This is a genomic window from Pseudomonas sp. FSL W5-0203 (assembly GCF_001896155.1).
GTDB classification, from domain to species: Bacteria; Pseudomonadota; Gammaproteobacteria; order Pseudomonadales; family Pseudomonadaceae; genus Aquipseudomonas; species Aquipseudomonas paracarnis.
In genome coordinates this window covers 225038-338414 of sequence record NZ_MPOR01000001.1, presented here as the reverse complement: position 1 = coordinate 338414, position 113377 = coordinate 225038, and the positions used below count along the sequence as shown (strand labels likewise).

The 113377-nt window shown below is 56.5% G+C and carries 111 protein-coding genes, 3 tRNA genes and 2 pseudogenes (1 of these 116 only partly in view); 30 read left to right on the top strand and 86 right to left on the bottom strand.

The window, feature by feature from the left end:
• Positions 1–226 precede the first annotated feature (226 nt).
• Positions 227–303, top strand: a tRNA-Pro gene (locus BOP96_RS01635).
• 169 nt (positions 304–472) lie between these two features.
• On the opposite strand, the gene BOP96_RS01630 is transcribed toward BOP96_RS01635, so the two are convergent.
• Together BOP96_RS01630 and mobH are read right to left on the bottom strand one after the other, a co-directional pair.
• Complete coding sequence (locus BOP96_RS01630; RefSeq protein WP_056791165.1) at positions 473–1750, bottom strand: site-specific integrase; 1278 nt, start codon at positions 1748–1750, stop codon at positions 473–475.
• On the bottom strand, positions 1747–3630 hold the full coding sequence (mobH, locus tag BOP96_RS01625; RefSeq protein ID WP_102643157.1) for a MobH family relaxase: 1884 nt from the start codon (positions 3628–3630) through the stop codon (positions 1747–1749). Before mobH ends, BOP96_RS01630 begins: the two co-directional genes overlap by 4 nt.
• A 454-nt stretch (positions 3631–4084) precedes the next feature.
• Between mobH and BOP96_RS29350 the strand changes: the two genes are divergently transcribed.
• Complete coding sequence (locus BOP96_RS29350) at positions 4085–4438, top strand: hypothetical protein (RefSeq protein WP_102643151.1); 354 nt, start codon at positions 4085–4087, stop codon at positions 4436–4438.
• A 65-nt stretch (positions 4439–4503) separates the two neighbouring features.
• On the opposite strand, the gene BOP96_RS01615 is transcribed toward BOP96_RS29350, so the two are convergent.
• Genes BOP96_RS01615 through BOP96_RS01600 form a run of 4 tightly spaced genes read right to left on the bottom strand, consistent with a single transcriptional unit; the run spans position 4504 to position 8620 of the window.
• Positions 4504–6015, bottom strand: coding sequence for a conjugal transfer protein TraG N-terminal domain-containing protein (locus tag BOP96_RS01615; RefSeq protein ID WP_056791171.1), 1512 nt, complete (start codon positions 6013–6015; stop codon positions 4504–4506).
• On the bottom strand, positions 6012–6380 hold the full coding sequence (locus BOP96_RS01610) for a hypothetical protein (RefSeq protein ID WP_056791174.1): 369 nt from the start codon (positions 6378–6380) through the stop codon (positions 6012–6014). The genes BOP96_RS01615 and BOP96_RS01610 overlap by 4 nt, the downstream gene beginning before the upstream one ends.
• Before the next feature lie 13 nt (positions 6381–6393).
• Complete coding sequence (locus tag BOP96_RS01605) at positions 6394–7752, bottom strand: integrating conjugative element protein (protein WP_056791176.1); 1359 nt, start codon at positions 7750–7752, stop codon at positions 6394–6396.
• A gap of 22 nt (positions 7753–7774) precedes the next feature.
• The gene (locus BOP96_RS01600) at positions 7775–8620 is read right to left on the bottom strand and encodes a TIGR03756 family integrating conjugative element protein (RefSeq protein WP_238346828.1); all 846 of its coding nucleotides are present in this window, start codon (positions 8618–8620) and stop codon (positions 7775–7777) included.
• Here BOP96_RS01600 and BOP96_RS30360 point away from each other — a divergent pair.
• Positions 8571–8732, top strand: a complete 162-nt coding sequence (locus tag BOP96_RS30360) for a hypothetical protein (RefSeq protein ID WP_235369475.1) — start codon at positions 8571–8573, stop codon at positions 8730–8732. The genes BOP96_RS01600 and BOP96_RS30360 overlap by 50 nt on opposite strands.
• On the opposite strand, the gene BOP96_RS01595 is transcribed toward BOP96_RS30360, so the two are convergent.
• Positions 8713–9093, bottom strand: coding sequence for a TIGR03757 family integrating conjugative element protein (locus tag BOP96_RS01595; RefSeq protein WP_056791637.1), 381 nt, complete (start codon positions 9091–9093; stop codon positions 8713–8715). The genes BOP96_RS30360 and BOP96_RS01595 overlap by 20 nt on opposite strands.
• Positions 9094–9342: 249 nt before the next feature.
• On the opposite strand from BOP96_RS01595, the gene BOP96_RS01590 reads away from it, so the two are divergent.
• From BOP96_RS01590 to BOP96_RS01555, 8 genes and pseudogenes are all read left to right on the top strand, one after another.
• The gene (locus BOP96_RS01590) at positions 9343–9777 is read left to right on the top strand and encodes a LexA family protein (protein WP_044275361.1); all 435 of its coding nucleotides are present in this window, start codon (positions 9343–9345) and stop codon (positions 9775–9777) included.
• Positions 9774–11072 (top strand): translesion error-prone DNA polymerase V subunit UmuC, encoded by a 1299-nt coding sequence (gene umuC, locus BOP96_RS01585; protein ID WP_073451694.1) that lies wholly within the window; start codon positions 9774–9776, stop codon positions 11070–11072. The genes BOP96_RS01590 and umuC overlap by 4 nt, the downstream gene beginning before the upstream one ends.
• Positions 11073–11098: 26 nt before the next feature.
• The gene (locus BOP96_RS01580) at positions 11099–11734 is read left to right on the top strand and encodes an SOS response-associated peptidase (protein WP_044275365.1); all 636 of its coding nucleotides are present in this window, start codon (positions 11099–11101) and stop codon (positions 11732–11734) included.
• Between the two features lie 53 nt (positions 11735–11787).
• A complete protein-coding gene (locus tag BOP96_RS01575; RefSeq protein ID WP_044275367.1) occupies positions 11788–11985 on the top strand; it encodes a hypothetical protein in 198 nt (65 codons plus the stop codon).
• Between the two features lie 361 nt (positions 11986–12346).
• Positions 12347–15319 (top strand): hypothetical protein, encoded by a 2973-nt coding sequence (locus tag BOP96_RS01570; RefSeq protein WP_056791216.1) that lies wholly within the window; start codon positions 12347–12349, stop codon positions 15317–15319.
• A complete protein-coding gene (locus BOP96_RS01565; protein ID WP_199918362.1) occupies positions 15316–15768 on the top strand; it encodes a hypothetical protein in 453 nt (150 codons plus the stop codon). Before BOP96_RS01570 ends, BOP96_RS01565 begins: the two co-directional genes overlap by 4 nt.
• Positions 15765–16907, top strand: a complete 1143-nt coding sequence (locus BOP96_RS01560; protein WP_044275373.1) for a 5'-methylthioadenosine/S-adenosylhomocysteine nucleosidase family protein — start codon at positions 15765–15767, stop codon at positions 16905–16907. Before BOP96_RS01565 ends, BOP96_RS01560 begins: the two co-directional genes overlap by 4 nt.
• 31 nt (positions 16908–16938) lie before the next feature.
• A pseudogene (locus tag BOP96_RS01555) lies at positions 16939–17366 on the top strand (SOS response-associated peptidase family protein); the annotation flags it as partial.
• A gap of 3 nt (positions 17367–17369) precedes the next feature.
• On the opposite strand, the gene BOP96_RS01550 reads toward BOP96_RS01555, so the two are convergent.
• The 62 genes from BOP96_RS01550 to BOP96_RS01245 all read right to left on the bottom strand — a co-directional run bounded on the left by BOP96_RS01550 (position 17370) and on the right by BOP96_RS01245 (position 75162).
• Positions 17370–18059: a hypothetical protein gene (locus BOP96_RS01550; protein WP_052439838.1), complete on the bottom strand. Its 690-nt coding sequence runs from the start codon at positions 18057–18059 to the stop codon at positions 17370–17372.
• 397 nt (positions 18060–18456) lie between these two features.
• A complete protein-coding gene (locus BOP96_RS01545; protein ID WP_044275375.1) occupies positions 18457–19089 on the bottom strand; it encodes a DsbA family protein in 633 nt (210 codons plus the stop codon).
• A complete protein-coding gene (locus tag BOP96_RS01540) occupies positions 19089–19388 on the bottom strand; it encodes a hypothetical protein (protein ID WP_044275376.1) in 300 nt (99 codons plus the stop codon). Before BOP96_RS01540 ends, BOP96_RS01545 begins: the two co-directional genes overlap by 1 nt.
• A complete protein-coding gene (locus tag BOP96_RS01535; protein ID WP_056791219.1) occupies positions 19385–22348 on the bottom strand; it encodes a conjugative transfer ATPase in 2964 nt (987 codons plus the stop codon). Before BOP96_RS01535 ends, BOP96_RS01540 begins: the two co-directional genes overlap by 4 nt.
• Positions 22348–22791 (bottom strand): TIGR03751 family conjugal transfer lipoprotein, encoded by a 444-nt coding sequence (locus BOP96_RS01530; protein WP_050513954.1) that lies wholly within the window; start codon positions 22789–22791, stop codon positions 22348–22350. The genes BOP96_RS01535 and BOP96_RS01530 overlap by 1 nt, the downstream gene beginning before the upstream one ends.
• A complete protein-coding gene (locus tag BOP96_RS01525) occupies positions 22769–24259 on the bottom strand; it encodes a TIGR03752 family integrating conjugative element protein (protein WP_056791222.1) in 1491 nt (496 codons plus the stop codon). Before BOP96_RS01525 ends, BOP96_RS01530 begins: the two co-directional genes overlap by 23 nt.
• Positions 24249–25142 (bottom strand): TIGR03749 family integrating conjugative element protein, encoded by an 894-nt coding sequence (locus BOP96_RS01520; protein ID WP_093235602.1) that lies wholly within the window; start codon positions 25140–25142, stop codon positions 24249–24251. The genes BOP96_RS01525 and BOP96_RS01520 overlap by 11 nt, the downstream gene beginning before the upstream one ends.
• Positions 25142–25795, bottom strand: a complete 654-nt coding sequence (locus BOP96_RS01515; protein ID WP_056791225.1) for a PFL_4703 family integrating conjugative element protein — start codon at positions 25793–25795, stop codon at positions 25142–25144. Before BOP96_RS01515 ends, BOP96_RS01520 begins: the two co-directional genes overlap by 1 nt.
• Entirely contained in the window at positions 25792–26172 is a 381-nt protein-coding gene (locus BOP96_RS01510; RefSeq protein ID WP_056791228.1) for a TIGR03750 family conjugal transfer protein, read from the bottom strand. Before BOP96_RS01510 ends, BOP96_RS01515 begins: the two co-directional genes overlap by 4 nt.
• 12 nt (positions 26173–26184) lie before the next feature.
• Positions 26185–26523, bottom strand: coding sequence for a TIGR03745 family integrating conjugative element membrane protein (locus tag BOP96_RS01505; protein WP_056791230.1), 339 nt, complete (start codon positions 26521–26523; stop codon positions 26185–26187).
• Positions 26524–26540: 17 nt separating this feature from the next.
• On the bottom strand, positions 26541–26780 hold the full coding sequence (locus tag BOP96_RS01500) for a TIGR03758 family integrating conjugative element protein (protein WP_056791233.1): 240 nt from the start codon (positions 26778–26780) through the stop codon (positions 26541–26543).
• On the bottom strand, positions 26777–27076 hold the full coding sequence (locus BOP96_RS01495) for an integrative conjugative element protein, RAQPRD family (protein WP_232925741.1): 300 nt from the start codon (positions 27074–27076) through the stop codon (positions 26777–26779). The genes BOP96_RS01500 and BOP96_RS01495 overlap by 4 nt, the downstream gene beginning before the upstream one ends.
• Before the next feature lie 163 nt (positions 27077–27239).
• Complete coding sequence (locus BOP96_RS01490) at positions 27240–27554, bottom strand: hypothetical protein (RefSeq protein ID WP_056791236.1); 315 nt, start codon at positions 27552–27554, stop codon at positions 27240–27242.
• A gap of 164 nt (positions 27555–27718) precedes the next feature.
• Complete coding sequence (locus BOP96_RS01485; protein WP_056791239.1) at positions 27719–29224, bottom strand: UvrD-helicase domain-containing protein; 1506 nt, start codon at positions 29222–29224, stop codon at positions 27719–27721.
• A 9-nt stretch (positions 29225–29233) separates the two neighbouring features.
• A complete protein-coding gene (locus BOP96_RS01480; RefSeq protein ID WP_056791243.1) occupies positions 29234–29989 on the bottom strand; it encodes a TIGR03747 family integrating conjugative element membrane protein in 756 nt (251 codons plus the stop codon).
• Between the two features lie 17 nt (positions 29990–30006).
• A complete protein-coding gene (gene traD / locus BOP96_RS01475; RefSeq protein ID WP_056791246.1) occupies positions 30007–32241 on the bottom strand; it encodes a type IV conjugative transfer system coupling protein TraD in 2235 nt (744 codons plus the stop codon).
• Positions 32242–32505: 264 nt separating this feature from the next.
• Complete coding sequence (locus tag BOP96_RS01465; RefSeq protein WP_073451690.1) at positions 32506–33009, bottom strand: integrating conjugative element protein; 504 nt, start codon at positions 33007–33009, stop codon at positions 32506–32508.
• Positions 33006–33563, bottom strand: a complete 558-nt coding sequence (locus BOP96_RS01460) for a lytic transglycosylase (RefSeq protein WP_056791252.1) — start codon at positions 33561–33563, stop codon at positions 33006–33008. Before BOP96_RS01460 ends, BOP96_RS01465 begins: the two co-directional genes overlap by 4 nt.
• Positions 33548–34297, bottom strand: a complete 750-nt coding sequence (locus tag BOP96_RS01455; RefSeq protein WP_056791643.1) for a TIGR03759 family integrating conjugative element protein — start codon at positions 34295–34297, stop codon at positions 33548–33550. Before BOP96_RS01455 ends, BOP96_RS01460 begins: the two co-directional genes overlap by 16 nt.
• 40 nt (positions 34298–34337) lie before the next feature.
• Positions 34338–35048, bottom strand: a complete 711-nt coding sequence (locus BOP96_RS01450) for a hypothetical protein (protein ID WP_056791255.1) — start codon at positions 35046–35048, stop codon at positions 34338–34340.
• A gap of 161 nt (positions 35049–35209) precedes the next feature.
• Positions 35210–37450 carry a DEAD/DEAH box helicase gene (locus tag BOP96_RS01445; protein WP_056791258.1) on the bottom strand — a complete coding sequence of 747 codons (2241 nt, stop codon included), beginning with the start codon at positions 37448–37450 and terminating at the stop codon, positions 35210–35212.
• Positions 37451–37551: 101 nt separating this feature from the next.
• The gene (locus BOP96_RS01440; protein WP_020302982.1) at positions 37552–39009 is read right to left on the bottom strand and encodes a DUF6094 domain-containing protein; all 1458 of its coding nucleotides are present in this window, start codon (positions 39007–39009) and stop codon (positions 37552–37554) included.
• Between the two features lie 22 nt (positions 39010–39031).
• A complete protein-coding gene (locus tag BOP96_RS01435) occupies positions 39032–39637 on the bottom strand; it encodes a hypothetical protein (RefSeq protein WP_056791261.1) in 606 nt (201 codons plus the stop codon).
• 77 nt (positions 39638–39714) lie between these two features.
• Positions 39715–39978: a hypothetical protein gene (locus BOP96_RS01430; protein ID WP_056791264.1), complete on the bottom strand. Its 264-nt coding sequence runs from the start codon at positions 39976–39978 to the stop codon at positions 39715–39717.
• The gene (locus BOP96_RS01425; RefSeq protein ID WP_056791267.1) at positions 39975–40628 is read right to left on the bottom strand and encodes a DUF3275 family protein; all 654 of its coding nucleotides are present in this window, start codon (positions 40626–40628) and stop codon (positions 39975–39977) included. The genes BOP96_RS01430 and BOP96_RS01425 overlap by 4 nt, the downstream gene beginning before the upstream one ends.
• Before the next feature lie 104 nt (positions 40629–40732).
• Positions 40733–41068 carry a hypothetical protein gene (locus BOP96_RS01420; protein WP_020302986.1) on the bottom strand — a complete coding sequence of 112 codons (336 nt, stop codon included), beginning with the start codon at positions 41066–41068 and terminating at the stop codon, positions 40733–40735.
• 110 nt (positions 41069–41178) lie between these two features.
• Positions 41179–41496, bottom strand: a complete 318-nt coding sequence (locus tag BOP96_RS01415; protein WP_056791271.1) for a hypothetical protein — start codon at positions 41494–41496, stop codon at positions 41179–41181.
• A 96-nt stretch (positions 41497–41592) separates the two neighbouring features.
• Positions 41593–42099, bottom strand: coding sequence for an STY4534 family ICE replication protein (locus BOP96_RS01410; RefSeq protein WP_056791276.1), 507 nt, complete (start codon positions 42097–42099; stop codon positions 41593–41595).
• A 97-nt stretch (positions 42100–42196) separates the two neighbouring features.
• A complete protein-coding gene (locus tag BOP96_RS01405) occupies positions 42197–42463 on the bottom strand; it encodes a hypothetical protein (protein WP_056791280.1) in 267 nt (88 codons plus the stop codon).
• Between the two features lie 304 nt (positions 42464–42767).
• Positions 42768–43073 (bottom strand): hypothetical protein, encoded by a 306-nt coding sequence (locus BOP96_RS01400; protein ID WP_073451686.1) that lies wholly within the window; start codon positions 43071–43073, stop codon positions 42768–42770.
• A gap of 927 nt (positions 43074–44000) precedes the next feature.
• Positions 44001–44441: a type IV pilus biogenesis protein PilM gene (gene pilM / locus BOP96_RS01395; protein ID WP_073451684.1), complete on the bottom strand. Its 441-nt coding sequence runs from the start codon at positions 44439–44441 to the stop codon at positions 44001–44003.
• A gap of 411 nt (positions 44442–44852) precedes the next feature.
• The gene (gene pilV / locus BOP96_RS01390; protein ID WP_056791284.1) at positions 44853–46169 is read right to left on the bottom strand and encodes a shufflon system plasmid conjugative transfer pilus tip adhesin PilV; all 1317 of its coding nucleotides are present in this window, start codon (positions 46167–46169) and stop codon (positions 44853–44855) included.
• Positions 46159–47100 carry an ATPase, T2SS/T4P/T4SS family gene (locus BOP96_RS01385; RefSeq protein WP_056791287.1) on the bottom strand — a complete coding sequence of 314 codons (942 nt, stop codon included), beginning with the start codon at positions 47098–47100 and terminating at the stop codon, positions 46159–46161. Before BOP96_RS01385 ends, pilV begins: the two co-directional genes overlap by 11 nt.
• A 10-nt stretch (positions 47101–47110) precedes the next feature.
• On the bottom strand, positions 47111–47626 hold the full coding sequence (locus tag BOP96_RS01380) for a type 4 pilus major pilin (protein ID WP_032905001.1): 516 nt from the start codon (positions 47624–47626) through the stop codon (positions 47111–47113).
• 20 nt (positions 47627–47646) lie between these two features.
• Positions 47647–48789, bottom strand: coding sequence for a type II secretion system F family protein (locus BOP96_RS01375; protein ID WP_020302995.1), 1143 nt, complete (start codon positions 48787–48789; stop codon positions 47647–47649).
• Positions 48779–50338 (bottom strand): GspE/PulE family protein, encoded by a 1560-nt coding sequence (locus BOP96_RS01370; protein ID WP_073451682.1) that lies wholly within the window; start codon positions 50336–50338, stop codon positions 48779–48781. The genes BOP96_RS01375 and BOP96_RS01370 overlap by 11 nt, the downstream gene beginning before the upstream one ends.
• Positions 50339–50350: 12 nt before the next feature.
• The gene (gene pilP / locus BOP96_RS01365; RefSeq protein ID WP_073451680.1) at positions 50351–50920 is read right to left on the bottom strand and encodes a type IV pilus biogenesis protein PilP; all 570 of its coding nucleotides are present in this window, start codon (positions 50918–50920) and stop codon (positions 50351–50353) included.
• The gene (gene pilO2 / locus BOP96_RS01360) at positions 50910–52241 is read right to left on the bottom strand and encodes a type 4b pilus protein PilO2 (RefSeq protein ID WP_056791298.1); all 1332 of its coding nucleotides are present in this window, start codon (positions 52239–52241) and stop codon (positions 50910–50912) included. The genes pilP and pilO2 overlap by 11 nt, the downstream gene beginning before the upstream one ends.
• Positions 52242–52244: 3 nt before the next feature.
• Complete coding sequence (gene pilN / locus BOP96_RS01355) at positions 52245–54053, bottom strand: PilN family type IVB pilus formation outer membrane protein (RefSeq protein WP_056791301.1); 1809 nt, start codon at positions 54051–54053, stop codon at positions 52245–52247.
• A complete protein-coding gene (pilL2, locus tag BOP96_RS01350; protein ID WP_056791304.1) occupies positions 54053–55195 on the bottom strand; it encodes a PFGI-1 class ICE element type IV pilus protein PilL2 in 1143 nt (380 codons plus the stop codon). The genes pilN and pilL2 overlap by 1 nt, the downstream gene beginning before the upstream one ends.
• A gap of 165 nt (positions 55196–55360) precedes the next feature.
• A complete protein-coding gene (locus BOP96_RS01345; protein WP_056791309.1) occupies positions 55361–57316 on the bottom strand; it encodes a DEAD/DEAH box helicase in 1956 nt (651 codons plus the stop codon).
• Positions 57313–59193 (bottom strand): hypothetical protein, encoded by a 1881-nt coding sequence (locus tag BOP96_RS01340; RefSeq protein ID WP_056791312.1) that lies wholly within the window; start codon positions 59191–59193, stop codon positions 57313–57315. The genes BOP96_RS01345 and BOP96_RS01340 overlap by 4 nt, the downstream gene beginning before the upstream one ends.
• A 108-nt stretch (positions 59194–59301) precedes the next feature.
• Positions 59302–61206, bottom strand: coding sequence for a type I DNA topoisomerase (gene topA / locus BOP96_RS01335; RefSeq protein WP_056791315.1), 1905 nt, complete (start codon positions 61204–61206; stop codon positions 59302–59304).
• Between the two features lie 97 nt (positions 61207–61303).
• Complete coding sequence (locus tag BOP96_RS01330; protein ID WP_073451677.1) at positions 61304–61501, bottom strand: CrpP family ICE-associated protein; 198 nt, start codon at positions 61499–61501, stop codon at positions 61304–61306.
• Positions 61502–61561: 60 nt separating this feature from the next.
• Positions 61562–62005 (bottom strand): hypothetical protein, encoded by a 444-nt coding sequence (locus BOP96_RS01325; RefSeq protein ID WP_056791318.1) that lies wholly within the window; start codon positions 62003–62005, stop codon positions 61562–61564.
• 103 nt (positions 62006–62108) lie between these two features.
• Positions 62109–62564 (bottom strand): single-stranded DNA-binding protein, encoded by a 456-nt coding sequence (locus BOP96_RS01320; protein ID WP_056791322.1) that lies wholly within the window; start codon positions 62562–62564, stop codon positions 62109–62111.
• 15 nt (positions 62565–62579) lie between these two features.
• Complete coding sequence (locus BOP96_RS01315; protein WP_056791646.1) at positions 62580–63119, bottom strand: DUF3158 family protein; 540 nt, start codon at positions 63117–63119, stop codon at positions 62580–62582.
• Between the two features lie 5 nt (positions 63120–63124).
• On the bottom strand, positions 63125–63850 hold the full coding sequence (locus tag BOP96_RS01310; RefSeq protein WP_056791325.1) for a PFL_4669 family integrating conjugative element protein: 726 nt from the start codon (positions 63848–63850) through the stop codon (positions 63125–63127).
• A 7-nt stretch (positions 63851–63857) separates the two neighbouring features.
• Complete coding sequence (locus tag BOP96_RS29345) at positions 63858–64586, bottom strand: hypothetical protein (RefSeq protein ID WP_138726201.1); 729 nt, start codon at positions 64584–64586, stop codon at positions 63858–63860.
• A complete protein-coding gene (locus BOP96_RS01305) occupies positions 64583–65893 on the bottom strand; it encodes an STY4528 family pathogenicity island replication protein (RefSeq protein ID WP_020303009.1) in 1311 nt (436 codons plus the stop codon). Before BOP96_RS01305 ends, BOP96_RS29345 begins: the two co-directional genes overlap by 4 nt.
• Complete coding sequence (locus BOP96_RS01300) at positions 65890–66597, bottom strand: DUF2857 domain-containing protein (protein ID WP_056791329.1); 708 nt, start codon at positions 66595–66597, stop codon at positions 65890–65892. The genes BOP96_RS01305 and BOP96_RS01300 overlap by 4 nt, the downstream gene beginning before the upstream one ends.
• A 27-nt stretch (positions 66598–66624) precedes the next feature.
• On the bottom strand, positions 66625–68391 hold the full coding sequence (locus BOP96_RS01295; RefSeq protein ID WP_056791333.1) for a ParB family protein: 1767 nt from the start codon (positions 68389–68391) through the stop codon (positions 66625–66627).
• Positions 68388–68624: an Arc family DNA-binding protein gene (locus tag BOP96_RS30735; protein ID WP_056791336.1), complete on the bottom strand. Its 237-nt coding sequence runs from the start codon at positions 68622–68624 to the stop codon at positions 68388–68390. Before BOP96_RS30735 ends, BOP96_RS01295 begins: the two co-directional genes overlap by 4 nt.
• A gap of 34 nt (positions 68625–68658) precedes the next feature.
• On the bottom strand, positions 68659–69660 hold the full coding sequence (yejK, locus tag BOP96_RS01285) for a nucleoid-associated protein YejK (protein WP_056791339.1): 1002 nt from the start codon (positions 69658–69660) through the stop codon (positions 68659–68661).
• Positions 69660–69899, bottom strand: coding sequence for a type II toxin-antitoxin system HicA family toxin (locus BOP96_RS31065; protein ID WP_020303014.1), 240 nt, complete (start codon positions 69897–69899; stop codon positions 69660–69662). Before BOP96_RS31065 ends, yejK begins: the two co-directional genes overlap by 1 nt.
• A complete protein-coding gene (locus BOP96_RS01275) occupies positions 69896–70417 on the bottom strand; it encodes a hypothetical protein (RefSeq protein ID WP_020303015.1) in 522 nt (173 codons plus the stop codon). The genes BOP96_RS31065 and BOP96_RS01275 overlap by 4 nt, the downstream gene beginning before the upstream one ends.
• Positions 70418–70579: 162 nt before the next feature.
• Positions 70580–71929, bottom strand: a complete 1350-nt coding sequence (gene dnaB, locus BOP96_RS01270; RefSeq protein ID WP_073451674.1) for a replicative DNA helicase — start codon at positions 71927–71929, stop codon at positions 70580–70582.
• Complete coding sequence (locus BOP96_RS01265) at positions 71926–72144, bottom strand: hypothetical protein (protein ID WP_056791344.1); 219 nt, start codon at positions 72142–72144, stop codon at positions 71926–71928. Before BOP96_RS01265 ends, dnaB begins: the two co-directional genes overlap by 4 nt.
• Entirely contained in the window at positions 72128–72847 is a 720-nt protein-coding gene (locus BOP96_RS01260; RefSeq protein ID WP_073451672.1) for an HNH endonuclease signature motif containing protein, read from the bottom strand. The genes BOP96_RS01265 and BOP96_RS01260 overlap by 17 nt, the downstream gene beginning before the upstream one ends.
• A complete protein-coding gene (locus BOP96_RS01255; protein ID WP_073451670.1) occupies positions 72844–73542 on the bottom strand; it encodes a DUF2786 domain-containing protein in 699 nt (232 codons plus the stop codon). Before BOP96_RS01255 ends, BOP96_RS01260 begins: the two co-directional genes overlap by 4 nt.
• The gene (locus BOP96_RS01250; protein ID WP_056791353.1) at positions 73542–74300 is read right to left on the bottom strand and encodes a hypothetical protein; all 759 of its coding nucleotides are present in this window, start codon (positions 74298–74300) and stop codon (positions 73542–73544) included. The genes BOP96_RS01255 and BOP96_RS01250 overlap by 1 nt, the downstream gene beginning before the upstream one ends.
• A gap of 1 nt (position 74301) precedes the next feature.
• On the bottom strand, positions 74302–75162 hold the full coding sequence (locus tag BOP96_RS01245) for a ParA family protein (protein ID WP_056791357.1): 861 nt from the start codon (positions 75160–75162) through the stop codon (positions 74302–74304).
• Positions 75163–75400: 238 nt separating this feature from the next.
• On the opposite strand from BOP96_RS01245, the gene BOP96_RS01235 reads away from it, so the two are divergent.
• Positions 75401–75477, top strand: a tRNA-Pro gene (locus BOP96_RS01235).
• A gap of 188 nt (positions 75478–75665) precedes the next feature.
• Here the strand turns inward: BOP96_RS01235 and BOP96_RS01230 are convergent.
• Genes BOP96_RS01230 through BOP96_RS01220 form a run of 3 tightly spaced genes read right to left on the bottom strand, consistent with a single transcriptional unit; the run spans position 75666 to position 77882 of the window.
• Positions 75666–76964 carry an NAD(P)/FAD-dependent oxidoreductase gene (locus BOP96_RS01230; protein ID WP_014716868.1) on the bottom strand — a complete coding sequence of 433 codons (1299 nt, stop codon included), beginning with the start codon at positions 76962–76964 and terminating at the stop codon, positions 75666–75668.
• Positions 76965–77024: 60 nt separating this feature from the next.
• Positions 77025–77198 carry a DUF3094 family protein gene (locus BOP96_RS01225; RefSeq protein WP_014716869.1) on the bottom strand — a complete coding sequence of 58 codons (174 nt, stop codon included), beginning with the start codon at positions 77196–77198 and terminating at the stop codon, positions 77025–77027.
• A 54-nt stretch (positions 77199–77252) separates the two neighbouring features.
• Positions 77253–77882 carry a DUF1780 domain-containing protein gene (locus BOP96_RS01220; RefSeq protein ID WP_003188431.1) on the bottom strand — a complete coding sequence of 210 codons (630 nt, stop codon included), beginning with the start codon at positions 77880–77882 and terminating at the stop codon, positions 77253–77255.
• A 129-nt stretch (positions 77883–78011) separates the two neighbouring features.
• On the opposite strand from BOP96_RS01220, the gene BOP96_RS01215 reads away from it, so the two are divergent.
• On the top strand, positions 78012–78701 hold the full coding sequence (locus BOP96_RS01215; RefSeq protein ID WP_038448869.1) for an energy-coupling factor ABC transporter permease: 690 nt from the start codon (positions 78012–78014) through the stop codon (positions 78699–78701).
• 64 nt (positions 78702–78765) lie between these two features.
• Positions 78766–78981 (top strand): hypothetical protein, encoded by a 216-nt coding sequence (locus BOP96_RS01210; protein ID WP_003171680.1) that lies wholly within the window; start codon positions 78766–78768, stop codon positions 78979–78981.
• On the opposite strand, the gene yacG is transcribed toward BOP96_RS01210, so the two are convergent.
• From yacG to BOP96_RS01190, 4 genes are read right to left on the bottom strand one after another with little or no spacing between them, the layout of a single operon-like run.
• Complete coding sequence (gene yacG / locus BOP96_RS01205; protein WP_003188437.1) at positions 78978–79178, bottom strand: DNA gyrase inhibitor YacG; 201 nt, start codon at positions 79176–79178, stop codon at positions 78978–78980. The genes BOP96_RS01210 and yacG overlap by 4 nt on opposite strands.
• Positions 79175–79798 carry a dephospho-CoA kinase gene (gene coaE / locus BOP96_RS01200; RefSeq protein WP_032903992.1) on the bottom strand — a complete coding sequence of 208 codons (624 nt, stop codon included), beginning with the start codon at positions 79796–79798 and terminating at the stop codon, positions 79175–79177. Before coaE ends, yacG begins: the two co-directional genes overlap by 4 nt.
• Positions 79795–80661, bottom strand: coding sequence for a prepilin peptidase (locus BOP96_RS01195; protein WP_014716872.1), 867 nt, complete (start codon positions 80659–80661; stop codon positions 79795–79797). Before BOP96_RS01195 ends, coaE begins: the two co-directional genes overlap by 4 nt.
• Positions 80658–81866, bottom strand: a complete 1209-nt coding sequence (locus tag BOP96_RS01190) for a type II secretion system F family protein (RefSeq protein WP_073451668.1) — start codon at positions 81864–81866, stop codon at positions 80658–80660. Before BOP96_RS01190 ends, BOP96_RS01195 begins: the two co-directional genes overlap by 4 nt.
• Positions 81867–82067: 201 nt before the next feature.
• On the opposite strand from BOP96_RS01190, the gene BOP96_RS01185 reads away from it, so the two are divergent.
• The 3 genes from BOP96_RS01185 to BOP96_RS01175 all read left to right on the top strand — a co-directional run bounded on the left by BOP96_RS01185 (position 82068) and on the right by BOP96_RS01175 (position 83076).
• On the top strand, positions 82068–82481 hold the full coding sequence (locus tag BOP96_RS01185) for a pilin (protein WP_073451666.1): 414 nt from the start codon (positions 82068–82070) through the stop codon (positions 82479–82481).
• A 64-nt stretch (positions 82482–82545) separates the two neighbouring features.
• Positions 82546–82621 (top strand) — tRNA-Thr (locus tag BOP96_RS01180).
• Between the two features lie 149 nt (positions 82622–82770).
• The gene (locus BOP96_RS01175; protein WP_014716875.1) at positions 82771–83076 is read left to right on the top strand and encodes a DUF6388 family protein; all 306 of its coding nucleotides are present in this window, start codon (positions 82771–82773) and stop codon (positions 83074–83076) included.
• A 49-nt stretch (positions 83077–83125) separates the two neighbouring features.
• Here BOP96_RS01175 and nadC read toward each other — a convergent pair whose 3' ends face one another.
• Positions 83126–83974: a carboxylating nicotinate-nucleotide diphosphorylase gene (gene nadC / locus BOP96_RS01170; protein ID WP_014716876.1), complete on the bottom strand. Its 849-nt coding sequence runs from the start codon at positions 83972–83974 to the stop codon at positions 83126–83128.
• Positions 83975–84219: 245 nt separating this feature from the next.
• Between nadC and BOP96_RS01165 the strand changes: the two genes are divergently transcribed.
• The 6 genes and pseudogenes from BOP96_RS01165 to BOP96_RS01145 all read left to right on the top strand — a co-directional run bounded on the left by BOP96_RS01165 (position 84220) and on the right by BOP96_RS01145 (position 90561).
• Positions 84220–86367, top strand: a complete 2148-nt coding sequence (locus BOP96_RS01165; protein WP_073451664.1) for a DUF1631 domain-containing protein — start codon at positions 84220–84222, stop codon at positions 86365–86367.
• A 61-nt stretch (positions 86368–86428) separates the two neighbouring features.
• Positions 86429–86992 (top strand): 1,6-anhydro-N-acetylmuramyl-L-alanine amidase AmpD, encoded by a 564-nt coding sequence (gene ampD, locus BOP96_RS01160; protein ID WP_014716878.1) that lies wholly within the window; start codon positions 86429–86431, stop codon positions 86990–86992.
• Positions 86989–87825 (top strand): regulatory signaling modulator protein AmpE, encoded by an 837-nt coding sequence (gene ampE / locus BOP96_RS01155; RefSeq protein WP_073451662.1) that lies wholly within the window; start codon positions 86989–86991, stop codon positions 87823–87825. The genes ampD and ampE overlap by 4 nt, the downstream gene beginning before the upstream one ends.
• Positions 87826–88009: 184 nt before the next feature.
• Positions 88010–89101, top strand: a pseudogene (locus tag BOP96_RS30805) (methyl-accepting chemotaxis protein); the annotation flags it as partial.
• On the top strand, positions 89078–90007 hold the full coding sequence (locus BOP96_RS30800; RefSeq protein ID WP_371101477.1) for a methyl-accepting chemotaxis protein: 930 nt from the start codon (positions 89078–89080) through the stop codon (positions 90005–90007). The pseudogene BOP96_RS30805 and the gene BOP96_RS30800, both read left to right, overlap by 24 nt.
• Before the next feature lie 125 nt (positions 90008–90132).
• Entirely contained in the window at positions 90133–90561 is a 429-nt protein-coding gene (locus tag BOP96_RS01145; RefSeq protein WP_032903996.1) for a hypothetical protein, read from the top strand.
• On the opposite strand, the gene BOP96_RS01140 is transcribed toward BOP96_RS01145, so the two are convergent.
• Positions 90508–91284: a TatD family hydrolase gene (locus BOP96_RS01140; RefSeq protein ID WP_032903998.1), complete on the bottom strand. Its 777-nt coding sequence runs from the start codon at positions 91282–91284 to the stop codon at positions 90508–90510. The two genes, BOP96_RS01145 and BOP96_RS01140, sit on opposite strands and share 54 nt — an antisense overlap.
• Positions 91285–91286: 2 nt before the next feature.
• Complete coding sequence (gene cra, locus BOP96_RS01135) at positions 91287–92282, bottom strand: catabolite repressor/activator (protein WP_073451658.1); 996 nt, start codon at positions 92280–92282, stop codon at positions 91287–91289.
• Between the two features lie 284 nt (positions 92283–92566).
• On the opposite strand from cra, the gene ptsP reads away from it, so the two are divergent.
• From ptsP to BOP96_RS01115, 4 genes are all read left to right on the top strand, one after another.
• Positions 92567–95425 (top strand): phosphoenolpyruvate--protein phosphotransferase, encoded by a 2859-nt coding sequence (ptsP, locus tag BOP96_RS01130; RefSeq protein ID WP_073451656.1) that lies wholly within the window; start codon positions 92567–92569, stop codon positions 95423–95425.
• Positions 95426–96346 carry a 1-phosphofructokinase gene (gene pfkB / locus BOP96_RS01125; RefSeq protein WP_014716884.1) on the top strand — a complete coding sequence of 307 codons (921 nt, stop codon included), beginning with the start codon at positions 95426–95428 and terminating at the stop codon, positions 96344–96346.
• An 11-nt stretch (positions 96347–96357) separates the two neighbouring features.
• Positions 96358–98067, top strand: coding sequence for a PTS fructose-like transporter subunit IIB (locus BOP96_RS01120; RefSeq protein WP_073451654.1), 1710 nt, complete (start codon positions 96358–96360; stop codon positions 98065–98067).
• Positions 98068–98257: 190 nt separating this feature from the next.
• Positions 98258–99799 (top strand): alkaline phosphatase D family protein, encoded by a 1542-nt coding sequence (locus BOP96_RS01115; protein ID WP_014716886.1) that lies wholly within the window; start codon positions 98258–98260, stop codon positions 99797–99799.
• Positions 99800–99921: 122 nt separating this feature from the next.
• On the opposite strand, the gene BOP96_RS01110 is transcribed toward BOP96_RS01115, so the two are convergent.
• Positions 99922–102447 carry a PepSY domain-containing protein gene (locus tag BOP96_RS01110; RefSeq protein ID WP_073451652.1) on the bottom strand — a complete coding sequence of 842 codons (2526 nt, stop codon included), beginning with the start codon at positions 102445–102447 and terminating at the stop codon, positions 99922–99924.
• Positions 102448–102570: 123 nt separating this feature from the next.
• Positions 102571–104871 carry a TonB-dependent receptor gene (locus tag BOP96_RS01105; protein WP_014716888.1) on the bottom strand — a complete coding sequence of 767 codons (2301 nt, stop codon included), beginning with the start codon at positions 104869–104871 and terminating at the stop codon, positions 102571–102573.
• Between the two features lie 205 nt (positions 104872–105076).
• On the opposite strand from BOP96_RS01105, the gene BOP96_RS01100 reads away from it, so the two are divergent.
• The gene (locus tag BOP96_RS01100; RefSeq protein WP_003188464.1) at positions 105077–105757 is read left to right on the top strand and encodes a Fe2+-dependent dioxygenase; all 681 of its coding nucleotides are present in this window, start codon (positions 105077–105079) and stop codon (positions 105755–105757) included.
• Between the two features lie 2 nt (positions 105758–105759).
• Positions 105760–106503, top strand: coding sequence for a tetratricopeptide repeat protein (locus BOP96_RS01095; RefSeq protein ID WP_014716889.1), 744 nt, complete (start codon positions 105760–105762; stop codon positions 106501–106503).
• A 120-nt stretch (positions 106504–106623) separates the two neighbouring features.
• Here BOP96_RS01095 and BOP96_RS01090 read toward each other — a convergent pair whose 3' ends face one another.
• From BOP96_RS01090 to BOP96_RS01070, 5 genes are all read right to left on the bottom strand, one after another.
• Complete coding sequence (locus BOP96_RS01090; RefSeq protein WP_014716890.1) at positions 106624–107787, bottom strand: type III PLP-dependent enzyme; 1164 nt, start codon at positions 107785–107787, stop codon at positions 106624–106626.
• A 444-nt stretch (positions 107788–108231) separates the two neighbouring features.
• A complete protein-coding gene (locus BOP96_RS01085) occupies positions 108232–109389 on the bottom strand; it encodes an osmoprotectant ABC transporter ATP-binding protein OsmV (protein WP_014716891.1) in 1158 nt (385 codons plus the stop codon).
• Complete coding sequence (locus BOP96_RS01080) at positions 109386–110039, bottom strand: ABC transporter permease (RefSeq protein ID WP_003188473.1); 654 nt, start codon at positions 110037–110039, stop codon at positions 109386–109388. Before BOP96_RS01080 ends, BOP96_RS01085 begins: the two co-directional genes overlap by 4 nt.
• A 12-nt stretch (positions 110040–110051) precedes the next feature.
• Entirely contained in the window at positions 110052–110945 is an 894-nt protein-coding gene (locus BOP96_RS01075; protein WP_073451650.1) for a glycine betaine ABC transporter substrate-binding protein, read from the bottom strand.
• 19 nt (positions 110946–110964) lie between these two features.
• Entirely contained in the window at positions 110965–111681 is a 717-nt protein-coding gene (locus BOP96_RS01070; RefSeq protein WP_004372306.1) for an ABC transporter permease, read from the bottom strand.
• A gap of 332 nt (positions 111682–112013) precedes the next feature.
• Here BOP96_RS01070 and BOP96_RS01065 point away from each other — a divergent pair, with 332 nt between their 5' ends.
• Positions 112014–113377, top strand: the 5' portion of a protein-coding gene (locus BOP96_RS01065) for a peptide chain release factor 3 (protein WP_003188476.1). Its footprint extends 220 nt past the window's final position; 1364 of the gene's 1584 nt are visible here — the first part of the coding sequence; it begins with the start codon at positions 112014–112016; the stop codon falls past the right edge of the window.

The following is a 113377-nucleotide window of genomic DNA, read 5'->3' as shown; positions in this document are numbered from 1 at the left end:
ATGTGTAGCGAACACGATCCTGGGCTTTGAAGCACTAGAACCAATTGTCTTTTAACCAATTGGTCGTAGGTTCGAATCCCACACGACCCACCATTTTCAAAGCGGATGTGTGTTAAGTAGGGCGGAGTTGAGCAGTATCTACTCGATCGACATGCAGCCGTCTGCGGCAAACAGTAGTTTTGTTGTCGCATGATGTCAATGTGCAACGGCTTTTCGTTGCACATGCCGGGGTATAGCGCAGTCCGGTAGCGCGCCTGCTTTGGGAGCAGGATGTCGGGAGTTCGAATCCCCCTACCCCGACCATTTCCGCTAAAAAAGACGCCATTTAGGCGTCTTTTTTTTGCCTTTTTTTTGTGCGTTCATATTTTTTGCGCGCAGATGCCTCTACTAACGCGACGTTGGCATGCTCGATACGTGCTTGTAAGCGGTAGGGCGCTGCTGCTCCGTCGGCGCGCTTAACCCTGATCGTTAGTCATGGTGATAATTTGGTTGGTCTCGCTAATGCAGCGCTCGAATACCCTGATGCCATGCTTGGCCTTCTGATTGCAGAAGACATGAGAGCAGCTAGGGTATTCATTTCTCCAGGCGGATGTTCCTGAGCGCTCTGAGGTTCCTGTATTTCACCAAAGCAATTAGCTACGTGATTCAAAGCTTGCTTAAGCGTTGGATTCGTCGACAGTTCCATGGCTATAGCTATTTCTTCCAAGGCTTTGGAAGAGGGCAGCTTCACAGTTGGTCTATCTAGTCTTCTGACCGTCCCATATGATCGTGGTGACGCTCCGCTCGAGTCTTCGCGCCGGATACGCTTTAATGCCCCTTGCATCACGCTACGCTCATGCAAGACCGTGCGCATGTGGCTGTAGTCGACCTCGACATAGCTCATCGTCGTCGCGATGTTTGAATGATTCAGGAGATTTTTCGTGAGATGGATATTGCGATCTGGTTCTTTCATCAGATCTGTGGCTAAGGTATGACGAAAACGATGGGGGGTAATTCGGGCTCCAAATTTTTGGGTTAGCTTACGGTACATTGCTTCGACCTGATCCGACGTCATTACTCGCCCACGGTAATGCATTGAAAAACGGTTTACGTTGAACAATTGGTCATCTGAGGTGAAGCCAGCGCGCTTCGCTTTATCCATAATTAGTTTTAGGTGGGGCGCAAGACCTTCCATGATGGGCACAGAGAACTCTCGATGTGTTTTTTCTGTTTCACCACGGATTAGAATCATCTGCTTATCAAGATCGACGTCTTTGTAGCGCAAATGCAATAAAGCATTGAGTCGTATGCCGGTGTAGTAGAAAACCTCGAACACAGCAAGCCAAAACCAAGCAGGTGTTACTTGGCTGCGCTCATTTGTGCAGCGTTCTTCTGCCTCTAGCGTTTCGAGCCAATTCCTAGATCTTTGAATTAAATTTGCATCGAGTATTTTGCTAGGGCGTTTTGGGGGAGTTACACAGGTTTCTTTGAATGGGTTGACCGTCGTATGTATAAGCATTTCGTGTTTTAACGCATATTTCCATACAGTACGTAGGTGGCTCGAATAAGTATTCCAACTGCGTTTAGCCTTACCATTTGCCAGAAACTCCTTTCGCCACGAGAGGATCGACCGATGGTCAATCTGTTCGATTGGGGTGGCCCCGAAATGTGCGAGCATCGCTTTGGCTGAGGACAGATAAGTCTTTGTAGATGCTGGCCGAAGGTCACGCGCAAAGATATATTCCTCCGTGAGTTGCAAGGCGGTGGTCATTGTTGGGACTCCATTGATTCTAATTTTAAAGAAAGGCTTGCGTTATCGAGAGGTACTTCTGAGAAAATGGTGAGGGGGTCCAATAGTAAGTAACCCTTCAGCTGTTTTGATTTGCGAGGGCCGATTACGTCGCAGTTCCAGATGTTCAGGCTCTTCAGGGTTTTTCGATGAAGTTTTTGCTTCTCGAAACTTCGTTGAACCAACTGCCAAGCGTTGACTTGCTGTGCTTTGGCTTGCTGTTCAATATGGGGGAACTCAAGGACGTAGCGCTTGAATATTCCTGGCGTCACCAACATAGCGGTCCCCGCTACGGTATGTACCAGTGCTTTGGTGTCGTTAATAATGATTTTCCGAGATGCGATCCCTTGTTTAAGCCATTCAACAAATCCCTGGCCGAGCTCGGTGTTACTGGGCATTGCAATGACTTCTTTATCAGTTGCTGCAGGCACGCCTTCTGGGTTAGGAGAGTGGAGGGGCTCGCTATCATAGGGTTTCGACGACGCGCTCTGTATTGGTGAAATGGAACTGCTTTGGGTGTCTTCTAGTGGCTCATTGACATTATTTAGAAGTGCCAGTAGCGCGTCAAATTCAGCGCGATCATCCGAAGGGCGTTGTGGTGTATCAGCGGATGCCGTTGGTGCCGGCGTTAATGGCGCTGGTGCAGCGTTAGCTTCAGCCGCTTGAGGTGAGCTTTTCACTGGAGCAGCGCTGGGACTTTGCGCCGCCAGCTCATCCACTGCATTGCCAGCCTCAACCTCAAGGGTGCCTGCGTAAACGGTGGGCCGTTCGTTGGGATCACTCCAAATCAGTGAGGGTGAAAGCTTGAGCAGGGTGAAGGTATTTCGCCAGCCACGACCGTTGTCGATTGTTGCTTTCCAGATGGCCTTATCCTGGGCATTGGTCTGGATAACACCTTGGTCCTGGAGCATGTTGAAGAAGGGCGCGTTCGAGCTGGGTACACCTTCAACGCCTTGGGTCAGCAAGTAAGCGCGTAGTTGATCGGCAATCGGTTTGCTGACGAGCCATAGAGCCTCTTGTGTCAGCCACCCATCTGAGGGGCCATCAGGCTGATTCAGTTTGAACGTGTCACGCACCAGGTGGCGCAAACCGTCCGCCAGTTGACGTTGCAAGGATTGTTTTGGCGCTGACAACGCACGAGCAGGGTTACCGCCGAGTTCCTGCGCGACAGAGGCTTGGTCGGCCTTGACCACAATCTCGCCCAATATGCCGGCGTGCTCATACTGGCCGGCCAGCACAAAGATCAGTTGCGACCAGGCTTCGGGGAAGCCGCTGAGCCAGTCTAGGATTTCCGAGGAAAGGATCTGCGCGTAGATCAGTGCGGCAGCGGCTCCGTGCAATTGGTAGTTGCGTCCTTTCACATAGCGAAAGCGATAAGGGCGATTGATTGGGCCATGCCATGGGTGCCAGGTTTTACCTCCCTCAAGTTCGATGTGTACGTCGACGGCAATCTTGCCGAGGTCGTGAATCAGAGCGCCATAAGCGGCTGCGGCAGTCCATGCTTCGGCCTGGGCCGATTGAGACTCCGGTGGTGCACCTATGGGTAGGAGGTAGGTCTGTCGAATCTTAAGCGCATAGGCGACGATCTCTAAGCCGTGATCAAGCATGCCGCCTGGGTGTGCATGGTGGTGGTTCTGCGAGGCAGGGAGCTGCTGGACCAACTCTGCGTAGCGCTCCAGTGGGCGCCGATAGAGCTCCACAAACTGTGAGCGTGATAACGAAGCACGCTGCCAGATGTTCTCCAGCAATTTTTGACGCCGTGGGGTCGCCAGCAGATCCTGTCCCTGGGCAGGTTTCAGAAAACCGTTTGGTGAAGAGGCTGCAGCAGGTAAAGGTTTGCTGCGGCGGAAAAATGAGAACATCACCAGCTCCATCAATGAATCATGGACTGGCTTTTCCGCTATCTGGTGGGTTTACTTCAATGGGAAAAGGTCACCGGCTGCATTAGGGTATTTCGAGAGGCGTTACGCCATCAGTGTGACGCTTTAGGTGACTTCGCCTGCGCAGAACAGTTGCACGACTAGGTTCCGAACCCTTTTTTATTGAGTGTCGCTCCAGGAGTTGCGACTAACTGCAGGTGAGGGCGATGACCTTTTTGCGTAGCAAGCCCTTTCGGGTAGGGCTTTTACCCTTGTGAACCATTCCATTCGCTTTTAGAGACCATTTACCCTTTTGGGCCATTTGGCGGTGGGCAGGAGTAGGGCGTCCGCGAACGCATGACGGCGCATCCGTTTATCCATTGGTCTTGCGGCGGCGTGAAATCAGGATTATAAATAATGTCAAAGCGCCTCCAGTTTAAGGAGGGCTAGGAGAAGCATGATGACCGCCTACACCTCACAGACCGTTGCAAGCCGCTTGGGCTATAGCCTTGGTCGTGCGGTGCGCATCGTTTGGTGCAGCGAGAACCGCACTTTACGCTGGGTCAAACGTCTTGCCCTAATAGCATTAGCTGTATATTCCTGGGTATGGTTGGCTCACGCGTTCGTTGCAGTGCTGACTGTTGGGCTAATCTTGCTGGCTTTGGTTGTAGGAGACTTTTCCAGACTACGTGCCATAGGCAATTCTGAGGATCGAGATGCTCCGTACGGGCGAAACGTATTCGGCCAACCATTAGACCCATGGGGTAATGTTGAGGGTGAAATTTCTGATGAGGATAATTTTTCCCGGTGATTTAAGGTATTGAACCCGCTTACGGATCTATCCAGAATGAATGGATCCGTAACTTCCTGAGTTTATTATATTGCTTTTTTGATAATGTCTGCTCCTGCTGAACCTGCTTTTTCAACAGGTTGCGTCCCACGTGTGAGCCCCTCCAGCGCCTTGCCTGCACTTATTCCAGCCCAGCCCAGTGCGCCTATCCAAAACATGGGTAGGATGATGAACATGGCTCCCATGACGAAGTTCAGGATCGCATCCTGGACCGTTGAGTTCAGTCCCATGACAGGGTCAAAAGACAAATGGGGTGAGCCTGCTCCATACAGAGCGTCCAAGATAGTTGTGTCTACCCACCGCGCCAGTTGAAACCAAAAGTCCACAAAGATCAGCGCAAAAAATACCACCGTCATGGTCATGGCCACCTGCAGTTGATAGGCACCCACTACCAGTACCAGCGGGATGCAAATCACCATCGCCATCTTCAAGAACGCCATAATCATTGGTAGCGCCTGACGAACCATGTCCATAGCCGGGAAGTATGCCAATGAGCCCAGTGCTACCCCTAGGGTGCCGGTGACACGGGCTGCGCCATTCCACACCGTCCCGTTAATTTGCCCACCGTAGTCCGTATAAACATCCCCTTTCACCTGGTTCGAAGGCGAGACCAGTTGCCGAACAAGTGAGTCGGTCACTTCGTCCTGGGACAGCCACTTCGCCCAACCAAGCATTTTTGTCATGAGGTCAGGAGATACCTGATCTTTGATACGATCTCGTAAGCCTACTCCGCTATCGGACCACCATTGTTTACAGGTTGGATATCCTCCACCTCCGCTCACCTGTGGCAACCCCACATCACGCGAAGCGTTGTATGGCCAGGATGTTCTGGGTGTTTTGGAGTAGTCCGTGTCGTAGTAGCCCGAGGTGTTCAGCAAGAAGTGGGAGCCGATCCAACTAAGGTCCTGCAGGAACTGGGGATCATTGGCTTTAGTGCCCATGTCTGGTTGACGCATGAAGAGACGGGCGCGTGAAGGCCCGTAACAGTCGTGGGTGAAGTCGCCGATTTCCTGGGCCAGCAGTGGGTTGTTGATCTTGGTGTTGTTCACCTCCATGCGGACTTGTCGCAGGTCGGTCCCACAAGGGATGGCTGCGACTGCTCCGTTGGTTAACCCTTTTGACAGCGCATGCATGAAAGCCCACCACATGGGCATCTGCGCACTCTTTCCAGCCAGAGAGCTGAATGTCGTGTTCCAGCCGGTGTCAGCTGGTTTGGGTAAGTTGTACTGGCATTGCTGGGCTCTACTTTGATCGAACGCCAAAGTATCGAAGCTCACATTGACGGCCGGGACTGCGAAGAATGCGACGACGACGTACCCAACGTAGATGTTGGTCTCGATCCGGGCCAGTGAAAGCACGCCTTTGTTACCCTCATCAGCCCCTTCGCCACGGACCTTGAGCCATTCTCGAATCACGATTATGCAGAAGGGCAGGGCGAACAGGCCGGTATCTGAAATCATGTCCCAGATGCCGTTGTTGATGATCCAGCCCACCAGGGTGAGGTAGTACTCCAGATAGTCATTGGTGTAGAGCGTCACTGGACACCTCCTCCCTGATACAGCACTTTGCTCATCTCAACCATGGCAAACAATAAAGCCACCATGACCTCGATCTTCAGCAAGCCTTTGCGCCTCGATTGCGGCAAACGAGCCTTGAGCTTGAGCCAGGCAACCGTCAATGCGATATAAAGCATCAGTCGCCAGGTGAGCAGCGTCCAGTAGTTGTCGACACGCCATGCTTGCCATTGCTCAGCACTGTCGAACATGCTCATCAATACGGCGTTGAGTAATACCACGAGTGCTGTAGCGGCTAGCAGAGTGCCTAGAACAACGAGAATGCCCCGCCCGACTCGTCGAGTCAGCGAGCGGTTGGGGGCGGCGGCAGGATCTTGAATATCAGTCATGGCCTACACCTCACTATTTGCTTTTGGCAGGTGATTGCAACTGATTCAGGCGATCCGTTTCTGGATCGCCTGGAAACACGCCGCGTGAGTCTTCGGCCCGAGCTTTGCCGCGTTCAATGATGGTCAGTGGTGAGTTCTTCGCGAGCTGCTGACGCATGTCCAGCTCCATTTTCAGGTTGCTGATTTCCTGTTGCAGCGACGAGCTCTGCTGACCGACTGCCTGAACGGCTAGGTCGTTAGCCGCGACGTTTGGTTCTCGGCTACCTGCCATCAGGGTACGTTGAAGGGTCAAGGCTTTCTCCAGTACATCCGACAGCGCGACTTCGGAGGCAAGTCTGCGAGCGAGTACGTCTTGATCTCGCTCATCCTTGAGAGCCGCCACAACACCACGGGTGATGGGCAGAGAGTTGCTGCTTGCGGCTTCTAGGTTTTCGACCGATAAACTTTTGCTTCCAGTCAGCAGCTCCTGCAGTGCCTTAAGCTTGGTGTCGTAGGTTTCCTGGATCAGTGGTGTGAGGCCTACACCCGCTGCTGTCACCGTTTTAGGGCAACTGTCACAGGTTTGTTGTTGCTGTTCTCCCAGCACACGATTGGCGAACGTAGTGGCTTCCTGGGGCGATGACCAGACATTGCAGACCATGCCATTGTTGCAGCTGTCTTTGCTTATCGAGCCGGTGTCACCGGCCGCACGTTTGTTCAGCAGGTTGTAGCCTGCTTTGGTAACGTCCCCCACGATACGAATGGGCTTCTGACCGGAGCCGCCTGCTCGATCACCTCCAACCCAGGTGACGCCATCGTTGCCACCTTTCTTTTCGACCTGCTCCACAGCCGAGACTGCGTCCGTGTTTGACGTCAGCGCCTGGCTCATTGCCTGACCTTCAGCGAGCTTGCCCCAACCCATTTGATTGCCGGCGATATCCGCCATTTTTTCGCCAATGGCCCTGCAGGTGCCTTTGGACCGGTCAAAGTCCAATCGAGCTTGCAAGATGCCGTTCGTGATGAGGTTGTACAGCGCTGGATTTGCGCGTTGGAGGATCAAGGCTGGCAGCGAGGCGACGGCGCTGGTGGCGTTCTGCACCACCGAGCTCATGATGTTCTGGAACCCAGAGGTGGCACCATTCAACTGGTTTTGCAGGGTGTTGCTCATGCTCATGTTTCCGCAGACCAGGTTGTTGTTCCAGCCACCGCCGACGGAAATACTGTCCATGTTGCCGGCGCTCCCCATTGTCACGGCGTTCCCCCCGCCGATGTTGTAGAGCACGTCGTCGCCAATGACGCTGCCAGAGGAGGAGACATTGATTGGGTCTGCAGATTGAGCTACTGCGCTGCTAAAACAGCAGATGAGGCAGATCGCCAAGGGGGTGAGTTTCATATGGTGCTCCGATCACTGAAGTTCATTGGAAGTCCGTACTGCCCAGGAAGGTCTGGCCACGACGTTGGCAGCACGAATACGGACGCCAGAGCGCCCAGGCGTATCCGCCGTCCTGGGCATCGATATTGGGGGGGATGGTTGGAAAGGTTGCGCAGGTGGGATTGAGCACCGGGGTCAGTTCCTGCCACTTGCCGGTGGAGGCGTCACCTTCGCGTAGTGGCCCTGCAGGCCAGTAGCCGGGGTAGGGAATGGCAAGCATTGGCAGATAGACATGTACTTGACCCAAACGGGTGACCACGTCGCCGGCACGCTGTGCAATGACGGCACCGGTCTTGTAGTCATCGGTCTGGTTGAGGAAGCCGCTACGGGGGTAGACATTCCCCCAGCTGCTTGCAGTGAGCAGGCTACCGACCTCGCGCAGACCAGGAATGAGTGCTTCGGGGTATACGGCCTCGGGCACGCCATATCGCCAGGCGATCGGGTCCAGGGTACTGAGGAAGTAAGGCACAAGAGGTAACGCTGCGCCTTTGCATACATATCCCGAAGCGCTGGCGAACTGGCTTAACGTCGCGCCACCTGGATGGCCAATGACGTCGGCTTCCTTGAACTTGATCATGTTGTTTTCGGCGACGTGGTTGGTAGTGCCGTCATTACCGGCTTGGGCCATAGGGTTTGGAGAGCCAAGCGGTGACATCTCAATCCACGGATTGGCTCCCGTGTTTGAGTAGGCCGACACCACAGCGTCCGGCACATAGTGACGAACTTTGGTGGACGTTTTGACCTTGCAGCCGAAGGGCGTGCAGAGGAGCCAATAGCAAATGCCGACCACCTTGTATTCCAGGCACGTAGGCGACAGTGTCGAAGCAATGATTGTGGCCGAGGTGATCGCCGCTGATGCGCTGCAGGACAAGCTGAAGGCGATGGCCAGTGACAGCGGGCGGATCGCTAAGCGTGAGCGTCTCATCGTGACAGGCTCCTAGCTCGATCAATCTGCGCTATGGCTTTTGCCACGTCCGCCTCCCCGTACACAACGTAGCGGCGGTCGACGACAACTGCGGGGATTTTTTCAACCCCAACACTCCAGGCATCTGTAATGCCCTGCTGTGCTTGAACCAGGTCGCTTTGAAGACGTTTGCCGGCTGGACTTGCCAAGTAACGCTGAATGGTTACTTCAGCCTGGCGTTGATCGTTAGGAAGCTGTTGAGACAGCAGCTCTTCGAGGCGTTGCTGATCGTCGAGACGAATGATGCGCACGCCAGTAGGTACGGACACAGGATGTGCCTGATCAGTGATGACCCACGTTTCCGCGTGTGCTGTGGCAGACAGGAACGTGAAGGCCATGGAAGCAAGCCAATGCTTCGTCGTGGGGGAAGGCTTATGGATATGGGGCATCGCACCGTACCTAAAGTGAGTTCAGGTACAGGAAACCGGATGGCCGCGTTCCGTGCAGTAAGAAATAGGAGTTCGAGTGGTATAGGTTTTCGGTAGGGCTCAATTCAGGTTGGAGGGCATTTGGTCGGCTCAAATTGACGCGACTTCCGCGGCGCAGTTAACTGTGTATCCATACAGTTATTTGTTCAGGCCAGGTATATGAGCGTGACCCTTCTTGGTCCCATTGCCAGTGGTGGTGTATCACTCCCACTGTATTCCTCCCAGGTGTCTGCCGGCTTTCCATCGCCGGCAGCGGATCACCTCGAAAGGTTGATATCGCTGGATGAGCTGTTCGAAATCAGGGCACCGCACGTGTACCTGGCCAAGATTTCTGGGCACAGCATGCAGGGTGCCGGTATTTTCAACGGTGACCTGGTGATCGTCGACAGAAGCAAAACGGCGCGGCATGGCGACATCGTCATTGCGGCGCTCAATGCCGAGTGCGTGTGCAAGCGTTTGCACCATCGAGATGGCCAAGTGGTGTTGATGGCCGAAAATCCCAAGTTTCCGCCCAGATACGTGATGGAAGGTGACGATCTGGTGATTTGGGGTGTGGTCAATTACAGCGTGCGCGATCATGAGCGATCATCATGAACGTGAAAGGTGCATCCCATCCAGACCAGCCAGTCTTTGCATTGGCAGATTGCAACAGCTTCTATGCCAGCTGTGAGCGTGTTTTTCGGCCGGATCTGGCCAGCACGCCCATTGTGGTACTCAGTAACAATGACGGCTGCGTGATTGCGCGTAGCTACGACGCTAAGCCCTTTGTGAAAATGGGCGCGCCTTTCTTTCAGATCAAAGACACGCTGCGTCGTCATGGGATCGTGGCGTTTTCTTCCAACTACGCGCTGTACGGGCAGCTGTCTGAAAGGGTCATGACCCTTGTAGAATCAATGGTTTGCGATTCAGAAATTTACAGTATTGATGAAATATTTTGTGACCTCTCCGGCATGCCCGGTGACCTCACCGAATTCGGTCGAAAGATCCGTGCCAAAGTCTTAAAACATACCGGAATTCCGGTGGGTGTGGGCATTGCCCACACCAAAACCCTGGCCAAACTGGCCAATCACACCGCAAAACGCCTGCAGGCGCAGACTGGCGGCGTCGTGGATCTGTGCGACCCCTTCAAACGCGACTGGGTATTGCGCAACACCGCCGTGGAAGAGGTGTGGGGTATTGGTCGACGCATGACGGCGCATATGCACGCCCTGGGCATTCACACCGCCATGGACTTAGCCAAGGCTGATCCTGTCTTGCTCGGGCGTAAATTCAGCGTTGTCCTGGAGAAAACGGTGCGCGAGCTCGCCGGCACTTCGTGCCTGGCCCTGGAAGAGGCCGCACCGGCCAAGCAGGAGATCTGCTGCAGCAGAATGTTCGGCGTGCGCCTGGAGACGATCGAGCCGATCAAAGAGGCGGTGGCCACCTACGCGCAGCGTGCGTCGGAAAAGCTTAGGGCCCAGCATTCGCTGTGCAAGAAGATCCGCGTGAGCATTCGGACCGGCATGTTTAACCCCGACGAGGCGCGTTACGCTAACGGCGTGCTGGTGGAGCTGCCCTATCCCACTAATGACGTGCGATTGATCACCAAGGCTGCGACGCAGGCCGTGGAACGTCTATTCCGTCCTGGGTTCCGATACAGCAAGGCCGAAGTGTTGCTGATGGATCTGCGTCAACCGGGTGAGTTCACCGATGATCTGTTTGCGCACACGCAGCCGGCGGCGGCCGACAAGGTGATGAGCGTCCTGGACGAAATCAACAACCAATGGGGACGCGGTACGCTGCGCGCGGCGGCTGTGCCGGCGGCGCCGGCTTGGGCGATGCGCCGTGAGTTGATGAGCCCGAGCTACACCACCCGGCTTGACCAGTTGTGGACGATCAACGCCAATTGAGGCGTCAGGATCTGGAGGGAGTGTGTATGTGCAGTCATTACGAAGCACCGGCGCCGCAGCGGGTGGCCGAGACATTTGGCGTTGAGCTGTTTGAACAGGGCAAGCTGGATCTGTACCCAGGATACAGCGGGCCTTTCATTCGCGGTGTGGAGCACGTCGACGACGAATCGCCGGCGCCGGTGGAGGTGCTGCAAGGTGCGTTTGGGCTGATCCCGACCTGGAGCAAGGACACCAAAATCGTGCGCAGCACCTACAACTGCCGATCGGAGACGGCCAGTCAAAAACCATCGTTCCGCACGGCTTGGCGAAAAGCGCAGCACTGCATTATCCCGGCCGCAGCCATCTATGAGCCTGACTGGCGATCAGGAAAGGCGATCGCCACGCGCATTGCGCGGGCAGACGGTGAGATAATGGGCATCGCCGGCCTGTGGGAGCAGTGGCGCAATCCCGGTACTGGGGAGACCCTGCACAGTTTCACCATGCTGACCCTCAATGCGGATGATCACCCGTTCATGCGCCACTACCACAAGCCCCAGGACGAAAAGCGCATGCTGGTGATCCTGCCTCGAGGGTTGTATGGGGATTGGTTGAATGCCGGCGCCGGCGACAGCATGGCGTTCATGCGTCAGTACCCGGCCGACCGCCTGGCTGTCGCCCTGTAATGCAGGACAGCGGCTACGCCCTGCCCTGAGCCACTAAAAAAGAGCGTGATGGAATGACAAAAGAAGAACTACGACAGCAGCTGCAGGCGCAGCTTGATCAGCATCTGCAGGTGCATCCTGACGCGGTGACGCTTTACGCGGCCGTGCCTGAGCCGGAAACCAAGCCGTGGAAAAAGAAACCGAGTTTGCTCGATCAGGCATTTGCCCAAGACCTGGCGCAGATTGAGAGGGAGTTGCAGGGCAAGGTCTAACATTCCCTGTTATGAAAGAAAAGCAGCGTCGAGGCGAGCTGGTGCGCTAGGTGTAGTAGTAACGGGACTTACGTCGAATTGAGTCCATGTCCTTCGTGTGCTTGACATGACCCAGCCAAGCTTGAACTTTGGCGACATTGGCTTCACAAGACATTTTGATAGGCAGGTTGTGGCCGACGGTTGTCCAGGTTGGCAAATCACTTAACCGCGTCTGAGACCAGCAGGACGGGGAAAGTTCTCTAAAACCACAAGCTCGGCAAACCCATCAAGCCCTACGTAAGCTCCGAATTTTCTGATATCGTCCGGGTAAGGAAGAAAACGGCCTCGATAGCAGGTTTCTAAAAAAGGAGTAAGTGCCAGCATGTCGTCTTTTACTAAAGCCAAAAATTCTTTACGTCTCCCGATCTTTTTTAAGCTTGTAGCGTCCCTTAAGTCTCTTAAGAAAAGAAATCTGCTTCGAGGTTACGCTTCTCAAGAGTTAAGGATAAAAAGCGCAATTGATGACATCCGGAAAGGGAACACCATCGATGATATTATGACAATTGGAGCTCTATTAAAGGGCCCCAAAGGGTTGATCGCCGGTGAGACAAAGAAGACGAGCAGTGATCTTTTCAGGTTTACAATGTTGACGGCGCTGCACTGGCAGGAAGAGGTAAGATATACCTGTGGTTATTTGAATTCAGCGCAAGACGATTGTACAGCCGCATTGAAGCACATGGCACAGTTAGCTAAGCTTGAGAAAATTAACACTGATGAAGCACTAGAGTTCATATATTTGATGGCCAAGATATATGGTGCCTCAAACTATCTATCTTACAAGCTAGGCTATATACGAGTGACCAGGAAGCTGACCGCTCCACAATTAGCGAAAATCAGCGATATTGAAGCTGAAATGGGGCACAAGGAAAAGCCCGCATTTCATTTTAGCGCAATGGAGAACTTGAGCCCAAGGATATCTCTTTTTTTGATCGCGCAGCGACGTGTCAGTGCCTTAGTTGGCAAGGTTGACGGCGATATTAGACGATCATATACAATTAGTAATTTCATACCAACGCCATTGAATGACGAGGATTTGGCGAAATATTTATTGCGTGCAACCGAGTCATCGTTGATCGATACGCTTCAAGCAGTTATAGTAATCATGAACCTCAACGTTTTTAAGCGTCAGGCTCGCGAATTGCAACTTAGATTAACCACTGAGATATGGGTTGAATTAGAAGCCGTCATCCATCAGTCAACGAACGGGGATGATGCGCAGTTGATACCTGAGCACTATCTAGATAGTGACGAAGAGAATGACCGATCTCTTGATTTTTATCGGATCTCCTCATGTTTTCTTGAAAGACCAAATTTGGCTGAATTTCGAAACGAAATAGACCGCGTGATTGGCGCTCGTCTGTTAGCTGAAATCGTAAAAGATTTTAAATTTGGAGAGCGCGATTTCTACGAAGATAAGGATGCTCTGCTGAATGATGAAGGGACTATTGTTAGGAAGTCTCCAAACATCAGGTTAGACTCCTTTTACAGAACATTTTTGTTCCTTAGGTTTATCGAGCAACGTACTAATTTGCTAGCGTTGTCCGACGAAGATATTAAATACATCTTTGAACAGACACTTGCTCTAGAGGTTTTACTGACCGAAGCTGAGCTGAGAGCCATTTACAGCATAGTTCCAGATGAGACCCAGAAGTTTGTAGCAGTATTAGCTCTTGCCCTATTTAGAAAAAAATCCATAGACCCCGACGTAGATTATGAGTTTAGGTCAGATTTAATAGATCATGTCAAAGCGAACTACAATGGTTTAATACTTGAATTTATCGATGACTTGGTGACTGATTCACCGCAAATCGCTAGCTACATAGCCGACTCGCTAGATGAAGTGACTATTGAGAAACTCTATGAGGTTATCAAGAGTTCCTCTCAAGCATCCGAAATCCGTAGAGATATCCTCAAACTTATAGGAAAAAAACTCAACCGTATTGACTATGTTATCGAGGCGGATGCTATCGAGACTCGATCAAAATTAGCTACCTTGCAGAGCTATTTCGATAGCAGTCGAATGTACGTCGACAGTTTTGCCATGAAGAAGTGGCTTGATGGTAATCCCTCTGTTTCCACTGAACAGTTTCGTACTTCCTACCCCAGTATCCAAGCAACACTTAGAACTATTGAAAATAAATCGGGCGAAAGCGAAGATATATATTTTATAACGCTAAACGAGCAAAGTGAGGGCATGATCGCGCAGATAGCTAAGGACGCGTTTGATCAATTTTGTCTGAATACTGAATTTGGGATCGAGTCCTATTTAGGGCGACGAATTCGCCATAACACATTAGATGGAGTTATGACTGAGTCTGTTGATGCTGTTTTTAATAAATCTGACTACCGTATGATAATGGCCGGACAAAGTATGAAGCGTACGGCCGATGCATGGCGTTCGCAATTTAGAGCCATTATCGACAAACTGAGAAAAGAGCGGTTGCAGTTCAAGTCACCCACCTCCCTCTTCAATTCGGTTGTTGATTTAGAAGACTTCGCGACTCGGGAAAATATTCGATTGCTTTCGAGCAGCCTTCGAGTTGCTGGAAGCCAGCTTCTCAACGACTTAGTCATATCGTTCTGCTGGAAGCAGATCTCCCCCCAGCTAGAAAGTGCGGCTCGCTACATCAAAACAGAGCTGCTGCAAGAGGCTACAGGCAGCATTAGTAAGCACTTCTCAGGCTCGTTTGGCAGTGTTGAAGAGCAATTAAAAATGGAGCTACATGAAGCTGTAAGCGGCGTGTTCATGAAAGTAGCTGACTGGTTTAGAGTTCCACAGACAGGTTTCATTTCGGCTTCGGTTAGGGAGCTTTGTGACATCATCCTATACGATTTGAATCGTCCTCAGGCTGTGGACTACACAGGTGGCGCTCTTGAAAATAAATATACGGGTATCAGCGTACATCGTCTGTATGACTGCGTAGCGGTCCTGCTCCAAAACGCGCTAATCCACGGTGAAGAAGGACAGAAGGTCAATGTCTGCGTAACAGCGAAAAAGGCTGAAACCAACCAAATCCTAGATGTTGTGACCGTCCAAATAATGTCTGTGGTTTCAAGTAGTAAATATGAGGATTCGAAGCTGCGCATTGAACGAGCGATACGGTCCATTGAAGGAGGCATAGACATGGTAACTGAGGGATATACGGGCATAAAAAAAGTCAAATTCATTACCCAAAAAAGCGAAAACTTTCATACGCTTAAATGCGAGGCTGATGATGAAAATCGATCGCTGACATTGAGTTTTACGTTGCATTCAGAAACAGTGAGTGAGGACAACGTTGTTGGAGTCGCATGATGAGAATATTACTAGTTGAAGATGAAATACATAAGAAAGACGAGATAAACAGTTGCGTTCTAGAGGTGTTTGGTAATCTGCCAGTCATGGTAGATAGCGTGAGTAGCGCCGTTTTAGAGGTCAAGTCTAATGACTATGACTTAATAATCCTAGACATGGCTCTCTCCACGTTTGGAGAAAGTGCAGGTGACAACAAGAAAGGACATGACCAAGCCCAAGGTGGTATAGAGGTTTTGCGTGCGTTAAAGGGTTATCGAAAGCAATCGAATATCCTCATAGTCACTCAATATCCTGACTTCTTCATTGGTGGAATAAAAGTCAAGCTTAAAAACTCACCGAAAATAATTAGCGAAAAGTATTCTCAAAGGGTCGTGGGTGCAATTTTGTACACGTATAAGTCTAAACCGACAATTCAAAGAATTACATCAATCTTGAGATCACTTTCTTGAAAATTCTACTAATTGAAGACAATCCGGGTAAGGCTGGCTGCATCACTGATCATCTTATTGTCAAGGGAGTTCCTGCAGCAGATATTATACATGCGCAAAATATGACAGACTTCGCAGCGTTTCTTAACCACGAAATTGGCCTGTTTATTATAGATTTCAAGCTACCCAGCTATGACGGTGGCACCGCGATACCAAATGGTAAGGCGATTTTGGAGGCAATCATAAAATCCGGTAAAAACGACGCTTTAATGATCGCTATTAGCTCGTATCCTGTCGATTTTCCTGAGGTTAGAGAACAATTTGAAGCACACGGCTGCATTTTGTCGGACTTCAAGAATAGTGACAGCTGGAAGTCTACCCTCGACCATTTGCTCACCCAGTTAAAAAAAAGCTTCAGGTTTGATTTTTTAATTTTCTGCGCCCTTAAAGAAGAACGTAAACCTTACGCTACCTTTGTTAATGGTCGGGGTGTTAATCGTGGAGGTGTCACCTGCTGGGATTTTGAGATTTCTGGCAAGAGGGGTTCAATAATACAGATGCCGCAAATGGGGCTAGTCAATGCCGCGATCACTGCAGCAACTTGCATAGATCGTTACAAACCAAAGATTATTGCTATGAGTGGAATTTGCGGCGGTTTCAAAGATCAGACAGAGCTCGGCCAGCTTCTTGTGTCCAAGATGGTTTATGAATATCAAAGCGGAAAATGGTCCGACGAAGGCTTTCAAAATGAACCATACCAAGTACCCACGGATTCACATTTCTTGGGTCATATAGAGAGCTTGCTGGATGATGAAAATTTGTTAGAGGAGCTTGAGAAGAAATTTCGCGGCGATCGGCCTACCAAATATACTGCCCCTGCGACGGCCATATTCACCAGCGGATCGGCAGTGATTGCCGACAGTAAATATATTAGTCAGATCGAAAAATTTCATCGAAAAGTTCAAGGTCTCGATATGGAGATTTTTGCCGTCCAGCGTGCTGCTGAATTGTCGTCTGTAAAGCCTATATGCCTATGCGCCAAGACTGTGGTAGATCTATGCAATGCTGAAAAGTCAGATAAGATACATGCTTATGGAGCGTTTGTTTCCGCTCGATTTGTTTTGATGGGCTTGGAGACTTTTTTCAAGAGCGAAGTTTAAGATTCGCGTACGGTACCGCACCCCCAGCGGCTCGGCCTCGGCACGGGCTGCGTACAACTGCCGATCGGAGACGGCCAGTCAAAAAGCGTCGTTCTGTACGGCTTGGCGAAAAGCGTAGCACTGCATTATCCCGGCCGCATTTATGAGCCTGACTGGCGATCAGGAAAGGCGATCGCCACACGCATTGCGCGGGCAGACGGTGAGACAATGGGCATCGCCGGCCTGTGGGAGCAGTGGCGCAATCCCGGTACCGGGGAGACTGTACACAGCGTCACCATGCTGACCATCAATTCGGATAATCACCCGTTCATTCGCAACTACCACAAGCCCGAGGATGAAAAACGCATGGTGGTGATCCTGCCCCAGGGACTTTACGGCGATTAGCTTAAAGCGCCTGCAGGCGAAAGCATGGAGTTCATGCGTCAGTACCCGGCAGACCGGATGAAAGTCGCGATGTGATCGTCAGGGTTTGGTAGCCAACACCGCATTGACCGTCTGAGTCTGGGACATCCAGGCAGCAGTCTGGTCGCAGCGATATCTGACGACCCTATATATCAGCGCGTAGTCCTGCGCGAGTTGGCGTGCGAAGATGGGCTCATGGTGGGCAATGCGATTGCGAAATTTTCGGGTCGCCTCCAAGGCGTTTCGAATTTCCGCGCGTAGCTTGTGATAAGGAAGAGCAGCCGGAGCGTGTGGGAACAGGCGCTTAAGATGGTTATCCCAGAGCCCGTGATCGTAACGCGCAGTAAACATGGACTCCCAGAAAGCAAAACTCATTTCGGCAATCGCCTTGTCCGCAGACGGCGGGTTACCACCAGCGCTTTGTTCTGCTTTCTGCCTGGCCGCCAACAGAGCTTGACGCGGCTTAAACGCTGAACCACCAGGGTCAGGCAAACTCAGAAAAAAACCTTGGCTCCAGGGCCAGTGAGCGCCATAGGTAGCAGTCAAAGCTTCAGATACGGCGTTTCGGACCACAACCTCACAGAAATGAAGAGGATGGATGAAAGCAGCCGAAATCGCTGCGTTCCAAGCGTATAAGTGGATGGCGGCGCTCAGCGGCGAAGGCTTGTTGCTGCAAGCGGTCAAGTAGGTGCCCATCCTTGGCATGGAAAGGGCAGTCTGCTTGGCAAGATCAGGCGACGTGAAAGACATGAAATTGGGCCGAAGTTGACGAAGCCGTCATTTAGCCATACTATTGTTCCACTAACCACTTGGATAGGAGTCAACCTACAGCAGGATTGATTTCGCCGAGGGATGTACGACAGTACACACAAAGCCCACCGAAAGGTGGGCTTTGTGTATGTGGTACAAAAAACTGCTGCGTCCTGCATCGTATGCGGCAAACGACCTGAAGCACTTGTCAACTATGGAAGGCAGCGCTTGTTCCTTTGGTCCGTACCAGGCTGCTGCAGGTTGGCTCGCTCTACTCTATACGCCGGCGTGGGCGGTCGTTTAAATCGCCTGGGCTCGACACAACCAACATTTCACCTTTCGCACATGAGTGGCAGTTGCCGGCCGCGTGTGTACATGGGGCAAATAAGGTGCGCAACTAGTTTTTTTTCTGAATCAACAAGTCAATTGCCGACAGCAACATCACATCATCGGCAGGGCCTTCCAGTTTTAGAAACCTGCCGGTTTTGTTGTCTCTAATCAGCACAGTGGGTGTCGATGTGACCCCAGACTTCATCGCTTCTTCTGCCTGCCGACTGATGCGTAGAGAGATCTGTTTATTGTTTGCAGCACAGGCCATCAGTGCCTGGTGACCAACGTCGTTGACGTCCAACTGACCATTAAAGCCTAGGCCGTTGCTACGGGTTCGTTCAAAGACCTGGTCGACGGCTTGCCAGAATGCCAGCGCGCCACCCAGCTCTCCTGCGCACTCGACGATTTTGGCTTCGTTTATCGCGGCCGAACCGTGAAAATCCAGTGGCAGATGGTGCCACTGCAAGTTCACGCTCTTCTGCTTCTGAACCCAGGCTTTCAGAGCCGGTGTATAGATCTTGCAATACGGGCATTCAAGATCCGCAAACTCTGTCACAGTCCAGCGAGCATCGGCTGGCCCCAACACCCAAGGTCCGGTGTGCTGTGGTATTTGTGCCTCGCTTTTAATGAGGGCAAGGCATACTAACGATACGCCTGCCAAAACGAGACCTGGAATTGCCCATCGCCTACTAAGACGCATCAGCTCTGAGCCTCTGCCGCGGATTTCGATGACAGCAGCGCTTGTTTGCGCAGGGCTTCAAGAAGCGCGCTCTCCGCGTTCTCGGGTTGCGGGTGCTGCCGAAGCCAGTTGGCCAACGCCGTTTGAAGCTGGGACTCGATGTCACGACGGTCCACTGCACGTATCAAGACCTGTTGCAGTTCTTCTATCAGGACGGGGGCGCAAACCTCTAAAGTCTGCAAAGCATCCTCACCAGGCTGTTCAAGCAACTGGGTCAGACTTTCGATCAGGTTTTGGGTCAAGGAATTCAGTGTTCTCATACGTGGCGCTCCAAGGCCGTGACTTGCTCGGGAAAAGTGATGATGTGAGGTTCGATACCGCGATAGCGGTCTAGCGTTGCTGCTACTTCAATGGCCGCGTCGAGCTCGTTGCAGCCTTTGGCCTGCATTATGTCGTAGCGTTGCTTCTTCTCTTCCGGTTCCGTCATGGCCAAGGCCAGGTACAAACTAGGTGGAACCACCCGGAACAACATTTCCATGCTTTTGGATAGCACTACGCCCTCGGTAAACTTCCCGCTTTCCTTACGTGCGGACAGCATCATCGATTTCTGAGCTGGGGTCAGTTCACGAAAGCGTGCGATCTTCTCCACCTCATCAGGCGGCATATTCAAGCAGATCCACCACTCGATCATGTTGAGTAGGGCCGATGCCTCTGGTGGTACGTCGTCAACGTTTTGAGTGGCCATCCAGAACCAGGCTCCCAGCTTTCGCCACATTTTGGTGATCTTGACGGAGTAGGGTGACAGCAGTGGAACCTTCAACTGGATGTGGCCTTCGTCAGTGAAGAAGATCAGGGGGCGGCCTTTAAATTGATCCCGCTCGGCGATGTTGTTTACCGTGTTGAGCAGCGAAATGTAGGCGATGGCCATCTGTGCGCTGTAGCCTTCTCGGGCATATGTGGCCAAGTCCACAATGGTGATGTCCGCTTCGGGCCATGGCGTACCTGGGCGGTTGAACATGTCGCCTTCAGTGCCCATGCAGAACATGGACAAGGCTTCTGCCATCTCCAGAAAGCGTGAGCTTCGAGCAGCCGGTATACCCGGTTCATGCCCCATCTCTCGCAGTGCATCACAGATGTCTTCTGGAAGCACGATGCGTTGTTCCGCTACACATTTTTGTGCCGCATTGAGAATGCATTGGCGGATGGCGCTGCGATCAGCCCGGGTAAGGCGCGCATCTTCTTTATCCTCCCCGCCAGTGATCATCAGCCTGGCCGTAATTTCCATCTCTCCCAGAATGTCGCGCTGTTCGTCTTCGGTTTGGCTTGCCAGGTGTTCGTCCGAGGCCTCAAGGTCATCAGCCTTGAACGTTTTGACGTTCGCGGTCGGCTCAATGAGTTTTTCAGCATCGGCGAAGGGCGCTAAGCTAACCCCAGATCCTGGTGCGAGCCGGACACGGTTAACCGTCAAACCAAGCTTCTTGGCAAAGTCTCCCAGCAGACCAAAACTGTTGCCGGCCTCAACGATGAAAAGGCGCGGCCGATAGATGGCAACGATCTGACTAAGGATATTCGTTGCGCTGGCCGACTTTCCTGAACCCGTAGGACCGAAGATGAACAGGTGCGCGTTCATCTGGCGGTCCAGCTTGTTCAGCGGATCGAAGGTAATCGGCGCTCCCCCACGATTAAACAACGTGATGCCTGGGTGCCCGGTTCCGGTCGACCGTCCCCAGACAGGAGCCAGGTTCGCAATGTGTTGGGCGAACATCAGTTGCGCGTACCACTCCAGTGCTTTGCGCTCATTGGGATCAAAATTGCCGGGCAACCATCTGAGGTACGAGTTTAAGGGGGCGACCTCATCGCGGGGCTCCACAGGCTCCATGCCCGCTCCCAGCAAGGCACTGCTCAGTTGCAGACTGCGCTCCTGCAGCTCCAAGTCGTCTTTCCCGCGTAGGTAAAACGCTACGCTACCCCGGTACAGCTTGTGCTTGCGGCCAAGCAACTGGCGGGCAACAGCGACGTCTTCGCGAGTCAGGATTGAGGCTTGGGTATCACCAACAGCCTTGCGTGAAAGCTGCTCCAGGTGGCCTTCAAGTATGTCCTGGGGAGTGATCACGAGGGTGATACAGAGAATGGTGTCCTCTGGCATTTTGTCGAACAGCGCGTTGAGCGCATCACCACCCTTGCGTGTTTCACCGGTCAGGTGTCCTGTCTTGGGCGCTTCCCGCAGACGATCAAGCATCACCACGCGGTGGGGCAGACCGTCGAAGTACCACAAGCCTTTCTCTGTGTCCGACAGCGGTTCGCGGTAACACAGGTTTTGCGAAAAGTCGGTCCCGCTGGCCAGCGGCAACTCGCCTTCCTCCGTTACCGGCACCTGCTTGCAAACCACCTCATAAAAACGGCGAATATCAGCGTCTGCAGGGCCGAAATGGTCTGGCCGTGGATTGAACCAGTGAATCAACCAGTGACGTATAGCGTGACCATCCATGCGATGTGTCTTAATGCCCGCGTTCGCCAGGCCGCCTACCAAGCGATCACAGATGATTTTTAGGTAGGGAGCAGGTGCTTGGCCGCGCACGTCTGCTTGTGCCCCCTGAGTGCGTCGGTAGACGACAATGCGGACACGGCGTTGCTGGCCCCTCCAAGGCAGTTGGCTGACCTTGGTGTCTTCAAATAGCCCGCCTGGCTTGGAAATAGCCTCCAGGTGCTGCTTGATCAGCTTCAAGTAAAGCTCAGTGAAGTCACTGCCCTGTGCCCGGGGTTGGATGTAGTCGTGCAGGTGCTGCAGGTAGTTGTCCCAACTGGTTTCGTCCTGAGCGTACAACTGTACGACCCACGGGGAGGTCTCCAACTCATCGAAAGAGTCTTGCAGGGCGTTTTCCAGGGCATCCCGGGCTTTGCGCAACCAGTCGGGATCTCGACCTTCGGTGCCGATCGGTGTCAGCTCGAAGAACGCAGCACGAGACACGCCATCTTCCAGCAGCATGGCTTTTTCCGCCGGCAGATAGTCCACCCACGGTAGAAGATCCACGAAAGAGGGATTCACGTCGTACATTCGGTCGACGTCAGCGGTAGTCGCTGGTTTTTTCTTTGGGTTACGCCAGTCACTCGGCGACGGAATGCCCATGGCAGCCAAGCGTGCGAAATACCGCTCGGTCGCCGCCTCAAAAGACTCAGTCGCTGATGCCTGCACGTCGACGTGCTCGGTAGCATTAGAGGCGAGGTCCGGCTCGACTCGGTCTGAGCTACGTCGTGTTTTAAACCGCTCAAAAAACCTCATTAATAGGCCTCCGTGCGTTCACCGGGCATGGCGTATTGCACGCGCTGGTACAGTGGAAATACTGTTGTGTACCCCGGAATTGGTGCAGGGTCTGAGCCCGCTAGATGGGGAAAGACATACATGACCAGGTCCGGATTGGGCAGGCGCTTAAACTGGCTGTAGATCTCGTTTTGGGCTGTGCGGGTGAATTTGGCAGTGTCGTCCAGGGTCCCAGTCTGGGTAGGTTGCAAAGGCCTACGCAGATCCTGTCGTGCATCGAGCAACTGACGGTTACTCGTGCTATTGCCTGAACCACTGGCACCTTGATCCCAAACATCCATCATCGTGTTGTCGCCATGGGGGAGTAGTTCGTCCTTGCTCGTAGAGCAGCCCGAGGCAATGAGTGAGATGACGATGTATGCACCTAATTTGAGGCCGCAGTTAGTCAAGCGAAGTCGAGGCATGACGGGCTCCTGAGCGATAGTTGACCTTGCGGCCTTGGAGTTCGTAATCGATGGTCAGTTGCTGATCCAAGTGCACCGCGACCTTCGCCCCGGGCTGCACGTACACTGCCGCGAAGGCTTGCCCGTAGAGCTTGTTCACCCAACTGGAGACATCATTGACGCCTTGGCCGATGATCTTGCCCATGGCATCACTCCCCGAGCCGCCAACAGAACCGATGGTCCCGGACTGCGGATTTATAAATGAACTGCTGTTTCCATCAGATTTGATGAGGGAGGCAGCGCCGGCGCCGGCCGCGGTAATCAGTACCTGGGAACCGATGTACTGCGAGGCGTTGCTTTTACGATCGCCACTGATGCACGGAATACCGTAGGCGTCGCTGATCCAGCCCAGACCTCCCTGAATGGTGTTCTGGTTGCCATTGTTCTGGTTATTGCTGTTCTGACTGCCATTCGTTTCTTCTTGTGGCTGTGGCAGCGTCCGTACCGTGCCGTCATTAAAGACAAAAGTCAGGCTTTTGATCTGCCCGCGTACGCAAGATAGAGTCCAGTCGCCGGACGCTGTTCCGCTGGCCACGGCGCCGGCAACGTCGGGCAAATCGATACCGTTGGCGGTGAGGTTGTCCGGACCTATCAGCACTTTGAAGGGGTAGGGGTCGTTGACTGTACCGTCGATGGGCACGCGGCCAATCAGAGCTGACATCGCGACAGAGCCCATCAATGTGGAGTTCTGTGGCAGCGTATAGACCTTGCGTACCTGTTTGCGGGCCTCCTGTGGCGAGATCTCACTCGCAACGTTCTGAGCGCCCGTACGCAGAGCATTTTGCCCACGGTCTACTGACTCGCCGAATGAGGTTGGGAAGTTGAATCCCGAGGCGGTTTGATTGGAACCGGCCGCGATGGGCTTTCCATTGATATCGACAGGGGTTGCGTCCTGCGGCTCGATCCAGACGACATCCGGTCCAGGCGCGCCTTTGAAGTCCTGCCCATCACCAGGCTGAATGCCAAAGCCGATCGGCAAATCAGCGTTCGAAGAGCCTGCGTTCGCAGCTTTGTTACTCAGTGTGTTGTATTGCTGCTGCAGCGTATCCAGGATGGTCTGGCTTTGTTGTTGTGACTCCTGTTTCATTGTTTGCTGGGCGTTTTGCAGCTTGCTGTCAACATTGTCGTTGATCGACTGCAAACGTCTTTGTAGATCAAGGTTTTGTTGCTTCAGCTCATCATTGTTCTTCAACGCATTGGAGACCTGGTCTTTGAGCTGTCTGCTTTCCACGACGATGGTGCGAAGCGTGTCGCCGGGGGTATCGCCGTCAACGCCAAGCTTTTTAGCTTCACCCGTACTGAGCACGAGCGTTTCTGGAGCCTGAGTCTGTTTCTCAGAACTGTCCTTACTGAATAGTTTGACCACCACAAATAACGCCAGGATCGCGAAAGGGATGACTAGGAATTTGACCAGGGGATTACTCTTCACGGCGACCTCCTTTCGGATCGATCTGGCTGACGGCCGCCGGCAGTAACGATTCGGCCAAGCCATGGCCGCGTGTCACCAGATAGACCGTTGTGGTGTCACTTGCATCACCCTTGTTGCCGAGGTAAGGGTGCTGAAACGTCGCCGTGATGAAGTCTCCCATCAGCTCCCGAGGATCCAGTGCAAGGTGCTGAGTGCTGGTGTTGCGCAGTTTCACTGCCGTCACCCAGTAGTCGTCTAACCGCCATGCTCCTAATGCAGAGGCCTCGACCGGCAACGTCGGGAGCAAAGTGGTGAGGTTAAGGCCCCGCTTAAGATTGACCTGGGCGATACCATCCACGGGTTCAACGGTGCGTAGAGGGGCATAGAGAATCTGCGCGGCATAGCGCGTCATGACCACAGGCAGAGGCGTCTCACGGCGCGGAGTCGGCGGATCCTCGTCTTGAACGTTGGGCTCCGACGTGGGGGCCGGAGCGCGGCTGCTCGTCGGCTTTGAGCTAGCCTGCCCGTAACGAGGCAAGGGACCTTCTCCGGAAACAATTTTTACAGGCTCGGCCGCGGCCTGATTTGGTTTACCTTCTGTAGCGATGATATCCACCAACATGATTTCGCCACTGCTCATATTTTGGAGCTGCAGGCGAGTCGGAGGTATGGGTTCTTTGGCCAGAAGGTACAGTGCGCCACCGGTGCTCTGGACGCGCAGCTTATCAACCAAATTCCGGGGCAGACCCACTCGAACATTTTGGTCGACAAAAACAATGCGTTCCTGGCCGGCGATCAAGGGCAGTGCCAGTGGAATTCGGTCCCAGCGTAAGATCTCGACGGCGTTGGCCATGCCGAAGAAGTTGAGCATGAGCAACCCGATAATCAGCAGTCGACGCATCATCACTTGCCTCCCGACCGGGCAGGTTCTGCGGAGACTTCGATGCGCTGAGGGTTACTGCTGTAGCAGTCCCAGGCGAGTCCAAAAGGATTCTTCTCGGGATCAATGTCGTATCGGATGATGTGCAGCGGATAACGCGCTAGTGCCCGTTTCACGCGTTCTCCGCCGTAGTGCTCGTCAGCGGTGATATCCAAGTTGACCGTCCAGTCGTTGATGCTGTGCTGCTCAATATGTTGTTCTGATTTATCGTCAATTCCTCGGCCAGGAATCTCGAATACACCGCGCTCGCGTTTGCGCAACTCCCCACTGTTGCGGCGCAGTTCGAAGTCTTTTTGCAGATAAGCTTTGCAACTGGGCGTCAGGTAGCTTTCCAAGCGGGTAATGTTGTCCTCGTAGTCGGTTTCACCGTCAACGGGCCAACGGTTCATCTGCTGAAAAATGTACAGCCCGAAGGCGTATACCGTCTCCGGTGGAATATCCCACCACTTACGGGTGCTACCTGAACGTAGATCTGGAGGTACATGAACAGTCAGGTCACGCGGTGCGCTCTGCCAGCCATAGGCCATGTACAGCCCCAGGGCGATCAGCAGGCCAATGACCAGGCGCAGGCTGTTGATATGGGACAGTTGGGCGTCCACTTTTTTTCGATAAGTCATTGAGCCCCCGTTCTACGGCAGGTCCACGCACCCGTGCGTGTGATCAGGTGGGCCTTGTTCCAGGTAGGAAGATATCGTGCAATGCTCAGTTGCATCTGGCGGTAGAGCCAGGTGTCCGGTCGGCCGCGTTTCCAACGCCGTAAAAAACGGCTGGAGAGGGTCAGCCCAAGGATCGCAAAGAGCATGGCGGTGGCGATAATCAGCGCCCAGATATGGGTCAAAATTGCTGCCAGAATCCCAATTATCAATCCTGAGCCGGCACTGATCGCTAGGGTTGCCCACATTTCATCGGCAGTGAGGCCGCCCATGATGACCGGCTGATTGTTCAGTCGCACCGGTAGGAAAATTAGCGTCCCATCGTCAGAGAGTTCTGTCATGGCCAAGGCTCGTTAAAGAATGTTAGTTGCCTTGGTGATCAGAAAAATGGCGACACCCAAGATGGCCACACCAACAGCGGCCGTGGCACCGAGATCGCCCCATTTCTTCTTGCCGAGTTGAATTTCGTGATAGGTGCCGAAGGCATGCCACGCTACCCCGCTGAAAATGACGGCGCAGATGATCAGACCGAGCAGAGAAAAACCATCAAAGGCGTAGTTCTGCATGGTTTGCATCAGGTTAGAGCCTTCGCCGCGTGTGGGCGGCTGAGATTGAGGGAGGGCAGCCATGGCCAACTGTGGAAGTGCAATAATGCCGATCAGCAAGCGGCGCGTTTGTTGATGCAAAGTCATAACGAATCTCCAATAAATCAACTGAGAACAAAGGCTGTGAGGATCATGCAAAGCAGCAGGATGCGAACCAAAGAGGTCGAAGCAATCGTCCGGTCAAGGTTGCCTGTGGCCCATCCCCGGTAGCAGCTCCAGACGGCCCAAGCCCCCCACACGAAAATGATGGCCACGGCCACGCCGACGAAAAATAGGTAGCTCGACGAGGCCGGGAAGCCACTCGCCGCTTGAAAGGCGGACGCCTGAGTACCGTTCATGCTCATGGCTTGCGACCTTCGGTGGTGTATTGGCCCGAAAGCTCGGCTGGATCGCGAGGTTGGGCTCGGCTTGGCGTCAGGTAGCCCTCCAAGCCATGGCGGATTCGGGCGATGTCGCCCGCCAGGCGCTGGTAATCGAAGAAGTAGCGTTTACCCGGCTCATCAGCAATTTGTGCGCTGCGACGTGCGGTGTCTTCCAGGGCGTTCAACTGGCGGATCATCACGTCCAGGTTCGCCTGCTCGGAAGCAGAAGCGGCCGCTGCATGGGAGATAGGCAGGCCGAATCCTGAAAGTACGATCAAACCTGTTAGGGCAAGTCGGCGAGTACGTGCGGTGGAACGCAGTGTCTGGATCACGGCTGGGCTCAAGTCATTCCTGTTGCCGTCAGCTTGCCGTGATCTATTTATGGTCGCCGCAAGAAAACCATATTCAGGGGCGCAAGGATTTCTTCAGGCCATAGCGGGCCTAGCAATCGCTTTGAATAGTGCGTTTGAAGAACAGCAGGTAGCCCGTCGGTAAAGCGATGCCATAGGCCCAGCCCTGAGCATTTTGATTGCCGACTTTGACCTCACCTCTGACCACGGGTTGAACGCTGATCAGTTCCCAACCTTCTCGGCCTAGCTGGACAAGGCGCTGTTGATGGTTAGGATCCTGGAGAAATCCTTGAATGTCTGGATCGGTGGTTGGTTCTTCGGACTTGAACATGAGGAGCTTTTTGGTTCGGACGAGGTAGTACAGAGGAGCGAATTCGGTATGGTATTCAAATGCCCGGTGGCTCATGGCGATGCTCTCGGTGTGTGGAGCCGCCAGATTTTCGAAAACACCAGGTCATGCCAATAAGAAATGAGATTTAGAACCCTGTACATTTTCTATGGTAGGTGCCCGTCCGACATCTTGATCCAGGGTGATCGGTATCAGTCCAAGAGCGGACGGGCCAAACATTTTTAGCTGCTCGACACCGAATTGTCACTGTTTATTCTGTTATCCATCAGTTGTGAGGTGCTGGGTGTTCTAGCGTCAACATAGCGCTGCATGATGGACAAAACCATCGAGTTCAGCGCCAAAATTTTCATTGCACGCGTCACGGCCACATACAGTAAATTTAGCTCATCGTCTTTACGCCCCTGATCGATATCGGGGGACAGAGGGTCAGCGCTAAAGTCGTCATACAGGCTGACAAAGTCCCACTCTAACCCTTTGGCTTTATGCCCTGTCGTCAGTGTGATTGTGGCATCCAACTCGTTGTCTACTGACCGAGCGCGCAGTGTCTGGATGCGCTGAGGCAGATCGGGATAGGCAGCGATGATCTTGATCGATCGCAGCATCTCTGTGTCTTGGCTCACCTCGGCAATTTCAACGTATTGCGAGAAGTCCCGGTAATCGCGCAGCAACTTACGGTTTTGCACGGCTTGGTTTTGGTTGCGGCTGAACAGATACAAGTCTTCCAGGTCGCGCAATGAATAACTGTCGATGCCACCTACCCAATAGATCTTTGGATTGCTCGCTACCAAGCTAAGCGCGTTCTCTATGACGCCGGTAACCGTGCGATGGATGTATGTGCGATGCGGTAGGTCTTCAGGAAGCGCACGTTTAACCTGGGTTTTGGGGCCTAACCCTTGCAGCTTTCGAGTTTCACCCTTGTAAAAAAGTATGATGTTAGCCACATGCGCGACTGCTGGACCGAAGCGAAAGCTCTGGGTCAGGTAGTGACGCTCTGCATCGGCCATCCAATCGCTGTTGAGAGCGTCTTCGGCACCACGGAAACGGTAAATCTGCTGGTGAGGGTCGCCGACGGTTACTTTGCAGATGCGCTGTATCCTTACCAAGTCGGCAATGACCGGGTTCACGTCTTGACCTTCATCGAGCAAAATCGCCTTAAACCGCTGGCTCAGGTCAGGTTTACTCAACTGATACAGCTTTAAATATCCATCGTGGGTGATAGACATTCCCGTGTCTTGGAGGTCGATCATCCGGTTCCAGATCGCTTTCGCAACAGCCAGCGCATTGTCCAGAAATCGTTCCTGCGCGCTGGTGAGCATTCGTTGTCCCTGAAACCTTGGAAAGTGTCCGCGGCCGAGTTCGTTATCGGCGCTGGCCATGAAGTTGTTCAGCGTACTCAGTACATCTCGTACCAGCTCCCAGTCCTGCGTGTTGATGGCCCTGGCGATATCGGTAAGGCGTAAGTTATTGGTCTGTTTGGCGGCGTACTGGCTGCCATAGACCGCGTAGGCCAGGCCATGCGCCGTCTTGCAGACCACATTGCGAGGAAAGCGTCCCTTGGCTGCGAGCTCGACGGGTTTGTTGTAGCAGAGATAAAGCATTTTCACCGAGGCGTGGTGGGTGGCATAACCAACCAGTGTTGTGGTTTTGCCTGTGCCGGCGAAGGCTTGGACCAGTAGCTTCTCTGCTGTTGAATCGACGATGGGCTGCTGTTCTTGTGTCCACTGCATGGGCAGCTCCTAGAGGTATTTTTTGAAACTGGAGACAGTGATGTAAACCGATACGCCCAATAACAACGCGCACGGCAGCAAAATAAGCAGGGGGCTGACGCTGATCGGGATAGCCAGGTAAATTGTCCATGGCACGATGGCCAGCGGAATAATGGTTCCGCGTGCTTTGTGATACAGGTAGCTCGACTCACGGCCGGAGCCGAACTTGCGTAGATCACGTCGCACCAGGCCATCCACCAGGCCCGTAAACGCCGCCAGTGCAAACAGTGGGATTGTCAGTGTCAGGATGACCATTCGTACGCAAAAGGTGAGCACGGTATAAAGCATGGCCAAGCCGTAATCCTGGAACTTGATCATGACCCGACCGAGTTCGTAGCGCAGGTCGAACATGCCGGCGTGCTGCGGCGACGTGGAGCGAGCGTATTGGGTCAATGAGTTAATGCTGTCTTGCAGGCCGCTTTTTACCATCAGCCAATCATAGGTCGTTTTTGCCAGCCAGGTTGCGGTGCGCCCCGGTTCTTTGATGACAACGCTATGTAACAAGTCCTGGGACAGCCAGCCTAGTTCATGCTCAAACATCTGCTGGGCGTGCCTCCATCCAGCATCATGCCAAAACACGTACATGCACAGCCACTCAACGAGAATGGCGCCCAGCAGTGAGCCGAACATCACCCCCAGAAAGTGGAAGGGCGCTGAGATCACCATGCCCAGAAAGGATTTTTGCCCTTCCTGCTGTTGCTGGGCTTTTTCCGCGATATCGGCCATCGCTTTGCTCCTTTACGCTAAGCGACTTTGTCGTCGTTGGCCATAAGGCGGAAATCGTCGACCAGGTCTTCGGGTAGCGATTCGCTTAGTGACTGATATCCCGGCGCTTGCCACCATTCGCTGTTGGTTCCTGATCCTTTACGCATTCCTTCAACCAGGGCCTGCAGATCCTTAGGCATCACCTCGTCGGGATCACTTGCCGGCAACGGCATACGGATTTTCCAGAGGTTGCCGCCTTCGATCAGGGCAAAGCATTGTCCCTTGGGCAGAGCAACCACATGCGCCGGCTCGATCATTGGCACGCTGACGCTTTGGATCTGGTCGTGGGTGTTGGAGGTGAAGGCCGTCTTGCCGTTGATTGCATCGTTGGCGCTGCTAGCCGGTGTGCTGGTAAACACCTGAACCTTGGGTAATTGATTGGTCAGCAGCTCGGCAGTGGCGGTCTCGCGCACACGCAACATAAATAAGTTGTTGAAGTTACCGATGACCTGGCCAGCTTTGGCCCGGTTACCGATCTTGGCTTCAATGTCGCTCATGGTCTGGGTATAGGCTGTGACCTGCATGCCGGCGCCGCCGCCTTTGTTGATCATTGGTATAAATTCTTCGCCCATGAGTTCGTTAAACTCATCGGCATGCACGTTAATCGCCACCTTGGCGCCGGAGGCGCCGGGCAAACCGTCGTCGATACCGAACTTGTAGATGTGACCTGCGACTGACACCAGGTCGCTGAACATGGAGTTCCCAACGGCCGCAGCCACTTCGGTATCCGACAATGCATCCAGTCCCACGTAGACCACCGCTCGTTTACGTATTACCTGCATCCAGTCGAAGATGGGCCGCGGATCCTCAAGGTCCATGTAGTCAGGCGATAGCAGCTCAGCAATGCGTCCTGTGGTCAGTTTCTCCAGCAGCGGCAGCAGGCTGGCAACGATTTTGTCGAAGTAGGTTTTGTCATAGCGCACTGCTGATCGCAGACCCTCCATTACAGGGTCCGATATGCGCTTCTGAGTCAAGTACATGTCCAAGGCCACTACACGCAGTGGACGGTCCTTCATGGCGAAACTGAGGTTCTTGCGATCGATCTTGCCCTCAAGCTCGACAATGGTCTGCCAGGCTTTAGGATCATGTTCGGCAAAGTGCTTCTGTGCATACTCGATGAAAAGCGCATCGATGTTGGTCACGTGCTTGAGGATCTGCTCGTAGTCTGGCCGACGGCCGAGGGCCACCAAGGCACGTGCGATGATGTTGACGAACCGCCAAGCGAACTCACGGAACGCTGCTGAGTTACCTTCTCCTGATAGCTGACCCGCTATTCGGGTCGCCACTTCGGAAATACGGCCAAAGCGGCCCACGGCGTTGTAGCGTGCAGAGTAGTCAGGCCAACCCAGGTGGAACACATAAAATTCGTCCAGTCGGCCGGCACGCATGCATTCGATGTACATGCGTTTGAGAAGGTCGGCATCGCCTTTAGGATCGAAGACAATCACCACCTCCCGATCAAGGTTCATCTCTTCGTTTTGTGCCGCTGTGCGCTGGCTACGATGGACTGGCTGAACGCGTCGACCCATCTGAACGCGGCGCCGAGACCGGCTTCGGCTACGGGTGCGTCTGATGTCCTGGGTGATAAACAGTTCCGCCAGGCGGGTCTTGCCCACGCGCGTCGTACCCAGCACCAGGGAGTGACCAACCCGTTCACCCAGCGGCAAGCTAACGTCAATTTCATGGGGTTCTATACCGTGTAAACGCGGTAATCCACCCACTGGCGGCAGTGGCCGCACCGGGTTAATCGCTACGTTCCATGAGGTGGCTTTGGTCAGGAGTCTGAGTGGAAAGGGGGCGAACTCCAGCCGCTCCTCGATGCGCCGTGCCAGGGAATAGATCGAGGTTGGCTCGACATACTCGGCGTATTTGGGCAGATAGGTGTCCATCAACCGCTGGGTGTGTTTCTGAGTCCAGCGAAAGCCCTTACCGATGAACAGGCGTTCATTACTGACCGGCATGTCCTTGCTGGTCATGGTGTAGTGGGGGAGACGCCGAATATTGCGTCGATACCGCAATACAACCAAAGCCTGTCTCAGGCGCACATATCCAAGAATCAAAAAGCCAAAGGCGGAAACCGCTCCAAATAAGGGAGTCAGTGCAAAGGCCCAGGGCGCAAAAATACAGAGCAGTGCTGCAGCGGCGCAGACACAGACCGTGTAAAGCTCGACGGCAGGACGAAGCAATGCCTCAATGGTGAAAGAACCAGCCATGGTTGGAGCCTTCTATAGCTAGGGGGTTTTCAATGGGAACTGTTCGTCCAGCTCCTGGCTAACTTGTGATATCTCGTGTGAAGCCAATCGATCAGCTAATTTCAAGCACATTGCGATGGCATCACCTTGTTCTGTCGAGGTCACACGACCGCCATACAGCCAGACCACATACCTCACTTGCTCCAAGATGAGCTGGCATGTTCGCGGGTCTTCCGGTTGTCTGATCACCACGGTGAGTGACTGAGGTGGTGGCATCCTTGCCTCTTATTGCTGAATGGCTGTTGCAGTGATGAGCAGCGGGTAGTGCTTGATTCCAAGACGTTGCGCCAGGTCATTCGAGGGGGCTGGGACCATCTGAAGACCATCCGCCCAACGCTGCACCTCGGCAAAGCGTTCGGCGCTGGCCACATTCACTACGATTCCGACTGCGTGTAGTTGCTGCAGTTGATCGCGGCGTTGTGAAAGCCAGTTTCTAGACAGCTCATCGTCGCCAACCAAGAACAGTGGTTGCAGACCCGGGGCATTGATTACCCGGCCTTGTAGTTCTCCAGGTGTCAGTCGGTCTGAGCGCACTGGAAACGACCCTTGACCGCGCACTCCGATGTTTTCTAACGGTGCAGACTGGCCGGTAGGTTCCGGGACCAGGTCTTGGTAGTAGGGCAGGGCGGAAACGCCGCCACGGTCTTCCACCACAATCAATGAGCTGGCATTCGCCACAATGGGCGAGATCGAACACAGCAACAGCATTAAGCTTAAGATTCTCTTCATGGGTTGTTCGCCATCAGGTTGATACCGGTTACGCGGCTAAGGTGTTTGGCAAAGGCACGGCGGTAGCGTGCGGCAGGTTCACCTCCAGCCGGTCGGTGGTACCGGCCGGCGGCAGTGATCCAGTCACCCCCCTTGGCTTTTTGTTCTGCCAGGATCTGGGCGGTAACCGAGAGGTTCTTATAGGGATCCAAACCTTCGCAGGGAGAGCTGTAACGGTGGCCATTGGCACCTATGTTGGTTTGACCTAGACCAACGTCGACCCGACTGGGACCAGCGGTTTGAAGCGCAAGCATCAATGCCCTGCACGCATCGCTTCGGGTCGCAAACCGGTAGCCGGCGCCGGCGACATTCAATGTCCATGGCCAGGGCACTATTTGGCCGCGTAGTCGCGTACCGCTCTCCTGCAGTGCGACGGAATAGAGCACCTCGGACGGAACGCCGGCAGGCAGGGCAATCAATTGATAGGCCGGTGGAGGAACCTCCGCACTGTTGGCCAACGCCGCGGCCAACATAAAACAGCCAGCCAATACGGCGCGTACTACTGTCGCTGCCATTGCCCATTCACCTCGCGCACCACAGCAGGTAGCTCGCCGCCGAGCCCAAGGCCAAGCCAGCGGCCGGCATCGTGATTCAGTGTTATCTGGCGGCTGCGTACGCTGGTTGGCTCGATGCCAGCCAGGATCGCCCAACGGCGGATGGTCTCGTCATCACCTTGGCTGCCCACGAAGTACAGATCGAAGGGTTGTTTCTGAGCCTGAAGGTCCTTCACCCGGGCAATACAACTGGTGCAACTGTCTTGAACAAAAACAGCTAATCGACCTGAGCCTTTTAGAGCATTTGTCGCGCCGGAAATTTTAGGAGACAGCGGCTCTGTTGAAATTTGAATGACTTTTTCGTTGGGGTATAGGCGAGCGAAGGCTTGGTCATAGGCCTTTTGATAAGCCAGTTCCTTGTCGATACGTTGCCGTTCAGCTTGCACCTGCAGTTCAGCGTAACGCCGGCGTTCTTCCGCTGATTTAGCTTCGATACCCAGTGCAGTCAGAGGATCCAGTCCTGGTGAATAGATGCCCCGGGGACCTTCCATGACGGTGCGATAGCGACTCCACTCTTGGGGTGTTAATCCCCACTCGCGGGCCAGTTCTGTCTGGCTGGTCCCTTGAGAAGAGTTCTGGGTTTCGCTGTTCTGCGTACTGGTGATGGACGTTGAAGGCCCTGGAGCAGCTGAGCAACCATAAGCCAGCACAATGGCTGCCAAGCCAATAATCAACGAGGCGTTTGAAGCATTCATTTTCTTTGAGAGTGTTCGAAGGCCATACATAAAGGAGGTCCTATTGCGCGACGGTTATGGTTTGCGGCGTTCCGGCCACATCGAAACGTGCGGATTTGCCGTCCAGCCCGTTAAGGCGCCAGGCCGTACCCGCCACGGCATCACCTGGTCGGATGAGGTAGATCTGGTTTAACTGCGTGCTGCCAGGAGGTGCTACAGACAAAAAACGCTCACCGCCCCTGTATTCAATACCGACGATGGTGAAGGGCGGCGCTTGTGGTGTGATAACACTGGTATTGGGCTTCTGGGCGGGACGAGGCTTGCGGACAGCGGCTTTGGGCTTGGACGGAGGAACTGCAGGTTGCTTGGTCTGGGCTTGGCTTAATTCGTGAACACGGCCATCGAGCGATTCGACATTTGCCTTGAGCACCACTAGCTCACCAGAAGACGCGGCATTACGGGAGAGATCCTGCACTGATTCGGTTGCTTGCTTCGCATAGGCCTGTGCGGCATCGATCCGATTTGACAGCGCTTGTTGTCCGGAGCGGAAGTCATCGTTGCTGACCCACTGCTTGCCATCCACAGTGTCCAGCCGTTCATCGACTTTGCTCAGTCGCGTCAGCATTGCATCCAGGGATTCTTTATCAGCAGTCGTAGACATGCTGATTCTGAGTAGGGACAGTTGATGATGTTCATAAGCCAACATGCCCGTCAGGGCGATGAGGCAGAGACTGAGTATCACAGTGGTTCGAGAAGGGCGTGGTAGGTTCATGAGCGTCCTCGCGCAAAAGCGAAGACACCCTCTCAAACCCGCGTATTAGGTGCAGTAGGAAATAGATTTTCCGGGATGCATAGTTTTCGAAAGTTGTAGCAAGACATCAATGAATCACATCTTATGTCCATAAAAATGGCCACCCGGAGGTGGCCATACAGTCATGCAGCAACTAATTGTCTTGCAAGTGCCATTTCAACTGAGTCCCCATCCTGGTTTAACGAATCGAGGCCCGAATCAGGAACATCTCCCGACGTGCTTTGCGCCACGGCGATCTTTTTGGCCATCAGCTGCAGACAGGTGATCTGAGAGCTGTTGGCATAGCCAAAGAAAATCACCCGCACGGCTTGCTTCTGCCCAATCCGCCAAGACCGCCGAGCTGCCTGTTGAAGGGTGTACACGTTGTACCCCGTCTGCAGGAACGCGATGGTCGGAAAGTCGAGCAGATCCAGACCGGTCTTAACCAGCTCCGGGTTAGTGATCAGCACATCGATCCCACGATCTACCTGGTCGAGAATCCAATCCTCGCGCCTGGCGGTATCGACTGACGCCCTTAACACCGCCACCTTCAAACCGGCCTGTTCCAGCAACCGTTTGAGACGTGAAGTGGTGTCACGAGTGCCGCTGTACACGGTGTAGACCAGAACTTTGCGGCCTTTGGCTTTTTCCGCGAGGCAGAGGTCGAGCAGTGCCTGTTCCTTGGGCATGCGTTGTTCATCTGCAAAGATCGACGGCACAAAAGCCAGCGTGTCCTTGCTGCGTGGATGTTTGACAATCTCCGGCCGGAAACAGCAGTCCGGCCAGGCCAGCAGTACGTTGAGGACAACCCCCAGAAGGGTCGTATCTCGGCGTGCCAGTGCCTGGCGAAGCTCCTGGGTCAGTTTTCCTGCTAACTGCTGATAGGCCGAAGCCTGTTCAGCAGACATGGCTATGTCGATGAACTCCTCTTGGTACGCCGGCAACACGTTCCCACCGATATCCTTGAGTTTCAGAAATACAGTGAATGGCAGCACGAACCGGTGGATGCCTTTTGGACCGAAGCCTGGGGCCTTCACCGTTCGCACCGAGAGTTTTTTTCCCTTGGCAGTTTTGTGTGACTCGTTATCTCGTTCGATGTAGATATCCTTCAATACGCCGTGATCCCGCATGAACGACATGGCCGCAGGGGCCATGCTGCCGCGTGCGTTTGGTCGATAACCGTCCTCGATCATGCGGCGGGTAAGGATCCGAAATAACAGATAAAACAAGTCGTCGGCATAACCGCCCATAAGCGTACCGGTTAGCAAAACACATTTGCGTGCTTTAGCCGCAAGAACGCCCATGGCCTGGCCCTGGGCCGAACCACTGTTCTTGTACTCATGCCCTTCGTCCACCACTAGCAGGTCGAAATACCCATCAGGCAACTGGCGCTTGATGAACTCCGTGGGTTGGTAACCGCCTTCACCAAAGCCAAACTCGATGTTGGCCATGGCACGTTCCATGCGCTTGGCCTGACGGTCGTTGAAGATGAAATTGCCTTGAGCGTCCATCAGGTTGATGAACTCGCTGACGTTATCGATCAGCATCGAGGCGAGGAAGTCCTCCCCGAAGTCGTTCAGCAGCCTGTCAGCGCGCACTGGGCCAATGGTCGGAATCCGGCACATTGACTTCAATATGATTGCTCGTCGGGAGCCGCTTTCAGCTTTGCCTGGGCGCATCAGCGTCCAGAGTGGGCCTTGGCAGTGAGGGCAGCTGCGACGGCGTTCCTCTTGGTGAAACTCTTCGACGGTAACCCGGTTGCCTTCCTGATCCTCCAGCAGGCGCCCGCAGTCTGGACAACCGGCAAGGTGATGGTTACCAACCGCACGGCGCGGCCAACACACCGAGCGCCAGTGAAACCCCATCCGCATGCGCACGCGCCCGAGGATGAAGAACTCCTGCCGCCCGTCGTAAGGCTCTTTCAGTTGGTCGCGCAGCTTGAGCAGCTTGACCAGGCTGTCAGGTCCATTGAGTACCCAGACGCGTGCGTCTGGGATGGTTTCGAGAATCTCTCGCCGCCACTTGTAGACCAGGTGTGGAGGCGAAACGATCAAGGTGCGGCGATAGCCGGCTTTGTGCATGACGGCGGCTACAGCGATGGCCATCATGGTCTTGCCAGTGCCCATCTCTGCGTTGATCACTGCAGCCTGCTCGTTACGATCCAACAATAACGCTGCAACGGCTTGTACCACTTCGGCCTGAGCTGAAAAGGGCTGACGTTTGAGTTCATCCATCACCCGTTGCCGTGCTGGGTTGATGTGACCGGCGTAGACCGGTGGGTTTGATCGGTTGAGTGAGTCCAGCAGCTCATCACCGAACTCGTCGATGAATTCGGTCAAACCGATGGAAAGTGGTGAAAGTGGGGTATGTGATAGGTCGTTCATGGTTGTTTCTCCTGGAAGGATAAACAGGGCATGCACGACACCCCTAGGGGTATGGTGAATACCCTGAGGTTTGGATAAGGGAATGCCTTATTGGTAGCGGGTCAGTAGTCCGATGGCAGCAACAAGGTTGTTACGCTTCGGTCGGCTTCAGTGATGATCCAGAGCCGGGTTTCATCCTCGGCGTCGATGTCGTAGCTAGAGAACAGACGCTCTCCAGTAGCCAGGGCTCGTTGGTTACTGCTCCAGTCTTCCTGGGGCAGCTCTCCCCAGTCACCGGAGAAATGCCGTCGCAAGTAGGTGCTTGGGTCGAGATGGCCGTGCTCCACCAGGTGGTGTACCGATTGGGTCAGTACCAACTGTCCAGCTTCAAACGTCACGCGTGAGGTGGTGTCCGAGACCGCCGGTGCAATCGGCTCGTCAGTTTCAGGTTGTCGATCCGCCGAAGAGGTGATGGTGATAACGCGTCCTTGGTTGGCAGATCCCGGCGTCATGTCCCATGCCCGAATGATAGGCACGAAACGATCGGTCAGGATCCTTACCTCAGAAACGTTACCGTCCTGGTCTTCGGTAAACTCGGTCTTGCGAACCTTGTCTTTGTAAGTATCGCCTTTGAGCACCAGCACTCGCCCGGACTTCGAGGTAACGACGCCCGATATTGCGCCGGCAGCCAGGGCTAATGCCAAGTGCCACCGGGACAGCTCACGTACTGGTGGTCGTGGTTGAACACCCGTTTGACCAAAGTGCAGGGTGAAGTCTGGCCACATGCCGCGAAGCTGTTTGACTTCAGCGCTTAGCTGCTCCGGTTCGAGGCTGATGCGATAGAAGTGCTCCAGTTCGCTGGTCGACGACAGGACCCTATAGGGCTCCCAAGACCAACTCTCAGGTAACACTTCTGCATTCAACGTCCCGGCGCCAATCGCCTGAAGGCGTGCGCGTACGTATTTGACTTCTTGCGGTCGAGCCAGGTCTTGGCGGCGGATTCGTATACCGAATATCACCACCTGTTTGAAGGTTGGATCAGCGGCATTGTAAATCCGCAGTTCAGTGAAGTGATTGCATAGCCAACTGCAGAGTTCGTCGTCCAGCACATAGTGTGGAACGATGAACACCAACACCCCGCCGTACTGCAGCAGTGGAAGCGCCCGTTGATAGAACATTTTCTCCAGACGCCGGCGACCGCTACCTTGGTACTGTGAGGCACCTGCATGGTCAGCGACCAGGTCACCGTAGGGCGGGTTAAGCCAGAGCAAGCCAAAGGCCTGGCGGCTGATCATGGTGTCCATCAGATCGCTATGCAGCACACGATCCAGGAGCGTCCTGCAATGCGCAGCACGCTCCTGGTCGTATTCAACTGCGAATGTGTCTGTGCGGTCTCGCCCAAGAAAATGTGCTGCTTCGGCCAGGGCAACCCCTTCGCCGGCACATGGATCGCAGATCCGCATTTTGCCGGTGGGAGAGGGGGCCAATGCCTGCAGGGTCCGTTCCAGAGTCGTTTCGTCGGTAGGGTAGTAGCCATTGCGAGCGAAGTTGCGTGCCAAGCGTGGGAACATCAAGGCCATGATGGGGCTCCTGAATCAAGGCTCAAAAGTGAGCGTGGGTTGAGAGATGCCCTTGGCGAATCAGATCGCCCAGGGCGGGTTCAAGAACGTCGAGCTGCAGCGACAAACGCCAGGCCGAGATAGCGCCTAACGATCCGGGTAGGGGCTGCAACATGTCGTATTGGGTGAGCACTTCCATAACTGGGTTATGCCAATGCGGTAGCAGCGGTAATGGGCATGTATCCATGACCAGGGGCCACAGCTTTTGATGAGGCGATTGCCCGTCCTGTAGAAGGGCGTAGGAGAAGTGATTGGCCCGGTCGGGCTGCGCGCAACGTCGGTCGAACAGCCAAAGGTGTACCAGGCTGCCGAATAACGTCCCGCGAAATTGCCGGGTGGTTCGTTTTTCCAGCAGGTCGACGTTGGGGAAGACAGGAAGACTCCGGCCGTCGACGACGATATGAAACTGGTCCAGACCGTTTTCAGCGGAGCCGAGGGTCAGTCTGGCCAAGAACTCCTGCAGTGCCGTGTCACGTCCCCAAGCCGAGAAAAACACTAGGTTGCGTTGTTCATCACAGACGAAAGCATCGACGTAAAGGTCAGGACATTCGTCAACCTGATACAGCCGTGTGAGAGAAGGTGTGGACATTGAGCATCCTCCGGATCGGAGGGAGGCCCCGCCCAGAAGGGGCAGGACACTGCCCCTCGGGGTTAATGGTTGGTGGGTTATCGATCGCGCTTGAATGAGCGGGTGTGTGGATCGAAGCTTGTGGTCGTGTCGCCCTGGAACAACGGCGACTGACCTATCATGTAGAGGTTGACCCGGTACAGAGGGCGCAGTTGTAAGGCAGCGTTCGCTTGCGTTTCTATCAGTCCGATTTCGATGAAGTGCTCGCGCATTTCGTCATCATCGGACACTTCGTTGTTGGTCATTTGGTCTTCGACGGTCAGCAGAGTGTGCTCACCGATGTCTGAAAAAGTCGGATTCATGGAGTGCTTCCTTGGTGGTGGAGCTCCCGCAAGGTGGGAGATTGGCAGTTCCAGGTTTGTTGCTTGAAGTCCAGCACATAGCCAAGCTCGCCGAGGCGAGTGCATTGATGACGTAGGCGCTGACGGTCAACGGTGGTGTCAAGTTTTACCGCATCCCCCAGTGGCCAGATCGTGCCAAACAGAATCGCGTCTAGCTCTGTGGCATTTTCCGAACTGGGAAGTGGCATCCCAAAGGGGGCGTCCTCTGGTGATGACGGTTTATCGACGTTGCTTACAGCCGTCGTGAAGGGTAGCGTTTTGCGCTGTCGCGCAGGCTTTGTTTGAGTTGAAGATGATTCTTCATCTATGGGATCTGGCTCGCTTGGTGAAAGCTTGGCAGCGTCTTCCGCCGTCAAGTTGTCTACGTCGTCGAGGCTCATGCTTTCGAGCTTGGCCCGGATCTCAACCACTAACCGTCCAGCGGTTGAGTAGTACGAGGGGCGTATTTCTGTGATGAGGAAATCGCCTCTGTATTTGCCTTCATCGTATTGGTCGAGAAGCGCGTCTTTGATAACGAACTCGCCTATTGAAGTTGATAGTCGTCCGACGTTGAACTCGCCGTTACGGCCGCTGATGGTACGAATGGCCAGTTGGCCTGGGATGTTGATCATGGTCAGCTCCACACTGCATGGGTGTAAGGCTACGTGCATTACTCGCACAATGAAAAAAGCCCGACAGTGTCGGGCTTGGGGTGGTGCAGTGAGTTCAGAAAGGTTTATGGGCAGGATGTATGAGTTTCCTCCTTGAGTGAGATGTACAGATAGAATGAACCTGGTGGCGATTCTATGCGGTCAAGTTTTAGGTCCAGCCAGACTCGATCCGAGTTGTCGCCGGCAGGCAGCAATCGATAGAGCCCGAAATGGATTTGTGTACAGTCAGGCTGCATATGCAGTTCACGGTAGGCCTCCAGGACTACATCGCCCAATCGGTTACTGATAACTGATACATCCTGTGGGTTTTCGATATGCACCGCTTCTTGCCAGGCCCGAGGCGTAAGAACGACCGGAAGTTTGAGCAAGTCAGACGATACGAGGTTATTGGTGGTAAGCATGTAAATCTCCAGGTGCGAAAACCACCTGGCCCGTTCGGGAGATGGTTTCCCGATGGGTCTTTATGCTGATTTGGAATCAGCTTGAGAGTCAGCCAGTGTTTCCTGGCGGGTTAGTAGTATTCGGGGTGCACAAGCTCATCTTCCAACTCCCAACGAGCCCTTCGATATTCCTTGAGAAGTCCGAACTCCGACAACATTGGGCTGTTTTCGGGATTGAATTCATCTCGATGGTCCATCTTTGCCAATGTGATCACCCCATCCAGTACTTCTAACCAAAGATCAGTAGTAAGGGTGTAGCGCGGATCTTCATCGGGATCGAGTGTCGGGTTGCTCGGCAGTAGCTTATCCAACCTGCTGTAAACACTAGCTTGAGCAGCTAAAAGACCGATTTCGGTCAGCAGCGGCAGTCGTTGAGGATTCATCATCATGGTTTATCTCCAGCGTTCGGAAATCACCAATCCCGAAGGGAGGCGTTCCCTTCGATATGAATATTGAAAGGCGCCCAGGGGGCGCCATGATTTCAATCATGCTGATTGACGTTGTTCAGGATCTGGCTGTCCTTGGCCGTTGTCATCCGAGTCATCTACAGCAGCACGATCCTGGGCAGGAAGGGGCTCAGCAGAATCTTTCGGTTTGGCTTGGTAGACAGTATCGCCATCGACCTTGATCCAGCCGATAAAAAGAAGACGTCCTTTGAGGCTTGCCCCAGGTTGACCCTTCTTATCGCCCTTTTCATAGATAAAGCAGTCGGTCCAGATGTCACCGATACGGAAGCTCACAAGGACCTTCTTTCCTGCATCAACAGCAGCTTGGCTACGACGAATCAGCTTTTCAGCTTCGGCGCCGACGACATTGCAGTCGATGTAGGAGTACTCGGTGTCGTCAGACGAACCGCGTAATGCAGCAACAGTGACAGCCATGAATGGCTTGCCTTTGCCGCGTGGTTTCACTTCACGAATACGGTTGAGATAACCAATACCAGTGGTGTGCAGGTCGAAAAACTTGGTTTCGTTGGTTTGAGTAGTGCTCATGGTGATTCTCCAATTTCGAAATAGCAGAAAGCGGAGAAACACTTCGCCCTTGGGGGAAAGTATTCCCCGCGAGGGTGGGTAGAGCAGACAGTGGAGCTTAGTGCAGCATGAGTTTCATAGCGGCAATCATCACACCAGCGGTTGCTGACATCATGACGCCCATGCGAATAGTCAACTTAACCTCAAGTTGAGATATCTCTGTTCTCAAATCAGCTGACAGGTCAGTACGAAGAGCTGCGATGTCAGATTTAGTGGCCAAACGTGAAAACATATCAGCCTCCAAAGCATCAATTACAGCGTTTGCTTTCTGTTCCGGAACGTTGATCGAAATCAGCGCTTGGTAGAGAGCCAGTTCGGTTTTCATCAGACCTCCAAAAATTGAGAGGCCTGCCCTGACGGGAAAGGCCCGTCATGGGTGGGAAAGGTGCTTCCATCGACTGAGTCGACTGATCGCGCTACCGGAAGCTATGGCGATCTTAGGAGTGGATCAATGCGGTAAACCGCATCGTAGTCTTTCGGATCCAGACTACATGGGCATGTTGCTGACGACGTCAGCTATACATGGGTACAGCATGAAAAGCCTATTGCTGGTTGTCAAGCTCCATGTGAAAAATTCAGAGAAGCCTCCCCAGCGGGAGGATTCCCTGCTGGGGTGAATGAGGAGAGGTTTAGCAAACAGCTGGTGTCAGCTGTTGAGCCTTGCCTCGAGAGCGCGGTTTGCGTGCCGGCTTTTCGACCACACGAGTATTAGCGTTGTACCAAAGATTCAGATCAACACCTTTGGCACGGACCATGGCTGGCAAGTGATCCATATCACGCACCATGCTGTCAGAAATGCAGGGTGGTGGAAGCTGGACGTGAGACTTTGCCTGTGGCTGATCTGCTGGACGTATGTTCGACTTCTTCATGGCACGCAAAAACTCTCGGGCAACAACGCCGAGTGCAAAACCGAAGTTATAAGTGAGTTTGGACATGGTGATTCTCCTGCAGGTTGAAATGCGGAGAAAGCACTGGCCCTGTCGGGGAAGTGATTCCCCGCGAGGTGAGTAACATCAGATGCTTCTATCGACGATTGTCGACCGACCGCGCTACCAGAAGCTCAGCGGTCTTGGGCGAATCAACACGATTGACGTGTCGCAACCTTGAAGATCCTGGTTGCCTGGGCATGATGCCGACGACGTCAGCAAAACACGTACATATCATCGAAGGGGGGATAGTGATGTGTCAAGCGGGGAGGGATATTTCGGGGAGGTCAAAGCAGATCGAATTTTACAGGAGAAGCTACCGAGAGTAGCTGGGTCAACAGTCACTCTCGGATGTAGTACTAAGCGTCTTTCAGAAAAAAATACCACCTGTGTGGGATAAAGGCGTCATCGATCCCTGGGCTGTGATCTGAACGTCTCACTTCCTACACCTGGCCGATTATCGTGGCTGAGGCCAGCAAACATAAGGCACGCATCCGCGCACAAAGGGAGCCCTGCGTTTCGCCGGCGGGCCACCGGCAGGGAAAAGCAGCTACCAAAGGGTAGCCTGATAATCCTTCGCAAGATTATCAGGCTACCCTTTGTGTGAGCTTTAAAAAATATGGGCCACAACACCAGTGTGGCCCTGAGATTACTGTGCTTCGAACCTCAACAAAGCTCTATGTGCCTTTGAACTCGCAATTCACGAGTTAGACGGCTGCGTGTCTGGCTTGAACAGGGAGACACAGGGAGAGCTTTGAACCAGATCCGCACGCCCTTCCCGGAGCTCAGCGTGCTTTGGGGATGGAGATGAGGCGAACCGCATCTCCGGGCGCTACTGATGACCGCCAGTAGCCAACGGGGTGGAAACGTTGTTGCGTGCATTATGTTGTTAGGCTGGGCGATATGCAACATAGCCAGTGTTGACCTGGGCTTTGGTCAGTTCACTGCAGTGACGGCACCGTCGGGTACAACAGATGGAATGGGGATACCGGTCACTCCCGCTTTCGGGGAGACAAGCACTCCCGCGCGATTTACACCAACGGTAGTCGACTGAGTCAGATCGACCAGCGTCGATGGCATCCCTGCCGGCGCCGTGTCGTTGTAAAAGGTGTAGGCTGTGCCACCATTAATGAAGGAAGAAACGCCTGAAGGTTTGACAAACCAAAGCGGTAGGTTAAGAACTGAATCGCTGGGTATGCCGCTAAAGCCTGGGTTGGACTGTGCAAATCCTGCAGCAGCTGACCGATAAGTTAAAAAATTTCTACTGAGTGAATCAAGCGTCGCATATTCCGAAACTGCTTGAGTCTGGTATCGATCTTCTGCCCACATACCGGTGACGATGACCAGTATCATGAGAATAGCCCATTGTAAGGTCATCGTTTGGTCCCCCTTGAATCAACTGTGAAAAGCTTGTGTCCTACGATTACAGCAAAAAATATGCGCAGGTGGATAAGACGGCTACTAGTAATCCTATAGTCAAAAGAAGTCGGCGTAATCGAATTTTACGTCGAGATTGTAGCTTGGAAGCAATCATCGTGGATGTTTCTACGTAGGTAAGCAGATACCTATCATTTGCCGTAGGTTTGAGACTGTAAGTGTAAGCGCCGACTTCAAATGTCTCTCTTCCTTGCAGTGCCTTACTCCATAAAGGAGTGGAGCATATTCTACTTCTAGTCTCGAACCAGCTTTGCAGCTCATCTCGACTATATTGAGCACCATTCTCCAAATTATTCTTCATCACACTTCTCTATCGTACATTGCGCTCAATGGCAGAGCGTTTATGTTGAATTATTTGAAGCAACTCCAATAAAAGAGTCCCGGCCAAGTAAGGCGAGATGTGTTGAGAAACCACCCACTATCATTGCGAAAGATGTATCCGACCTCACTGTCTCCAACGCCGAGTGCGCCGGTAAGGGAACACGATTTCCAGCTTGTATCGCCGAGTGTGCAAGTTAGACTTCCCTTGTAGGGAGCCTGGCAACTTCCTTGAATTAATTTAAATTCCCACCCATTGTTTGCAGTCCAAACACCTTTTTGACATGATAAGATTATGCCAACAGCACTTTTTGCGATAAGTGTGCGATCACTGCACGCTGTACCTTCGGTTGCAAGCCCACCTACCGAGACATATTCGTTGGTGGCAATACGATCGTAGGCCGTTATTTTGCCGGTTGAAGTGATCTTTCCACCCCAGAGCTGGCCGCCGGTTGAGAAGTTTTTGTCGTTGTACACCTGGACCCAATCGGGGCTGTTCTGATAGATACCACCTCCCCATTTTTCGCTGTACCAGCCAGTGTCGCCCCGAGTTCTGAACCATCCACCCGTGTAGGTTTCGCCCGTGACGTTCGCGGTCGCCGCGTTTACATTCGCGGTGGCTGTGACGTTGCGAGCTGTCACGTCGGCACCAGTCGTAACGTTGCCAGAGGCGGAGATGCTCCCTGCGTTATTAATGTTGTGGTTGCCCATACCAAGGTCAGTATTCATCGTGTTGAGCTCAGGATGGTTTGGCACAGCATTTCGATATAAGTAATCGTTGGCCAAGGCGCCGTCCATGAGAAACAGTGCACTGGCAGTGTGGCCTGGCCCAGGTGTAATGGAGTAATTACTCAGCGCGACTTGCCAGCCACCGCGGATGCCTTGAATGACGTTAGGGTTGGTTGTAGATATAAAACCACCAGGTCCTCCAAGGTTTTCAGCAATGGCACGCACACCCATTTCTGGAAGCGTCTGTCCGCCCGTAGTAACCACAATCGCTTCCAGCTGATTAGGATTGGGTTTACGGGCAAGGCCTAGGATGGTCTGCCCGAAAACATTGGTAGAGCTGAAACCCGCAGGCAGGTAATTAGAGTTGATGAGCATCGGCACCGTAATTTGCACTGGCACGGTCGCCGACGCGTTGGCGAGCACTACGTTGAAATTGTCTTTCAGGTACTTGGCCTGGGCCTCTGAAATAGTGCGCTGTTGATCGGCCGCAATTCGATAATCCTGGGCATCCATTTGTTTGATTTGCCAAACCATCGCCAAGGTCACCACGACACCAAATACGAGCAACCCGATTGCCATATCCAGGCTCAAGAAGCCCTGTTGTTTATTCTTACTGGTCATTCCAGAGGCTCCGCGAAGATTGGTTTGCGATGTCTTGGCCGAGCAGGGTGATCTTTCCTGAGTGGACTTTTTCGCGGATGCTAGGCCCGTCCTCGCCCGTAAAGAGCAGGCTTTGAAGCGTCAAACGCCGGCCCCCGTCACTATCCATGGACAATGACTGATGAATGACAGCCACCAGGCCTTTGGAAAGCAGCTCTCGGGCGTTTTTCAACAAGGGCTGGCCTAGGGCTGCTAAGCGTTCAATGCCATGCGTGACGCTGCCGGAATGGCCAGTACAGATAATGAGATGACCGTTGATTGAGGCCTGGATGACTTGCGCAGCAGTTGGCCCATCACGTACCTCACCCACAAACAGAAAGTCCGCCCTCGTTCGCAGAGCAAGGACTAAGGCTTCTTCGTAGCCCCCCATACGCCTGGAAACAGGAACTTGTATGCACCGACCTTCTCCATGCCTACCATGTAGAAATGGTTCGGGTGGATCCTCTACCGCCAGGCAGATGCCGCCCCAAGCCTCAAGGCGGGCTTTAACAAGGGATGCAGCACTTGAGGTTTTCCCTGCACCCATCTCTCCGCAGATGAAGATTAGGCCGCGTATCGTGTCGCTCATCAGAGCATTCTGCATGTGATCGGGCAGGCCTAGCATGTCCAGCGGACGAATTTGAACCGACGACTTGCTGAGGACAAAAACCGGCTTGCTGTTTACGTCTATCAACTGTGTGACTCGAAGGACAACGCCATCTTCGAGCAGCGCAAACTCCGGATCCAGGGTCGCGGCGTACTTCTCTGCGCATAGTTGACGGATTCGTTCTAGATCAGCCCGCCATTCTAAGGGCGCCTCAACTCTTCGCGCTTGTCCAGGGAGACCCTTAGCGTCCGCAAAACCATCGCCCAGATACAGGTCGACGAACTGAGCTTCGGAGATAACGCTCACTCGGCGCTCCTTAGTATGAAGTCCAGGCGATGGTATTGGCATCCGATGAGCAACTGGTCGCAGCGGCTACCGCTGTGATTTCGCCGGCAATGGCAGTACCACCGTTGATCGCCGTCGTGGTCTGTTTGTCCTTGGCCATGTTGGAAGCCAGCGTGATGCAGGCATTCTTTGGAAGGTTGGATTCGGTGATGGTGAAGGTCATACCATTACTGGTCACAGTAACGGCTCCGTTCCAACGGTTGGATAAGGCGTTGCCATTAATGCTCATACCACCCGTGGCCTCCAGGTTGATCAAGGACGGGGCCAGGTTGGTACCGGCTGTTGCGTACCCGGTTGTGCTTTTCAGCCTTTTGGTATTGCTCAGCAAGGTTCCCAGGTTGCTCTGTTCAATGGTGACGTCCGAGCTGCCGAACGTTCTGTACCCCATGAACACGATAAAACCGAGTGCCACGGCGATCAGCATCAGCCAGAACATCCCGTCCAGGGAAAGAAATCCGCGTTGGTTTTGGCGGGTATTTGTTCTCATCTTTACGACCTCATTTGGGTTTATTTAAGCGTTTCTGTCACATTGCCGGCCAACTGGAAGATGCCGATCACCACCAGAATCATCATGATTCCCATGGCCATCGAGGACACCCCAATAAGCGATTTCGCGATGGCCTCGACACGCTGGAGCGTTTGCTCCAGCCAACGGTTGGAAAACCTTTCCATCGACTCGGCGAAGCCTTTGCGGGTGGCGAGCACTTCAAGAAAATGCATGGCCATTGGGTCTGGAAATTCATGGCCCGCGAGTTTCAAGGCGGTACCGAAGTTTTTACCGGCACTTACACCGTAATGAATGGCGCTCAAACGCTCCTTGAGCCACGGAGATGCGTTGCGTTGCAGCGACTTCAATGCGTCGAGCTGGTTGATGCCTGAGCGCAACATCACGGCCATGTTGAGCAAAAAGATGGAACCGTGAAGCGCCTTGTAGACCGACCAAGGGGGAAGGCGCTCTGCTCGGACTCTCAGGACCTGGAGCAATTTGTTCAACTGTAGCTTCCATGACGGGCTGGCGGCCGTGATCTGAAGTCCGCAAAACACCGGCAGGGTGAAGATCGATACGAGGATGAAGATGACGACCGCGATCAGGGTCACCAGTCCGTAGTGGGTCACGAAATTCGATAGGGCGTAGAGAAACGCCGGCACACCTGTCCAGGCATCAGGATTGGAGCGCTTTGTCATTGAAGGCACCATCCACGCGGCGATCACATACAGCAGCGCTGCCATAACGCTCCACACCACCGAAGGGTAAACCGTGGCTGAGGCCACCAGCTTGCCGATCCTCTGGCGTACTTCAATAATCCTCACGCAGTCTCTAAAGGCCTGCACCAGGTTACCGGTCTCCTCACCGGAAGCGATCAAAGAGTTTTCGTCATAAGGCACCCAGCCTTCGCATGACACGCTGAACGACTTGCCTCCTTTGACCGATTGCGCGATTTCACGACAGGCAATCGACACGGGATGCCGTTTTTGGCCGTTATCACTGAATGCTCGCGCAACAGTATTCAGGGCATCTTCAAGTGAAACGCCATCCCCATGGATGCCCATGAGGCTTTCATAGAATTGGATTCGCTCGTTTTTGCCGAACTGTTTGGCGTAGAAGGTTTCTGCCCAGCGGTTTAGCACCGCTCTGACGTCACTCAGCATGGGCGAGCTCCAGGGTTTGCCGGTCAAAGTCCAACGGCCCCACCATCATTTCGGCGTGACGTGGATCTACCAAACCTTGTTTGAGCTTGAGGATTGTGTGGGCAGTTTTGGTGATGCCGCCCATTTCCTTCACCCAGTAACGACGTGCTGCACTGGCCCCTTTTTTATTAAAGACGTGCATGAAATTGTTGTCGGTGATGAGCGCCTCCGCGGCTACCGTACGATCAACGACACCCAAACCTTTGCAGCGTGGGCATCCAGGACCTTTGAGGTAGGTCAGGTCGACCGCGTCCAGGCCGCTCAGGCGTTGCACCAATGCACCGTTGAGCTGGTCTAGATGAGCAGCGGCAGGTACACGACAGTGAGGGCATAGCACGGGAAGCAAGGACTGATTAACGATGCTGGTCATCAGTGCGGGATCTGTCACAAGGTAGCGGTCTACCCCCATGTCGATTAGCCGCTGAAGCCCTGCCACTGAGTTATTGGTGTGCAATGTGGAGGACACCAGGTGCCCGGTCATCCCACCACGGAAAGCCGCTTGGGCCGAGGCCAGGTCTCTGATTTCGCCATACATCAGGATGTCCGGGTCGAGGCGCATCGTGTTGGTGATGCCGTCGCTCCAGGTTTCTCCTGAGCCCAAAGGGGACTGGTTGGCCATGATTGGATATTCGGGAGGATCCTCCATGGTTAAAATGTGTTTTGTGCCACCACACTCTTCATAGAGCAGGTTCAGGTTGACCTGCTGAGTCTTGGATTTACCGGAACCTGTAGGGCCGGTGACCAAGTTCACGCCATAAGGAAAGCTGCGGATACGCCTGAACGCCTCAATTTGCTCGGGGAGAAAACCGAGAGCCTCAAGGGTCATTTTGGTTTTGTCGTCATACAGCAGACGCAGAACCATCAGAGGGCCCTCTACTAGCGGCCTGGTTGCAACCCGGGCACCGAACAGACCAAGTTGATCCACGTAGGATCGTTTTATACGTGCGTCCTGGCTGACTTGTGGCTGGTAGTGGTCTTTCGCAACATCACACATGCTGTTGTAGAGGGATGAGCAGAGCTCAAGGCCCACCTGACTTTGATGCTGCTCTGCCTCCCACAACAGTCCGTGGATGCGAAAGAAGATCCTGGTGATGTCGTGACCCACCACAAAGTGAACATCGCTGGCATTATCCCGATGGGCCTTGCCTAGCAGCTGCACTACCTGCGCCTGGCGTTTGGTCTCGGTGGTCGAGAGGGCTCTACCATTGGCGTCGTCATTCGCCTGGTAGAGCGCCTTGATCGTGCTCATCGGGCAGATCTTGACTTCAAACTGATGATTCTTGTGTTCTAACTCATCCTCGAATGCCATGACATAGGCATCCGTTTGGTGCTGGGCGGACACATACAGAATTCCATCGCTGGTCAATGCGCAAAGCTGACGTAACTCCGGTCTAAGCTCGAAAGCTCCGCCAGGCGCGGTGAGCAATTGCTGGTGTGAATTCAGCAGCGCGGCAGCGGCTTCATCGAGAACTGGTTCCGCTTCAGTATGTATTTCAGTCAAAGTCGTCATTGGCTCGTACCCTCACCGCTGTCCTTGGATAAACCCGGGCAGCGTGCTGGCTGACGGGATACTACTGGAGACCGGGTTGCTACTACTGGAGGCGCTTCCCGGTGGAATATTGGAAAACCCGAGCGGGAAGCGCTTGCCATCACGTTCAAGTGTCACGCTATCCAGGGTGAGGTTCGCCACGCGGTAGCCTCCTGGGAGTTCCCGCGACGAGGCGTCAGCGTCCACTTCAAATCCGCTGCTGTAGAGCAAAGTGGCACGCAGCCGCCTTGCGGAGCCGAATATGGCTTTAACGACAGGCAGTTCTTGCTGGGTATCGGTAGCGCGTGTGGCGGTAATAGGGGGGGGGAGGAGGCCTTGAGGGACGAATGAGGCTGGAGACTGAGCGGTTGAATGGTTGTCTTCGCCATTGATTGACCGCTCAGCTGCTGCTCTCTCAGCTTGGGCTTTAAATAGAATTGTCTGACTCTGAACGGTAGCCAGCTCCCCGACATTGATGCCTGAGAGATTGGCTTCTGCCGTCCAGCCCAGTGATGGAGCGATAGCAATTGCCGAACAGAGAAAACGCACAGTTTTATTTCGCATAGAGGTCACCTGTCACTGTCCAACGAAGGTGGCCAGTCTCATATTTGGTCTTTATTTCGCTCAACCGTAGGCCTTGAGCGGGTGCACCCGTGAGAGCGTCCAGCGGCGTTATTCCAGTCTCATAACGCACCTCAAACTGTCTCCACTGAGGAGGTGGCGGTGGAGGTGGCGCAGGTTGGCCTGGCACTGCGGGCTTTACTGGAACCACCACAGGGATTTCCTTAAATGTGGGTTCTTGCGAAAAGTTGTGTAGCCACGATGACAAGTTCGCCAACATGTCATCAGTCGCCTTGAGAGGTTCGTCACCAGCAGCAGGTAGCGATATGTCGATTTTTAGGAGCGCCAGAGATTTGCTTTCGTCAAAGGCTGGCCCGCCTGGGAAATGTCCCTGGGTTGCTTTGATGAGGTTGTCAGCTGTGCTGTTGCCGGAACGCTTGTATGAGGAAACCACCTGGGCGCCGTTGCAAAGCGCGTCTGTGAATTCCCATCCCGCAATAGAAAGCGGCAGTTGATAAATAACGCGGCTGCATTGCTCCAGAAAATTGTCGACAGAAGGGCGTTTAGCCCAAGGGTGCTCCAACGCCTGGGGCAGCTGTTCGACGCCAGACTCTTGCTGCAGCCTGGCTAACTCTGCCAGGCGAAGTTGTTCGGCCTGGAAAGCTGCTTCTTTGGCAATCCGGTCCTGATGACTCTGCCATTGAACCCAAGCGATGATGCCGGCAGCGATCAGCGCACCAACAATCGTCAGTTGCACCAACTCTGCTTTGGACAGCCCAAAGACAAGTGGTCGAAGCCGGTATTCGCGTTTCAGGTGCGAGGGTTGCAGTAGCTCTTCCACGTCCAGTGGTTGACCACCCATTTCAAACTCTGTGGGCAGGTACTCTTGGTCGAAGTTGATGCCGCGACTGCGTTGCTGAACGACTCTACGACGAACCTCGGCACCGGTGCCGATCATGTCGCATCCAGAAATCACACCTCCTTGATACACAGCGACAAGGGCGTATTGGTCGAGGTCAGCGTCCGTTCTCCAGGCCGCAATCCACGAGTCTCCCAATTGACCAGCGAGCGTCGCTGCGAGGGAGTACATGCCTTTTGTGACTTCGTCACTGCGCGCAACGAAACCGGCCTGGATGATGGCCGGTGTCCTGCGAATGGCGACGATATCTAACTGGTGTTCACGGCCGTACTGCCGTGCTTCTTTCATGTGGCCGGTGACGCTGCCCAATGGATGCCAGCGTAGGCCTGTGACGAACGATTTTCCTCTGTGCTGCAGGACCTGGACCCGTGCTGAGCGTGTGCTTTTTGCGATTTCCGCGACCATGGCTTAACCCTTGAATGCGCTGCAACGCAGCAAAGGGCTGGGGCAAGAGCCCCACGGATCATTGGCGGCAGGAAAACTCAGGGCGCTAGGGCTTCCAGTGTCGCTATCAACAACAGGGGTAATCAGCACGACCAGCACGTTGTGATCCGTGCTGCGGATGCGACTACCGCCCAGGCCGAAGAATCCAGGATCACCGACACCGGATTTGGTCGCGTTTTCGCTGTTCTCCTCAAAGCCGGTCAGAACCAACGTTTGGCCGCTGCGCAATTTGACTTTGGGAGACAGGTTCCTGGTGTCGTAATCGACTGTCTGAACGCTGGAGCCGTTGCTGGTGAACGGGGTGAAGGTAGGTTTGCTGCTCATGCTCAAAGTGACCATCAGCAGCAGGTTGTCCTGGTCGATAATGCGAGGAAGCAACATCATGTTGAACCCGCTGGTGATCGTTGCGGGAGTCAGTGATGTGGACGATCCGACCGAGGCCGTTGTGGTAGTAGAGCTGGAGGCAATATAGCTTTGCACGTTACCGACTTGGATAGGTGCAGGCTGTAAGTTCAAAGTTGTGATCGAGGGAGATCGGACGTTTGAAACTCGATACTGTTCTGATAGCGCTTTAATGATCAGATTCGAGCCAGCCCAAGGTGACTTGGAGGTATCTAAAACATTGAACGAGCTGGAGACCGCATTAGTGGTAATTCCAGTTGTGGCATTTTTTAGGGAAAAGCCCCACTTGCTGCTCAGATTAGTGTAAACCGCAGACCAATCTAGGCCTGTTTGATCCTTGTCGGTGAGGGTTACTTCAAAGACTTTGACATTGAACAGCACCTGGCGGGTAATACTGCGGTTGAGGGAGGTCAAGTACTTCGAGACGTTGGAAAGTACCTCTGGGCGATCGCTTACCGTCAAGGTCCCAGTGGACCGAGAAAGGAACATACGACCCTGGGGCTGCTGGCTTAGCATCGCTTGGACGTTTTTTTCAATGTCCCCGATCAGTGATGTTTTGATTGAGACGGTGGTGCTCTGGTTGCTGCCAGACTCCCCCGACGCACCTGATGATGAAGATCCGCCACCCCCTCCGGAGCTCCCGCTGCCCGTGGATGTCAGCAAACCGGATTTGACAGTGCTTTCAATCACCTGGTCATCACCAAAGGCCCAGACATCGAACGTTTTGGTATCGAAGTAGGTGACGTGCACGCTGCGATCATCGGATAAATAGTTCCATGCCAGGCCCTGTTGAGCGGTCACCTGATTCAACAAACCAGAAAGCTTGCCGCTGTACTTAATTGGGAATGTACGCGGTGCATAGAACCCATCCATACCCGAAGATCGGGCGTTGCTCGGCATGGTGCCGATGACACCGGCTGGCATGAAACTGGACAGGTTATCCGGCGGAGCAATTACCGGTGGCGAATTAGATCCTGCGTTACCTTGATTGCGAATGGACAGGACGCTTGGATCGATCGCATCTGGAGCCACGATGACTGGAACGCCACACTCGCTGGTGATGTAGTTCGCGACCTCTGCGATCCCAACGTTGTAAGAAGGGCGATAAGTAATGTCGCAATCCATGGCCAGCGGCAAACCGCGCTTGGCGACCAGGGGTTGTTTTGAGACCCATGGCTTGTCGCTGAAAACGACGGTTTCGCGTGCCGGCTCTTGTTGCTGATTGCGCAAGAAACGGCTGTATTGGGAGGCGGTCGCTGCGTCGTTTTCGGCACGGCTGGCCGACTCATTCACGCGCTGCAGCGAGCAGGCGCTGATCAGAGCCATGACCAGTAATGAGGCTGTGCCTCGAATCCAGAGGCGTACAGTCATCATTTTTTCCTCTCTGCGATGTAAACCACCTGCTGTGGTGCCGGGCTGCCGTCTACGATGAATGACCGTGGGGCTGAGTCGTACAGCGGAAAGATCTCTTTGATAGCATCCTCAAAGCTGCCTTCGAATCGAAGCGGTGCATCAATCGGGTAATCCAAGTCGTCGACCTTCCAGATAAGCGTCCACTTAGCCCTTGCTGCCCAGGCTTCCACGGTTTGCCGAAGTGTTGAGCCAGTGGTCGCCGTCCATATCTGGGCCAGCGGCTTTGGAGCGGTTACCACCGCGAGAGCAGGCTTTGACGCGACTGAGGTACTTGGGGCAACGTTTCCAAACTTCTCAATGCTTGCAGGCTGAGTGGTGGAAGCGTTAAGCGGCGAGGCGACTGCCGGGCTCGATGTGGTTTTCCCGGATAAGGTCGTAATAGGGCCATCCTTGGCGGGCACTGCTGGGGTAGATACTGGGGTTGCAGTTGCAGGTGCTGCAGTAGCAGTTTTGATCGGCGCCGGTGAGGGTACGGTGGCGACCACAACGGTGCTGGGCGTTTCGCCGATGGTAGTGTTTTTCGGAGTAGCTGCAGTCGATGGAGTGGAAGGTACGGAGATGGCTGCCACTTGGGTTGGAGCAGTGCGCGATGTTTCCGGGAGCTGGTAACCAGGTCGCAGCACGTAGCAAACCTGGCGATTCACTTCGTCCACCTTCACCTGCCAGGCCGGACCAGCGAGTACTTGCAGCGTATTGCGCAGTGTCATGGGTCCAAGCTTGTACTGGGCCGCGGGGAGTGGACGCGTGTAAAGGATGTTGACGTGACCGGTGTCGGGCGAGCACAGCGTGTATCCGGAACGGTCCACGACGTACTGCATAGCATCGCGTACATTGGGGTGCATGTTGGCAGGAATGCTGATGTCAATGATCTGAGCCATCAGGTCACGCTGACCCGAGTCAGGCAAGGTACTGACCAGGGTGTAACGGCCGTAGCGCACGACGGGCTCTTTTTCAGGCACGGCGCCGCTGGGGTAGAGGTCCGGCGTCAACATGTCCGGGTTACGGCTGCTATCAAACGCCGGTTTAGGCGTCTGTGGCGTATGGGTTGCGCAGCTGGCAACGAGTGCGAGCAGGGAGAGTGTGGTGAAGTGCCTGATCATGTGCCGAAAGGCCCCCTTTGATGATGGAGGCACAGTGACAGCCAGTCATTGACGACGCAGCAGGAAATAGAGAACTGAGTCTTAGGGTTTTTATGCGAGCGCTAAACCAAGCTGTCTGCCAATAACATTGTGATATTCAGTCTTGGAGAAAGCCTACTGAATTGCTTACAAGTAAGTCAGCAGTTCGGATCTAGTTTTGGCCGCTGCATCGGGCTCGATTAGGTCACTCGCCAGTTGGCGTTTATCAAGCAGCATTTGCCAGAGCATCTGATCAATGGTGTTCTCCACCAGCGGGATTTTCACCACAACCATGCGTAGCTGCCCATTCCGGTAGGCTCTATCCTCAGCCTGATCCAGTAATCCAGGCGTCCAGGGCAACCCCAGAAACATCACATAATTGGCAGCAGTCAAGTTATTTCCGGTACCGGCGGCAGAGGTGGTTGCTGCGAACACTCGGGTGTCAGTATCGCTTTGAAAACGATCGATCGCTTTTTGGCGTTTGCCGACGGAGTCACTCCCTACCACCGTGACGCAACTGTATCCGGCTTGCTCGCACTGAGCACGCAGCGTGCTGACTGTGTCCTTGAACTCACAGAACAAGATGACTTTGTCTTCCACATCCAGTTCGCACAGCAGCTCCATAACGACCCGAACCTTCACCTGCTCCAGCAACTGGCGCAGCGATCCTAGCCTGGCAAGACTTGGTCTGTCTTCAAGGCGTATACGGTCGTATTCACGACGTTCCTCGACTGAAAGCTCCACCGGCAAAGTCTGCCGTTGCTTACCCTTGAGCTCCGTGAGCACGTCTTTGCGGCGCCTAAGCATCCAGTCGCCAATCGCCTCTCGAAGGTTCTTGCGAAACTCTGGGCTGCCGGCGAACTGTTCGCAGAACTCTTTGAGTGACAGCTTCCCAACGGGATGGCCGGAAAGCCGCAATAGCGTGTGAAGTTCTGACTCTCGATTCAGGACGGGTGTACCAGTCAACAAATAGCGATTGGGCACCTTGGCGGCAATGTCGAAGCCATGGCGTGTCCACGCTGCGGTGGGCTCTTTCAGGCGGTGAGCCTCATCGATGATCATCACTTCAAAATGGCCGGCCTGCAGGACATAGTCGCCCAAGCGCTCGTAGTTAATGATGGTCCACTGCAACGAGGGATCGAAGACCTGCTGGCCTATTCTGGCTTCGGGATACACCATCTGGATTTCACGTTGCCAGTTGATGATCAGAGTCGACAAGGTGATGACGAGGATGGGGCTGTCTCCCGCTCGAATTGCGGCAGCGATGATGGCCTGGCGCGTTTTCCCAAGGCCCATATCATCTGCAAGTAAAGCGCTAGTCCGTTGCAGCAGATGCCGGATGCCTGCCGGTTGATGGTCCAGCAATGAATGCCCCGTCAACGCCTGGTCGATTTGCTCGCTAGTGAACTCGGTCCGCTCGATGGATGGCACAGCGGCAAGGTAAACGTCTGTTGAGACCTCTTCATTTCCGATTGGGGCTGCGCGCTCTTGCGGCGGACCTCCGAGGCTGATGCGGGTGACTTCATCGGCCGGAACAATGGATCCGTCGGTCAGCAGCTCCTGCACGGTGTCCAGGATCTCAAACTGATCTTCAGAAAGCCCCAACTCAAGAATGAGGTTGGAACGCACCAGTTCGGCGGTCGAATCAATGCGCCAAGACTTCGACTGGCCAAGGAACACGCCGTGCATACGTCGAGATACCGCGACGGCTCCAGGGTGATAGTCGCCCGACAGCAGAATGCCGCCCTGAGCCAGTGGAGCAATTCGAAACGTTAGACCCCAGGTGAATGCTTGCCGGTCTGGTGATTGTTGTGCTGCTGCAAGCTTTGCAGAGAAGGTCTGCCAGCTCTCGTTGAAACGGCCTTCCGTCAACTCCATCAGACGATGGAAGAGCAGATCCAGGTCATCCAGCAATTTACCCTTGGGCATTCGCCAGTAGCGATGTTGAGGATGCTCCGCACGGCGTATGTAGAACCCATCACGCTCAAGAAACAGGCGGTTGGCCCCCTCGACGTACTGCAGCAGAATCCCGAAGTCATAACCGTCGAAAATAACCTTCTCGACCAGATGGGGCCGACTATTCAAAAGGCGCGGACGGCTCATGTTTTACTCAAACGCTGGTTGATCCATTCTGTGCACGCTTGAGCGTGCAGCTTTTTCCGGTTTCGATTTGTATAGCGGGGCATGGATAGTGTGTGGTCGGGCCATTCCAGGTTGACCTCGAGCTCACCTGATTTGATCTTTGCCCAAAACCATTGGTAAGCCCGGTCAACCCTTGAGCCCGACCTAGGTGTGCGATTGCGGAGCCCTCTCAGCTGTATCGTGACCAAGTGTTTAGAAGTCAATTTTGCCGGTGTCTTGCCCCAGGCACTCTCATCCATTTGGATTTCGGCAGAGGCCAATGATTGTCCGTTTTCGCGTACTGAAAAAAGACGGCAGTTGCCTCGATAAGCGCTGTAGTCGTAACCATCAATGCAATGGCCTAGCGCTCGATGTTCTGCATCAAGGTCCGCTGGGCATTTCAGCTCGACAATTTGCAGCCCATTCGGGCTTACGAGAAGTGTGTCGTTCGAATTAAGCAGCGTCCTCCAGGGCGTTGAAGAGTCCGCTTTTGTTTGGGGATCTGCGGCATCAAGAGCTTCACGTATGTCTATCAGTGCCAGGTGAAAGCCATCCACTAAGTTGGCGATCTGGTGATAGGTAGCAGTACCTATGAAGCTTTTGAGTTTTTGCAGTGCGTCACGGGCGTCGGGTCCGTCGCTTTCATCAACGCTATTAAAAACATCATTCAGATCTTGCAGCCTATCAGCAATTTGAAGCCAATCAGGGTTGGACCACTCTGTCGGACATCCTGAGAACAACCTGCTCCAGTCTTTTGTCTGCTCCAAAAGTTGATAGGGAATCTTATCCAGCAATGCAAAAAAGGTTTTCCAGTGCGTCTTAGTCGAAGGGCGGCGGTTGACCATTGCTGCTCCAAGCAGCAATCGATGCCACGGAGTATCCGGACCTTCACGGCTTATTCGCGTCAATGCGCTGCCGGTATCAAAAACGCGTTGTTGGCCCAAGTACCGAACTGATGTTCTTGGAGCTTGTAAGAGCCATGCCAAGATGTCGTTCAGGGGGAGGCCAGCGTCCGTGATACGGCCCACTAGGCATTCCCTGGATTCCACGCAGTAGTCGTCGTCGCGCAAGATAGGTCGAAACTCTTGAAGTTCATCCCATGGGCTTTCCAGGAAAATCTTTTGCTCTTCGTCCCATGGCCAAGGCCATTGGTTGGCCAAAACTAAGAGAGGGATTAGCACCGGTTGAACCTTGAGGGCTTGTAGTCGACGTACGCGGTCCCCTTGAGCCAGCCAGTTATAGAGCTTTGGGGAAGGGCACTGCGCTGAACGAATAGCGAATAGAAGTTCCTGGTCCAGGCACTGGCAATACTGCTTCAGCGTGCTGCCGATCTGTTTCAAGTAAAACTGCGTGCGCGGGTTGAAGTAACGATTGTTGCTTACCGACGCATCCGAGCCTTTGCGAATAAAACTACCCAGATCCTCAACCGCGAGCGCAACTGCTGCCGCTCGTGCAGACTTGCAAAACGACGTCAGAAGCACATCAGCAAACCAACGCCCCTTAAATCTCAGCAGCAGCTGCTGGGCTACCTGGACGGACGGCTTTTTTTTATGTACGCGATCTTTAGTTACGATCTTGCAGGCCATTAATTGCTGGCCGTCGAAGTACTGAAGCTGGTTGCCGATCCTGGCCAGAACCTGGCGCGTTTGAGCATTGGTACTGCCCCATGCCACACACCAGCAGCGGGAGTGGACATTAGAGTTGAGGTAGTGCTCGATGAACGAGGTCAGGAGGGAAGGTGAGATCTGAAAATGCAAAGCCCAAGTCTGGGCCACTTCAATCTGGCGATCTGAGAACTTTTCCAGCTTCGGCGCTAAGATGCGCAGTCCCAACACCGATTGTCTTTTCTGTTCGCTCACCCGTGACCTCCTCCGCTATTCGCAGAGGAATGTCAGGTACGGAAGAGGTAGGTTCCAGCGTTAATGCATAACACCGTTAGTAGTGAATTATGCTCTCGGTAGTAAGAGTTAAACCCCTCTGGGTTTATCGAAGTCTGGTTTGCCATTCAGTGAGGGAAAGCTGACTTTGCAGCCGTTGGACCTGTACCCGGTGCAGCCCCAGAAGTCATAGCCGCCGTCCCCTTTTTTCTGACGCCTTGCGAGAGGCTGATTGCATTTGGGACAGTTGAAAGCGCCACCGGCTGTGGCTGGGCGTGGAGCTGACGCCATTGGCACACTTGGCATACCACGTTGCTGAGACAGTTCCTCTTCCAGGCGCTTATGCAGACGTGCAACGACGGCGCCGTAGGTGTCTTGGCCCTGGGCGATTTTGTCCAGGTCGCGCTCCAATTCCCGCGTAAAATCCAGCTCCACGAAACTGAAGAACCCTTCGAGCTTCGCGATCGTTTCCTCCCCCAGAGGCGCCGGTACCAGTTTGCGGCTCTTTTCCTCGATCAGTCCTTTGCTGGTGATGTTCTTCAAGATCGAGGCAAACGTACCGGGTCGACCGATCCCTCGACGTTCCATTTCTTTGATCAGGCTGGCCTTGGTGTAGCGTGACGGTGGTTGTGTTTTCTTCTTCAGCAGTTCGCCGCTGTGGACCGAAAGAATCTGTTTTGGGGTTAGTGCTGGAACAGGGTTGTCAGTCTTCGTGTCCTCATCATCGTCAGTGTCATCGCCCCCGAGCAGTTTCCGCCAACCTGGATGAAAAAGCGTTTCACCTGTCGCACCAAATCTCAGCGCCTTACCATTAGGTCCAACTGCGAGCATTTTCACCGTGCGAACATCAAAGACAGCCGCCTCGAGCTGGCTGGCCAATGCCCGAACCCAGATAAGCTTGTACAGGGCCAGTTCGTCATCGTTTTCGCCGGCGGATCTTTCGGACCAATAGGTGGGTGTGATGGCAGGGTGGCCTTCCTGGGCGCCTTCGGCCGCTTTGAACGTGCGCCGGTCATCTACGGCTTTCAATCCAAGAGCGTTGGCCACCGTTCGAATATCCACCATGGCTTCATCTGGGACGTTTGGGTTGTCAGTTCGGTGATAAGTGATCACGCCTTGCTCGTACAAGCGCTGGGCCACCTGCATGGTCTTGTCCGGATCCCATTTCAAGGCGTTGCTGGCAGCTTGTTGAAGGGTCGACGAGATGAATGGTGCGGGAGGATGACGCTCGGCCTTGCGATCCTCGCAGGACTCCACGACCACATTTCGAGTGCCGGCGACGTGTTGAGCCAGGTTGCTATCCTGAACATAGGGGAAGTCCTTGCTTGCGAAATCCGGTACCGGTTGCCACTCGGCATACCAAGTGGTGCCCCGACTTACATCGGCAAAGAACAGACGCACGCCAAAGTGATTGATCACCTGAAAGTTGCGGATCTCGCGTTCGCGCAAGACCACGAGAAACACGGCGGGTGATTGAACGCGGCCAGCGGAAGTAGGTTTGCCCATCAGGCGCCGCAACTCTTGGGTCACCAGGTAGCCCACCAAGCGATCCAAAACACGCCGGCACTCCTGTGAGGCAACCCTGTTCAAATCGATTTGACGAGGGTTGGCTAGAGCCTCTGCGACACGCTTGAGGGTGATTTCATTGAAGGTGATGCGTTTGTAGGATTTGACCGCCAGTACCTGCTGGATGTGCCAGCTGATGCTTTCACCTTCACGATCAGGGTCGGTTGCGAGGTAAATTTCACTGGCCTGTTTCGCTGCGGCCTTGATCGTTTTGACGGCCCTGGCGCTCTTATCCAGGATCTCGTACACCGGCGTGTAGTTTTTACGTACTCCGGTGGTGATCATGCTGTCGTCCTGACCTTTGGCCGGCAGGTCGCGGATGTGCCCACCACTGGCAACCACCTGCCAGTCTTCCCCTGGGCGTAGCTTCTTCATCATTGGCTGGAGCTTTTTCAGCTTACCAGGTGCCTCGATGATCAATAGCTTCACGGTGTGTCCCTCTCAGATAATCAGAGCGGGACTGTTGCGTCAGGCGGGTAGGGCTTCAATAGGAAATGGTCAGTGCGTGGGGGAGGGCATTATGCGGCTATAGGTCCAGCGAAAGCTGCTGTGCCTGGGCAAAGCCCTTTAGCCATGACGCACGCATAGCGGGGTGTTGGTAAGGGCAGTCATACACCCGTAGCCCTTTCCGCGCAGCGGCCGCACCAGTGGCAAAAACCGTCAGGTGAGGATTGTTGCAACGTCGCCTGTCAGTGGCTTTAGGCAAGAAAGCGTTATCACCCATGGCGGTTGCTCCACGATGCTCAAATTCATCTTCCAGCAGATCCGCGCTTGGCGCGATTTTTTACGGGAGGGTGTTGCAGCCAGGTGCCGGGATGTCGAACCAGTTGGTGGCCCTTAGCCAATGCACGAAGAACTCAACGGACTGACCACTTCGTCGTTGAAAATCGTGTAAATCGCCATGAAGCTCAAGATCCTCAGACTCATCATCCCAGTTGAAAAGTTCGAAATAGTTGGTGTCGTAGCGATCAGGGTTCAAAAGCTCTTGTATGAATCTTCGTGCAACGAATGAGCTCATGTCACTGTAGTCATCAGCCCAGACGTCTTTATCACGCCAACCAGCTTTTATCCAGGAGGCGAGTCGAATGTTGTCGGTGATACCGTAGAAGTCTGCTGCGTTGACGTCGCTCTCATCACAGTACCGCCAGTACAGCCGTCCCAACGTGGGGTGATCCGCTGCTACCAGAAGCCATCCATCTGGACACCTCACCTCATCATCGTCCCGCATTGTCATACACCTTAAGGCTTCACGATTGGGGAGGGAAAGACGTTGATGTTTTTCCCTCCACCACGAGCTTCACGATTGGGGGGCCAAAATTAAGCCCCTGCAATCAGAACGGACGGTCGGGGTCCGGGTAGTCGTCGAAATCAGGGGCAGGTTGCGGACTGGACTGATCACGTGACGGGCTGCCTTGGCCCTGCGACGGTGACAGGGTCACGCTCGCAATCCTGTGCGGCAAGATGGCGACCCGCGAGGCTTGAACCTTCAGAGCCGCATTTTCCTCCCCATCTTTTTCCCAGCGATCCATTACGGCTCGGCCGGAAACGATCACGCGCATGCCCTTCTGAAACAGGTGCGAGTAGTGTTCAGCATCTTTGTGCCACCACTCGACGTTCGCCCAGAACCCCCCACGATCTTCATACCCGCCTTTACCGTCCGGAATCGAGTTGTCGAAGTAGACGTTGACCCGCATGAGCCTCCGTGGGTCCTTGTTGCCGTTGGCGAACTCTTTGAATTCCGGGGTGGAGCCGATATTGCCTTCCCAGCCTTGTACGGGTGTGGACATGAGTATTCTCCGAGGTTATGGATGTTGCGTTTGATTGGTGAGCTTCTGCAGTCGAGCGGTGTACACGGCCTCTGCCTGGCCCATTTTTTCGGCGCAATCGGCGGCCTGTTTGGCAATTGAGTGCATCAGGCTCATTTGCATGTTCAGCGTGATGCGCTGCAGTTCCATTGCGTACAAGTCCTGCAGCATGATTTCTGGTGTTCTGGATGAACCCATCATGTCTGCCCAAACACCGACGCCCATTCGGCGGTCCGTCACCTGCTGCCATCTCAGAAATTGGGTTCCGGCCTGGGTGTTCTGTTCTGTCAGTCGAACTGGCACAAGGGTGAATGGATACCGGCGAGCCTGGCTCAGCACTTCCTGGGCAAGTGCTTTCAATTCCGATTCTTGAACCCGGCATAGATCGGCAAATTGGCTCAACTCCCCCTTACCTTTAAAAGGCTTTAAAAGGCCTTTTAGTGAGGCAGCCTGTTGCAGTCGTTGGAAGGCATCCTGTTGCAGTGGTCGGAAGGCGGTCTGTTGCAGCACGCCGTCTTCTGAGGACGTCTGGCCCATGACCATCAGCCTTCCTCGGCATCATCAAAGTGATCACTCGCCTCGGATTGCTGTTGGCCGCGAATGATGGGGGGAGCAAAGTTGGAGCGGCGGGTGCCTTCCAGGATGTCCTGCGGCAGTTCTCCGTAACGCTCATACATTTTGCGGGCTGCTTCAGCCTTGGCATTGTTGGCGGCGAAGTCATCGCGTGCAGCGCCGGAGTATTTATAGATCTGGGCCAGACCAAAAAGTCTGCGCAGCACGGCAGCGCCTTCATCGATCCAAGTTTCCATGTCGTGACGACCGACCAGACCGACGTGCTGGGCCAGCAAAATGCGCCTGACAATTTCGTCGTAGTTGGTCAGTAGGTACACGGCTTGGAAGCCGAGTGGATTGGCGATGTATAGAGGGAGGCTGACAGGCTGGATGGACAGGTTCTCGCTGATACTGATGGCCGGGGGGAGGGAAGCCATGGCTGTATCGAGACGATCTTCGATGGTTTTGAGTGCCTCCTTTGAATCGTGGATCTTCTCTTCAAGCTGGATCATCCACCAGTCTGAATACGGATCATCCTGCTGGGCGCCACGTGACATGCGGTTGACTACAGTGCAGAAGCCCGACAATCCGATGATGCCGACCTTGAGATCGTTTTTTGGGCGTCCCATCCAGATCCGTGCAGCATGATGGGTGTGAAGGGTGAGCTTCACATCGCTGCGTAGTGAGCCAATATTGAGCCGGTAATTGTCAGCCATGGTGCAGTTATTCCTTGGAAAGAGGATTGACATGGCCATGCTGCAATTGGGCTGCTACGGACGCAGCATTAAATCCATAGTCAGACGGAAGGGGATTTGTTGAGGCGTCTATATATAGAAGGAGAGAAGCAACATTGTCTGTCTGACTGCCGTCAGCGATCCGGGATCCCTGGTAAGTGTTGTGGGCCACAGCACTGAGCCGACGGCCACCACAGATTACGGATCCTGTCAGGGTGATGCGGTGCGCATCATCCAGTCGGTAGTTATGTGGCCCACATAGCTTCGAGTTGCCACCTGGAGTATCGAATCCCTGTTGAGTGTTGTGGGCCACAGCACTGAGCCGACGGCCACCACAGATCACGGTTCCTGTCAGGGTGATGCGGGACACATCATCCAGCCGGTAGTTATGTGGCCCACATAGCTTTGAGTTGCCACCTGGAGTATCTGATCCCTGGTGAGTGGTGTGGGCCACAGCACTCAGCCGACGGCCACCACAGATTACGGATTCTGTCAGGGTGATGCGGGCCGCATCACTTGGCTGAATGCCTCCACCGATATCGAATCCTGGCTGGGTGTTGCGGGCAGCAACACTCAGCTCGGCTATGCCGCTGACCTGGGATCCTGGTTGAATGATTCGGCCCGAATCACTCAGCTCTCTGCCATAACCGGTATCAAGTCTGGTCAGCGCCATGCGGGCGGCATAGCTTGGCTGACTGACATTTCCGTCCGGAGTCATGAATGTGTGCTCCGATTGGGCTTTAGCAGGTGCAGCATCTCGCTCAGTGTTTGATTGGCGGTTTGTATCGATTCCGGATTGCGTGGAGTCACCATCGCTTTCACCGGTTGAGCAACTTCAACGGTGCTTGAGCCCGTCGACGGGCTACCCGTGTTCATGTGGTTGAGACGTGGTTTGTCGTCTGGCTTCCAATTGCTGTTGAAGTCACCTCGTACCGCCGTGGCGACAAGCGTCATCAGATACCCAAAAGGGTTTCGAACGCCTCCCGTGTCACAACGGTGCACCCATTGCTTGATGAGCGCAGGCTTCACCTCTGGTGGGACTTTCTGCAACGCCACAAGGGCACTCTGTTTCTGATCCGTGGGCAGCCGGTGCAGGGCATCCAGGAGGTCTGCAGCCGTGTCATCTGACGTGGGCGGTACATGTACAGAGCTTTTACAAACATCTTTGTTTGTATCTGTATACGTACTATATGAGTTCGGATTCCGAACTGAGTCCGAACTCAGTGATTTACGGCTGAGTTCGGATTCCGAACTCAGCTCAAAAGCGATTCGCTTACCGCTGGATTCACTGAGTTCGGATTCCGAACTCAGTGTGGAGGCAGCTATATTTTGCTGAGTTCGGATTCCGAACTCGGGAGCAGTCAAAGGCTGAAGGGCTGTTGCCTGAACCCATGGCTGACTGTTCAAGCGAGCTTCGATGATGTTCAACCGAGTCGGTAATCGCTGACCAACCTCCGGATCTGCGGCGAACTCCTTCCAGGCTATTTCAGCAACTTCACGAATCGCCTTGGTCTGATGCTCCATCGATTGAGCGAGTAACTGCAGATAGTCTTTGTCGAACTCCAGCGCTTCACCAGGCGTTACAGGTTCATCGTGAAGAAGGTAGACGTTGCCTTGAACCTGACCACTGAGGTCATTACGCACGCGACGACCGAGGCTGAGCCAGCGAGTCAGGCGAAGGGTGACCAAGGCTTTTGATACCGTTTCACGGGACGCCGGTCTGCCGGGTAGCATGCCCAGGTATGGCCGTAGCTGCTCATAGGTGGGGAACGCCGTCAGGCCGTCGTCATTGATCAGTAGGCGAAATACCTGCCAGGCGTTTCGTTCAAGCGGAGACAGTCGATCATCCAGAAGCAATCGACGAGGAACTGTCTCATGAGGGTTACCGCTGAAAATAATGCCGGAGTAGGGCGCTGAGCCCTCAATCCCCGGGGGCATCGACTCTTTTTTCTGACGCAGATGAGCCTCAAGATGCCCTGATGCAGAGTCCAGAAGTGTCGAGAAGGGGAGCCGGGACAACTTCATAGGTCGTTGTCACCTTGCCCCAGTGTAACTACTGGTAGGGCCAACTGATGGTTGGCCGATGACACCAGCTTCAAACCTTTTGTAAATCCAGCGCTTGGATGCGAAGGCGGATAAAGGCCGTCTCTGATCCATGACTGAACGCGGTGCCAGATTATCGCTAAACTGAGGTTTTCCGTGCCTTCAATTGAGTCGGCGCCCTGTGGAGCATTGAGTTCTTCTGCCACCAGCATGGCCACGTCCAGCAACGCCAGGCTGTCATCCAGCTCAACCTGATGCTCTTTCATCAGATGGGTCCAGCGGTACCAAAGCTGAGCATCCATCTCTTCGCTAAACTCTCGCCACCGGCCACGGCGTGCTGTTACGCCAATCACCAGGCGTTGAAGGGCAACATCCTGGGGGGATAAGCCAAAGAACTGTTGCAGCATCTGTGTCGTTGCCCCGAGTCGAAGAGCACGTTCAATCATGCGCACTTCCTCGTCTGATCGTTGAGCCCCGGTCAGAAGCTTTTTCACCATGTCTCCATCTATCGTGACACTGCACCAGGAAACGGGAGTGTTAAGCAGCAAGCTCAGCACCGAAGGTTGTTGAAGCTGGGCCAAGATTTCGGGCTCCAATCCCATCTCTATGCAGCGACGGAGTTGGCCGTTGCGCATGTGGTGCAGCACCTGAGACAGGATGGCTTCATTGATAGGTGTTTTGGACATACGACTCTCTCCCTGCCATCGACCCAATCAGCTAGGTGAACTCGGATTGTTGTTGGCCATTGACTTGATTTCTAAGTCGATCAAACGTCTTGCGAGACGAATAATTCGAAAGAGCTTCACCAGCGCGCCATCGCTCAGACGATTCGTGTTCTCTGGAGATTGATCCTTGGCATAGGGCTGACCCAATAGGATCTGGCCGAGACCTGCAGCAAATTCGAAATCGGCAAGTGAACCAGCCTGTTCAGGCTGTTGCTGAATCATCTTCAGCGCGATGGCGATTGAGCCGCTCAATGATTGGAGCAGCGTCAAAGTGTGCTGGGCTGTAGCGGTGACTTCGACGTCTTCAGTTGGATGTCGATAGCTAAAGCCCACCCCTCCGTCGAGGTCCAGGAATTCACCAGGTGCATTGACTGTGGTCGCAACTTCCCGTGCCAACTGAGCGATATGCTGACGCAGGGTGACGGGATTATCGATCTCGCGTTCGATGTACCAGAGGTCAGAAATGGGATTCAGTCCACCGGCTTGAACCGGGATGGCCACCAAAGCATTGGCCGCGAAGTCAGGCAGAATCTCCCCATCAAGCGCCGCGACTTCGCGCTTCATCTTTTCGACCCTTGCCGAAGTCGTCACTGGACTCGCAATGTGCCCGTCCAGCCGACTCTTTTGCTCTTCGAGACTCATGTGCGCCAATGGAGGTGGCGTAACCTGCGGTTTGATTGGATCTTTGCTTTTTTGTTGTGCTGTGTTGGTTTGAATCGCTCCCCCGGTTTGGGGGGCGGGCGACTGTTGTGCCGGATTTTGAGAGGGAGGGTTACCGATCTCGGTCGAGCTAACACCCTGCGGAATACCACCCAAGGTTAAGCTGGGTTGAGGCAGTTCGAGTATCGGTGTGGATCTGCGCAATTGGTCCTGATTCTGGGTAATCTCCAGCAGGATTTTCTCGTACCCGAGATTCAGTGGCTTTTGCAGTTGAGCTATCAACTCGTCCTGGAAGCGCTGAAACAGAAACTCTTCGGCATCTCCCTCAAACTGAGACAGAACATCTTGGAAGACTGTTTCGAATTCAAGAGGCAGCTCGTTTCCATGCTGCTGATAATTACGCTCCCAGCACTGAAGGGCGGTTTTTCTCAAACCTAACAGTTTTATAACTCGATCAAATCCGAGGCCGGAGTACAACATTGCAGGAATTACAGGAAGCAAGTAGCGAATAGCATCTTGCATTCTGCTGATGTGGGGCTGAGAGATCGGATACCCGTCAGCTTTCAAACGTCGAGAGAGTTCACTTTGAGATATCGATCCGCCTGCTTCCTCCTCATATAGCGCTCTTGCCTTATCGACACCAATTGCCCGCTCGATGAACAGCAGTTGCCCCTGCAGATCGTTTTCGGCCAAGTGCCCGGTGAGAGAAATAATCTCCCCCCGGACTGCATCCCATGGACGAAACAGGCAGTGGAACCTGAAGAATTTCTCGTCCCCAGTCTCACGATACAATTCGTTGAGAATCGCCAAGCGAGTGTTGCCTCCGTTCCGGATTCGGAACTTCTCCTCACCAGGCTTACGGGTCACTGGCGGTGGCGTATCCAAGCCACGCTGACGGATCGACTCCTTAATGTCGTCGTATTTAGGGTTGCGCGTGGTCCGTGGGTTTTCGTCATACGGCAGCGTATCGTCCAATGTCAGCAACATCGGTGTGTCGACGATGGGGTCGCTCAAGCGAGCAGCAGCTGGCGACTTGGATTCAAATCCAGGAAGCTGCAGCTTTTCTTTCATAGTCTGTGCCAATGACGGTTTCATACTCTTGCCCCAGCTTGCTCATTGGCCGGAGCTGCAGCCATCAGTTGGTCAATGATCTTGTGGGCTCGATCCAAAGCGGCTTCAAGCCCCGCGGTCGCTTCCAGGCGGTGAACGATTTCCGAGTTCATTGACCGGGTGTTTTCACGTGCCTGCAGTGCGATTCGCTCGCGCATTCCGTCCGGAAGGCGGACTACGAATTTTTCTTCGAGCTGACGTTTGGTTTCATTGCTCATAGCGTTCTCCATTACTTATCGGGCAGGGGTATGTTCAGCGACGTTTCAACTGATCACTGAGTTGGGTAGGCAAACCTTTGATGGTGAGCGTGCTTGAAGCCTCGTCGTACTCGATCTTGTCGCCCAGGAGGTGCGCTTCGAAGCTGATGGATAAGCCTTCGGCGCGGCCGGTGAAACGGCGGAACTGGTTGAGGGTGCGCTTATCCGCCGGGATTTCCGGCGACAGGCCGTAATCCTTGTTGCGGATATGGTCGTAAAACGCTTTTGGCCGATCTTCATCAATCAAGCTCGACAGTTCTTCCAAGCCAATGGGCTCGCCAAGCTTGGCCTGGCTGCTGGCATAGTCCACCAGGGTCTTGGTTTTCTCGCGTGCGGATTCGTCCGGCAGGTCTTCGCTTTCAACGAAGTCGCTGAAAGCCTTGAGCAGGGTGCGGGTCTCGCCCGGGCCGTCGACGCCTTCCTGGCAGCCGATGAACTCGCGAAAGTACTCCGAAAACTTCTTGCCGCTCTTGCCCTTGATAAATGAGATGTATTGCTTGGATTGCTTGTTGTTCTGCCACTGGGACACGTTGATCCGCGCTGCCAGGTGCAGTTGGCCAAGGTCTAGGTGACGCGATGGGGATACGTCCAAATCGTCCGTCACCATGACGCCTTCTCTGTGTTGCAGCATGGCGATCGCCACATAATCGGTCATGCCTTGTTGATAGTGCGCGAATAGAACGTGGCCACCCGTGGACAGATTTGACTCTTCCATCAATCGTTGCAGGTGCTCGACTGCCTCCAGGCTAAACTGCGTGAAGTCCTGGTTACCGTCGAAGTACATCTTTAGCCAGCCACTGAAAGGGTATGCGCCGGACTCTGCATGGAAGAAGCCCCACGCTTTACCTTGTTTTGCGTTGTAGGCTTCGTTGAAGTCGGACAGCATATTTTCTAGGGCTTGCGACTTCGCCAATTCGTGTTGGCTGGCATCCAGGACCGCAGGTGTGCCGTCGGGCTTCTTGTCGATCCAGTGAACGATGCAATGACGAATAGGCATTAGATGGCTTCCTGAGTACGTTGAGGTTGAGTCCGATCAGCGCGACGAAGTCGGGCCTTAGCGTTGAGGCCTGAGCGGTGATCGCTTGAGGTCGATGAGGTGTAAATGGACCCAAGCCCAGCTTTGGTGAATTTGATGTGGCCACCGTGAGTTCGAGAGACGGTCCAGCCGTTAGCCTCAGCAAACTCCACCAAATAGCGAAGGTTCTCGTGCTGTCCACGTAAACGGCTGACGGTCATTGGTCAACATCCTTGTCTGCCAGAACGTTGCCGGCCTGAATCGCAATGATTTCAGCCTGATCACCAGGAAACTTGGTACCCAACTCATGTAGAAATTGACGTGTTGCTTCACGTGCGCCTGGCACGCGGAATACAACGCTGCAGTGTTGAACTGGCTCTGGATGTTGCAGGTGGGACATCACAGCCACTTTCAACGAGCAGCTTTGGAGATGACGGGGAACCCAAACCGACCAGAAGTAGCTTGAGAGCAACGCACCTGCGCAGAGCAGTTCGACGGTAAGCGTTGAGCTTGCTGTTTCGGATACCTCGATGTAGCCGAGTTCCTGAAACTCCAGAAGATCGCCTCGCATACTCAACGGGACTACTGTGCTGTGGTCACGAGCAAGGCGACCAATCGATTGAGCAAGAGCGTCCAGTTCAACGGGGTTGATCCCCGTTTTATGAGCGTGAACCACGGCCGAGGCTTCGAACCCGGCACCGGCATGAATGCTTGGGAAAAGGGAGACGTTACTGTGCATCTGACACCTCCAGAAGCTCCTCGATGTCATAGCTATTGCAGGTTGGGCAAATCAGCACGTCCACTTCACCGTCAGGGGAGGCCGGTACAACTCCACTCACCTGATGTATCGGATGGTGACCGTCACAATGACGGCACCAATGAGAGATAGCGGGAGTATTTTTCATGGCTGAACCCCTTGCCAGCCACTGCTGGCACTGAGATTTGCAAAGCGGGTTTGGTGTGGAATAAAGGCGGTGCGCACCGTTCCGGTCGGGCCGTTACGAGCCTTGCCGATGATGATTTCTGCAATGCCTTTGTGTTCGGTCTCCGGGTGATATTTCTCGTCGCGGTACACGAACATGATCAGGTCCGCGTCCTGTTCGATGGCGCCGCTATCACGCAAATCGGCGTTGATAGGGCGCTTGTTCGGGCGGCGTTCCAGTTCACGATTGAGCTGAGAAAGAGCGACTACAGGGCAGTTCATCTCCTTGGCCAGCGCTTTAAGTGCTTGGGAGATAGCGCTGATTTCATTCGCCCGGTTTTCTTGACCTGGGCAGCGCATGAGCTGCAGATAATCGATAAGGATCAGGCTCGGGTGGCCGAACCGGCGAGCCGCACGGCGGGATTTGGCCCTGATCGCACCAGGTGTAAGACCTGATGAGTCGTCTATGACCAAGCGCTCACCGTAGCTATTGATGCGCGAAACTGCGGCGGTCAGTTTTGGCCAGTCTTCGTTATCGAGCTTGCCCTTCAATAGCTTGCCAAGGTCGAGATGGCCAAGGATGGCCATCAATCGATAGAGCAGCGCTTTAGCGGGCATCTCCATGCTGAAAACCTGGACCGTACGATCAGGCTTTGCCTGCAGCGCTGTATCCACAAAGTTCAAGGCCAGAGATGTTTTACCCATCGACGGACGTGCGCCGAGGATGATCAAGTCGGCTTCCTGGAAACCAGACGTCATCTCGTCCAGATCGTCCAGACCTGAAGGCACGCCGGTCACCACTACATCACCATTGAAGTGCTCATCGATTTGCTCGACGACCGCCGTCAGGCACTTGTTGATGTTGACGAACTCCGACGCGCTTTTACCTTCCCCCAAGGCGAAGAGTTGCTGCTCGATGGACTCCTGAACTTCCGTGGCGTCGGCCTGCGGATCTGTAGCTTCGCGAGAGCACTGGTAGCCCAGGGTCATGAGCTGCCTGAGCTGAGAGCGGTTACGTACGATGAATGCGTAGTGCTCTATGTTGGCCACTGACGGTGTGTTTTTGGCTAATTCGCCGAGGTAAGCGAGGCCACCCGCTTCGTCGGGATTCTCCAATGCGTCATGTACGGTCACGATATCGAATGGAATGGCTTTGTCGGCCAGGCTGGCAATAGTCCCGAACAGCAACCGATGGTCGTGCCGAAAAAAATCCGAGTATTCCAGCTTGTCTGCGACGAGATCCCAGGCGTTATTGTCGAGCAGCAGCCCGCCTAATACGCCTTGTTCTGCCTCGACGGAGTGGGGGGGGGAGAGGTCGAGGTGGTTCATTTCAAGGGCTCCTGACCAATCTGCATAAAGCCGCTTCCACTAACCGCGTCCAGAGCCTTCACCATCGCCACTTCGACCTTGGCCGAATTGATCATCACCTGCGCAACTTCGGCCACGGCTTTGGCGCGATCTAGCTCCATTGGCTTGTCTGGATCCAGCAGGCCTTCAATAGTGGCGAACAGGTGGTTACGGAGATCCTCAATCTTGTTTTTCATGTTCAGCCTCACGAATGGTGCGCTTGAGTTTGCCGATGGCGCGAATGGCGGACTTCAGCTCTTCCGGATAGCGATGGATGGTGTTGCGGCGCATACGCTCCGCTCGTGTGAGCAGCTCTAGATTGTCGAGAGCGATATGGGCCTTATTACCGTCCTTGAAGCACACGCATTGGTTGATGGGCACGGGACCGTAGTGCTCTTCCCACAGCAGGATGTGCACACCTTGCCAATCAACTGGTGGGTAGCCGGTGTCAGTGATTTTTCGCTGTTGATACCCGTCTGGTGTTGTGCGCAGGCTGCCAATCGGGAGCCAGTTCTCGGGCCGGTTTCCTGCCTTGAACTGTGTTGTTGCCATGCGGCCGACTGAGGGGAGTCCCTTGACGCCTTTGTTCCAAGGGGTCATGCCCTTGGCAAAGCGGTGGTCCGTGCCTGAGCTACCATCAAATCGGCCACAGAGATTGCTGCTTAGGAATTCAGCGCTCTTGGATATGCCAAGGCGTTTGGCCTTGGCATAGACCTGATAGACGCTGAGTCCGATTTCATCGGCCAGAGCCTGGGTCGTTTCGTTGGGATAGCGGGCAATGAGCATGCGCTCCTCAGCCTCACTCCAAATATGATGCTTTTGAACCGGCACAAAACCCAATCGGGAGCGCGCATGCTCCAAGGTAGCCTTAGCCAGAGGGGACAGACATTGACGTGTCATTGCCCACCTCCGGAAATGAGAGCGGTGTAGCCTGTTTTCACTACACCGTGGTGGAGCCGAACGTTTTGCCCTTGATTCCAACCTGCGGTTAGCGACCCGGTATCGTGGCCTTTGGCTTCACGGGACTGGATCTCGAAGGTTTTCAGCATTGGATGGTGGTGTTCCAAGTAGGCGCTGATAGCTTCGCTTGCTTCACTGTCCATAGAGCCGGCGAATTGAGCCACTTTGTAACTCACGGCGTTTATCCAACCTTCGGCAAACAGAGCGCCGCGACGACGCTTGGTTTTCAGTTGGCATCGCTTTTGTTGGGCTACATGCTCACGGCGTGCTGCCACCAATTGGTGAAGCAGTGCGGAATACGCGTGTGCAGTGAGCTCTGGCGAAATACCTTTGCCCAGGAACTTGAAGGACCAGCCCTGTAAAGGGTTGTAGTAGGCAATGTGTTGGCAATCGAACGCTCGCGCACACGTCTGAGCGAGCAGGTGAAGCCAATCTTGTGGAGCCCGGCGGGTATGTGTGGCAACGCTCGCTTCATCAACCGTATGAGCCGCAACCTCGATGGCTTCGAGGTTGTACTGCTTCATCAGGTTTCGGGCTTGACGAAGCGCTGTTTCTACTTCATTCGGCGATGCACCGTTGGAGTTGGCCAGTGCAAAGCATTTAGCAACTTTTTCAAGAACTCTTTGCTTATCCATCACTCACCCCCTTCCTGCTGGGCACGAGGAGAGAGCGCCTCTGACCAAAGTCGCAGTGTTTCCTCTTCATCCGCTGAGAGATAAACCTGGGCGCGACAGTCCGAAACCTTCTGTTTCAACACATTGAGACGGTCCTGGACGCTGGAACCATCGTCGTAAGCAATCTCCTGCTCGATAGCTTGCACAACGTCATTGCGCAGGGAGAGCACCGTGCTTATCCAGAACGCATTTGGGCTGGTCCAGCCAATGAGCTTTCGTGTTCGGGCAGGCGACAGGTAATCACGGAGCCTGAGATTGAACTCACCAGGGGAATAACCATTCCTGAAAACGTCTGCGCGATTGAGCGTCAGCGCTGTTTTAAGAATATCGAGGAGAGGTTCCAGAGCTGCTGGGTCAGGGACGAAAGGTTCCAGATATGTTTCAGCTACAAGGCGCTTCGCTTCTGCATCTCGTGCTTGTTGACGCCGCTTGGCCACGTTTTCGTCGCGGCCGCGCTTCTCCTTTGCGTGCCGTATGTTCGAGTTTACTGACTCAATAAGCTTCGCGGCGTCCTGCAAAAGCTGACGCTGTTCAAAGCTCAAGTGAGCGCCTATACGGCCGGGTAGATGCGTACCACTTGTCAGGGAATGGATGTCACGAGCGGTACCACTAAGTTTGGCTTGCAAGCTGCGTAATTGTTGAGCGCTGTAGTACTTGCCAATCTCAAGGATGACGTCTGCAGAAATGCTGCGAGCATCGGTGATAGAGGGCTTTGCCATCTCAACGATCCTCCCTCAGCAATTTTGCCACCTTCTCTTCGGTCATGGCCTCGAAGCGGTCGCGCCATTCTGGAAAGAGCTCAATGGCCAATTGCCGGATGACTACTAGGGCTGCTGGGGATTTGCGGTTGGAAGGCTGGCGATATTCCAGGCGGTGTGCTGGAACGCCTTGGGACGCAGCGCTACGAAACACCACTGCAGTGGGAATAATGCTGTCCAAAACGCTGATTTCTTCATTGTCTTGGAATATTTCGCGGACTGACTGCTCGATCACCTGCGCGTCGGTGGTTTGATCAAGGTTGTTAATTGCGATCCGCACGGGAGGAATTTTCATACCCAGGCGCCCATATGCACGGAGGCCATCCAACATCTGCATGGTTCCACGGCTGAATTCGCGTGCGGCGAGCATGTTGGGTGGAAGAGGGGATATGACCAAGTCAGACGCGAGAACTACCATTTCCAACATGGCCGATCTGGCACCTTGGGTGTCAATCAGTACCAGGTCAAAATGGCCTTCGAATGCCGGCATCAGATTGGCCAGTCGCAATCTGCCGTCCGGTGCCTGCAGGAGCAAGCTGTTCAATTGGTTATTTACGTCGTTCGAGATCACCAGGGACAGATTAGGAATCGTCGTGCTGGAGATGATCTTGAGGGAGTCGGTGATATTGAACGCGAGCAGGTCATAGATGCCGCCCTGAGCTTCCTCGACCAATTGGTAATACGAGGAAAGCGAAGGCTGGGCGGGATCCAGATCGATTAGGAGGGTGCGAAGGCCCGCGTCCGCGCAGAATGCGCCGAGGTTGGCCTCAATGGTGGTTTTACCAACGCCGCCTTTGGTCGAAACGACCGCAGTGATTTTCATGGTTTAGAGCCTCTAATGTGAATTCATTAGAGGCTGCATCGAAAATCGGGTAGATTCTGACCCATAACCAATTGGTTTCGAGACCTGAAAACCAGTTGGCTTTTAACCAATTGGTCGTAGGTTCGAATCCCACACGACCCACCATTTTTGAGACCAGTTAACGCTGGAATCGAATCTTAAGATCAGAGGCCAAAAGCGCTGATCGGAGAAGGCGACTGAAAGGTCGCCTTTTTATTACCGGGGTATAGCGCAGTCCGGTAGCGCGCCTGCTTTGGGAGCAGGATGTCGGGAGTTCGAATCCCCCTACCCCGACCATATTAAAAATCCCCGTATCGAAAGATACGGGGATTTTTTTTGTGCTCGCAAATTCTGAATTCACCGCAAAATAAAGTGGGAGCGGGCTTGCTCGCGAATGCGCTGTGTCAGTCAGTACATCTGTGACTGAACGCATTCGCGAGCAAGCCCGCTCCCACATTTACCAGGCCTCCGTCGAGACCAGGTTGTTAATGCAATTTAAGGCGTGGCTCGGTGCCGCGGCCGATCTTGCTGCCCAGCATCAGCATCGCCGTGCGGAAGAACCCATATAGCGCCATCTGGTGCATGCGGTACAGCGACACGTAGAACATCCGCGCCAGCCAGCCTTCCAGCATCACACTGCCCGTCAGATTGCCCATCAGGTTACCCACCGCGGAAAAGCGCGACAGCGAGATCAGCGAGCCGTAGTCGGTGTACTTGTAGGTCGGCAGCTCCTTGCCTTCGATTCGTAGCTTCAGCGACTTGGCGAGCAATGAGGCCTGTTGGTGAGCCGCTTGGGCCCGTGGCGGTACATTGCGGTCGGTGCCCGGCTGCGGGCAGGCGGCGCAATCACCAAAGGCGAAGATATTTTCGTCGCGGGTTGTTTGCAGGGTTTGCAGGACTTGCAGCTGGTTGATGCGGTTGGTTTCCAGGCCGTCGATGTCCTTGAGGAAACCGGGGGCGCGGATACCGGCCGCCCAGACCTTGAGGCTGGCCGGAATCACCTGGCCGCTGCTGGTGATCAAGGCGTCGGCAGTTACTTCACTGACCGCCGAGTTGGTCAGTACCGTCACCCCTAGTTTTTCCAGGGTCTTGTGCACTGGCCCACCGATCCGCTCCGGCAGTGCAGGTAATACCCGCGGGCCGGCTTCGATCAGGGTGATGTGCATGTTTTCTGGCTTGATACGGTCAAGGCCATAGGCAGCCAGTTCATGGGCGGCGTTATGCAGCTCGGCGGCCAGCTCGACCCCGGTGGCACCGGCGCCCACGATGGCGACGCTGATCTGTTCAACGGCGTCGGTCTGCCCGGCATGGGCGCGCAGGTAGTGGTTGAGCAGTTGCTGATGGAAGCGCTCGGCCTGCTTGCGGGTATCGAGGAACAGGCAATGTTGCGCTGCGCCCTCAGTGCCGAAGTCGTTGGTAGTACTGCCTACCGCAATCACCAGGCTGTCATAGCCCAGCACGCGGGCAGGCACCAGTTCGCGGCCTTCTTCGTCGAGGGTGGCGGCCAGCTGGATTTTCTTCTGCTCACGATCAAGCCCGCTCATACGGCCCAGCTGGAACTCGAAGTGGTTCCATTTGGCTTGGGCGACATAGTTGAGTTCGTCTTCCGAGGAATTCAGCGAGCCGGCCGCCACTTCGTGCAGTAACGGCTTCCAGATGTGGGTCAGGTTGGTGTCGACCAGCGTGATGCTGGCCTTGCCACGCTTGCCCAGAGTCTTACCCAGGCGGGTAGCCAACTCCAGGCCGCCGGCACCGCCGCCGACGATAATAATACGATGGGTCATGGGGATATCTCGCAAGGCTAAAAGAAATCGGAGCAGTTACCCTCGCGAGCGCCAGGCGGCTCATAGCGTCAGGTAACTCAATAGGCGGCTCAGCGCACCGAGCCCGATTACCACGACCAGCACCACGCAGAGGAGCAGCCACGGCCGGAAAGGCTTGCGCTCGACTCTGTGCTGGGTAAGTCGCAGGTACTCTTCGACACGCTCTTGGTCATCGGGTTTCAGGCGGCTGGTCATAAAGGCCTCGTCAGGTAGACGTTGCAAAGGGGCGCCACGTTACAGCCAGGGGCATCAAAGGCTGATGCCGACATCAAACACTATGCTGCGGCCCAGGTTGTTGCGCAAGAAGTCCGGCGCGTCGGGATGTGCAAACAGCACCCTGGCAAAGGTTGGCCCCACCAGTGACAGCGAGCGCCAGCCTTGGCGCAGGTATTCGGTCGGCGGCGGAAAATGGCTGTTGAGGTCCAGCACTTCGCGTTTGAGGCTGGTGAACGCAATGAGGTCCAACTCCCCCAGGTCCATGCCGCGTTCTTTGTAGTTGTGGGCTTTTTTACGCAGTGTGGGGGCCAGGCGCAGCAGGAATTCATGGGCGGGAATGCGCCGTGGCTTGGCTTCGCGCCGTACCAGTTGGCTCAAGGAGAAAGCACTGCGCCTGCGCAGCAACTCATCGCGCCACTCGTCGTTCAGGCGACGGCCCTCGTCCAGCACAAAAAAGACCTCGAAGCTGGCGTCGCGAAACAACACGTCGGGCGGCTCCTGGCCCGCAGCGTGAAACTCTTCGACGCGGTAGGGCACGTTCAAGCCTTGCAGCAGGCGCTGGCAGACCCAACGCTCACGCTCCCACTTGCGGGCATTGGACAGAAACGCATTGGCTTGTTCGGCTGCTACGGTGAGCAGGCGCAAATAATCTGAGTCATCCATAGTCGCAGCTTAGCGTTCAAATGATGACCACAGGAAGTCTTGCCTTAAAAACGCGGGTGTAGAATGCTGATGTGGAGCAGGCCCAGGGACGAGGTGTGTGATGAGGTTTTTGGTAAAGGCAGAGCATCCGTGATCAGTGCAGCGGTTCTGGCACCCCAGACGCTCGGCCTCGGCTGGCTGGTGTATGCGCCCGTGTTGATGTGGGCGATGCTGCGCTCGCCATGGGTGGAGCTGTTTGCCGACCGTCGGCGCCAGCATTTGCTGTTCGGCACGGTGTTCGCGCTGTTCATGCTGTGGCTGGTGCGACGGGATTTCGATACCGGCGTGTCCTACCACTTTATCGGCATGACCGCCGTGACCTTGCTGCTGGATTGGCCGCTGGCAATCGTCGGTGGCTTTGCCGCCCAGCTTGGCTTGATGCTGTTGGGGCGCCAGGATCTGGCCGCGCTTGGCGTCAATGGCCTGCTGCTGATCGTGCTGCCGGTGCTGGTCACCGAAGGGTGCGCGCTATTTGTAGAGCGGGCGCAGCCGCGAAACCCCTTTGTGTATATCTTCTGTTCGGGCTTTTTTGCTGCCGCCCTCTCGGCATTGCTATGCCTGTTGGCCGGCTTGGGCTTGTTGTGGTTCGACGGTCTTTTTGCGATGCCTGAGTGGTTGGAAGATTTTGTCGGTTACCTGTGGCTGATCATCTTTCCCGAAGCCTTTATCAACGGCATGGTCATCAGCGCGCTGGTGGTGTTTTGCCCGGAATGGCTGGAGACGTTCAACCGCACTCGCTACCTCTCGGCGCCGTGGAAGGACGACGATTCGCGGCGTTGATCCAGGTCAAATGCCAGGCCGCGGCGCAGGTCCATGCTCTGCAAAATTTTCAGGAGCACGGACAATGAGTGTGTACGAGTGGGCACGGCAGGAGTTGCGCAGAAGCCAGGATGCAGCGCAGGAAATCGGTTTTGACCCCGGCTTGACCTTGCGGGCCATGCTCAGTGCGGTCGTGCAGCAAAGCAAGGGTGTACGCAGTTTTGAAGACCTGGCCGACGAGTTGCAATACCTTGCAGAGAACCTCGACGACCAGCAGGAATATGCCTTTATGCGCCCTTAGTGGCGTGGCGGCAGGTCTTCGGAAAACAGTTCATCTTCGGCGTCAGGGGCCACGGGAATCTTGTGTTCTTCAGCGGCCCAGGCGCCCAGGTCTATAAGCTTGCAACGGTCCGAGCAGAACGGTCGGTTGAGGTTGGTCGCTTTCCATTCCACGGGTGCACCGCAGGTTGGGCAGTCGACGGTCAGGGGTTGGCTCATGATCGGCCTCCACGCAAAGTAAGGTAAAAGTGGTGCAGTCGCTCGACCTCGCCGTGCAGCCAGGCGAGGTCCTTATCGTTGACCAGCACGTCATCGGCATGGTTCAGGCGGTCTTCGCGGCTGGACTGGGCCTTGAGAATCGCCTGCACCTGTTGTTCGCTGATGCCGTCGCGCTGCAGGGTACGCTGAATCTGCAGTGATTGCGGCACGTCGATCACCAGGATGCGCTGGGTCATGCTGTACTGCCCGGACTCGATCAGCAGCGGCGACACCAGGATCGCGTAGGGCGATTGGGCGCGTGCCAGGTGGCTGCGAATTTCCTCGGCGATCAGCGGGTGCAGCAAGGCTTCCAGCCACAGGCGCTCTTGCGGGACCTCAAAGATCAGTTTGCGCAGCGCGGCACGGTCCAGTTGGCCGTCGGCTTGCAGCACGTCGCTGCCGAAGTGTTCGGCGATGCGTGCCAGGGCCGGGCGGCCAGGCTCGACCACCCAGCGCGCGGCGTGATCGGCATCCACCAGGTCGATGCCCAGCTTGATAAAGTGCTCGGCCGCAGCACTTTTGCCGCTGCCAATGCCGCCCGTGAGCCCAAGAATCCAGGGTGTTGCAACAGAAGTGGTCATCTGAAACCGACAGACTGCAAATAGAAGTCGGTTATTTGACCACCCCAGAGCAATGCAATCCAGCCGGCAATTGCCAGGCAGGGGCCAAACGGCATCGGCGCTGACACCTGGGCCTTACGCAAACGCAGCAGGATCAGCCCGGCAAGCACGCCCAGCAGCGAGGCCATCAGCAGGGTCATCGGCAGAATCTGCCAGCCGCCCCAGGCTCCCAGCAAGGCCAATAACTTGAAGTCGCCATGGCCCATGCCGTCTTTGCCGGTGGCCAGCTTGAACAGCCAGAACAGGCACCACAAGCTCATGTAGCCGATAACCGCGCCCCACACTGCATCGGGCAGTGGCGTCAACAGGTCAGCACTGTTGAGGATCAGCCCCAGCCATAGCAGCGGCAGCACCAGCACATCCGGCAGCAGTTGGTGGTCCAGATCAATCAGGCTCATGCCCAGCAAGCCCCAACTCAACAGCATCACCGCGCCGGCTTGCCAGCCGAAGCCGAAGTGCCAGGCGACAGCGGTTGAGATCAGCGCGCACGCGAGTTCGGTGAGGGGGTAACGCAGGCCGATGGGCTCACGGCAGTGGGCACAATGCCCCCGGAGCAACAGGTAGCTGAGCACCGGGATATTTTCCCAAGGCCGAATCGGTTGATTGCAGCGCGGGCAGCAGGAGTTCGGACGCATCAGGTTATAGGCCGGCCCACCGGGCTCGGCTGGCAAGTCGAGAATCTCATGGGCCTGGGCACGCCATTCCCGCTCGAGCATTTTGGGCAGGCGCCACGCCAGCACATTGAGGAAGCTACCGACGATCAGGCCCAACACCAGCGCCAGGCCAACAAACGCCCAGGGATGTTCGCTCAGCAGCAGGCTCAAAATGCCGTCCCCAATTGGAACACCGGCAGGTACATGGCCACTACCAGCGCGCCGACAATCCCCCCCAATACGACCATGATCAGCGGCTCCATCAGGCTGGTGAGGTTGTCGACCAAGGTATCCACGTCTGACTCGTAGTGGTTCGCGACTTTTTCCAGCATGCGGTCCAGGGTGCCGGACTCTTCCCCGATTGCGGTCATCTGGATCGCCATGCCTGGGAACAGGCCGCTGTTATGCATCGATTGATTCAACTGCATGCCTGTGGATACATCGTGGCGCATACGTTCGATTGCCTGTTTGAAGGGGCCATTGCCGACGGCGCCGGCCACCGAATCCAATGCCTGTACCAGAGGGACGCCCGCCGCAAAGGTGGTGGAAAGTGTACGAGCGTAGCGGGCGACCGCAGATTTGTGCAGCAGTTTGCCTGCCATGGGCACTTTCAACAAACCTGCTGCCCACCAATGGCGAAACCCCGGGTAAGTACGGTAGGCGTGGCGCCCCACAACCAGCGCCGCGCCCACACCCAGCCCCAGCATCCACCACGCCTGTTGCAGCAGTTCCGACAGCGCGATGACCCCCAGGGTAAACCCCGGCAATTGGCCGTTGACCCCGGCGAACAAGTTCTGGAATTGCGGCACCACATGGATCAACAGCACTGTGCTCACCCCTGTGGCAATTACCAGTACCGCGAAAGGGTAGGTCATGGCTTTCTTGATCCTGGTTTTGAGCCGTTGGCTTTTTTCCAAATGAATCGCCACACGCTCCAGCAGGGTTTCCAGGGCGCCGGCCATTTCGCCAGCCGCCACCAGATTGCAGTACAGCTCATCGAAGTGGCGGGGATATTGACGCAGGGCAGCGGCCAACGGGTGGCCGCTGGCAATATGCTGTTTCAACGCCTTGACCAGTTCGCGCAGTTGTGGGTTTTCGACGCCTTCGCTGATGATGTCGAAGGCGTGCAGCAGCGGGATGCCGGCTTTGAGCAAGGTGGCCAACTGGCGAGTGAACAGGGCGATATCTGCAGGCGTTATTCGCGTCTTGAAGATGTGTAAACCATAAGATTTCTTGCGCACACGCTCAGGGCAGATCCCTTGCTGGCGCAGTTGTAGCTTGATCAGTGCAAGGTTATGGCCGGCGATTTGCCCGGACACCCGGCGCCCTTTGCGGTTGATGCCTTCCCAGGCATAAATTGTCGACGTGTCGTTCATGTGAGGTTGACGCACCCAGGTCGTGAAGAATTTATAGCTTAGTCAGGCGGCGGATTCGGACAGGCTGGCGCTAGGCGATAAAATGTCAGATTGTGCGTCTCGCAGGCGATGGACTGCGTGGGGATGAGTACACTGGCGCCGTTGCACACTACGGGGCGCAGGACGTGCCTTGTCATGGTTCTATTCTGGAGAGTGAAAGAGATGCGTCAAAAAGGTTTTACCTTGATCGAGTTATTGATCGTCGTGGCAATCATCGGCATTTTGGCCACCATTGGCCTGCCCATGTACACCAAGCACCAGGCCAAGGCCAAGTTCACCGCGGGGTTGGCTGAAATCAGCGCGTTAAAGGTCGGCTATGAGGACGTCATCAACCAGGGCACCACGCCGACCCTTTCCCTCATCGGGGGCACCAGCCCTACCGCCAACTGCGCGATCGAGGTGACAGGCGATGTGGCCTCGGGCGCAGGCACCCTGCGTTGTGAAATCCTCGATGCACCCGCGCCCGTGCTCGGCAAGACCATCACCTTGACCCGCAGCGCCACCACCGGCTGGAGCTGTGCCACCACGGTAGAGCCGCAGTACGCTGCCAAGGGCTGCGGCGCCAACGGCGCGTGACAGTCGCCGGGCGGTGAGCGAGCAAGTTGCTGCATGCCCAATGCAGTGCTAGCTTTAGCCCACCGCCCGTGTAGCTCAGCCGGTAGAGCAGCGCACTCGTAACGCGAAGGTCGCAGGTTCGATTCCTGTCTCGGGCACCACAGGCACCACTGTTTCAACGGCAATGTTTTCAGATGATCCCAGAATGGTTCTGAAGGCCAGGTGAGCCGGGCATTTGCGCCCGCTCTTTTGTAACTGCGCAACCTTGAAGACCCAGATGCATTCCCATTCCTCGATCTAAGAGAACAATATGACCACGACCGAAATGACCCAGGCCGCTCGGCACGAACAAGCACTCAAGCACTACCTTGAGGACACGCCGCAGCTTAAAGAAGAGATCAAGGACCTGAGTGCCGACGATCAGCGCGACCAGATTCAGTGGGCATTCGAAGATGAGGCCGAGAGTCAGGGCTACCAGCCTTGGGAGCTGACCCTCAAGTACACCTCGACACCACAAGAGTTCGAAGCTGCGCGGTTGGCCTTGCACAAAGAGGCGGCCGAGGTGCTGGGTGTCGATTGGGAAGAGTACTGCGAGATGAATAATCTTGTAGTTTAAAAGCAGCCTGTAGGAGCGAGCTTGCTCGCTCCTACAGTTACGGCATCTTTCAGATACTGAGGCGCATCGACAGGTCCACCGCCTTCACATCCTTGGTCATCGCACCGATGGAGATGTAGTCCACGCCGGTTTCAGCGATAGGCAGCAAGGTGGTTTCATTGATCCCGCCGCTGGCTTCCAGTTTGGCCTTGCCGGCGTTCAGGCGCACGGCTTCGCGCATGTCGTCCAGGCTCAGTTCATCCAGCATGATGATGTCGGCACCCGCCGACAGGGCTTCACGCAACTCCTCCAGGTTTTCCACTTCGATTTCCACGGGCTTGCCCGGCGCGATCTTGTGGGCGGCGGTGATTGCTTGGGCAATACCACCGCAGGCGGCGATGTGGTTTTCCTTGATCAGGAATGCGTCATACAGCCCGATGCGGTGGTTGTGGCAACCGCCGCAGGTCACCGCATACTTCTGCGCCAAACGCAGGCCGGGCAATGTCTTGCGGGTATCCAGCAGCTTGACCTGGGTGCTGGCGACAAAGTCCGCCAAAAATTGCGCACGGGTGGCAACCCCTGACAGCAATTGCAGAAAATTCAACGCGCAACGTTCACCACTGAGCAGCGAGCGGGCAGGGCCCTCAAGGTGGAACAACGCCTGGTTGGGGCTCACCCGTTCACCGTCAGCCACCTGCCAGTGCACGGCAACCCGAGGGTCCAGTTGACGAAACACTGCGTCCACCCACGCCGTGCCGGCGATAACAGCCGCCTCACGGGTAATGATCGTGGCCTTGGCCAGCCGTTCGGCCGGGATCAACTGCGCGGTGATATCACCACTGCCGATGTCTTCCAGCAGTGCGCGGCGCACGTTGGCTTCGATTTCGGCGGTGAGGTCGGCAAGACGGAGGTTCGGCATAACAGGCTCCACAAACAAAGTGCCTCGATTATAGGGCCAGCGTGCGTTCTAACCCAGGCTCGCCACTCATTTACCGCACAAAGTCAGAGTGTGCTGGCGCAACTGCCCTCGTTTGCAAGATAATCTCGCGCCTTGCAATTGGCGTCATAGCTTTGACGTCTTGGTGGTGATCGGGTATTTGCAGTGCCTGCCGGGCCTGCGCTCCGTCTCTCCACCTCTCAAAACCGCCGTTTCAGGAGGCCAGGATGCACAATGACGGGAAGGTGGTGCCTATCAACAGGGCGCAGGCCACGCCATCGCCGCTCGCGCGCCTGCCGGTGGTGTTGCTGCAGGTGCGTGACAAGGCTGCGCAACAGCTGCAGCAAGGCTTGCAGGAACTGTTCGATAACGCCGACGACACCCTGTTCGAAATGGCCGAAAAGGCCCGTAGCACCGTCGACCATCATATTTTTTTCGAGGCCATGCGCGACCTGCGCCTCAAGCGCAAGAACTTCGAGCGCGTGTTCATGGAGCAGCTGTTCGTGGCGTTCGCCAACCTTGGCCAGGCCCGGTGCAGCGGGGCACACCTGGTGCCGGTGGTGTCTTATGAGGAGGTCCACGGCACCGGCGCCGATGACGTGGAAAAAGCCGTGGCCCTGGAGGCGATGCTCGGTCGGGTGCATCACCGTGATGGTTTGGCGCTGGGGCAGTTGAACGCGCGCGTAAGTGCATTGCTCGGCAGGCGCCTGGACGATCCTGAAAACCCATTGGGCCCGGCGCGGTTGTGCGAGTTTTTCCTGCAAGCAGGGCGCAGCCTGGGGGTGGAAATCCGCGTCAAGCTGGTCATGCTCAAGCTATTTGAGAAATACGTGCTCAGTGACGCAGACTTGTTGTATGGCGAGGCCAACCAATTACTGATCGCCACTGGCGTATTGCCGGAACTCAAGGCGCTCCCATCCCGTCGAGCCGGCGGACGTGCGGCCCGGGAGCACCAGCATTGCACCGGCCAGGCGATGGCCGACCCGCCGCTGGATAAAAGCGGCCAGCAAGCGTTCAGTGCCTTGCAGAAGTTGCTGGTAGCCGTGCGTGGCAGCGTGGCCCCGACCCTTGAAGCCAGCGCCGAACCGCAACCTGTTGTCAGCCGCGATCTGCTGCGTCTGCTGTCGCATCTGCAGCAATATGTACCGGAGCCGGAGTGCGAGGACGATTTCGACCTGCGCAACCAGCTGGAACAGCTGCTCACCCGGGTCAGTGTCAAAAGTGGCAAGTCGCGGGTGTTAGAAGAAGCAGACGAAGATGTGATCAATCTGGTCGCCATGCTGTTCGAGTTCATGCTCGATGACAGCAGTGTGCCGGACGCTTTCAAGGCGCTGATCGCTCGCTTGCAGATCCCGCTGCTGAAAGTGGCGGTGCTGGACAAAAGTCTGTTCAGTTGCGCGGAGCATCCCGCGCGGCGCTTGCTCAATGATATCGCGAGCGCCGTCATCGGCTGGAGTTCGCCCCATGACCACACACGGGACAACCTCTACCTGTGTATCGAGCAACTCGTACAGCGCTTGCTGAATGAGTTCGTCGAAGACCCGACGATTTTCTCCCATTTACTCACCACCTTCAGCGAATTCATAGCCCAAGAGCGCAAGCGCAGCGAACGCCTTGAGCGATATACCCGTGACGTCGAGCAAGAGCATCTGCATATCAAGGTGGCGCGCCAGCGTGTGGCGCACGTGCTCAATCGACGGCTCGTGGGCGAAACCTTGCCGCAATCGGTGCTGCAATTTGTACAGCAGGCCTGGAGCCAGGTGCTGTTAGTGGCCGTTCTCAAGCACGGTGAACACTCGCTGCAGTGGCAGACGGCGCTGCGCACCCTGGATGAATTGGTCTGGAGCGTCGGCCTGCGTGAAGACACCGAAGCGGGCCGGCGTTTGCTCGAGCAATTACCCGGGCTGCTCAAGGCATTGCGTAGTGGGTTGGCCGATGCGGCGTTCGATCCTTTCAGTACCCGCGGGTTCTTCCTGCGGTTGCAGGCCATGCATGTTGAGCCGCTCGACAGTGAGGCGCTGGTTGAAGTCCGTGAGCCTTTTGCCCTGTGGGCTGGCCCGCCGGCTGCCGACGAACCACTGCCCCCTGATGACCCCGACCTGCTCAAGGCCCAGCAGTTGCGAGTCGGTGACTGGGTAGCGTTGCTGCAAAATGAAGCCGGTAACCTGCGCTGCAAATTGACCGCAATCATGCCGCCCGCCGATACCTATATTTTTGTCAGCCGAGCGGGTCTCAAGGTGCTGGAGAAAAGCGCGGGCCAGTTAGCCTTGGCGTTCAAGCAGGGCGCCCTGCATACCTTGAATGATGGCCCGCTGTTCGAGCGTGCACTGGCCGCCGTAGTGGGCGACCTGCGGCAACTCAATCGCGGCAAGTGATCGCAACCGCAGGGTGGAACGCGGCATACTGGTCACACCTCGTCTCACTCAAGGAGCCTGTATGCAGTTGGACCCCGCCAGCGGTTGGTGCCAGGGCATTCGTCATTGCCCTTCGCCCAACTTCAACGAGCGCCCTGAAGGCGAAATCTCGCTGTTGGTGGTGCATAACATCAGTTTGCCTCCGGCGCAGTTCAACACCGGTAAGGTGCAGGAGTTTTTCCAGAACCGCCTGGATATCTCAGAACATCCCTACTTTGAAGGGATTGCCAGCCTACGGGTGTCTGCGCATTTTCTGATTGAACGTGACGGCACTGTGACGCAATTTGTTTCGTGCCGTGACCGGGCCTGGCATGCCGGTATTTCCGTCTTTGAGGGGCGCGAGATCTGCAACGATTTTTCTCTGGGAATCGAGCTGGAAGGTACGGATGACCTACCGTTCACCGATGCCCAGTATGCGGCGTTGATCGACCTGGCACGCCAACTGTTGGCCGCTTACCCCGCGATCACCCATCAACGTATTTGTGGTCACAGCGACATCGCTCCGGGTCGCAAGACCGACCCGGGCCCCGCTTTTGATTGGATGCGCTTTCGCAGCGCCCTGCAGGATGGAGGACACGAACGATGAGTTTCCTGGTGTTGGTGCTGGCGGTATGGATCGAGAAGTTCTCGGCCTTGCGCCTGCGGTTGCAGCGCGACGGTGGATGGCTGCGTGAGCTGGCCAAGCTGGAATCGAGCCCGCGCATGGGCAAGCGGCCCTGGTTGGTCCTGCTGGTATTGGTGCTGCTGCCGGTGGCGTTGCTGGCGTTGTTGTTGCTGGTCCTGGAGCCAGTGGCCTATGGCCTGTTGGCATTGCCGGTGCACTTGCTGGTGGTGATCTACAGCCTGGGCCGTGGCGATCTATTGGCCGGGCTGGGGCCGTTTCGCGATGCCTGGCGGCGCGGTGACCTGCAAGCGGCCGAGCATGTGGCCGAACGCGACCTCAAGCTTGGCGCCGACAGTGGCGAGCAACTGCTGGAGCGTGTTCAGGGCTACCTGCTGTGGCAGGCGTATCAAAGCTTTTTCGCGGTGATTTTCTGGTATTTCCTGCTGGGCCCGGTGGCCGCCCTGGCGTACCGCCTGTTGGCGCTGGCCAGCGAAAACAGCCAGAACCCCTTGGTGGCCGAGCGCGCCACGCAATTGCGCCACGCGTTTGACTGGTTGCCGGTACGCCTGCTGGCGGCCAGCTTTGCCTTGGTGGGCAATTTCGTCGGGGTCAGCCGGGTGATGCTCCACGAACTGCTGAGCTGGGACATCAGCGCTGCCCAACTGATGGAAAAAGTCGGCCTGGCCGCCGCGGAAATTCCTCCCCCCGTGGTGGGGGCCGATGGCATCAACAGCCTGGATCGCCTGTGGGAGCTGCTGCTACGTGCGGCAGTGCTGTGGTATGCCGGGTTTGCCATCTGGACGGTGTTGCCCTGAGTAATAGCGGCGGGGTGCATCCATCACTCCCGCCGTTAACCTTACGTTACAAAACTCCCTTTCGAATTGAGCTATACAGATAGAGCGCCAAATAGTGGCTATCTGCCGTCGCCCTGCGCCTCAATAAAAATAAAAGAAGGGGAGGTCACCTGTGAAGAGCTTGCTTTATCCCGCCGTCGCGCTGATGAACCGCCTGAGCTTCGGCATGAAGTTCAGCCTGATCAGCGTGCTGTTCCTGCTGCCGATGCTGGCGACCAACTATTACCTGGTGCGCGACTCGTGGCGCGAATACCAGGGCACCCGCGTCGAACTGCAAAGCCTTGACCTGCTCGGCAGCAGTCTGGCGTTGCGTCGGGAGTTGGAAACCCTCAACAACCAGGTACAGATCAACGCCACCCTCGGCCAGTCAGGCAAAGCGGCAGACCTGGAGGCCAGGATCAGCGCCTTGGAAGCCAGTGTAGTGGAGCGCTTGCAGGGCTTGCACGCGATCGCGACCCAGCCCGAGCACGTTGTCGTCTTCGACAGTAAGCGCGATGAGTTGATCGCTGCGTTCAAGGCTCAGCAACAGGAAACCTCGTTGCTCAACAAAGCAGCGTTGATCGGCAAGTTACTCAACCAGGCCCAGATGTTCAGCCAGATTATTGCCAGCCAGGCCGGCTTGAACCGTGATCCGCAAAGTGATCTGCGCCAGCTCAGCGACCTGGTCACCACCGTCACCCCTCAGGTCACCCAGGCCTTGGGTGAAGGCCGAGCGATGGGCGCGTACTCCCTGGGGCAGGGCTTTATCAATTCGTCCTCCAGTACCCGTTTTGACGAACTGCTGCAGCAGTTGGAAAAACTCCATGGTGAATATGGCCTGAAGCTGCAGGACGCGCTGGGCGCCAGCAAGGCCGCGCACGCCGCCCTCGAGGTGTCGGCGCAAGCCAGCCAGGCGAGCCTCAAGCAAGGCAGTGAGTTTTTCGAAGAGCAGGTGGTGATGGCCGAAACCCTCGACGCGCCTTGGCAGGGGTTTTATGACGGCGTCAGCCAACTAATGGCCAAGACCTATCAATTGGATGACGCCACCCTGGCGTTCCTCGGGCAGCAGTTGCAGCAGCGCCTGGCGCAGAACCGTCTGCACATGGTGTTGCTGGTCACGGCCCTGGCGACGGTGTTTGCGCTGATTTTCTATCTCTATGCCGGTTTCTTTGTTTCCACTCGCACCACCTTGCGCCGCCTGGGGGCGATGATGGACAAAGTGGCGGCGGGCGATATGACCGTCACTTTCGTTGCGCAAAGCCGTGACGAATTGGGCGACCTGGGCCAGGTGTTCAATGGCACCGTGGCCAAGATTCATGACCTGATCGAGCGCGTTGGGCATACGGTCAGCCAGGTGGAGTTGCAGGCCGGCCAGGTGCAGGCGGTGTCGGCACAGAGTAACCAGGCGGTGTCCGGCCAGCGCAGCCAGATCGAACAAGTAGCGACGGCGATGAACCAGATGTCCGCCACCGCCCAAGAGGTGGCGCGCAGCGCGGCGGCGGCGGTCAGCAGTGCCCAGAGCGTCAATGATGAAACGGTCAGCGGGCGTGCGCTGGTGCAATCCCAGCAAGGCGGCATCGCACGCCTGGCGGCGGAGATCGACGATTCGGTGCGGGTGATCAACCAGCTGGCAGCCGACAGCCAGTCCATCAGCAGCGTTTTGGAAGTGATCAAGAGCATTGCCGAGCAGACCAACCTGCTGGCGCTCAACGCGGCCATCGAAGCCGCGCGTGCCGGTGACCAAGGGCGCGGGTTTGCGGTGGTGGCCGACGAAGTGCGCACTCTGGCTCGGCGCACCCAGCACTCTACCGAGGAAATCGAGCAGATGATCAGCCGCTTGCACAGCGGCGTCGGCGCGGCGGTGAAGGCTATGGGCAGCAGCCATGAGATGGCGAATGGCACGGTGGGGCAGTCGGAAAAAGTCCAGCAAGCCCTGGAAAATATCCTGGGAGCGGTAGGGATGATCGTCGACCAGAACCAGCAGATCGCCGCCGCCGTGGAACAGCAAACGGCGGTCGCCCACGACATCGACCAGAACATTGTCGAAATCAACCGTGCTGGCGAGCATGCAGCGCAAGGCGCCCAGCACACGGAAGCGGCCAGTCGGCAGTTGGCAATCCAGGTGGTTGAGTTGAAGCAATTGATTGGTGCGTTTCGGGTGTAGGGAGGTTCTGAAGGATGTAGCTACCGACCCTGTGGCCGATGTCTTGATTTGCCTGGGCGTGTTTTATCGCGGCGTGAATAGGTGAAAATTTATTTCATCCGTCACGGTCACGAGGAGACACGACGATGGCCGCTGCAATCGGTATCAAAGGGCATTGCGCCCAGTGCGACATGACGTTTGAACTCAAGCCTTGGCAACTGAATGCCATTGCCATTGATGTGCCTTTTGACTGTACGTATTGCCACTCGGGGTTGCAGTTGGGGTGCGCCAAGCAGTTGCGGCAGTTCAGGGCCCTGGACCAATGGGCGCTGGTGCGGCCGAGCATGATCATGCTGACATGCGCGACCTTGCTGGTGGCCTTGTTCGCTGAATGGTTGGGGCTGCTCAGTGTGATCGGGCAATTGAACGTTTCGCTGGTCGCCGTGCTGATCCATTTGCTGGTGGTGCGCTATGCCCGGCATCGACAGACAATGATCTTGAAGTTGCAGGTGATCAGTCCGCTACCAGTTGAACAGCTCGCACGCATTGCGTGTGCTCGTCTCAGCGAGCAATAGAGGGCTGATACCCATGCGTTCGGCCAGGGCCGTGCAGATATCTGGCAGATGCTGCGGGCTATTGCGCTGGTTGGGGTACATGGCCGGAGCCATATCCGGCGCATCGGTTTCCAGCACCACGGCGTCGAGTGGCAACTGCGCCAGTACCCGGTGCATGCGCAGCGCCTGGGGCCAGGTGGCAGCGCCGCCCAGGCCTAGTTTGAACCCCAGCTTGATGTACTCGCGCGCCTCTTCAGCGCTGCCAGCGAACGCGTGGATGATGCCGCCTCTGGGCACGCGGATGCGCTTGAGGGTGGCAATCACGGCGGCGTGGCTGCGGCGAACGTGGAGCAAGGCCGGCAGTTGGAAATCCACCGCGAGTTTCAGTTGGGCTTCAAATAACTGTTGCTGGCGCTGGTGGTCCAACTGTTCGAGAAAGTAATCCAGGCCAATTTCGCCCACGGCGCACAGTTGCCGGTGGCCATGCAGGCGCGTCAACCAGTCGCCGAGCTCCAGCAGGTCGGCGGGGCGATGCTCATCGAGATACACCGGGTGCAAGCCGAAGGCGGCGAACAAGCCTTCGTCCTGTTGCACCAAGTCCCACAGCCGCTGCCAATTTTTCTGGTACACCCCCAGCACCACCAGGCGCCGCACGCCGAGTTCACGGCTGTGGGCAAGGACGTGCGAGCGATCCTGGTCGAAGTCCTCGAAGTCCAGGTGCGTGTGGGTGTCGATCAGCTCCACGCTCAGGCCTCGTGGATACGCTGCTTGAAGGTCCGGCCAATCGCATGCACGCCGGGTTGGTACTGTTCTTCTTCAATGGCGGCCAGGGCCAGGCGCAGGGCGGTCTCGGCAATCAATTGATGTTGCTGGGCCATGGCGTTGACCGGCAGCGGGAGGAAATCCAGCAACTGGGTATCGCCGAAGGTGCCCAGGCGCAGGGGACGTGACTTGAGGGGGAAGTCATGCAGCGCATCAAACACGCCTTGCAGCAGTACGTAGGAGGTGGTTACCAGCGCGTCCGGCAAATGCCCCAAGCGTTGCAGCAGTTGCTCCATCAGCTCTCGGCCGCAGTCACGACTGAAGGCTTCGCCCTGTTCGATAATCACTTCGCCCGTAAAGCCTTGCAGCGCATCACGGAAACCGGCGGTACGTGCCTGGCTGATGCTCAGCTCGGGCCGCGCGCCAATCAGTGCGATCTGCTTGGGCAACGGTTGCAGCAGGCTGCTGGTGAGTTGCCTGCATGCCTGGTGGTCGTCGCTGACCACGGAGCAGAACTGGTTCGGCTCCATCTCCCGGTCGATGGCAATCACCGGCAGCCCCTTGGCCTGCAGCTCGCGATAGCTGTCATCGCTGGCTGGCAGGCAACTGGCGACGAACAACGCATCGCAACGCCGCGCCCGGAACAGTTGCAGCAGTTGGCGTTCGCTTTCCGCTTCATCATCGGAGCTGGCGATCAGCAACTGATAGCCCCGCGCCCGTGCCCCTTGTTCCAGCAGTTTGGCGATGCGTGCGTAGCTGGGGTTTTCCAGGTCTGGCAGGATGAACCCCAAGGTTCGCGTATGCCGGCTGCGCAGCCCGGCGGCTTGAGGGTTGGGGGTAAAGCCATGGGCTTGGACCACGGCACGCACACGCTCAACGGTTGCGTTGCTGATGCGCTGTTGTTCGGCCTTGCCGTTGATGACATAGCTGGCGGTGGTAACGGACACACCGGCCAGACGTGCGATATCACTGAGTTTCAAACCGGGATTTCCTTGTTTTTTGGCGCTCGCCCCGACATTTTGTCCAATCGTAACCGATTCCAGCATTCGACCAATGTCCCACAGCAAGCGCCGAGTGGCCCTTCAAGCTTGCGCAATTAACGCGTAATCTGCCATAAATTCTAGATTAAACGTTTCAGCAAGCGTATTTTTACGATGTTCGCCACTGAGTGACCACTGCCAATTGACCGCTCAGTCAGTTAATTTTGAACCTATTTACCTACAACAATACCTAGTGCGCCCGTCGCACTAACTAGGAGAACGGCATGCTTGAGCTCACTGTAGAGCAGATATCCATGGGCCAGGTGGCTGTGGATAAATCTGCTGCCTTGCACCTGCTCGCTGACAAACTGGTGGCCGATGGCCTGGTTGCCGAAGGTTATCTCAGTGGCCTGCAAGCCCGTGAAGCCCAAGGCTCGACCTTTCTAGGCCAAGGCATCGCTATTCCCCACGGCACGCCAGAAACCCGCGAGCAGGTGTTTTCCACTGGTGTGCGCCTGCTGCAGTTCCCGGAAGGGGTGGACTGGGGCGATGGCCAGATCGTCTACCTGGCGATTGGCATCGCGGCTAAATCCGATGAACACCTGCGCCTGTTGCAACTGCTCACCCGTGCCCTCGGCGAAACCGACCTGGGCCAGGCGTTGCGCCGTGCCGGCAGCGCCGAAGCGCTGTTGAAACTGTTGCAAGGCGCGCCCCAGGAACTGGCGCTGGATGCGCAGATGATCAGCCTGGGCGTGTCGGCCGATGATTTTGAAGAGTTGGTGTGGCGCGGTGCGCGCCTGCTGCGCCAGGCCGACTGCGTGAGCAATGGCTTTGCAGCCGTATTGCAGCAGGTCGACGCGCTGCCCCTGGGCGATGGCCTGTGGTGGTTGCACAGCGAGCAGACGGTCAAGCGTCCGGGCCTGGCCTTTGTGACGCCGGACAAACCCATGCGTTACCTCGGCCAGCCCCTGCACGGCCTGTTCTGCCTGGCGAGCCTCGGTGAAGCGCACCAGACCCTGCTTGAACGCCTGTGTGCCTTGCTCATTGAAGGGCGCGGCCAGGAGTTGGGGCGCGCCACCAGCAGCCGCGCGGTGCTGGAAGTGCTGGGCGGTGAACTGCCGTCGGACTGGCCCAGCGCCCGTATTACCCTGGCCAACGCCCACGGCCTGCACGCGCGCCCGGCCAAGATCCTGGCGCAATTGGCGAAAAGTTTTGATGGCGATATCCGCGTGCGCATCGTCGATGGCGCGGTGGGCGCCGTGTCGGTCAAAAGCCTGAGCAAGTTGCTCAGCCTCGGCGCACGTCGTGGTCAGGTGCTGGAGTTCGTGGCCGAGCCGACGGTGGCCGGCGATGCACTGCCCGCCCTCTTGGCCGCCGTGCAAGAGGGCCTTGGCGAAGAGGTCGAGCCCTTGCCCGCCGTGAGCGCACAGCCAGCACAGGTCGATATCGAACCGGTGCTCAGCGCGCCACTGAGCGGTAGCCAACTCCAGGCCATTGCCGCCGCACCGGGTATCGCCATCGGCCCGGCCCATATCCAGGTGCCGCAAGTGTTCGATTACCCGTTGCGCGGTGAGTCCGCCGCCGCCGAACGCCAGCGTCTGCACGCGGCCTTGAGCGAGGTGCGCACGGATATCCAGGGCTTGATCGAGCGTAGCCAGGCCAAGGCCATCCGCGAGATTTTCATCACGCACCAGGAAATGCTCGACGACCCGGAACTCACCGACGAAGTCGACACCCGCCTCAAGCAAGGCGAAAGCGCCGAAGCCGCCTGGATGAGCGTGATCGAAGCCGCCGCCAAACAGCAGGAAGCCTTGCAGGATGCCTTGCTGGCCGAGCGTGCTGCCGACTTGCGCGACATCGGCCGCCGCGTGCTGGCCCAGTTGTGCGGCGTCCAAAGCGTGCAGGAACCGAGCGAGCCCTACATCCTGGTGATGGAAGAAGTCGGCCCTTCGGACGTGGCGCGCCTGGACCCGGCCCGCGTTGCCGGCATTCTCACCGCCCGGGGCGGCGCCACCGCTCACAGCGCCATTGTCGCCCGCGCTTTGGGCATTCCGGCCTTGGTCGGCGCTGGCGCTGCGGTGTTATTGCTCAACGCGGGCACGCCGCTGTTGCTCGATGGCCAGCGCGGCCGCCTGCATGTGGACCCCGACGCCGCCACCCTGCAACGGGCCACCGTGGAGCGCGACAGCCGCGAGCAGCGCTTGCAAGCCGCTTCGGCCCAACGCCATGAACCGGCGCTGACCCGCGACGGACACGCCGTGGAAGTGTTCGCCAACATTGGCGAAAGCGCCGGGGTGGCCAGTGCCGTGGAGCAGGGCGCCGAAGGCATTGGCCTGCTGCGCACCGAACTGATTTTCATGGCCCACCCCCAGGCGCCGGACGAGGCCACCCAGGAGGCCGAATACCGTCGCGTACTCGACGGCCTCAATGGTCGCCCGTTGGTGGTGCGCACCCTGGATGTGGGCGGCGACAAGCCTTTGCCCTATTGGCCGATCGCCGAAGAGGAAAACCCCTTCCTGGGTGTGCGCGGCATTCGCCTGACGTTGCAACGCCCGCAGATCATGGAAGCGCAACTGCGGGCGCTGCTGCGTGCTGCGGATAACCGCCCGCTGCGCATCATGTTCCCCATGGTCGGCAGCGTGGATGAGTGGCGCGCCGCCCGGGACATGACCGAACGCCTGCGCCTGGAGATCCCGGTGGCGGACCTGCAACTGGGGATCATGATCGAAGTGCCCTCAGCCGCGTTGTTGGCGCCGGTCCTCGCCAAGGAAGTCGACTTCTTCAGCGTCGGCACCAACGACCTGACCCAATACACCCTGGCCATCGACCGCGGCCACCCGACCCTGTCGGCCCAGGCCGATGGCTTGCATCCGGCAGTCCTGCAACTGATCGACATCACCGTGCGCGCCGCCCATGCCCACGGCAAATGGGTAGGTGTGTGCGGCGAGTTGGCGGCGGACCCGCTGGCGGTGCCGGTGCTGGTCGGCCTGGGCGTGGATGAGTTGAGCGTGTCGGCCCGCAGCATTCCTGAAGTGAAGGCGCGAGTGCGTGAATTCAGTCTGAGCGAGGCCCAGGGCCTGGCGCAACAAGCACTGGCAGTGGGTTCGCCCGCCGAAGTGCGTGCCCTAGTGGAGGCCGTGTAGATGGCAAATATTCTGACCCTGACGCTGAACCCGGCGTTGGACCTCACGGTACGTCTGGCGCACCTGCAACCCGGTGAGGTCAATCGCAGTGAAGCGATGCTCACCCACGCGGCCGGCAAAGGCGTGAATGTGGCGCAAGTGCTGGCGGACCTGGGCCATTACGTCAGCGTGGGCGGGTTCCTCGGCAGTGCCAACCCCCAGGCTTTCAATGCGCTGATCAAGCGCCGTGGGTTTGGCGATGCCTTCATCCGGGTTCCCGGCGAAACCCGGAGCAATATCAAGATTGCCGAACAGGATGGGCGTGTCACCGACATCAATGCACCGGGGCCGCTGGTGACTGAAGAGGCGCTAAAAGCGCTGCTCAAGATGGTCGCGATCATTGGCCCGGAGTTCGATGCGGTCGTGGTGGCCGGTAGCTTGCCGCGCGGCGTCAGCCCGCAGTGGTTTAAAGGTTTGCTGGAGGCGTTGAAAGACCTCGGGTTGAAAATCGCCCTGGACACCAGCGGCGAAGCGCTGCGCCTGGGGTTGGAGGTTGGCCCGTGGCTGGTCAAACCCAATACCGAAGAGTTGGCCGAGGCCTTGGGTAACGCCACCGATGCCATCAGCCGCCTGCATCAGCAAGGCGTCGAACATGTGGTGGTCTCCGACGGGGCCGCCGGTGTGACCTGGTACCGCCCGGGTGCGGCGCTGCATGCCACGCCGCCCAAGGTGGCAGTGGCCAGTACCGTGGGTGCCGGCGACTCGCTGCTAGCCGGGATGCTCCACGGTTTGCTCAGTGGCGACACGCCGGAGCACACCCTGCGCCGGGCCACGGCGATTGCCGCGATGGCGGTGACACAGATCGGTTTTGGCATCAGCGATGACGCCCAGTTGGCGCATCTCGAAAGCGGCGTCGAAGTACGCACGCTGACAGAACAATAAGAGGGTTTGTGATGAAGTTAGCCATTGTTACCGCCTGCCCGAACGGCATGGTCACCAGTGTGCTGTGCGCCCGCTTGTTGGACGCCGCCGCCCAGCGCATGGGCTTGCACACCAGTGTTGAAGTCGTCGATGTGCAGCGTCCGGAGCGCCAGTTGTCCCAGGCGACGATTGATGATGCCGAGTGGGTGCTGTTGGTCAGCAGTACCCCGGTGGATATGCAGCGGTTTGTCGGCAAGCGTGTGTTCCAGAGCACGCCGGCCCAGGCGTTGGCGGATGTCGAAGGCGTACTGCGCCGGGGCGCCGAAGAAGCCCAGGTGTATGTCGCCGACGCCGCCCCGGTGGCGGCCAAGGCTGCGCCGCGTATCGTCGCAATTACCGCGTGCCCCACCGGTGTGGCCCACACGTTCATGGCCGCCGAAGCCTTGCAGCAGACTGCTCAGCGCCTGGGTTATGACCTGCAGGTCGAAACCCAGGGCTCGGTGGGCGCTCGCACGCCGTTAAGCCCGCAAGCGATTGCCGATGCCGATGTGGTGTTGCTCGCGGCCGATATCGAGGTGGCCACCGAGCGTTTCGCCGGCAAGAAGATTTACCGCTGTGGCACCGGCATTGCCCTCAAGCAATCCGAAGCCATCCTCAACAAAGCCCTGGCCGAAGGCGCGGTGGAAAACGCGGCCGGCGGTGCACCGGCCAAGGCGGAGAAAACCGGCGTCTACAAACACCTGCTCACCGGCGTGTCGTATATGTTGCCGATGGTGGTGGCGGGGGGCTTGCTGATCGCCTTGTCGTTTGTCTTCGGCATCCATGCTTTCGAGCAGCCCGGCACCTTGGCGGCGGCGCTCAAATCCGTGGGTGACCAGGCGTTCCTGTTGATGGTGCCGCTGCTGGCGGGCTACATCGCCTACTCGATTGCCGACCGTCCTGGCCTTGCGCCCGGCATGATCGGCGGGCTGTTGGCGGGGACGCTGGGGGCTGGGTTTATCGGCGGCATCCTGGCCGGTTTCGTCGCCGGATATTGCGTCAAGCTGATCAGCCGCACGGTGCAACTGCCTCAGAGCCTGGAAGCGCTCAAGCCGATCCTGATCATCCCGTTATTGGCGAGCCTGTTTACCGGCTTGGTGATGATCTACCTGGTGGGCCCACCGGTCGCCCGCTTGCTCACGGGCCTGACGGATTTCCTCAGCACCATGGGCACCACCAACGCGGTGCTGCTGGGCATTCTGCTCGGCGGCATGATGTGTGTGGATTTGGGCGGGCCGATCAACAAGGCGGCGTATGCGTTTTCGGTTGGCCTGCTGGCCGCGTCGAGCGGCGCGCCGATGGCCGCGACCATGGCCGCCGGCATGGTGCCGCCGATTGGCATGGGCATCGCCACGTTGCTGGCCCGGCGCAAGTTCGCCCAGACCGAGCGCGAGGCCGGCAAGGCGGCGATGATCCTGGGGCTGTGCTTTATCTCTGAAGGCGCGATTCCCTTCGCCGCCAAAGACCCGCTGCGCGTCATTCCGGCCAGCATCGCCGGTGGCGCGTTGACCGGTGCGCTGTCGATGTACTTCGGCTGCAAACTCGCCGCGCCCCATGGCGGGTTGTTTGTGCTGGTGATTCCGAATGCGATGAACCATGCGTTGTTGTACTTGTTGGCGATTGTGGCGGGCAGTGTGTTGACCGGTTTGGTGTATGCCGTGCTCAAGCGACCGGAAGCGGCCGAACTGGCCGTGACTGCCTGACACTGGCAGAAAATGTGGGAGCTGGCTTGCCTGCGATAGCCTCGACGGGGTTTGCCTGATACACCGAGGTGCTTGCATCGCAGGCAAGCCAGCTCCCACAGGTGAACTCGACCGTTCTGCTAATCGGTGTCACATCCGCTTCATCCCATCATGCTTTAGTGGCCCTTTTGATACTCAAGAGGGCACCTGCATGAGCCACTTCGATCTCGGTCGCCGCCGTGTGATGCAAGCCGTGGGCGCTGGCCTGTTGTTGCCGGGCCTGGCGCCGGCGGTGATCGCTTCGGTGAAGGACCGACCGCAACTCACTGACGGCGTGCAATCGGGCGACCTGCAGGGCGATCGCGCAATGATCTGGAGCCGCAGTGACCGCCCGGCGAAGATGGTGGTGGAGTGGGATACCCGCAGCGTGTTCAGCAACCCGCGCCGATTCGTCTCGCCCCTGGCCGACAGCCGCACCGACTTTACCGCCCGTGTCGAGCTCACCGGGCTGCCGGTCGACCAGGCGATTTTCTACCGCGTGCATTTCGAAGACGCCCAGACCGGCATTGCCAGTGAACCCTGGTTCGGCCACTTGCGTAGCGTGCCGCAACAGCGGCGTGACATCCGTTTTGTGTGGAGCGGCGACACTGTCGGCCAAGGCTTCGGCATCAACCCCGACATCGGTGGCATGCGCATCTATGAAGCCATGCGCCTGCGCCTGCCGGACTTTTTTATCCACAGCGGCGACACCATCTATGCCGACGGCCCGGTCCCCGCGCAGCTCACCACTGAAGGCGGGCGCATCTGGCGCAACATTACCACTGAAGCCAAAAGCAAAGTCGCGGAAACCCTCGATGAATATCGCGGTAATTACCGCTACAACCTGCTGGATGAAAACGTGCGCCGCTTCAATGCCGAGGTACCGCAGATCTGGCAGTGGGACGATCACGAGGTGATCAACAACTGGTCATCGAGCAAGCAGTTGGATGAGCGTTACCAGACCCGCGACATCAATACCTTGGTGGGCCGTGCCCGCCAGGCCTGGCTGGAATATTCACCCATGCGCCGACAGAGCGCCGACGGTGGCGGGCGCATTTATCGCAAGCTCAGTTATGGGCCGCTGCTGGATGTGTTTGTGTTGGATATGCGCAGCTATCGTGGGCCGAATGATGACAACCTGGGCGCGGAAAAACCCTTCCTCGGGCGGGAACAGTTGGACTGGCTCAAACGCGGGCTCAAGGCCTCGCAAGCGCAGTGGAAGGTGGTCGCCGCCGACATGCCCATCGGTCTGGGCGTGCCCGACGGTGAAGTCAGCCCCGGCGTGGCGCGTTGGGAAGCGATCGCCAATGGCGACCCTGGCCCGGCGCAAGGGCGTGAGCTGGAGATCGCCGAACTGCTGGGGTTCCTGCATGAGCACAAGGTGCGCAACCACGTGTGGCTGACGGCCGACGTGCATTACTGTGCAGCGCATCACTATCACCCTGACCGTGCGACGTTCCAGGATTTCGAGCCGTTCTGGGAGTTTGTGGCAGGGCCGTTGAATGCTGGGAGTTTCGGGCCCAACCCACTGGATAAAACCTTTGGCCCGCACGTGGTGTTCCAGAAGGCGCCACCGGCGCAGAATACCTCGCCGTTTGCGGGCTTTCAGTTTTTTGGTGAAGTGCAGATAGATGGGCAGACGGCGGAGTTGACGGTGATGCTACGGGACTTGGACGGGGTTTCAGTGTTCGAGCAAAAACTGCAACCGGCCTGATCGTTCCCACGCTCTGCGTGGGAACGCATCCTGTGACGCTCCGCGTCACGCCGCTAAGAGCTGACGCGGAGCGTCCAGGGCGGCATTCCCACGCGGAGCGTGGGAACGATCAATTAGCGGGGTCAGTAGACATCCCGACGATAGCGGCCCTGTTCGATCAGGCGCTCCAGCGCCTCCTTGCCCAAGATGTCTGCCAGTGCCTGATCCACCCCCGTCGCCATCCCCTGCAAGCTGCCACACACATAAATCGCCGCGCCATCCGCCAGCCATTTGCGCAGCACATCCGCTGACTCGCGCAGGCGATCCTGTACGTAGATCTTCTCCTCTTGATCGCGGGAAAATGCCAGGTCCAGCAGGGCCAGGTCTCCACTGGCGAGCCAGCCTTGCAGTTCGTCCTGGCACAGGTAGTCGTGGGCGATATTGCGCTCGCCGAACAGCAGCCAGTTTCGCTGCTGGCCGTCAGCAATGCGTGCTTTGAGCAAGCTGCGCAGGCCCGCAAGCCCGGTGCCGTTGCCCAGCAGAATCAGCGGCACAGGCGCGTCGGGCAAATGGAAGCCGCTGTTGCGCCGCAGACGCAGGCTGATGGCCGAGCCGAGGGCGGCGTGTTCAGTCAGCCAGCCGGAGCCAAGCCCCAGGCTGCCGTCGGGGTGGCGCTCCTGGCGCACAATCAGCTCCAGCACGCCGTCGCTGGCAATCGAGGCGATGGAGTATTCGCGCATGCCCAGGGGTATCAGCGCGTCCACCAATGCCTGGGCGTGCAGGCCGACCAGGTGCGTGCGGTTGTCCGGCAGTTGGCGCGTGGCCAGGGCTTGATCAAGGGTGTGGGCCACGCCGTCGATCACCACACCGTCGCTGCCGACCAAGCCCAGGCCGGCCAGGAAGTGTTCGATGGCCCAGGGGCAATTGCGCGGCAGGACTTCCACCAGGTCGCCGGCCAGCCAGCTGTGCGCAGACGTGGATGTGAGGCCCAGCAGGTAGACGGGCGAGCCGACACTGTCGGGGTTGAGCAGGGTGCGTTGGCTCAGGGTCCAGTTTTCGTACTGGGCCGTCGGCCAGGCCGCTGCCGGCGCATGCCCGGTGAGCTGGCCCAGTTGCTGTTGCCAGGTGTGCAGGGCCACTGCGTCGCCGCTGTCGACTTCCACCGGGGCAAACAGCGGGGTGCCGCCCTGGTTGGTCAGCCAGAAATGCAGGCGCCGGGCAAAGCCGCAAAAATGTTCGTACTGCCGGTCACCCAGGGCCAGCACCGAGTAGTTCAAGCCTGTGAGGGGCAGCGAATGGCCGAGCACGCTGCGCTCGAAACCTCGGGCGCTGTCGGGGGCTTCGCCGTCGCCAAAGGTACTGACCACAAACAGCGCGTTCTGTGATTGGCTGAGGTCGTCGCGGCTGACACTGCCCAAAGGCTGCACCTTCACCGCCAGGCCCGCAGCCTGCAGTTGCCCGGCCGTTTGCCAGGCCAGTTGTTCGGCAAAGCCGCTCTGGCTGGCGAAGCCGATCAGCCAGGCCGGGGCATTGCTGTGGTTATCTGTCAAACCTTTGCGGGCATCGCGGACCTGGCGCTTTTTGCGGCGTCGGTCCAGGTACAGCAGCCAGCCCGTGATGAAAAACAGCGGCATAAGCAGTGAGCTGACGGTGAGGACGATGCGCCCGACCAGGCCGAAATAGCTGCCGGTGTGCAGCGCATACACACTGGTCAGCAACTGCGCCTTGAGGCTTTTGCTGGCGTAGCGCTCGTGGGATTTGACCTCGCCGGTGGCCGGGTCCAGGTTGATCTGGTTCAGGGCACGGTCATGGGGCGATGAAGTGAGCAGGTAATACACGGTGGCCGGTTGCCCGGCGACCGCGGGCATCCGAATGTTGTAGGCGCTCAAGTCGGGGCCGGCGTTGCTGTAGATGCTGCTCCAGATCGCGTCATAGTTGGCCACCGGAGCCGGGCCTGAGGGCGGGGGACCGCGCTTGCGCATGCGCTCGTTCTGCGGCGCGTCGGACAGCAGTTTGGTCACGCCACGGTTGTACCAGTCGTAGGACCAATACAGCCCGGTCAACGCCGCCAAAAGATAAAACAACAGGCACCAGGTGCCGAATACCGAGTGCAGGTCCCAATTGAAGCTGCGGCCCTTTTTGCGCCAGTCCAGGGTCAGCCAGACGCGCCAGCTTTTCACCTGGCGCGGCCAGCGCAGGTACAGGCCGGAGAGGCAGAAAAACAGCAGGATCAGGGTGCAGGCGCCGGTGATGTTGCGCCCGGTGTCACCGATGGCGAGGAAGCGGTGCAATTGCAGGATAAAACCGAACAGGTCCTGGCCGACCGCGTCACCCATGTAGTCGCCGGTGTACGGGTCAAAGTAGCGCATCTGGCCACGGCGCTCGCCCGGTGGCGGGGTGAAGGACACGCGGCCGGCGTTGCCGCTTTCACTTTCTACCCACAGCATGGCCACGGTCTTGCCTTCGGCCGCTTCCAGCTTGCGTACCAACTCGGCGGGCGGCAGTACACCGGCCTCGCGTTTCTGCACGCTCAACACGGTGGGGTTGAGCGCCCGCAGGATCTCGTCCTGAAACGAGTACGCGGCCCCGGTGACCCCCATCAAGGCCAGCACCAGCCCGGCCGTGATGCCGAAGAACCAATGCAACTGGAACAGGGTTTTCTTCAACACGTCGGAGCGCCTCGCTTAGCTGGATATCTGATCACGGCGCGCATTATGCCGTGAGTTGCCTGGGAACACGCAAAAGCCCCACGCATCCGATGTGTGGGGCTTCTGGCTGGAACTTTACCGCTTTTAGAAGTGGAAGCTGGTGGTCAACAACGCCGTACGCCCCGCCGCCTGGTTGGCGAAATGCGTGGAGAAGGCCTTGTCGTAGTAGGTTTTGTCGGTCAGGTTCTGCACGTTCAGTTGCAGGTCGACGTTCTTGGTCAGCTTGTAGCTGGCCATGGCGTCGTAGCGGGTGTAGGAGGGTACATACACTGTGTTGCCGACATCGCCGTAAACCTCATCGACGTAGAAGGCGCCGCCGCCGACGGTCAGCTTGGGCGTGATCTCGTAGGTGGTCCACAGGCTGAAGGAGTTCTTCGGCGTGTTGGGCATCTGATTGCCTTTGTTGGAGCCCGCACTCACGACACCGTTACGCCCGTTGAGGCCGGATTTGACCAGTTCGCTGTCCAGATAGCTGTAGCCCGCAAACACCTGCCATTGTTCGGTGATTTTGCCGCTGGCGGACAACTCGATGCCGTCGACCTGAGATTCACCGGCGTTCTGGTAGGTGAGTGCATCCACCAGGATGCGGGTGTTTTTCTTCTCGGTGCGGAACACGGCTGCGGTCAGGGACAGGCGGTCGTGGAACAGGTCCCATTTGGTGCCCAGTTCGTAGTTGACGGTTTCTTCTGGCTGCAAGTCGCTGGTGGCAGCACCGGCAGACAGCGGGTTGCCGTCGGAACCTTCGCCTATCAGGCCACCGGCTGGCGTGGCCGATGTGGCGTACGAGGCGTAGATGCTGCCGTTCTCCACCGGCTTCCAGACAAGGCCGGCCTGCCAGTTAAAGAACTGACTGTCGTCCTTGATCTTGCTGCGGGCTTTTACCGTCGCGCTCGGCACTGTGTTGGTGTTGGCTTCGGTGTCAAAGGTGTCGTAGCGCAGGCCCACGTTCAGCAGCCATTTCGGATCGAGCTCGATGGTATCGAACACGTACGCGGCGCGGCTGGTGGCTTTGGTGTTGGTGCCCATATAGTTGCGCGCAATGCTGCCGTTCCAGGCGTCGTCCGGGTTCGGGTTGCTCAGCGACGTGCACTGGCCGCCCAGGCTGCCCTTGGCCGTTGTGCACACTGGGTTGGCGTTAGGGCTGACGGTGTAGCCGCTGACACGGGTTTCTTCACCGGTGAACTCCAGGCCAGTAGAGTAAGTGTGCTTGAAGCCCAGGGCCTGGAAGCTGCCAAACAGGTCAGTCTGGTTGGTGGTTGTGGTCGTGGTGGAGACACGGCTGTTGGCGCGACGCCAGACGGTGCCGTAGCGGTTGACGTTGAACTTGCTGTCATCCGGCTGGGTGAGCACATAGTCCTGGCCGGTGCTGCCGTGACGCAGGGTGTTCTTGAGCGTCATGTTGTCGTTCAGGTCGTGCTCGATGGAGACCGTGCTGATGTCGGCGCGGGTCTTGCGGAAGTCACGGCTTTTCAAACCGTAGAAGTTGTTGCTGTCGCCGCCGTCGTTGGGTTTGTCATGCGCGTGGGCCGTGGCGGTCGCTGAGCCATAGCCATACGGAATCCCCGAATCCGGCAGGTCGTCACTTTCCATGTGGTAGTAGCTGAGGTTGACGCGGGTCGGCGTGCCCAGGCCAAACGTCAGCGACGGTGCCACGCCCCAACGGTCGTAGTTCACCGCATCGCGGCCAGCCACGTTTTGTTCATGGCTCATCAGGTTCAGGCGGAATGCCGCGCTGTCGTCCAGGAACTGGCGGTTCACGTCGAGCACGTAGCGGCGGGTCTGGTCGGAGCCATAGGTAAAGCCGCCGTTGGTGAAGTCCCGCGCTTGTGGGGTCTTGCTCACCAGGTTGAGGCTGCCACCGGCCGAACCACGACCACCGAACGAAGAGTTCGGGCCTTTGCTGACTTCGATGGACTCGATGTCGAAGATCTCGCGGCTCTGGCCGCCGGTATCGCGTACGCCATCGAGGTAGGTATCGCCCTGGGCATCAAAACCACGGATGAACGGACGGTCGCCCTGAGGATTGCCACCTTCACCGGCACCGAAGGTGATACCCGGTACGGTGCGCAAGGCGTCCTGCAACGAGGTGGCGGCGGTGTCCTTGAGGACTTGTTGCGGCACCACAGTGACCGAACGCGGCGTGTCCACCAGCGGCGCGGTGTACTTCTGCGACGAGGCTTTTTCCACCTGGTAGGAGGTGTTGTCCTGCTCCTGGCCGGTGATGTTGGTGGCGCCGAGGGAGATAGGGGTGCGCTCGCCTTTTTGCTCGGTGTTTTCCGCTGCCTGCGCCATGTGGGCGGCAGAGCTGGCGCTGAGTGCAACGCCGATGGCCGAGGCCAGCATACGCGGTGAACTGGCGGTTGTTATTAGTGTAGTGCGCGACATGACGTGTCCCTTCCCCAAGGATGTGAGGCCGCGGAATATAGGGCCAACAAGACTTTGTATCAATTGCGAGATATTGCTATTCGCATCGAATTTACATTCTTTACACTTTTTTGTTACGGATTTTGCGCTCTCGTTCGTCCCCGTGTTTTACAGGGAGGATAAGAATCAATACCATTGGCGCCTCTCTGATCGCAGGTATTGCCTCATGTTGCTGCACATTCCCGGCCTGTTCTCTCGCGAGGAGGTGCTGCGCATTCGCCAAGCCCTGGAAGAGACCGAATGGGCTGACGGCAAAATCACCGCCGGGCACCAGTCGGCCAAGGCCAAGCACAACCTGCAATTACCCGAAGGCCACCCCCTGGCCAAGGAAATCGGCGCGGCGATGCTGGAACGGTTGTGGAGCAACCCGCTGTTCATGTCGGCCGCGCTGCCGCATAAAGTCTTCCCGCCACTGCTCAACTGCTACACCGCTGGCGGCAGTTTCGACTTTCATATCGACAACGCGGTGCGCCAACCCAAAGGCAGCCATGAGCGCGTGCGCACCGACCTTTCGTCCACGTTGTTCTTCAGCGACCCCGACGACTACGACGGTGGGGAACTTGAGATCCAGGACACGTTCGGCCTGCAACGGGTCAAGCTACCCGCCGGCGACATGGTGCTGTACCCCGGCTCCAGCCTGCACAAAGTCAACGCGGTGACCCGTGGCGCGCGTTATGCCTCGTTCTTCTGGACCCAAAGCCTGGTGCGCGAAGACAGCCAGCGCACCTTGCTGTTTGAAATGGACGGCGCGATCCAGCAACTGACCCGCGACGTGCCCGACCACCCTGCGCTGATCCAGCTCACCGGCACCTACCACAACCTGTTGCGCCGCTGGGTCGAGGTCTGAGCATGGGCTTTTTATTGCGCCGCGAAGAAGTGCTCAATGTCGAACAATTGCAGAGCATGCTCGATGACTCCCCGGTGCGCGCCGCCCAGGCCATTCTGATCGCGGCCAAGGCAGGCGTGGTCGATGCCCAGGCCCTGCTCGGGCAAATCTTGCTGGAAGGGCGCGGCATTGCCCGCGATGAGGCCCTGGCGCTGCGCTGGTTCCAGATTGCCGCGCAGGGCGGGCACCTGATGGCGCGCAATATGATCGGGCGTTGCCGGGAGCATGGCTGGGGCTGCGCTGTCGATGAAGCCGCCGCAGCACGGGAATATCGTCTGGCGGCACACGCCGGGTTGGATTGGGGGCAGTACAACTACGCCAACCTCTTGGCTACCGGCCGTGGCGTTGTTGAAGACCAGGCGCAAGCACTGGCGCTGTATCGCCAGGCTGCCGAACAGGGCCATGCCAAGTCGATGAACCTGCTCGGGCGTTACCTGGAAGACGGGCAGCATTGCCCCAAGGATGTTGAGGCGGCCGTTGAGTGGTACCGCCGCTCAGCCGAGGCAGGTGATTTTCGTGGGCAGTTCAGCCATGCGGCGGTGCTGGCAGGCAGCGGCCAGGTCGACGCGGCGCTGGAGTGGTTGCACAAGGCGCTGGCAGGCGGGAATCTCAAGTTTCTGCAAACGGCACACAAGGCGCTGGCACGGGCGGATGACCCGCGAATTCGCGCCATGGCCGAGTTGTACCAGCAACGAGCTACGAGCTGATCGTTCCCACGCTCCGCGTGGGATGCCGCCCTGGACGCTCCGCGTCCGCACTTGAGCGCGTAACGCAGAGCGTCACAGGAGGCGTTCCCACGCAGAGCGTGGGAACGATCGGGGGTGGGGTTAAACGTAGAAGGATTTCAGCGGCGGGAACCCATTGAACTCAACCGCGCTGTAGCTGGTGGTGTAGGCACCGGTCGACAACCAGTACAGACGATCACCAATGGCCAGGTTCAACGGCAGGCCGTACTTGTAGTTTTCGTACATGATATCGGCGCTGTCGCAGGTCGGGCCGGCGATGACCACTTCTTCCATCTCGCCTTTCTTCTCGGTCCAGATCGGGAACTTGATGGCTTCGTCCATGGTTTCGATCAGGCCGGAGAACTTGCCCACATCCGTGTACACCCAGCGCTCGACGGCGGTACGGGACTTGCGCGCCACCAGCACCACTTCGCTGACCAGGATGCCGGCGTTGGCGATCAATGAACGGCCTGGTTCCAGAATGATTTCCGGCAGGTCGTCCCCGAAGTCTTCCTTGAGGAAGCGGATGATTTCTTCAGCGTAGGTTTCCAGGCTGTTGGTGCGGGTGATGTAGTTGGCCGGGAAGCCACCGCCCATGTTGATCAGCTTCAGGTGGATGCCGTCTTCTTCTTTGAGGCGTTCGAAGATCACCTTGACCTTGGCGATGGCTGCGTCCCACACGCTGATGTCGCGCTGTTGCGAGCCGACGTGGAACGAGATGCCGTAAGGCACCAGGCCCAGGTCGCGGGCGAGGATCAGCAGGTCCATGGCCATGTCGGTCTGGCAGCCGAATTTACGCGACAACGGCCAGTCAGCAGTGGTCGAGCCTTCGGTGAGGATACGCACATACACTTTCGAACCCGGCGCGGCCTTGGCGATGTTGCGAAGGTCGGCTTCGGAGTCGGTGGAGAACAGACGCACGCCCTTCTCATAGAAGTAGCGGATGTCCTTGGATTTCTTGATGGTGTTGCCGTAGCTGATACGGTCGGCGCTGACGCCGCGGTCCATGACCTTGTCCAGCTCATAGATCGAGGCGATGTCGAAGCTCGAACCCTTGTCTTTCAACAGGTCGATGATCTCAACGGCCGGGTTGGCCTTGACGGCGTAATACACCTTGGCGAATTCGAAACCGGCGCGCAGGTCGTCGTAGGCCTGGCTGATCATCGCGGTGTCGATCACCACGAACGGGGTTTCTTGCTTGTCGGCGAACGCCTTCATTTTGTCAAAAGTGGCGCGCGCGAAATAATCTTCGACGTTGATCGACATGCTGGGAACTCCTAAGGGCAAACTAATTTGATCAATGGGTGCAAATGAACGTCCTCCGTATCCCCACTTTGGTTCGCCTACTTCCCAAGGCATGTCGCCGAAAGCAAAAAGGCCATGGGGTAAGCTGCCCTTGGCCTTGCTGTCTCGTCGTCAGTACTTGAGCCGGATGGATCGTTTCCAGCATGGACGTTCGGCGCGAACTTTAGGGCTTGGCGGGCGTGGGATCAACTAAAAATGTCGCGTTTTTGCACGCGTTCGTCGCGCGGCCGCGTGCAGCTACTTATGTAACCGACCGGTGTGACGGATTGATGTTCCCCGGATGGGGCCAATCAGATGGATTTGCGGTGTATTCATCGCAGGCAAGCCAGCTCCCACATTTGAACTGCATTCTTATGCTGGAATGCATTCCCCTGTGGGAGCTGGCTTGCCTGCGATAGCGATCTATCAAGCCAAAGCAGTTTCGGCAGGCGAGACAATGCTGGTCTTGCCGCCACGGGATTTACCGGAACTCAGGTACTCGGCAATCGACTCCTGGGTCACTTCACCCAGGAACACGCGCTCGGCATCCATCACCGGCAACCACGAGCGGTTGAACTCGTACATGCGCGACAGCAGGATGCGCAAATGCTCGTCGTACGCCGCCGTGGCGTTGAACTCGCGCAGGTACTGGCCGCAGGTGCCGGCCTGGCGGTGCAGGTCGCGGCGGCGTACGTAGCCCAGCGCCTTGTTCTCCGAACAGGTGACCACCACATAGCGGCGGTCGTGCTCGTCCATCAATTCCAGCGCATCGGCCACGGGTGTTTCCGGGCTCACCGACGGGGCGTTGTCCGCCGCGTCTTCGGCTTTTACCAGCAGCAGGCGCTTGAGGGTGCTGTCCTGGCCCACGAAATTGCTGACGAACTCGTCGGCCGGGTGCGCCAGCAGCGTGTCCGGGTGGTCGATCTGCAGCAGCTTGCCGGCGCGGAAGATGGCGATCTTGTCACCCAGCTTGATGGCTTCGTCGATGTCATGGCTGACCATGATCACGGTCTTGTTCAGCGCGCGCTGCATCTCGAAGAATTCGTTCTGGATCATCTCGCGGTTGATCGGGTCGACCGCGCCGAACGGCTCGTCCATCAGTAGCAGCGGCGCATCCGCCGCCAGGGCGCGGATCACTCCGATGCGCTGTTGCTGCCCACCCGACAATTCACGCGGGTAGCGATGCAGGTACTGCTTGGGCTCCAGCTTGATCATGCTCATCAATTCGCGGGCGCGGTCGTGGCATTTTTGCTTGTCCCAGCCGAGCAGCTTGGGCACCACCACGATGTTCTCTTCGATGGTCATGTTGGGGAACAGGCCGATCTGCTGGATCACGTAGCCGATGTTGCGACGCAGGGTCACCTCGTCGAGGTCGGTGGTGTCTTCGCCGTTGATCAGGATCTTGCCCGAGGAGGGCTTGATCAGGCGGTTGATCATCTTCAGCGTGGTGCTCTTGCCGCAGCCCGAGGGCCCCAGGAATACGCAAATTTCGCCTTCGTTGACGGTCAGGCTTACATCGTTGACGGCGGTGACGGTCTTGCCGTTGCTTTGAAAAGTCTTGGACAGGTTTTGAAGTTCGATCATTTGAGCAATCCTTTTGGAGTCAGCGAGCGTTGCAGCCATTGCAGAAGCAGGTCGGCGAAGATGGCCAGGAGACTGACCAGCACGGCGCCGACGATCAGCATCGACATATCGCTGCGGCTGATGGAAGCCAGAATAAGTACACCCAGGCCACCGGCACCGATGGTGGCGGCGATGGTCATCACACCGATATTCATCACCACGGCGGTACGCACGCCAGCGAGAATCACCGGCACCGCAATCGGCAGTTCGACCATGCGCAGGCGCTGGCCGAAGGTCATGCCGATGCCGCGTGCGGCTTCGCGAATGCCTGGCTCAACGCCGGTGAGGGCCAGGTAGGTGTTACGCATGATTGGCAGCAGGGAGTAAAGGAACACGGCGGTGATCGCCGGCATTGGCCCCAGGCCCTGGCCGAACTTGGAGTAGAACGGCAGCAGCAGGCCGAACAGCGCGATGGATGGCACGGTCAGCAACACTGTGGCGCTGGCTTGCAACGGGCCGGCCAGGGTCGGGAAGCGCGTCATCAGAATGCCCAGGGGCACGCCGATGAAGATCGCGAGGATCACTGCGATGCCGACCAGGGTGATGTGCTGCCAGGTCAGGTGCAGGACCTGGGCCCAATCAAGATGGGAAAAGGCGTTCAAAAATTCCATGTCTTCTCCTTTTTAGTTGATTGGATGTTGGCGCAGGAAATCGGCGGCAACGGCGGACGGGCTTTCATGGTCGACGTCGACCCGTGCATTGAGCTGGCGCATGGTTTCGTCGTCGAACAGGTGGGCCAAAGGCTTGAGTTCGGCGGCCAGTTGCGGGTGTTTGTCGAGGTACTCCTTGCGGATCACCGGGGCTGCGGTGTAATCCGGGAAGTAGTGCTTGTCGTCTTCGAGCAGCTTCAACTTAAAGGCGTTGAGGCGCCCGTCGGTGGTGTAGACCAGTCCGGCAAACACCTGGCCATTACGCAGGGCGGTGTAGACCAGGCCCGCGTCCATTTGCCGGGTGTTCTCGCGTGTCAGGTTCATGTCGTACAGCTTGACCATGCCGGCCAGGCCATCGGAGCGGTTGGCGAACTCGGTGTCCAGGGCGACCAGACGGTGCTCTTTGGTGTTCTCGGCCATGGCGTTGGTGAGGTCGTTGATGCTGTTGATTTCGGGATGTTCCTGGGCGACTTTCTCCGGCAGCGCCAGGGCATAGGTGTTGCTAAAGCGCGACGGCGATAGCCAGACCAGGCCTTTTTTCCCATCGAGTTCTTTGACCCGAGCGTAGGACTGCTCGCTGTCGAGTTTCTCGTCGATATGGTTGTAGGCCACCAGCGACACGCCGGTGTATTCCCATATCAGGTCCAGTTGCCCGCTTTCCTGGGCACTGCGCGCCAGGTTGCTGCCCAGGCCGCCGGTCACGCGGGCGTCGTAGCCCTTGGTGCGCAGGTATTGGGAAGTGATTTCGGCGAGCAGGGTCTGCTCGGTGAACACCCGGGCGCCGATGCGGATCACGGGTTTTTCGGCGGCTTGCGCAATACCTGCAAGCAGCAGGACGCAGCCTAATATCAAGCTCAGTTTTTTCATGTGAATTCCTTTACCGGGCTTAAGACGGGCGTAACCCGCGTTCCAGCCAGAGGCGGCTGGCCATGGTCACCAGGCCATCAAGCAGCAATGCCAGCAGCGCGGTGCAGGCGGCGCCGAGCAACAGTTGCGGCTGGTTGTTCAGGGCGATGCCGGGGAAGATCAGGCTGCCGAGGCTGTTGGCGCCAATCAGGAACGCCAGCGGTGCGGTACCGACGTTGATCGCCAGGGCCACGCGCACACCGCCGATGATGATCGGCACGGCGTTGGGCAGCTCCACGCGAAACAGCACCTGGCGCGGCGTCATGCCGATGCCGGTGGCGGCTTCCTTGAGGGAGCCCTGAACGTTTTTCAGGCCTTCGTAGGTGTTGCGTACGATGGGCAGGAGCGAGGCAAGGAACAGCGCGAAGATGGCCGGGCCGCTGCCGATGCCGAGGACGCCGAGGGCGATGGCCAGTACGGCCAGGGGAGGGACGGTGTTGCCGATGTTGAAGATCTGCATGAAACGTTCTGCGCGCCCGACCATGTTGGGTCGGCTGAGCAGGATACCGGCGGGGATGCCCACAATCAGGGCTGCCAGCATGGAGACTAGGACGAGAATCAGGTGAGCTTGCAGGTAAAACAACAAATCGTCGCGGTACAGTTCGATCGTGTTGATGCCGATCCAGTGGACCAGCAGGGCCAGGAGCGCGACGACAACCGCGCCTCCTATCAGCCCTTTGCCATAGCGAATAGCCACAGGCGGACTCCTTTTTTTCTTTTGTCGGCGAACACATTTTCCGGCGGCACTGCCATTCCTGGCTGCCTCTGAATGAGTTCGCGAAAAGCAACTCGCCGATACTGGCAATGCAGTATGCGATCGAGCCATGAGCGCAGCCTCGTCAGGCTAACTTGCTGATATTTCAGCCCCTGTTCCGAGTGCGATAGCAGGGGAGTGGACGTCTCGACCTTTTAAAAGGTTCCACACTTGGGCGCATTTAGCCACCCCCAATGGGCTCAACGGTGGTCCGTACCCTCGCGTTTGCGCTATACTCGCCGCCCTTTTTTGACTCACCTGCCAGGCGATTTCCCATGACCCACCAGGCCGCCGAAGTCGCGAAACGCCGCACTTTCGCCATTATTTCCCACCCCGATGCCGGTAAGACCACCATCACCGAAAAGCTGTTGCTGATGGGCAAGGCGATCGCGGTGGCCGGCACGGTGAAATCGCGCAAATCCGACCGCCATGCCACCTCCGACTGGATGGAAATGGAAAAACAACGGGGTATTTCCATTACCACGTCGGTCATGCAGTTCCCGTATCGCGAGCATATGATCAACCTGCTCGACACCCCGGGGCACGAAGACTTCTCCGAAGATACCTACCGCACCCTCACCGCGGTGGACTCGGCGCTGATGGTCCTCGACGGCGGTAAAGGCGTCGAGCCACGTACCATCGCGCTGATGGACGTGTGCCGTCTGCGTGATACGCCGATTGTCAGTTTCATCAACAAACTCGACCGCGATATCCGCGACCCCATCGAGCTGCTGGATGAAATCGAAGCCGTCCTGAAGATCAAGGCCGCGCCGATCACCTGGCCGATTGGTTGCTACCGCGACTTCAAGGGCGTGTACCACCTGGCCGACGACTACATCATTGTCTACACCGCCGGCCACGGCCATGAACGCACCGAAACCAAGATCATTGAAAAGTTAGACTCCGACGAAGCCCGCGCCCACTTGGGTGACGAGTACGACCGTTTCGTCGACCAACTGGAACTGGTGCAGGGCGCCTGCCATGAGTTCAACCAGCAGGAGTTCCTCGACGGCCAGTTGACCCCGGTGTTCTTCGGTACCGCCCTGGGCAACTTCGGCGTCGACCACGTGCTCGACGCCGTCGTGGACTGGGCGCCAAAGCCCCTGGCCCGCGTTGCCAACGAGCGCACCGTGGAACCGGTGGAAGAGAAATTCACCGGCTTCGTGTTCAAGATCCAGGCGAACATGGACCCGAAACACCGCGACCGTATCGCCTTTATGCGCATCTGCTCCGGCAAGTACGAAAAAGGCATGAAGATGCGCCACGTGCGCACCGGCAAGGACGTACGCATCGGCGACGCCCTGACGTTCTTCTCCTCCGAGCGTGAACAGCTGGAAGAGGCGTTTGCCGGCGACATCATCGGCCTGCACAACCACGGCACCATCCAGATCGGCGACACCTTTACCGAAGGCGAAGCCCTGGGCTTCACCGGCATTCCGCATTTCGCCCCGGAACTGTTCCGCCGCGTGCGCCTGCGTGACCCGCTCAAGTCCAAGCAACTGCGCCAAGGCTTGCAGCAATTGGCCGAAGAGGGCGCCACCCAGGTGTTCTTCCCCGAGCGCAGCAACGACATCATCCTCGGCGCCGTGGGTGTGCTGCAGTTCGATGTGGTCGCCAGCCGCTTGAAAGAGGAATACAA

What these genes read in the sequence shown, in the direction of transcription:
- BOP96_RS01630 (WP_056791165.1), bottom strand. Translation starts at nt 1,750, where the DNA reads ATGACCACCGCCTTGCAACTCACGGAGGAATATATCTTTGCGCGTGAC.
- mobH (WP_102643157.1), bottom strand. Translation starts at nt 3,630, where the DNA reads ATGTTCTCATTTTTCCGCCGCAGCAAACCTTTACCTGCTGCAGCCTCT.
- BOP96_RS29350 (WP_102643151.1), top strand. Translation starts at nt 4,085, where the DNA reads ATGATGACCGCCTACACCTCACAGACCGTTGCAAGCCGCTTGGGCTAT.
- BOP96_RS01610 (WP_056791174.1), bottom strand. Translation starts at nt 6,380, where the DNA reads ATGACTGATATTCAAGATCCTGCCGCCGCCCCCAACCGCTCGCTGACT.
- BOP96_RS01605 (WP_056791176.1), bottom strand. Translation starts at nt 7,752, where the DNA reads ATGAAACTCACCCCCTTGGCGATCTGCCTCATCTGCTGTTTTAGCAGC.
- BOP96_RS30360 (WP_235369475.1), top strand. Translation starts at nt 8,571, where the DNA reads ATGCCGACCACCTTGTATTCCAGGCACGTAGGCGACAGTGTCGAAGCA.
- BOP96_RS01595 (WP_056791637.1), bottom strand. Translation starts at nt 9,093, where the DNA reads ATGGCCTTCACGTTCCTGTCTGCCACAGCACACGCGGAAACGTGGGTC.
- BOP96_RS01590 (WP_044275361.1), top strand. Translation starts at nt 9,343, where the DNA reads ATGAGCGTGACCCTTCTTGGTCCCATTGCCAGTGGTGGTGTATCACTC.
- umuC (WP_073451694.1), top strand. Translation starts at nt 9,774, where the DNA reads ATGAACGTGAAAGGTGCATCCCATCCAGACCAGCCAGTCTTTGCATTG.
- BOP96_RS01580 (WP_044275365.1), top strand. Translation starts at nt 11,099, where the DNA reads ATGTGCAGTCATTACGAAGCACCGGCGCCGCAGCGGGTGGCCGAGACA.
- BOP96_RS01575 (WP_044275367.1), top strand. Translation starts at nt 11,788, where the DNA reads ATGACAAAAGAAGAACTACGACAGCAGCTGCAGGCGCAGCTTGATCAG.
- BOP96_RS01570 (WP_056791216.1), top strand. Translation starts at nt 12,347, where the DNA reads ATGTCGTCTTTTACTAAAGCCAAAAATTCTTTACGTCTCCCGATCTTT.
- BOP96_RS01565 (WP_199918362.1), top strand. Translation starts at nt 15,316, where the DNA reads ATGATGAGAATATTACTAGTTGAAGATGAAATACATAAGAAAGACGAG.
- BOP96_RS01550 (WP_052439838.1), bottom strand. Translation starts at nt 18,059, where the DNA reads ATGTCTTTCACGTCGCCTGATCTTGCCAAGCAGACTGCCCTTTCCATG.
- BOP96_RS01545 (WP_044275375.1), bottom strand. Translation starts at nt 19,089, where the DNA reads ATGCGTCTTAGTAGGCGATGGGCAATTCCAGGTCTCGTTTTGGCAGGC.
- BOP96_RS01540 (WP_044275376.1), bottom strand. Translation starts at nt 19,388, where the DNA reads ATGAGAACACTGAATTCCTTGACCCAAAACCTGATCGAAAGTCTGACC.
- BOP96_RS01535 (WP_056791219.1), bottom strand. Translation starts at nt 22,348, where the DNA reads ATGAGGTTTTTTGAGCGGTTTAAAACACGACGTAGCTCAGACCGAGTC.
- BOP96_RS01530 (WP_050513954.1), bottom strand. Translation starts at nt 22,791, where the DNA reads ATGCCTCGACTTCGCTTGACTAACTGCGGCCTCAAATTAGGTGCATAC.
- BOP96_RS01520 (WP_093235602.1), bottom strand. Translation starts at nt 25,142, where the DNA reads ATGATGCGTCGACTGCTGATTATCGGGTTGCTCATGCTCAACTTCTTC.
- BOP96_RS01515 (WP_056791225.1), bottom strand. Translation starts at nt 25,795, where the DNA reads ATGACTTATCGAAAAAAAGTGGACGCCCAACTGTCCCATATCAACAGC.
- BOP96_RS01510 (WP_056791228.1), bottom strand. Translation starts at nt 26,172, where the DNA reads ATGACAGAACTCTCTGACGATGGGACGCTAATTTTCCTACCGGTGCGA.
- BOP96_RS01505 (WP_056791230.1), bottom strand. Translation starts at nt 26,523, where the DNA reads ATGACTTTGCATCAACAAACGCGCCGCTTGCTGATCGGCATTATTGCA.
- BOP96_RS01500 (WP_056791233.1), bottom strand. Translation starts at nt 26,780, where the DNA reads ATGAGCATGAACGGTACTCAGGCGTCCGCCTTTCAAGCGGCGAGTGGC.
- BOP96_RS01490 (WP_056791236.1), bottom strand. Translation starts at nt 27,554, where the DNA reads ATGAGCCACCGGGCATTTGAATACCATACCGAATTCGCTCCTCTGTAC.
- BOP96_RS01485 (WP_056791239.1), bottom strand. Translation starts at nt 29,224, where the DNA reads ATGCAGTGGACACAAGAACAGCAGCCCATCGTCGATTCAACAGCAGAG.
- BOP96_RS01480 (WP_056791243.1), bottom strand. Translation starts at nt 29,989, where the DNA reads ATGGCCGATATCGCGGAAAAAGCCCAGCAACAGCAGGAAGGGCAAAAA.
- traD (WP_056791246.1), bottom strand. Translation starts at nt 32,241, where the DNA reads ATGGCTGGTTCTTTCACCATTGAGGCATTGCTTCGTCCTGCCGTCGAG.
- BOP96_RS01465 (WP_073451690.1), bottom strand. Translation starts at nt 33,009, where the DNA reads ATGAAGAGAATCTTAAGCTTAATGCTGTTGCTGTGTTCGATCTCGCCC.
- BOP96_RS01460 (WP_056791252.1), bottom strand. Translation starts at nt 33,563, where the DNA reads ATGGCAGCGACAGTAGTACGCGCCGTATTGGCTGGCTGTTTTATGTTG.
- BOP96_RS01455 (WP_056791643.1), bottom strand. Translation starts at nt 34,297, where the DNA reads ATGAATGCTTCAAACGCCTCGTTGATTATTGGCTTGGCAGCCATTGTG.
- BOP96_RS01450 (WP_056791255.1), bottom strand. Translation starts at nt 35,048, where the DNA reads ATGAACCTACCACGCCCTTCTCGAACCACTGTGATACTCAGTCTCTGC.
- BOP96_RS01445 (WP_056791258.1), bottom strand. Translation starts at nt 37,450, where the DNA reads ATGAACGACCTATCACATACCCCACTTTCACCACTTTCCATCGGTTTG.
- BOP96_RS01440 (WP_020302982.1), bottom strand. Translation starts at nt 39,009, where the DNA reads ATGGCCTTGATGTTCCCACGCTTGGCACGCAACTTCGCTCGCAATGGC.
- BOP96_RS01435 (WP_056791261.1), bottom strand. Translation starts at nt 39,637, where the DNA reads ATGTCCACACCTTCTCTCACACGGCTGTATCAGGTTGACGAATGTCCT.
- BOP96_RS01430 (WP_056791264.1), bottom strand. Translation starts at nt 39,978, where the DNA reads ATGAATCCGACTTTTTCAGACATCGGTGAGCACACTCTGCTGACCGTC.
- BOP96_RS01425 (WP_056791267.1), bottom strand. Translation starts at nt 40,628, where the DNA reads ATGATCAACATCCCAGGCCAACTGGCCATTCGTACCATCAGCGGCCGT.
- BOP96_RS01420 (WP_020302986.1), bottom strand. Translation starts at nt 41,068, where the DNA reads ATGCTTACCACCAATAACCTCGTATCGTCTGACTTGCTCAAACTTCCG.
- BOP96_RS01415 (WP_056791271.1), bottom strand. Translation starts at nt 41,496, where the DNA reads ATGATGATGAATCCTCAACGACTGCCGCTGCTGACCGAAATCGGTCTT.
- BOP96_RS01410 (WP_056791276.1), bottom strand. Translation starts at nt 42,099, where the DNA reads ATGAGCACTACTCAAACCAACGAAACCAAGTTTTTCGACCTGCACACC.
- BOP96_RS01405 (WP_056791280.1), bottom strand. Translation starts at nt 42,463, where the DNA reads ATGAAAACCGAACTGGCTCTCTACCAAGCGCTGATTTCGATCAACGTT.
- BOP96_RS01400 (WP_073451686.1), bottom strand. Translation starts at nt 43,073, where the DNA reads ATGTCCAAACTCACTTATAACTTCGGTTTTGCACTCGGCGTTGTTGCC.
- pilM (WP_073451684.1), bottom strand. Translation starts at nt 44,441, where the DNA reads ATGACCTTACAATGGGCTATTCTCATGATACTGGTCATCGTCACCGGT.
- pilV (WP_056791284.1), bottom strand. Translation starts at nt 46,169, where the DNA reads ATGACCAGTAAGAATAAACAACAGGGCTTCTTGAGCCTGGATATGGCA.
- BOP96_RS01380 (WP_032905001.1), bottom strand. Translation starts at nt 47,626, where the DNA reads ATGAGAACAAATACCCGCCAAAACCAACGCGGATTTCTTTCCCTGGAC.
- BOP96_RS01375 (WP_020302995.1), bottom strand. Translation starts at nt 48,789, where the DNA reads ATGCTGAGTGACGTCAGAGCGGTGCTAAACCGCTGGGCAGAAACCTTC.
- BOP96_RS01370 (WP_073451682.1), bottom strand. Translation starts at nt 50,338, where the DNA reads ATGACGACTTTGACTGAAATACATACTGAAGCGGAACCAGTTCTCGAT.
- pilP (WP_073451680.1), bottom strand. Translation starts at nt 50,920, where the DNA reads ATGCGAAATAAAACTGTGCGTTTTCTCTGTTCGGCAATTGCTATCGCT.
- pilO2 (WP_056791298.1), bottom strand. Translation starts at nt 52,241, where the DNA reads ATGGTCGCGGAAATCGCAAAAAGCACACGCTCAGCACGGGTCCAGGTC.
- pilN (WP_056791301.1), bottom strand. Translation starts at nt 54,053, where the DNA reads ATGACTGTACGCCTCTGGATTCGAGGCACAGCCTCATTACTGGTCATG.
- pilL2 (WP_056791304.1), bottom strand. Translation starts at nt 55,195, where the DNA reads ATGATCAGGCACTTCACCACACTCTCCCTGCTCGCACTCGTTGCCAGC.
- BOP96_RS01345 (WP_056791309.1), bottom strand. Translation starts at nt 57,316, where the DNA reads ATGAGCCGTCCGCGCCTTTTGAATAGTCGGCCCCATCTGGTCGAGAAG.
- BOP96_RS01330 (WP_073451677.1), bottom strand. Translation starts at nt 61,501, where the DNA reads ATGGGTGATAACGCTTTCTTGCCTAAAGCCACTGACAGGCGACGTTGC.
- BOP96_RS01325 (WP_056791318.1), bottom strand. Translation starts at nt 62,005, where the DNA reads ATGCGGGACGATGATGAGGTGAGGTGTCCAGATGGATGGCTTCTGGTA.
- BOP96_RS01320 (WP_056791322.1), bottom strand. Translation starts at nt 62,564, where the DNA reads ATGTCCACACCCGTACAAGGCTGGGAAGGCAATATCGGCTCCACCCCG.
- BOP96_RS01315 (WP_056791646.1), bottom strand. Translation starts at nt 63,119, where the DNA reads ATGGGCCAGACGTCCTCAGAAGACGGCGTGCTGCAACAGACCGCCTTC.
- BOP96_RS01310 (WP_056791325.1), bottom strand. Translation starts at nt 63,850, where the DNA reads ATGGCTGACAATTACCGGCTCAATATTGGCTCACTACGCAGCGATGTG.
- BOP96_RS29345 (WP_138726201.1), bottom strand. Translation starts at nt 64,586, where the DNA reads ATGACTCCGGACGGAAATGTCAGTCAGCCAAGCTATGCCGCCCGCATG.
- BOP96_RS01305 (WP_020303009.1), bottom strand. Translation starts at nt 65,893, where the DNA reads ATGAAGTTGTCCCGGCTCCCCTTCTCGACACTTCTGGACTCTGCATCA.
- BOP96_RS01300 (WP_056791329.1), bottom strand. Translation starts at nt 66,597, where the DNA reads ATGTCCAAAACACCTATCAATGAAGCCATCCTGTCTCAGGTGCTGCAC.
- BOP96_RS01295 (WP_056791333.1), bottom strand. Translation starts at nt 68,391, where the DNA reads ATGAAACCGTCATTGGCACAGACTATGAAAGAAAAGCTGCAGCTTCCT.
- BOP96_RS30735 (WP_056791336.1), bottom strand. Translation starts at nt 68,624, where the DNA reads ATGAGCAATGAAACCAAACGTCAGCTCGAAGAAAAATTCGTAGTCCGC.
- yejK (WP_056791339.1), bottom strand. Translation starts at nt 69,660, where the DNA reads ATGCCTATTCGTCATTGCATCGTTCACTGGATCGACAAGAAGCCCGAC.
- BOP96_RS31065 (WP_020303014.1), bottom strand. Translation starts at nt 69,899, where the DNA reads ATGACCGTCAGCCGTTTACGTGGACAGCACGAGAACCTTCGCTATTTG.
- BOP96_RS01275 (WP_020303015.1), bottom strand. Translation starts at nt 70,417, where the DNA reads ATGCACAGTAACGTCTCCCTTTTCCCAAGCATTCATGCCGGTGCCGGG.
- dnaB (WP_073451674.1), bottom strand. Translation starts at nt 71,929, where the DNA reads ATGAACCACCTCGACCTCTCCCCCCCCCACTCCGTCGAGGCAGAACAA.
- BOP96_RS01265 (WP_056791344.1), bottom strand. Translation starts at nt 72,144, where the DNA reads ATGAAAAACAAGATTGAGGATCTCCGTAACCACCTGTTCGCCACTATT.
- BOP96_RS01260 (WP_073451672.1), bottom strand. Translation starts at nt 72,847, where the DNA reads ATGACACGTCAATGTCTGTCCCCTCTGGCTAAGGCTACCTTGGAGCAT.
- BOP96_RS01255 (WP_073451670.1), bottom strand. Translation starts at nt 73,542, where the DNA reads ATGGATAAGCAAAGAGTTCTTGAAAAAGTTGCTAAATGCTTTGCACTG.
- BOP96_RS01250 (WP_056791353.1), bottom strand. Translation starts at nt 74,300, where the DNA reads ATGGCAAAGCCCTCTATCACCGATGCTCGCAGCATTTCTGCAGACGTC.
- BOP96_RS01245 (WP_056791357.1), bottom strand. Translation starts at nt 75,162, where the DNA reads ATGAAAATCACTGCGGTCGTTTCGACCAAAGGCGGCGTTGGTAAAACC.
- BOP96_RS01230 (WP_014716868.1), bottom strand. Translation starts at nt 76,964, where the DNA reads ATGACCCATCGTATTATTATCGTCGGCGGCGGTGCCGGCGGCCTGGAG.
- BOP96_RS01225 (WP_014716869.1), bottom strand. Translation starts at nt 77,198, where the DNA reads ATGACCAGCCGCCTGAAACCCGATGACCAAGAGCGTGTCGAAGAGTAC.
- BOP96_RS01220 (WP_003188431.1), bottom strand. Translation starts at nt 77,882, where the DNA reads ATGGATGACTCAGATTATTTGCGCCTGCTCACCGTAGCAGCCGAACAA.
- BOP96_RS01210 (WP_003171680.1), top strand. Translation starts at nt 78,766, where the DNA reads ATGAGTGTGTACGAGTGGGCACGGCAGGAGTTGCGCAGAAGCCAGGAT.
- yacG (WP_003188437.1), bottom strand. Translation starts at nt 79,178, where the DNA reads ATGAGCCAACCCCTGACCGTCGACTGCCCAACCTGCGGTGCACCCGTG.
- coaE (WP_032903992.1), bottom strand. Translation starts at nt 79,798, where the DNA reads ATGACCACTTCTGTTGCAACACCCTGGATTCTTGGGCTCACGGGCGGC.
- BOP96_RS01190 (WP_073451668.1), bottom strand. Translation starts at nt 81,866, where the DNA reads ATGAACGACACGTCGACAATTTATGCCTGGGAAGGCATCAACCGCAAA.
- BOP96_RS01185 (WP_073451666.1), top strand. Translation starts at nt 82,068, where the DNA reads ATGCGTCAAAAAGGTTTTACCTTGATCGAGTTATTGATCGTCGTGGCA.
- BOP96_RS01175 (WP_014716875.1), top strand. Translation starts at nt 82,771, where the DNA reads ATGACCACGACCGAAATGACCCAGGCCGCTCGGCACGAACAAGCACTC.
- nadC (WP_014716876.1), bottom strand. Translation starts at nt 83,974, where the DNA reads ATGCCGAACCTCCGTCTTGCCGACCTCACCGCCGAAATCGAAGCCAAC.
- BOP96_RS01165 (WP_073451664.1), top strand. Translation starts at nt 84,220, where the DNA reads ATGCACAATGACGGGAAGGTGGTGCCTATCAACAGGGCGCAGGCCACG.
- ampD (WP_014716878.1), top strand. Translation starts at nt 86,429, where the DNA reads ATGCAGTTGGACCCCGCCAGCGGTTGGTGCCAGGGCATTCGTCATTGC.
- ampE (WP_073451662.1), top strand. Translation starts at nt 86,989, where the DNA reads ATGAGTTTCCTGGTGTTGGTGCTGGCGGTATGGATCGAGAAGTTCTCG.
- BOP96_RS30800 (WP_371101477.1), top strand. Translation starts at nt 89,078, where the DNA reads ATGACCGTCACTTTCGTTGCGCAAAGCCGTGACGAATTGGGCGACCTG.
- BOP96_RS01145 (WP_032903996.1), top strand. Translation starts at nt 90,133, where the DNA reads ATGGCCGCTGCAATCGGTATCAAAGGGCATTGCGCCCAGTGCGACATG.
- ptsP (WP_073451656.1), top strand. Translation starts at nt 92,567, where the DNA reads ATGCTTGAGCTCACTGTAGAGCAGATATCCATGGGCCAGGTGGCTGTG.
- pfkB (WP_014716884.1), top strand. Translation starts at nt 95,426, where the DNA reads ATGGCAAATATTCTGACCCTGACGCTGAACCCGGCGTTGGACCTCACG.
- BOP96_RS01120 (WP_073451654.1), top strand. Translation starts at nt 96,358, where the DNA reads ATGAAGTTAGCCATTGTTACCGCCTGCCCGAACGGCATGGTCACCAGT.
- BOP96_RS01115 (WP_014716886.1), top strand. Translation starts at nt 98,258, where the DNA reads ATGAGCCACTTCGATCTCGGTCGCCGCCGTGTGATGCAAGCCGTGGGC.
- BOP96_RS01105 (WP_014716888.1), bottom strand. Translation starts at nt 104,871, where the DNA reads ATGTCGCGCACTACACTAATAACAACCGCCAGTTCACCGCGTATGCTG.
- BOP96_RS01100 (WP_003188464.1), top strand. Translation starts at nt 105,077, where the DNA reads ATGTTGCTGCACATTCCCGGCCTGTTCTCTCGCGAGGAGGTGCTGCGC.
- BOP96_RS01095 (WP_014716889.1), top strand. Translation starts at nt 105,760, where the DNA reads ATGGGCTTTTTATTGCGCCGCGAAGAAGTGCTCAATGTCGAACAATTG.
- BOP96_RS01090 (WP_014716890.1), bottom strand. Translation starts at nt 107,787, where the DNA reads ATGTCGATCAACGTCGAAGATTATTTCGCGCGCGCCACTTTTGACAAA.
- BOP96_RS01085 (WP_014716891.1), bottom strand. Translation starts at nt 109,389, where the DNA reads ATGATCGAACTTCAAAACCTGTCCAAGACTTTTCAAAGCAACGGCAAG.
- BOP96_RS01080 (WP_003188473.1), bottom strand. Translation starts at nt 110,039, where the DNA reads ATGGAATTTTTGAACGCCTTTTCCCATCTTGATTGGGCCCAGGTCCTG.
- BOP96_RS01075 (WP_073451650.1), bottom strand. Translation starts at nt 110,945, where the DNA reads ATGAAAAAACTGAGCTTGATATTAGGCTGCGTCCTGCTGCTTGCAGGT.